The sequence below is a fragment of the Streptomyces sp. NPDC104761 genome (assembly GCF_055583445.1).
Genome location: NZ_JBVJNZ010000003.1, coordinates 1 through 114,718 on the forward strand (window position 1 = coordinate 1; position 114,718 = coordinate 114,718).

Below are 114,718 nucleotides of genomic sequence, written 5' to 3' on the forward strand. Positions count from 1 at the left end.
CGGAGACATATAGCCGAAGACGGCGTGTGTGTGCGTCGCGTGGAGTATCGGGCCGCCCCACGCGCACCACCCCCCCCCCCCCCCCCCTCCCTCCCCCCCCCCCCCCCCCCCCGGCCTCGTGGTGCGAGCCACGACCACCTGCTCGTATCGTGAAAAGACCTCGTACCGTGACAAGACGAGCGAGCAGCGGGGTGAGCAAGGAAGATCATGGCTGGTCCGGCGGTCGACTACGCGGCGGTGTTCCAGGCCCTTCCCGGGGCCGCGGCGCTGGTGACCCCGCAGCTGATCTTCGCCGACGTCAACGCGGAGTTCGAGCGCCTCCGGGGCCTGCCCCGTGAGCAGATGATCGGGCGCTTCCTGCCCGAGGACGACACCGACAACCAGGCCGAGCCCATCCTGCTCAGGGTTCTGGCCTCCCTGCGCCGGGCGGCGGACACCGGCGAGCGCAGCGTCGTGGCGCTGCAGCGCTTCGACAGGGAGGACCCCGACCAGCCCGGGGTGTGGCACGAGCGGTACTTCAACGTGACGAACATTCCCGTGTTCGGGGACGACGGGCAGGTGACGCTGCTGCTGCACCGGTTGGAGGACGTCACCGAACTGATCCGCGCCCGTGAGGTCGCGCTGACCCTGCAGGAAGCCATGCTGCCCGCCCCGCGCCGGGTCGGCCGCCACCCGGCGGCCGTCCGCTACCGCCCCGCCGCCGAGGCGCTCAACGTGGCCGGCGACTGGTACGACCTGATCGACCTGCCCGGCGACCGCATCGCCGTGGCCGTCGGCGACGTCGTCGGCCACGGTCTGCCCGCGGCCTGCGTCATGGGGCAACTGCGCAGCGCCCTGACCGCCGCCTCCCTCGTCTCCGAAGGCCCCGCCCGCGCCCTGGAGGTCCTCGGGCAGTACGCCCGCACCGTCGACGGCGCCGAGAACACCACCGTGGCCACGGCATTGATCGACTGGGAGAACGACAGCATCACCTACAGCAGCGCCGGCCACCCCCCACCGGCAGTCCTCCAGCCGGACGGGACCGTCGAGTTCCTGGACCGGGCCACCGACCCGCCCCTGGCCGCCCGCCCCCAGCACGGCCCCCGGACCCAGGCCGTCGCGCCCTTCCGTGAGGACTCCGTCCTCGTGCTCTACACCGACGGCCTGATCGAACGCCGCGGCGAGGACATCGACAAGGGCCTCGCCCGGCTCTCCGACTCCCTGGTCCGCCACCGCGCCGCCCGGTGCGAAGCCCTCGCCGACGCCGTGCTCGCCGACCTGCTCCCGCCCGGTGACGCCACCGACGACACCGCCCTGGTCATCGTGCGCCTGTGAGCCCGGCCCGGCCCCCGCACGCCCCACCGGCCGCCGCCGGGACGGCACGCAAGCCGCACCGGCCGCCGCCGCGGCACCACGGCAGACGGCACGGAAAAGGGGCCCACCGGTCACCCGGTGGGCCCCTCTCCCTCTCCTGCCGTCAGGCTGCCGCCTCGGCCGGCTCCGGCTTGCGGTGCCGGCCGCTGGGGGCCGTCTCGCTGTCCTGGGCCGAGACGTGACCACGGTGCTTGCCGTGGCCGTCCGTCTCCTGGGCCTCGGCGGACAGCTGCTGGGACGTGCTGGCGTCGCTCATCGGAAGAATTCACCCCGTCAACATGATCTTTCTTACAGCGCGGCGAGTCTAACCGGGCCACCACGGGGCGAATCCAGGCGGCCACGCCGACCGCTACTAGTTCGTTACAAGCCGTGCAAGCGGCGCCTGTTGGAGGGGTACCGGCCGGGCCACGACAGGTCCCGGAGGATCCGGTTCCGCCGGCTTTCCGGGCGTACCCGACGCCCCGGCAGCCGTGCCGTCCCGAACCGGATCCCCCGGGCCCGCGTCCCCCGGCCCCCCGTACTCCCCCATCTCCCCCCAGGGCACCGCCACCGCCGCCACGCCGCACGGGACCTCCCCCGTGGCGTACGGCAGTCGCAGCACCCCGTCGTGCGTCCACACCCCGGCACCCGTCAACCACCCCTCGGGCGCCGGGAGATGGCACATCCTGCGGGCTCTGGGCCGCCAGGCCCCCACCCAGCTGCCGAGCGGACCGTCGATCCGCAGCGCCACCCCGCAGCTCTCCGGCACCAGCACCTGCCCCGGCTGGGCGGCGAACGGCGTCACCACGCAGTCCGGGCACTCCGGCACCCGCAGGCTCTCCGGGAAGCGCACCGGCAGCGTGGAGCCGAGGACACCCCAGCCCAACCGTTCCTGCCCGGGGCTGGGCGCGTCCGAGCCGACCAGGATCAGCCCGCTGTCCGGGTCGGCGAGCAGCAGCCGGTCGTCGCTGTCCGCCGCGATCTGCAGCAGCGGCGACACCTCGCCGCCGCGCTCCAGATCCACCACGACCGCCTTGGTCCGCCAGCCCAGCTCCCGGTCCAGGGCCAGCATCCGCCCGGCCCGGTCCAGCCAGACCCCGCCCGCACACCGCCCCGGCACCACCGCGACCTGTTCCGGCCCGAAGGCCCCGCCCGCCACCAGCCAGACGGCGGAGGAACGCGGCCCCACGGCGAGCGCGTAGGCGAGCACACCTCCCGGCGCCGGCGGCAGCAGCCGCAGCACGGCCCCTTCGTCCGGGCACTCCACCGCGCCCAGCGGCAGCTCACCGGTGCCGGGACCGGTCGGATACAGGAGGGCGAAGTGGTGCCGCCCGTCCACCAGCCGGCGGATGAGCACCCGCCCGTCACCCATCGGCTGCACCTCCGTGCCCGGCTCCTCCGGCTGGTTGCCGGGCAGCGGTACGGCGTACGGCTCGGGGCCGTCCAGCGTCCACCGCTCCGGGAAGCAGGAACCATCCTGCTGAGCCAGCCGGGCCGCGTACGCCCCGTCCACCGTGATGGTGCAGCCCGCCCCCGGCGCGCTGTCTTCCTCGTCCGCTGCCGAGGGTTCGATCGCACAGGCCGTCATCGTTCGGTCACCTCCGGCCACGAAGCTAGTTTTCGCACGCACAGGCGGGGCACCGGCTGCCGACGGCTTCACACATACGGGTGCACACTCGACGATTCGCCTGAGGAAACGGGGGCGGGTGTGCTGCGGGTCGCCTCCGGCGGGCGAGCAGGTACGGCCCCGCGGAACAGGCGGGTAGCCTTTTCCCCGTGCCCCGTCTGTCAGAAGTCATCACCGCGCTGGAGAACCTGTGGCCCGCCGAGCGGGCCGAGTCCTGGGACGCGGTCGGTACGGTCGTGGGCGACCCCGGCCAGGAGGTCACGCGGGTCCTCTTCGCCGTCGACCCGGTCCAGGACGTCGTCGACGAGGCGGTGAAGCTCGGCGCCGACCTGCTGGTCACCCACCACCCGCTCTACCTGCGCGGGACGACGACGGTCGCGGCCTCCCACTTCAAGGGCCGGGTCGTGCACACCCTGATCAAGAACGACATCGCGCTGCACGTCGCCCACACCAACGCCGACACCGCCGACCCGGGCGTCTCCGACGCCCTCGCGGGCGCCCTGGACCTGCGGGTCGTACGCCCCCTGGTCCCGGACCCCACCGATCCGGAGGGCCGCCGGGGCCTCGGCCGCGTCTGCGAGCTGGACCACCCGGTGACCGTCCGCGAGCTCGCCGCCCGGGCCGCCGCCCGGCTCCCCGCCACCGCGCAGGGCATCCGCGTCGCCGGCGACCCCGAGGCCCTCGTCCGCACGGTCGCCGTCAGCGGCGGCTCCGGCGACAGCCTCTTCGACGTGGTGCGCGCCGCAGGCGTGGACGCCTTCCTCACCGCCGACCTGCGCCACCACCCGGCGTCGGAGGCGATCGCCCACAGTCCCCTCGCGCTGCTCGACGCGGCGCACTGGGCCACCGAATGGCCCTGGTGCGAGCTGGCCGCCACCCAGCTCGACGAGATCTCCGACCGCCACGGCTGGGACCTGCGCGTGCACGTCTCCAGGACGGTCACCGACCCCTGGACCAGCCACTCACCGTCCCTTGGAGCCCCCAACTGAACGCAGCGCCCGCCGACCAGATCCGACTCCTCGACGTCCAGGCCCTGGACGTACGCCTCCAGCAGCTGGCGCACAAGCGGAAGTCGCTGCCCGAACACGCCGAGATCGAGTCGCTGACCAAAGACCTGACCCAGCTGCGCGACCTGCTCGTGGCCGCGCAGACCGAGGAGAGCGACACCGCCCGCGAGCAGACCAAGGCCGAGCAGGACGTGGACCAGGTGCGCCAGCGCGCCGCCCGCGACCAGCAGCGCCTCGACTCCGGCGCGGTCACCTCCCCGAAGGACCTGGAGAACCTGCAGAAGGAGATCGTCTCCCTCGCCAAGCGCCAGGGCGATCTGGAGGACGTCGTCCTCGAGGTCATGGAGCGCCGCGAGTCCGCGCAGGAGCGGGTCGCCGAACTGACCGAGCGGGTCGGCGCCGTCCAGGGCCGGATCGACGAGGCCACCGCCCGCCGCAACGCCGCGTCCGGGGAGATCGACGCCGAGGCGGCCACGGTCACCAAGGAGCGCGAGGTCATCGCCGCCTCCGTCCCCGCCGACCTCCTCAAGCTCTACGACAAGCTGCGCGAGCAGCAGGGCGGCATCGGCGCGGCCAAGCTGTACGCCCGCACCTGCCAGGGCTGCCGCCAGGAGCTCGCCATCACCGAGCTGGCCGAGGTCCGCAAGGCCGCGCCGGACACCGTGGTGCGCTGCGAGAACTGCCGCCGCATCCTGGTGCGCACGTCCGAGTCGGGTCTGTAGGAACACTTAAGGGGCGTACGTGGCAAGGGAGTTCATCGTCGAGGCGGACGGCGGTTCCCGGGGCAACCCGGGGCCGGCCGGCTACGGCGCGGTGGTCCTCGACGCGGCGACCGGCGAGACGCTGGCGGAGGCGGCCGAATACCTCGGCGTCGTCACCAACAACGTCGCCGAGTACCGCGGCCTGCTGGCCGGCCTGCGCGCGGCCCGGGACCTCGACCCCGCCGCGACCGTCCACGTCCGCATGGACTCCAAGCTGGTCATCGAGCAGATGTCCGGCCGCTGGAAGATCAAGCACCCCGACATGAAGCCCCTGGCGGCGGAGGCGGCCCGGGTCTTCCCGCCCGGCCAGGTCACGTACGAGTGGATCCCGCGCGAGCAGAACAAGCACGCCGACCGCCTGGCGAACGAGGCGATGGACGCGGGCAGGCGGGGCGAACAGTGGTCGGCTGCGGCCTCCACGGCGGAGCTTGACGTTCGATCCGCGGCGAGTGCAGCGCCCCGAAAGGGGCCCGGGGCTGAGCGGCCGGGCGTGACCGGGGATGCGGTGGCGGGCGCCGCGAAGGCACGGGCGGCACTGGCAGCGCCCCGCAAGGGGCGCGGGGAACCGCGCGACCAGCCCCCACCGGCCGGCACTGTGACGACGGCCGACAGGACCACCGCCGACACCCGCGCCGCGAGCCACGTGGCGACCCCCGGCTGGAGCTCCGCCCCCGACCTCGGCGCCCCGGCCACCTTCGTCCTGCTCCGCCACGGCGAAACCCCCCTCACCCCCCAGAAACGCTTCTCCGGCAGCGGCGGCACCGACCCGGCGCTCTCTCCCGTCGGCCTGGAGCAAGCGCAGCGCGCCGCCGACGCCCTCGCCCGCCGCGGCACGATCGAGACGATCCTCGCCTCCCCCCTCACCCGCACCCGGCAGACCGCGGCGGCCGTCGCCGAGCGTCTCGGCCTCGACGTCACGATCGAGGAAGGGATCAAGGAGACGGACTTCGGCGCCTGGGAGGGCCTCACCTTCGGCGAGGTCCGCGAGCGCTACCCCGACGACCTGACCACCTGGCTCGCCGACCCGGCGGCCCACCCCACCGGCGGCGGCGAGAGCTTCGCCGAGACGGCGGCACGCATCGCGGCCACCCGCGACAAGCTGATCGCGGCCTACGCGGGCCGAACCGTCCTGCTCGTCACGCACGTCACGCCGATCAAGACGTTCGTGCAACTCGCCCTGGGCGCCCCGCTCCAGTCGCTGTTCCGCATGGAACTGTCGGCGGCCTCGCTGTCGGCGGTGGCGTACTACGCGGACGGCAACGCGAGCGTACGGCTCTTCAACGACACGTCCCACCTGCGCCCCTGAGGCCCGCGGCCGCCCGGGCCAGCGCCTCGACGCGGGCCCAGTCCCGGGCGGCCACGGCATCGGCGGGGACCATCCAGGTACCGCCCACGCAGCCGACGTTCGGGAGGGCGAGGTACTCGGGTGCGTTGTCCGCGCCGATCCCTCCCGTCGGGCAGAACCGGGCCTGGGGCAGCGGTCCGGCAAGGGACCTCAGATACGCCGTGCCGCCCGCGGCCTGCGCCGGGAAGAACTTCATCTCCCGCACCCCGCGTTCGAGCAGCGCCACCACCTCCGAGGCGGTCGACACCCCCGGCAGGTACGGCACCCCGGACGCGGCCATCGCCGCCAGCAGCCCGTCCGTCCAGCCGGGACTGACCAGGAACCGCGCCCCGGCGGCCACGCACTCCGTCACCTGCTCCGGCGTCAGCACGGTCCCCGCACCGACCACCGCGTCCGGCACCGCGGCGGCGACGGCCCGGATCGCGTCGAGCGCAGCCGGCGTCCGCAGCGTCACCTCGATGACGGGCAGCCCGCCGTCCACCAGCGCCCGCGCCAGCGGCACGGCAGCGGCGGCGTCCTCGATCACGACGACGGGCACGACGGGCGCGAGATCCAGCACGGAGGTGGGCATGACGAACATCCTGCCCAGGCGATGCAGAGCACGCAAAGGGCATTGCACATGCTGCAACAGCCGACGGGTGACTCAGTGCACCTCGGTCACCAGCACGTCCAGCGCCCACGCCTGCCCGGCCTTGGCGGGGGCCTCCGCCTCCACCTCGTACCCCAGCTCCCGCAACGCCTCCACCAGCTCGGCCGGACCGGCCGGCGCGATCCCGGCGGCCAGCAGGCTCCGTACCATCCGCCCCTTCGTCGCCTTGTTGAAGTGGCTGACCACCTTCCGGGTCGGCGCGTGCAGCACCCGCACGGTCGCCGTCCGCCCGGCCGCCTCGCCCTTCGGCTTCCACGCGGCCGCGTACGCCGCCGACCGCAGGTCCAGCACCAGCCCCGTCCCGGCCGCCTCCGGCAGCACCTCGGCCATCGGCCCCCGCCAGTGCGTGCCCAGCGCACCGAGACCCGGCAGCTTCACCCCCATCGAGCAGCGGTACGACGGGATCCGGTCCGTCACCCGGACCGCGCCCCACAGCCCCGAGAAGACCAGCAGCGACCGCGCGGCCCGCCGCTTGGCCGCCGCGTCCAGGGAGGCCAGGTCCAGGGCGTCGTACAGCACCCCGGTGTAGATCTCCCCGGCCGGCCGGGCGCCCGCGGTCCGCAGCGCCGCGTTCTTCGCGACCTCGCCGCGCAGCCCCTCGCTCAGCCCGAGCACCTCGCGGGCCTTCTCCTCGTCCCCGGCGCACAGGTCGACCAGCTCGCCGAGCACCGCCTCGCGCGCAGCCGCGAGCCCCGGCAGGGACAGTGACTCCGGCTTCAGCGGGGCACCGCGCCCCGAGGACGCCTTGCCTTCCGAGGGCGGCAGCAGGACCAGCACGGGTACTCCTCCTCACCGACGACTCTTCACCGTCGGCGTTCATCGACGCTCGTCATCAACGCTTCGCGCCAGCGTAAAGCGCCGGAGTGGTGCGATGTGACTACGCTCGTCCTATGCCCAGCCGCCACATCCGTGTCAAGGGTGCCCCCGAGGCTCCCCTCCGGGCCGCGCTCGCCGCGCTCCGGGCCGAGCTCGGCGTCCCCGAGACCTTCCGGTCCGAGGTCCTCGCGGAGGCCGAGAGCACCGCCAGGTTCCCGGCCGTGCCGGGCCACGACGCGACCGACATCCCCTTTTTCACGGTCGACCCGCCCACCGCGAACGACCTGGACCAGGCGATGCACCTCTCCCGGCACGACGGCGGCTACCGCGTCCGGTACGCCATCGCCGACGTCGCCGCCTTCGTCGTACCCGGCGGCGCACTGGACTCCGAGGCGCACCACCGCGTCAACACCCTCTACTTCCCGGACGAGAAGGTCCCCCTGCACCCGCCCGTGCTGAGCGAGGGCGCGGCCAGCCTGCTGCCCGGCCGGCCGACCCCGGCCGTGCTCTGGACCATCGACCTGGACGGGGAGGGCCGGACCGTGACCGCCGACGTCCGCCGGGCCCTCGTCCGCAGCCGGGCCAAGCTCGACTACGCGGGCGTGCAGAAACGGATCGACGAGGGGACCGCTGAGGAGCCCGTCGCCCTGCTCAGGGAGATCGGCGAGGCCCGCGAACGCCTGGAGGTGGCACGCGGCGGCATCTCCCTCAACGTGCCGGAACAGGAGATCGTCGAGTACGACCACACCTACGAGCTGACCTACCGCGCCCCGCTGCCCGCCGACGCCTGGAACGCCCAGATCTCCCTGCTCACCGGCATGGCCGCGGCCGACCTGATGCTCGCTTACGGCACCGGCGTCCTGCGCACCCTCCCGACCGCCCCCGACGGCGCGGTGGCCCGCCTGCGGCGTACCGCGCACGCGCTGCGCATCGAGTGGCCGCACCACGTCTCGTACGCCGCGCTGATCCGCTCCCTGAACCCGCGCCGCCCCCGCCACGCGGCCTTCCTGCAGGAGTGCACCACGCTGCTGCGCGGCGCCGGTTACACCGTCTTCCGGGGCGGTGTCCTCCCCTCGAACACCACCCACGCGGCCGTCGCCGCCCCCTACGCCCACTGCACCGCGCCACTGCGCCGCCTGGCCGACCGCTACGCCTCGGAGCTGTGCCTGGCGGCGGCCGCCGGCGAGGAACCGCCGGACTGGGTGCTGATGGCGCTGGACACGCTCCCCAAGCAGATGGCCGAGGGGGCGCGGCGCTCGGGCACGGTGGAGCGGGAGTGCGTCGACATCGTGGAGGCGGCCCTGCTCAAGGACCGGGTCGGGGAGGTCTTCGACGGGTGCGTGGTGGAGGTCGAGGCGCGCCGGCCGACCGTGGGCAAGGTGCTGTTGCAGCAGCCCGCCGTCATAGGCCGGATCGAGGCCGCCGCTCCTCTCCCGCTGGGCGAGCGGCTGCCGGTGCGGCTGACGAAGGCCGACCCGGGGACGACGAAGGTACGGTTCGCGCCCGCGTGAGCTGCCGTACGGCGCCGCGGAGCCGCCGGACGCGCCGGACGACGGCTCACGCGAGCGAGGCTCAGGCGGCGACGAACCAGCGGCTCAGGACGGCGTCGAGGTCGGCCCCCTGGCCGTTCACACCCCGATCGGTCGCCTTCTGATCGTTCGTACCCTGGTAGCTCTCGTCCCGGTTGTTCTCGTCCGCGGCCCAGGCGACGAATCCGTCGGGCCGTACCAGGAGACCGGTCAGCTCCGGCCGTCCCGGGCAGGCCGCGGTGACGACGTCCACCCGGTCGCCGTACGCCTCCGCGCGGGCGCGCAGCTTCGGGTCGTCGGCGAGGTCGAGGAGCAGGGCGCGGCCGTCGTGGAGGTGGTCGCCGAGCCGGGTGCCGTCGGAGAGTTCCAGGTCAGGGGCGCTCCGCCCGGTGAGCGGGTGGGCGCCGGGCAGGTCGTAGTGCTGCCAGACGCCGGAGATCTGCTTGACGAGGTAGGTCGTCCCGGTCGTCGTCAGCGCGAGGTCGGTGACCACCCGGCGCAGGGCGCGGGCGTGCCGGTCCGGGCGCATCACGGCGATCTGGGCGCGGGTCCAGTCGAGCACCCAGGCGCCGATCGGGTGCCGTTCGGCGGTATAGCTGTCCAGGAGGGAGTCGGGGGCCGACCCGCGCACCACGGCGGCCAGCTTCCAGCCGAGGTTCATGGCGTCACCGAGCCCGAGGTTGAGCCCCTGCCCGCCGAACGGCGAGTGCACGTGCGCCGCGTCCCCCGCGAGCAGCACCCGGCCCTTGCAATAACCGCTCGCCTGCCGGGCGTTGTCGGTGAACCGGGTCGAGGAGTGCACCTCGTGGATGGTCACCTCGGCCACGCCCGACACCCGGCGCAGGGCGGCCTGGAGCTCCTCGGCGGTGATCGGCGCGGAGCGGTCGGCGGGCGGCCCGTCGAACTCGACGGTGAGGATCCGGCCCGGGAAGGGCCCGTTGACGTAGGTGCCCACGTCGGTGGTGTTCCAGCCGACCCCGAGCCGCTCGCCCCCGCTCATCTCGACGACCGCCTGATAGCCGGTGATCTCCGGTTCGGTCCCCGGGAAGTCGAACCCGGCGAGCTTGCGGACGGTGCTGCGCCCGCCGTCGCAGCCGACGAGCCAGCCGGCGCGGACGTCTGCGCCGCTCCCGAGGTGGACGACGACCCCCTCGTCGCCGGCGTCGAAGCCGGTCAGCTCCACGCCCCGGCGGACCTCGACGCCGAGCCGTTCGGCGCGGGCGCCCAGGATCCGCTCCAGCTCCACCTGCGGCACGCCGAGGCCGACGCCGTCGGCGGGGCCGATGTCGGCGAACGCCGGGTCGGAGTCGTCGAACAGGTCGCCGCGCATCATGATCCCGGCGAAGTGCCCGGCGAACTTCGGGGGAGTCCGGGGCGCGTCGGCGCCCTGCTCCCGGTCCCGGTCCGTGTCCCGGTCCCTGTCCCGGTCCCTGTCCCGGTCCCCGAGGAAGGCCCGCATCCGCCACCGGTTCCGCTCCCAGGCCGCCTCGAGGTCGGGCAGCAGCCCGCGCCGGTAGAGGCTCACCGCGCCGGCCGTGTTGACGCCGCCCGCCTTGATGGTCTCGTCCACCTCGGCCAGCCGCTCCACGACCAGCACCTTCGCGCCGCCGAGCCGCAGCTCGCCGGCGAGGAAGAGCCCGACGGGCCCGCCGCCGGCCACCACCACGTCGTAGTCCATGCCGTCCCCGCTGTTCTTGCCGTTCTTGCTGTCTGCAGTCGCCATGCTGTCGCTCATGGCTTCACTGTAGTCACTAAAACTTTCGAGCCGCTATAGTTTTCTCGTGACCGATGAAAACAGGCCGGGTGGGCCGGGGGAGTCCCTGCGGGAGCGCAAGAAGCGGGAGACGCGGCAGCGGATCTCGAACGTCGCGACGGTGATGTTCCGGGAGCACGGCTTCGACCGGGTGACGGTCGCGGAGGTCGCGCGGGCGGCCGGGGTGTCCGCGATGACCGTGTTCAACTACTTCCCGCGCAAGGAGGACCTGTTCCTCGACCGCATCCCGGAGGCCGTCGCGGCCTTCGCCGGTGCGGTGCGGGGGCGCGCGCCTGGCGAGCCCCCGCTCGCGGCGCTGCGCCGCCTGGCCTTCCGGTTCATCGACGCGCGGCATCCGCTGGGTGGTGTGGGAGAGAACTTCGGCGGCTTCTGGCCGGTCGTCGCCGACTCGCCGGCGCTGCGGGCCCGGGCCCGTGAGGCCGTCGAGGAGGTGGAGCGGGCGCTGGCCGGAGCCCTCGCCGAGGCCGGGCTCGCCGACCCGGAGCTGGTGGCGGCGGTGACGGTGGCCGCGTACCGCTCGGTGTGTGTCACCTCGGTGAGCCGTCAGCTGGCGGGCGACCCGTTCGCGGAGATCGTCGAGGACCACCGGGAGCGGATGGCGGCGGCGTTCGACGCGCTGGAGCGGATGGTGGGGTGACCGCGGAGGGTGCCGAGGCCGGCGGACTTGACGGCTAACGTCGTTAGCCTTACCGTTGGGTGATGGCTAACGATGTTAGCTGACATTGCCCCCTGGAGGCAGCCATGACCAGCACCACGCACGTCACCCCTTCCCTCCGTACCGCCACCGCGGTGGCCCGCCGCACCGCCTGGCTGGCCGCTGCTTTGTTCTGGACGGCGTTCGCGATCCTGGAGGGCGTGAACCACGGCTGGCTCGCCGGCACCCTGGCCCTGCTGTTCCTGATCCTCCCGGACCTCACCTTCCTGGTCGCGCTCGGCGAGGCGCCGAGGATGGCCAAGGGTCAGCTGCCGCCCCGCGCGGTGCCGTACTACAACGCGATGCACCGGGCGCTGGTGCCGCTGACACTGGTGGTGGCCTACGCCGTCGGGCCGTTCGCCTGGCCCCCGGCCTTCGCCGCGCTGTGCGGCTGGCTGGCCCACATCTCGTACGATCGCGCCTTCGGGTACGGGCTGCGGACGAAGGAGGGCTTCCAGCGTGACTGACGCGACCGAGGGTTTCGAGGCGGCCGACGGTTTTGAGGCGCCCGCGGCTTCCGGCGTGGCCGAACGGCTGACGCCGAGGGCGCGGGAGATCGTGGTGGCGGCCCGGGAGCTGCTGGAGGAGTCCGGACCCGCCGTCCTCACCATGCGCACGATCGCCGACCGCCTCGGCATCAAGGCCCCCTCCCTCTACAAGCACTTCCCGGACAAGCACGCCGTGGAGGTCGAACTGACCGCGCAGATGCTGGAGGAGTCGGCGCAGGCACTGGAGACGGCAGCGTCCCGGCACCCCGGCTCCCTGGAGGCCCTGGCCGAGGCGTACCGCGCCTACGCCCTGGCCCACCCCCACCTCTACTCCCTGGCCACCGAACGCCCGCTGCCGCGCACCCTGCTGCCGGACGGCCTGGAGGACCGGGCCGCCCTTCCGCTCCTGCGGGCCTGCGGCGGCGACCGGGATCTGGCCCGCGCCACCTGGGCGTTCGCCCACGGCATGGTGGTCCTGGAGATCCACGGCCGCTTTCCGGAGGACGCCGATCTGGACGCGGCATGGAAACGGGGCCTGAAGGCGTTGCACCCTTAGCGCAGGGGGGTGCCGAGAATGGCTGAACACGCACGGTGGACAAGAGCACGGCTGGGCCGGTGCGGCCCGTCGCTCGACATGCTGACGGCCCGCTTCGACAAACACGTGTACGCCCCGCACGCACACGCCGAGTTCTCGATCGGCGTGACGGTGGGCGGCTCCGAGGTGATCGCCTACCGTGGCGGCCACATCTACAGCGGCCCCGGCTCCATCGTCATCCTGGCTCCCGGCGAGATGCACACGGGCGGCCCGGCCACCCCGGCCGAGGGCTACGCCTACCGCGCCCTGTACGCGGACCCGTCCCTGCTGGCGGACGGCACGCTGGACGCCGTACCGCACTTCCGGGACCCGGTCGTCGACGACCCGGAACTGGTCACGGCCCTCCGCCAGGCCCACACCGACCTGGCCGCCTGCCCGGACCCTCTGGAGGCCGAGACCCGCTTGCCGTGGCTCCTGACGGCCCTGTCCCGCCGCCACTCCACGGCACGCCCGGCGAGGGACGAGATCCCCGGCGCCCACGGCATCTCCCTCCTGGTCCGGGACCGCCTCGCCGACGAACTCACCTCCCCGCCGACCCTCGCCGACCTGGCCGCCGACCTGGGCCTCTCCCGCTACCAGCTCCTGCGCGCCTTCCGCACGACGATGGGCGTCCCGCCGTACGCCTGGCTGGCCCAGTACCGGGTGACCCGGGCCCGCGCCCTCCTGGACTCGGGCCTGCGCCCCGCGGAGGCCGCCACGCTCGTCGGCTTCGCGGACCAGGCCCACCTGACCCGCTGGTTCCGCCGGGTGCTGGGGGTGACCCCGGCGGCCTACCGCAACAGCGTTCAAGACGCCGAACGGTCCTGACACCGATGCTGGGCGCATGACTGCACGCGGCTGGTTCCTGTTCTCCCTCATGGGAGTGATCTGGGGCATCCCCTATCTGATGATCAAGGTGGCGGTGGACGAGGTGTCCCCGTCGACGGTGGTGTTCGCGCGGTGCGCCGTGGGCGCCCTGCTCCTCCTCCCCCTGGCGATCCGCCAGGGCGGCCTGTTCCTGACCCTCCGCACCCACTGGCGCCCGATGCTGGCCTTCGCGTGCATAGAGATCATGGGCCCGTGGTTCACCCTGACCGACGCCGAACGCCACCTGTCCAGCTCGACGGCGGGCCTGCTGATCGCGGGCGTACCGATCGTGGGCGTGGTGGCGGCGAGGTACTTCGGCGGCGAGCGTGAACACCTGGGCGTACGCCGGATCGCCGGCCTCCTGATCGGCCTCGCCGGCGTCGCGGTCCTCACCATCCCCCACCTCACCGGCGGCGACGCGCGCTCGCTGGGTGAAGTCCTGCTGACGGTGATCGGCTACGCGACGGCACCCCTGATAGCGGCCCGCCGCCTGAAGGACGTCCCGACGCTGCAGCTGATAGCGCCGTGCCTGACCCTGGCGGCCCTGGTCTACGCCCCCGCGGCCGCGGCCACCTGGCCGACCGCGATGCCCTCCACGAACGCCCTGCTCTCCCTCCTCGCCCTGGGCGTCCTGTGCACGGCGGTGGCCTTCGTGGCCTTCCTGGAGCTGATCAAGGAGATAGGCCCGACCCGCTCCACGGTGATCACGTACGTCAACCCGGCGGTGGCGGTGGCGGCGGGGGCGTTGTTCCTGGGCGAGAAGTTCACCCCGACGATCGCCGCGTCCTTCGCGCTGATCCTGACCGGGTCGGTGCTGGCGACGATGGCCTCGGCACCGAAGGGGTCGGCCCGCCCGGTAGCATGGTCCACACGGCAGACGAGCCGGGCGGACGGCCGCGTGGAGTCCCCTTGACGGGGGCTTCCCGAGGAACGTCCGGGCTCCACAGGGCAGGGTGGTGGCTAACGGCCACCCGAGGCGACTCGCGGGACAGTGCCACAGAAAGCAAACCGCCGGGGGTCTCGACCCTCGGTAAGGGTGAAACGGTGGTGTAAGAGACCACCAGTGCCCAGGGCGACCTGGGCAGCTAGGTAAACCCCACCCGGAGCAAGGTCAAGAGGAGCGCGGTGAAAGGCGCTCTGCGGGGACGTTCGAGGGCTGCCCGCCCGAGCCCCCGGGTAGACCGCACGAGGCCGGTGGCAACACCGGCCCTAGATGGATGGCCGTCACCCCGGCACCCGCGAGGGACCGGGGTACAGAACCCGGCGTACAGCCTGACTCGTCTGCCGCTCCATATTTTCGCAGGTCAGAGGCATTGTTTATCGTCTGAACAAACCCTCGGGGGCGAATCCGGGTCGAATCTGCGCTGCGGGTATCGTCGTTTCTGTCTGCTGCCCATGCGGCATATTTGGGCATTCCGGTTGCCAAATGCGGTCCAGGGGCGTTCTGGAGCAGACACCTCGGACCCTGGTGCACGCTCAAGTACATGTACGAGCTGTCTCCTTGCCGACATGCTCGGTCGGAATCACCGCGCGGATGGCGCGCCTACAGTACGGCGCGCCGAGACGGCCCTCGACTTCAGCGGAACCTGGAAGTGATCACCGGCGCTAACATCCGGCTGAATAGCCCGTCGGACAATACCGCTGGTACCCCGCAAGGGGGGTGTGGACTCAGGGCCGCGACAGGGGACGACCGGAGGCACGGGCTGGTGGTCTGCCTTGCGTAAGGTGCCGCGGTTACGCGTGCGTGTCTACCGTGCGGTGCTGTCAGCACCCGTTCACGGACAATTGCTACGTCCGTGAACGGGTGCCTCACGCAGGCAGTGGCTTCGCTGGGGCCGCCATATTGCCCTAGGCGGTGGGGTCCGGCACCGGTGGGTCCGGGGGCGAGGTCGCCGCGGAGGAGGAGGGCGCCGAGGGTGTCGAGGCACTCGTCGAGGCGGCGGCCGCGGCCGCACGAGCGCCGTCTTCGTTGCCGACCTACGGGAGATGTCCTGCGCAGTACAGCCCGTGGCTCCAATCAGGCTCGTGCAGGGATGTCACCCCGACCTTGTAGTAGTTCTGCAGCTGGCTGTAGGGGCGCTGACTGCCCCGACCTGGGAGATGACCTGCTGGGTTAGGGCGGCGAGTTCGCGCGTGGGGCGGTTGACGAGTTGCCAGCGGGCGGCCTTCCGGTACTTCTCGACGTCGGGGTCCTGGCAGGAAGTCGACCCCGAAGATGTCAGCCGCGCAGCCTGGCACTTCGGGCCTTCGGAGGGCGTGCGGGATCGAGAAGTCGGCGCTGTTCATCCGGCGCTGGGCTCAGATGCCCTCGGTCCCTCGGCCGGCAGTGGGCCGCAGGCCGAGGAAGGGTTCCGGGAGGGATGAGGGGCCCGGGGTGGGTGACTGCTCAGGCGACACGGGAGAGTTCGTCATGGTGGACGCGGTGCAGCAGGGGGAGGCCGTCGACGAGCCGTTCGGCCTCGTCGACGACGGTCTGCCCGAGCCGTTCCAGTTCGTTGCCGAGTGAGCCGGCGATGTGCGGGGTGAGGAAGACGTTCGGCAGCTGGTGCAGGGAAGAGGAGACGGGCAGGGGCTCGGGATCGGACACGTCGAGTACGGCGCTTAGGCGCCCTGTCTCCAGCTCCGCAGCCAGTGCGTCGTGGTCGATCAGGGCGCCTCGGGCGGTGTTGATGAGCACGGCGCCGTCGGGCATCAGTGCCAGTCGCCGCTCGTTCAGCAGGTGGTGGGTCTCGGGCAGGGAGGGGGCATGGACGCTGACGATGTCGCTGGTGCTCAACAGGTGCTCCAGCGGCAGCAGTCGGGCACCCAGCCGGGCGGCTTCTGCCTCGTCGACGTAAGGGTCGTTGAGGGAGACGGCGAAGTCGAACGGCCGTAGCAGTTCGAGCAGTCGGCGGCCTACCCGGGAGGCGCCGATGATGCCCACCCGCCGTCGGTAGTTGCCGGTATCGGCCACCTGCTGCGAGGCGGGGTACGTGTCGTTGCGGGCGTACCAGCGGCTGAGCGTGAAGGCGTTCTTTCCGGACAGCAGGATGGCTGCGAGCGTGTACTCGGCCACCGGGACGGCGTTGGCTTGTACGGCTGAGGAGACGGCCAGGCCGCGCCGCCAGCCGGTCTCCGCGACCAAATGGCGCACGCTGCCCGCGGCGTGGAGCACGGTGTGCAGCCGCGGCGCAGCCGCCAGCAGGGTCTCGTCGAGCGACGGACAGCCCCAGCCGGTGATGAGTACCTCGGCATGAGCCAGAGCAGCGATCGCCTCAGGGGTGTCGAATCGGTGGATCACCCGTTTCTCGTGAAAATCCAGGAGTCCGTCGAGACGGTTCATGAGCTGTTGCGGGAACAAGCTCGGCACGTGCTGGGGATCCATGGCGAACAGCGCCGTCGGTCGGTCGGCCACGCGGGTACTCCAAGGGAAACAGAGATTGATAGGAATCGTTTTCTACGCTAGAAGTGAGATACCTTCGAGTCAATGGCCCGGCAAGGCACATCGTCGCTCTTCTTGTCTAAGTGAGTTGTTGAGCTGGTCTTTCGCCTGCATTGGCTCGGTTCTCGGGCATCGCAACGACAGGGTTGGCGACGAACTCCGGTGTCGCCCGCTTGCTTTGTGGGGAGCTGATCTGCTCCACGTCGGCAAGCGTTTTCAGCCGCACATCGGCAGCGCGGCCCTCTGCGGCGGATCGCCCCGCGAACGGGTCGGCTGGGGGCCCATGCCGGGGGTCACAAGTCGGGCTGTCGGTGTTGCAGCAGGGCACCCCGCACGAGCGCTGATCTACATGTCGGCCGGTACGCGGGCGAGAAGGCCGGGCAGAGGGCTCCCGGCCCCTCGGAGTCAGGCGCGCTGTGGCGGGTCGAGTGCGATCAGCACCGCCGAGTCTTCGGCTGGCAGCCCGGCCCGCAGGCCACGCCCGCACTCGTCCCATCCCAGCTGGGACGGTTCACCGGCTTCGAACAGCACCCTTGGCCGTCTGGATTCGGGTAGCGGGATCGTCACCGTCTCGGGCGCTCCGGCGCGGCGCCACAGGGCGAGCAGCGTCGTGCCGTACGGGGCGTCAAGGGCGAGGGCGAGCCAGCCGTCGCGCCAGCCCGGCAGGCCGAGCGGCCAGTACGGGCGCGTGGTGGGCAGCAGGTGGCGGTAGGTCTTGTAGACGGAGATGGCCTCGCGTACCAGGGCCAGCTGGTCGCTGCTGAGCTGGTCGGGGCGGCCACTGAGGTGGATGCGGCCGAGCATGGCCGAGACCAGCACCATGCCAAGCTGGGCGTCGGTGTGGTCGGCCTGCGGGTAGGCCCAGATCGCGCCCTGCTCGGGGGTGACGGCGGTGGGTGCGGCGGCGGCGATGGCGGGGATCAGCCGGAAGTCCTGCTGGTCGGTCACTGAATGGATGGGCAGGCGGGAGAGGGTCGCATGGTCGGTGCGGCTGCCGCCGGCCGCGCAGCTTTCGATGACCAGGCCTGGGTGGCGGTCGAGAACGCCGTCGAGCCAGCCGAGATAGGCGCGGTTGGCGCTGAGCATGCCGTCGCCAGGGCTGTCGGTGCCGTCAGGTCCGTCGGTGCCGGGGCCGATGTCGATGTTGTAGTCGAGCTTGAGGTATCCCAGGCCGTAGTCGCCCACCAGGCGGTCCACCACCGTGTCGAGGTGGGCGCGTGCGGCGGGATGCCGCAGGTCGAGCTGGTTGCGTCCCCATTCGGCGAGGCGTATGCCGTCCCGCCGGAAGAACGCCTCGTCGGGCAGGTCGGCGGCGACCTGCCCGCGCACGCCGACGACCTCGGGTTCCAGCCACAACCCGGGCACCATGCCCGCTTCGCGGATCCGGTCGATCACCTCTCCGAGGCCGCCGGGGAAACGTGGCCCGGCTTCCTCCCACTGCCCCAGTGCGTCCCACCAGCCGGGCACTCCACCGGGGCCGACCGTGCCCGGCGGCTCGGCGTCGAACCAGCCCGCGTCGATGCAGAACGCCTCGGCACCCGCCGCCGCTGCCGCGTCCACCAGGGGCAGCAGAGCCTTGGTACTCGGCTCACCCATCAGCCCGTTCATGAAGTCGTTGAAGACGACTGGGAGCTGTTCGAGGTCCTGGTGAGGGCGCCGGGTGGCACGCCGGTGGTCCGTCAGCGCGCCGACCGCCGCCTGCAGTCCGCCCTGCGCGACGACGGCCACGGCGGCCGGCACCGTGCGGAAGGTGTCGCCGGGCGCCAGGCGGCGGCGCCACTGGTGTTCGCGGTCGGTGGGGCCGGACAGCGCGAGGTAGACGTCGTCGAAGCGGTCGCCGAGTTCGGCGTGCCAGGAGCCGTTGTGCTCGATCTGCCACAACAGTGCCCGGCCGCTCGCGTTCTCCTCCAGGCAGCCCATCGGCAGGTACTCGGAGGAGGACCAGGAGCCGGTACTGGTCACGGCGACGCGGTTCTTCGAGCCCGTCTGGCCGTACGCCACCATGCCGACGTCGTACAGTCCCCGTTCGGCGAGGGTGGCTCTCGACCATCGGAACTCCCCGCTCCAGGGGTTGGCGGCCAGCCACAGCGACAGCCCGTCCTCCCAGCGCGTGCCGGCCGGCAGATGGCGGGCGAGATTCGACAGGGTGAAGGATGAGACGTACTCCAGCGTCACCGGGGCGCCACCGGCGTTCTCGACCAGCGCCTCGCTCTGCAGGACGGGCACCCCGCCCCGCAACCGCAGTACGGCGGTCACCTCCAGGCCGGTCGAGTCGTCGGCCATCGTCACGCGCAGCGTCCGTACGCCACCTGCCTCGTCCTCCTCGTGGCCGGTGCAGCGCAGAGAGGCGGACAGCCGGCCGTCCACGTGGCGCTTGCCGGATGTCCCCACCCGCCCGCCGCCCGCGACCTGGATCTCGACCATAGGCAGGGCCCGCCGCGCGAGCCGTGCGCATACGTCGGCGTCCCGCTCGGGGTCCGGCAAGCTGGCCGCCTCGCCCGCGGCGAGCAGGCGCGCGGGGCCGGCCGGGTCAAGAAGCAGGAGGAACGACAGTTCGTCGCTCCCCCAGCGCAGCGTGGTCATGGGCATGGAGCAGCTCCGACCTGGAGTGGCGGGTGAGGGGGAGGGGAAACAGTTGAAGCAAACGATTACTGTCCGGGCAGGCTAGCTTCTGGCCCGCAGCTGCCGCAAGGCGCTCGACATGCAGTAACGTCGAGCCGTGACGGACAACCTGACGGACAACGGGAACAACGAGTCGCGGACCACCCGCCGGGGCGCTCCCGGAAGGCGAAGGCGCGCCGATGTCGCGCAGGCCTTCAAGGAGCGGCCGAGCACGATTCGTGATGTCGCCCAGGAGGCGGGCGTTTCGGTGGCAACCGTTTCCCGCACCCTGGCCGGGAACTACCCCGTCGCGCAGGAGACCAGGGCCCGGGTCATGGCGGCCGTCGAGTCGCTGCACTATGTGGTCAACGTGCACGCCAAGGCGCTGTCGGGCCAGGTCGCCGGCCCGGTCGCCCTGGTCATCAAGGACATCACCGGCCCTTCCCTCGCCCACGTCGCGGCGGGTGTGGAACAGGAGGCTGCCGACCGGGGCCGGCTGAGCCTGGTGTGTGCCACGCGTGACGACCCGGCCCGAGAGGACGCCCTGGTGCAGCTCATGCGGGAGCAGCACGCGGCCGCCGTTCTCCTCGTCGGTGGCGTGGTGTCGGACGACGCCTACCAGCGGCGCATGGCCAACTATGCGAAGGCGCTGGACGCCGCCGGGTCGCGGCTGGTCCTGGTCGGCCGCCCGGCATTGGCGGAGGGGTTGCCCGTGACCATCGTGGACTACGACAACCGGGGCGGCGCCTTCCAGGCCGTCTCGCACCTGCTCGCCTCCGGTCATCGCCGGATCCTGTTCCTGGGCGGGGAGTCCGACCTGAGCAGCGCGGAGGAACGCCGGTCCGGCTACCTGGACGCGCTGCGCGCCCACGGAGCCGACCCCGTCGAGGAACTCGACACCGAAGGGGCCTACACCCGGGCGTCGGGTTATGCCCGCACCCGGGACGCGCTGCGCGAGAGGGTGGAGTTCACGGCGGTGTTCGCGGCCACGGACATGCTCGCCCTGGGTGCCATTGCCGCCGTGCGTGAGGCCGGTCTCGACGTACCCGGTGACGTGTCGGTGGTGGGTTTCGACGACGTGCCCTTCGCCGCCGACCTGACCCCGCCCCTGACCACGGTGCGGGTGCCCTACGAGGAACTCGGCCGAACGGCCGTACGCCTGGCGCTGGAGCGGGGGGACTCCCGCAACGGCGACCAGCGCGTGATGCTGGGCACCCAACTGGTCATACGGCAGTCCGTGCGCAGACTGGACTGGTCAGTCTCTGCCCCGGACCGGCGCAGAGGCTGACCGAGCGGCCCTTCACGGACGGCCGCACACGAGAGTAACCGTTTGTGTGAGGAGGCTGGAGTTCCTCAGGTCCGAGGGCGTCCGTGCCCCACCGAGGGGGCTCTGCGCGTGACCTGCCGCGTCGCGCGGCACGCCGTCTCTGGTCCGCTCCGAGGGTCTGCCGTCGGCGCCTGGGTGGCCCTTGGCGCGCTCTGACCTGCAACGGCGCGCGTGTGTCTGGCGTTCACATCCAGCCCGTCGAGATAACCGGCCGGACAAGTCGCCGCAACATTTGAGACCACACCTCTTGATAAAGGGCTCCATCGGCCGTAACGTCCGCAGCAATCGTTTTCTATGGCTTCCGCTGAGGCGCTCTCCCGACCCGCGGCCGAGATGCGAGGCCCAGATGGTGCGGCCTCCGGCCCCTCCTCCTCTTCTCGTGAACTCCAGTCCAAAGGATCAAGGCCAATGAAGTCCATCACCCCTCGTGTGAGAGTCCTGCACGCCACCGTCGCCGGCCTCGCGCTGACCGGTCTGCTCACCGCCTGCGGCGGCTCGGGCTCCGGCAACGACACCAAGTCCGCCGGCCAGCCGGTCACCCTCCCTTACTGGGGCTGGGCGAATGGTCAGGAAGCGGTGGTGAAGGCGTTCAACGCCTCGCACAAGGACATCAAGCTCCAGTACACGAAGGTGACCGACCAGCTGACCATGCAGAAGCAGCTGTCCAACGCCCTCAAGGCGGGCAACGCGCCCTGTCTGCTGCAGAACACCGCCGAGTACGTCACCAGCTGGGTCGCCCAGGGGGCGCTCGCCGACATCAGCCAGTACGTCGACTCCAGCAAGGACAAGTTCAACGCGGGCTCGTGGGCGAGCGCGCAGGTGCAGGGCAAGACCTACGGCGTCCCGGTCAGCTCGGCACCGCAGTTCACGATCTACCGCACCGACGTCTTCGCCAAGTACGGCCTCAAGCCCCCCACCACGTGGGACGACTTCATCGCCGCGGGCAAGGTCCTGAAGAAGCACGGCGTCCACATCACCAACTACGCCGGTGAGGACCCCAGCACCCTGGAGGTGCTCGCGATGCAGGCCGGCGCCCACTGGTACGCGATCGACGGCAACTCCTGGAAGGTGAACTTCAAGGACGCGGGCAGCCTCAAGGCCGCCAAGGTGATCCAGGAGATCATCGACAACGACCTGAATTCGAAGCTCTCGTTCGCGGACTACGCGGCCGTGCAGCGCAACTTCGACAACGGCGGCACGGTGACCCGGCAGATCTCCACCTGGCAGATGGGCGGCATGGTGAACAACTTCACCAAGTCCTTCGGACAGTGGGCGCTCTCCCCGTGGCCGACGTTCTCCGGTGAGGCGGCCAAGACGCCGGCGGGCACCAACCTCACCGGCACCGTCACGCTGGTGACCAAGCAGTGCAAGAACGCCAAGCAGGCCGCCGAGGCCGCGCTGTGGATGTCCACCAACACTGGCGCGGTCAAGACCATGGCGGACCCGACCGCCGGCAGCGCCATCTACCCGGCCCTCGCGGACAACCAGTCCTACGCCGCCGGGGCGATCCCTGAGAAGCTGCTCGGCAAGAACTACCAGCCGGCCCAGAAGGTCGTGACCGACAGCCTGAACACGGTGACCACGGACTGGACGTTCGGACCGGACTGGACGGCCATGTTCGCCGAGCTGCAGGCCGGCTGGGGCAAGGTCGTCAGCAAGCAGGAGAAGGTCACCGACCTGCTGGCCCACATGCAGGAGTGGACGGTGAACGACCTGAAGTCCCGCGGCATCAACGTCGAGGGCTAGCCGCCACAACCAAGGATTCCCACTGATGATTCGCTCACTGCGCTGGAAGGGTGCCGCCTTCACGGTGCCCTTCCAGCTCGGCTTCGTCCTCCTGTATCTGCTGCCGATCGGGTACGCGGTCTACCAGTCGCTGTACCGCTCGCAGTCCTCCGGGCTCGGCCTTGGCGGCACCAAGGACACCTTCTCCGGCCTGGACAACTACCGGCAGGGACTGACCGACCCGGCGTTCATGGGATCGATGGCGCGGGTCGCGCTGTTCGCCTGTGTGCAGATCCCGGTCATGCTGACCATCAGCCTGGTGCTGGCGCTCCTCCTGGACACGCTCACCGCGCGGGCGGCCGGCCGGTTCCGGATCTTCCTGCTCGTGCCTTACATGATCCCGGGCATCGTCGCGGCGATCGTGTGGGTCAACCTGTACAGCCCCGACGTGGGCCCGCTCACGCCGCTCGGCAGGCTCCTCGGCTTCGACTGGAACTTCTTCGCACCGTCCATGGTCTGGCCGTCCATCGGCAATCTGCTGACCTGGGGCGGCATCGGATACAACATGATGATCATCTACTCCGCTCTCCAGGGCGTCCCCCGTGAGCTGTTCGAGGCCGCACGGCTGGACGGCGCCTCGGAGATCCGGATCGCACGGAGCATCAAGATCCCGCATGTACGGGGCGCGCTGGTGCTGACGGCTCTGCTGTCGATCATCCACATGCTGCAGATCTTCAACGAGCCCGCGCTGTTCCGGCGGATCACCCCGCAAACGGTGACCGACAGCTTCACCCCGATCATGATCATCTACAACCAGGCGTTCAACGCGAACAACTACCACTACGCCGCCGCCCTGTCGGTCCTGCTCGCCCTTGTCCTCGGCATCGCCTCCTTCCTCTTCTACCGGCTCACCTCAAGGGAGGCGGACTGATGACGCTCACCGCACACCGTGCGAAGAATCCGCCCGCCCCCACCGTCAGCCGCCGCTCCCGCCCCGATCGCGCGTCGAAGACGCGCGGCGGCCAGTTCTTCATCCTCGTGGGCCTGGTCCTGGCCAGCGTCTACAGCCTGTTCCCGCTGTGGTGGCTGATCGTCGCCGCCACCAAGGACCGGGTGGGGCTGTACCAGACGAACGGCCTGTGGTTCTCGCACTGGCACCTGTGGGACAACCTGCATACGCTGTTCACCTACCACGACGGCATCTTCCTGCGCTGGACCGCCAACTCGCTCCTGTACGCCGGCGTCGGCTCCCTCGCCGGTACCCTCCTGTCCCTCGCGACGGGCTACGGCCTGGCCCGCTTCGACTTCCCCGGACGCAACGCGGTGTTCGCCTGCGTGGTCAGCTCCTTCCTAGTCCCGGCCGCCCTGCTGACTCTTCCCCTGTACCTGCTGTTCTCGAAGATCGGCCTGGTGGACACGCCCTGGGCGATGCTGATCCCCTGCCTGATCAACCCGTTCAGCGTGTATCTGTCCAAGGTCTACGCCGAGGCCACGATCCCCTTCGAGCTCCTGGAGGCGGCCCGCATCGACGGAGCAGGAGAACTGCGGATCTTCTTCAGCATCGTGCTGCGGATGATGACCACCGGCGGTGCCACCGTGTTCGTGCTCGCCTTCGTGAGCACCTGGAACTCGTTCCTCCTGCCGCTCACGGTGCTGCGCGGGGAGCAGCACTGGACCCTCAACCTGGGCCTGTACTACTGGTCGGGCAACGGCGTGGACGCCGGCGTCGACATGACCAGCCTGGTGATGACCGGTTCGCTGATGTCGATCTTCCCCATGGCGATCGTGATGGTGGCCATGCGCCGTTACTGGAGGACCGGGGTCACCCTCGGGGCCCTCAAGTGACCCTGCTGCGCAACCCGGTTCTGCGGGGTTTCTTCCCGGACCCCTCGCTGGTCCGGGTCGGCGAACGGTACTACGTGGCCACGAGCTCCTTCGAGTGGTTCCCCACCATCCCCGTCCACACCTCCCTCGACCTGGCCCACTGGGAGTACGCGGGTCATGTCCGCGGCGCCGCCCCCGGTGACTCGCTGGTGGGTGTCCCCGACTCGGGAGGCATCTGGGCTCCCTCGCTGAGCTGGGACGGCGAGCGGTTCTGGGTGGTGTACGCGATCGTCCGCTCGGTGGGCACGCCGTACTTCGACACGGACACCTACGTCAGCACGGCCACCGACGTGGCGGGCGAGTGGACGCCTCCGCGGCGGGTCGCCAGCCATGGCTTCGACCCGGCGCTCTTCCATCACGAGGGCCGGCTGTGGCTGCTCAACCTGCAGAACGACCACCGCCCCGGCGGCAGACGTTTCGCAGGCATCGTCCTGACCGAACTGGACCAGCGGACACTCGACCCGATCGGTGCCACCCGCCTCCTCCTTCAGCACGAACGGCTCATCGAGGGACCGAAGCTGCTGCACCACGACGGCTGGTACCACCTGCTGCTCGCGGAGGGCGGCACCGGCTTCGAACACGGAGTCCGGGTGGCTCGCAGCCGCGCCCTCACCGGACCTTACGAACTCGACGACCGTCCCATGCTCACCTCACGCGACGACCCCACGCTGCCACTGCAGAAGGCGGGCCACGGCGAATTGGTCCAGACACCTCACGACGGCTGGGTACTGAGCCATCTCACCGCCCGCCCGGTCCCGACGCCGGCCGGCCCACGCTGCACTCTCGGACGGGAGACGGCGATCCAGTCCGTGACCTGGGACGAGCACGGCTGGCCCAGACTGGCACACGGGGGACACCATCCCGCGGTAAACGTCGAAGTACCGACGCGGCCGCAGACACGAAAGGCCCAACCGCCCGAGGCACTGGGCTGGCCCTGGAGCAGCCTGCGCTCCGCCCCCGATCCCTCCTGGGCCGACACCACAGCCCGGCCCGGCTGGATCAGGCTGCGCGGCCGGCACGGCCCCGAGTCGCGGTGGGCGTACAGTCTGCTCGCCCAGCGCATCACCGAGCACCGGGCCGAGGCCGAGGTCACCGTCGACTCACGGCCCGCCACCTTCACCCAGGCCGCCGGCCTCGTCCTGCGGTACGACGCCGAGGCATATCTGAGCCTCGACCTCACCTGGGCCGAGAACGACGGCGAGGAACAGCGCGGGCAGCAATGGCAAGGCGGCGGCCGTACCGTCCTGCGTCTCGTCGACCGCGACGACACGGGCACCCGGCAGGCGGCCGTCGTGGACGTCGATCCCGACGGGCCGATCACGCTGGGCGTGACGACCGAAGGAGCTACGGCGCGGTTCTGGTACCTACGGGACGGAATCCGTATGCAGGTGGGTGAGCCCCTGGACTTCGGCAGACTCTCCGATGACCACGGCGCGAAGCTCCGATTCACCGGCGCCATGGCCGGCATCCACGCCGTCGACCTCGTCGACGCTGCGTTTGCCGCCTACTTCCGTGACTTCAGGCTGGTATGCACACCCGAGGGCGCTGCCATGTGAGGCGTCAGCCCCAAACAGGAGTGACGCAGGGGATCGCGTATCCCATAACCCGAACGCTATTCGATATTCCGAACAAGGAGAGAGGGGCTGCCGTGCGCATCACCGGAATCAGCACACACGTGGTCGGGACGCCGTGGCGCAACCTGACGTACGTCCAGGTGCACACCGGCGAAGGGATCACGGGAGTCGGCGAGACCCGGATGCTCGGTCACACCGACGCGCTGATCGGCTATCTGCGGGAGGCCGAGGCCAATCACATTCTGGGCTCCGACCCGTTCGCAGTGGAAGACCTGGTGCGCCGGATGAAGTACGGCGACTACGGCCGGGCGGGCGAGATCGTCATGTCCGGCATCGCCGTCATCGAGATGGCCTGCTGGGACATCAAGGGCAAGGCGCTGGGCGTGCCGGTGTGGCAGCTGCTCGGCGGGAAGGTGACCGACAAGGTCAAGGCGTACGCCAACGGGTGGTACACGACCGAGCGAACGCCCGAGGCGTACCACAAGGCAGCCCAAGGAGTGATCGAGCGCGGGTACAAGGCGCTGAAGATCGACCCCTTCGGCACCGGGCACTTCGAGCTGGACCACGAGCAGACGCTGTACTCGGTGTCGCTGATCGAGGCCGTGCGGGACGCGATCGGCCCGGACGCCGAGCTGATGCTGGAGATGCACGGCCGGTTCTCGCCCGCCACCGCGGTACGGCTGGTGCGCGAACTCGCGCCCTACAAGCCGGCCTGGCTGGAGGAGCCCGTGCCGCCGGAGAACCTGAAGGCGCTGGAGAAGGTCGCCGCCAAGGTCGACATCCCGGTCGCCACCGGTGAACGCATCCACGACCGCATCGAGTTCCGCGAGCTGTTCGAGAGCCAGGCGGTCGACATCATCCAGCCGGACGTCGGCCACATCGGCGGCATCTGGGAGACCCGCAAGCTGGCCGCGACCGCCGAGGCGCACTACGTCCTCGTCGCCCCGCACAACGTCGGCGGCCCGGTGCTGACCGCCGCCTCGCTCCAAGTCGGCTTCTCCTCCCCGAACTTCAAGATCCTGGAGCACTTCAACGACTTCGCGGACGCCGAGATCAAGAAGGTCGTCAAGGGCGCCCCGCAGGTGATCGACGGCTACTTCCACCGCTCGGAAGCGCCCGGTCTCGGCGTCGAGCTGGACACCGACGCGGCGGCCGATTTCCCGCAGCAGCAGGCGCGGTTCGACCTCTGGGCGGACGGCTGGGAACAGCGCAAGCCGAAGGGCACGAAGTGAGCACCGCGGTCGTCATCGAGGCCCCGGGCGAGCACCGGCTGGCCTCGCACAAGCCCCGGCTGCCGGAGGCGGGCGAGGCGCTGGTGCGCGTCCACGCGGTCGGCATCTGCGGCAGCGACCGTGAGGTGTACCAGGGCAACAGGCCCGAGGGCTACGTCCGTTACCCCCTCACCCCGGGCCACGAGTGGTCCGGCACGGTCGAGGCCGTCGGCACCTGGGTGCCGACGACTCTCGAGGGCCGCAAAGTCGTCGGTGAGGGCTTCCGCAACTGCCAGGTCTGCGACCGGTGCCACGCAGGCGAGACAACGTTGTGCACGGCGGGCTACGAGGAGACCGGCTTCACCCAGCCGGGCGCGATGGCCGCCACCCTCACGCTCCCCGCCCGCCTCCTCCATGTCCTCCCGGACGAGGCCGACCTGACGGCGGCAGCACTGCTCGAACCCGCCGCCTGCATCGCGGCCGCCGCGCTGAAGGCCAACGCCCGGCCCGGCGAGCGGGTCGCGGTGGTCGGCACCGGCACGCTCGGGATGTTCGCGGTGCAGTTCCTGAAGGCGGGCTCGCCGGCTGAACTGCTCGTGGTGGGCACCCGGCCCGACCGCGCCAAGCTGTCGCAGGCCTTCGGCGCGAGCCGATTCCTCACCAGGGACCAGGAGTTGCCCGACGACTTCGATGTGGTGATCGAGACCGCCGGGTCCACGTCCGCCGCGCGCACCGCTGCCTCCCTGCTCCGGCGCGGCGGACGCCTGGTCCTCACCGGCATCCCCGCGCCGGGCGCCGAGGGCCTCGACCCGACCGATCTCGTCGTACGCCAGCTGGAGGTGCACACCGTCTTCGGGGCACCGCCGGACGCCTGGGCGCACACGGTCCGGGTCTTCGGCGCGGGCCTGCTCGATCCACTTCCCCTGGTCACCCATGAGCTGCCGCTCGTCGAGTTCCCGCAGGCCATCGACCTGGTGGGGTCCGGCGATCCCAAGGTCGGCAAGGTACTGCTCCGCCCCTAGACGCACGCCCGAATAGTCGACCTGTGTTCGTAGTGTCGAACGCGAGAGAGGATTTCCATGCCTGACCATGAGTGCTCTGAACCTACCCGTGCACGGCGCCCCGGGGCAGCCGCAGGTGGCCTTCCCGGCTTTTCCCCACGGGAGCTCCATCCCTCCGATGCGTCCTCGCATGCTTTTCCCGACGGTGGCGCGTGGCGCACCGAGATCCCCTCGGTCGAGGGTCCCGAGGCGCTAGCGGTGGTCTTGAAGGAGTCCACCCGCCTGGACGTGCCCATCCACAGGGTCAGCCAGGGCAGCGGCGTGTGGATGCTGACCGACACCGAGATCACCGAGATGGTCGAGGCGACAGCCGAACGCGACATCGAGCTGTGCCTGTTCACCGGCCCGCGCGGCACCTGGGACATCGGCGGGTCCACCCGGACCGACTCCAAGGGCGCGGGGCTGCGTGCTCGCGGCCACGACGCCGTCGCCGGATGCGTCGAAGACGCCGTGCGAGCAACGGAGCTAGGCGTCAAGTGCCTGCTCGTCGCGGACGAGGGCGTGCTGTGGACGCTGCATCAGATGCGCCATCGAGGTCTCTTGCCCGAAGACACGACACTGAAGGTGTCCGCGCTCATCGGGCCGGTCAACCCGGCCTCCTATGCCGTGTACGAACACCTGGGTGCCGACTCCCTCAACGTGCCCAGTGACCTCACGCTTGACCATCTCACAGAGATCCGGCAGGTTTCCGGTGCCCCGATGGACATGTACATCGAGGCCCCCGACGACCTCGGCGGCTACATCCGGATGTACGAGGTCGCCGAGCTCATCCGGCGAGGCGCCCCGTTGTACCTGAAGTTCGGTCTGTCCAAGGCTCCCGGCATCTATCCCTACGGTGTCCACCTGCGCAATGTGGCCCTGGAGACGGCTCGTGAGCGTGTCCGCCGCGGGCGGCTGGCCCTGGACCTCCTGGCGCGGCTGGGGGCAGAGGGCCGTATGTCACCGGTCGGTTCCCGGCGGCCCGGCCGGCTTGTCCGTTTCACGCAACCGCCGCGCGCCTGACCTGACCGGGGCCTCCTCCGCGCTGCCGGCGCGTGCTCGTTCCCGGCCTGCCCTGCAGGCCAAGCTGTTCGTCCGGCGCCGTTCGTGCTGCTCGGAACTCGTCACCGTCGATGGTGAGGATGCCGCACGAAAGGGCAAGATGGTGATCTCGGACATCGGGCATGAATAGGTGTTGACGCGGTTGTCCACTGGTGGAACAGTAGATGTAGCAAACGTTTTCTGTTCAGGTTTTGTCGTAAGCCGACTGCCCCGATGGCACGACGTCGGAATTCGCCGCCGGCATCCCCGAGTGAGATGCGCAGCCATGTACGCACATCCTTCTTCCGCCAGCAGCTTCGCCGATGGCACCCGAGATGCGCCGCCTGCTGCTCTCTGGCTCCCCGCTTCGGGCGCGGATTCCGATTCCGGCCGTTGGGCCCTGCCGCATCATGGGGCGGCGGCTCAGACGGCCCGGGGTCTCGTTGCCCGGACGGTCGCGGAGTGGCCGCTCGCCTGCGGGACCGTCCAGGACATCCTCCTGGTGGTGTCCGAACTGGTGACGAACGCCGTCCGTCACGCGGAGCCCCCGATCTTCCTCGGTATACGCCGCACTGGGAAAGGAAGAGTCTGTGTCGAAACCACAGACGGAGGGGAGCGTGGTGGCCTGAGGCGTGCCGAAACATCTGGCGACCCGGACGAGCATGGCAGGGGGCTGGTCATTGTGGACTGTCTGTCCGTGGCACACGGCTGCCGGATTGCGGAGCAGGGCACAACCTGGTGGGCCGAGTTCGCAGAAGACCGCTGAGCGGACTGTGGTGCCGTCCCGTACATTCCGGGCCGCTGGTGATGGACCGGGCGCCGGGTGCCTGACCGCCTCGATACAGGGCCGGGGCCGGCTGTTGCTCCGGGAAGATGGCGACGGCCGGGCTGGGGCTTGCCTGCAAGGAGCCTCTGAGGTCCGGGGGGCAAGGCCGACAGCAGATGCAAGTGGACGGCGTAGAGGGTCTGTCTGATTGTGCTTCATGTCGGCCGGGTGTGCCCGGCCGACATGAAGCAGGTGCCCGGTCAGCCGTGGGCGGCTTCGGCAAGTGCGCCGAGGTGTCTGAATCCCGCGTCGAGCAGGTCTCGTAGCGGTGCCGCTGCCGGGTACCAGGGCGCCTCGTACTCCCAGGACACCCAGCAGTCCTCGGGTACCTGGCGCAGACATTCGGCCAGCGGGAGGACACCCGCACCGAGTGTCAGCGGGGTCAGATCCTCATGCCCGGCCACGTCCTTGACCTGGATGTAGCCAAGGTGATCACGCACGGCGGCCGCTGCCTGCGACGGGGTCTCGCCGGCCAGCCAGGTGTGCATCACATCCCACAGCACCCCCACCGCCGGGTGCCCGGCCGCGGCCACGAGGCGGGTCGCGTCGAGAGCCGAACGGTGCGAGTCGTGAGTCTCGACTAGGACACGGACCCCCAGTGCCCGCGCCTCGTCAGCGACGGCGGTCAGTCGACGGACCGCACGCAGATCGGCTTCGGAGCCGACGCCTTCCCCGGCGCCTGGGAACACGCGGACGCCGTCGGCGCCGAGGTCGGAGGCCAGTCGCACGTGCTCATGCAGGTCGGCGAGCACCGGGGCGTCCGGGCCGGGGGCCGCGATCTGGATGTAACTCGCCACCGACAACGCGACGACCCCGGCCGCGTCCAGCGTCCGACGCGCTTGTCGGCGGGCGCCCGCGTCCATCGCTACTTCCACGGACTCGCCTTTCGTGCAACGGAGTTCGAGCCCTTGGAAGCCGTGATCACTCGCGAGCCGTACGGCCTCGGAGAATGGAGCGCCGGGCAGTCCCAGTGTGGAGAACGCAAGTCGCATCAGCTCGAACCTTCGTGCGGGAGTCGTTGACACCGGCCAGCGTATGTCCTTACCCTCCGTTATGGAAAGCGTTTTCTGTAGCCTTCGGCGTCGTCCCTGGCCAAGAAGTGGAGCAACACGCGTGACCCAGAAAGTGATAGGCGTCGTCATGAACGGCGTCACCGGCCGGATGGGCTATCGCCAGCATCTGGTGCGCTCGATCCTGGCCATTCGTGAGCAGGGCGGCCTGGACCTGGGCGACGGCGAGGTGCTGTGGCCGGAGCCGATCCTGGTCGGCCGCAGCGAGCACAGACTCAAGGAACTGTCCGACCGGCATGGCCTGAGTGAGTGGACCACCTCATTGGACGAGGCGCTGGCTCATCCGCTGGCCGAGATCTACTTCGACGCGCAGGTGACCTCGGCACGTGAGTCGGCGCTACGCGCCGCCATCGCGGCGGGTAAGCACGTCTACACCGAGAAGCCGACCGCGGAGTCTCTGGACAAGGCGCTGGAGCTGGCCCGGCTCGCCCGGGCGGCGGGGGTGCGCAATGGCGCAGTGCAGGACAAGTTGTTCCTGCCCGGTCTGTTGAAGCTGAAGCGGCTGATCGACGGCGGCTTCTTCGGGCGCATCCTGTCCGTGCGCGGCGAGTTCGGCTACTGGGTGTTCGAAGGCGACTGGCAGCCGGGGCAGCGCCCCTCCTGGAACTACCGGGCGGAGGACGGCGGCGGCATGATCCTCGACATGTTCCCGCACTGGCGCTATGTGCTGGACAGTGTCATCGCCCCCGTCCGGTCGGTGTACGCGCACCGGGCCACGCACATCCCCGAGCGCCTCGACGAGCGGGGCGGCCGTTACGGTGCCACCGCCGACGACGCCGCGTACGCGGTCTTCGAGCTGGAAGGCGGCGTCGTCGCGCAGATCAACTCCTCGTGGACCGTGCGTGTCGACCGCGACGAACTTGTCGAGTTCCAGGTCGACGGAACGGAGGGAAGCGCGGTCGCGGGCCTGCGCAACTGCCGCTTCCAGCACCGGGCGTCGACGCCGAAGCCGGTGTGGAATCCGGATCTGCCGGTCACTGAGCCGTTCCGCTCGCAGTGGCAGCAGGTGCCGGACAACCAGGACTTCGACAACGGGTTCAAGGTGCAGTGGGAGCTTTTCCTGCGTCATGTCGCCACCGGCTCGGAGTACCGGTGGGACCTGTTGGAAGGCGCCAAGGGCGTCCAACTCGCAGAGCTGGGACTGCGTTCAGCCGCCGAGGGTCGCCGTCTGGACGTTCCAGAGCTGGAGATCTGATCCCTGCGCGCATGTGCGGGCACTTGTAGGCATCGGCCCGGTGGCCCTGATCCGCTCCCGCGCACCGCGAGGCACCTGTCGGCCGGACGGCCGAACTCCTCGCCACCGCACCGAGCGAGGACGACAGCCGGCTTCCCCCGCGGCGGAAAACGAATCAGATCGACCAGTGACTGCACCGCCCGGTGAGTCACCCTCACGGGTAAGGCTGTTCGGCCCAGATGACCTTGCCGTCGCCGGTGTACCGCGTGCCCCAGCGACTGGTGAGCTGCGCGACCAGGAACAGACCTCGGCCGCCCTCGTCGGTGCTCTTGGCACGGCGCAGCCGCGGGGAGGTGCTGCTGCCGTCGGTGACCTCGCAGACCAGCGCGCGGTCGCGGAGCAGTCGTACCTGGATCGGCGGGCCGCCGTAGCGGATGGCGTTGGTGGCCAGTTCGCTGACGGTCAGCTCGGTGGCGAACGCCAGTTCCTCCAGTCCCCAGTCGGTGAGCTGACGGGTCACGGCCGAGCGCAGGCCGGAGACAGCGGCCGGGTCGGCCGGCAGATCCCATCGCGTCACCTGTTTGTCGTCCAGTGCGCGGGTGCGGGCGACGAGCAGTGCCACGTCGTCCTGGGGCCCGGTGGGGAGCAGTGTCTCCAGCAGGGTGTGGCAGACCTGCTCCGGGGTGCGGGCGGGGCCGGCGAGCGCGTCGCGCATCGCCGTGAGCATGGTGTCGGCGTCCCAGGAGCGGTCGCGGAGCAGGCCGTTGGTGAAGAGCACCAGCTCACTGCCTTCTTCCAGCTCCTCATCGACGGTCTCGAACGGGCCGCCGCCCAGGCCGAGGGGCGGCCCGGTCGGCACTTCGAGACAGTCCACGGCACCGTCCGGGCGGACCAGCACAGGAGCCGGGTTCCCGGCGTTGGCCATGGTGAGGCGTCGACAGGCCGGGTCGTAGACCGCGTACAGGCAGGTGGCGCCCGCGATCACCTCCCCGGCCGGGCCCCGTCCCTCCTGTTCGAGATCCAGGCGTGCGACCAGGTCGTCGAGGTGGGCCAGTACCTCTTCGGTCGGCAGGTCGAGGTCGGAGAAGTTGCGCACCGCCGTGCACAATCGCCCCATGGTGGCCGAGGCGCGCACTCCGCGGCCGACCACGTCGCCGACGACGAGTGCCACGCGGGCCCCGGAGAGCGGGATGACGTCGAACCAGTCGCCGCTGGCTCCGCCGCGCGCGGGCAGGTAGCGGTGGGCGACCTCGACGGCGTTCTGCTCGGGCACCTCGTGGAGCAGCAGGCTGGTCTGCAGGGCGAGGGCGGCGGCGTGCTCGCGGGTGTAGCGGCGGGCGTTGTCGATGCAGACCGCCGCGCGGCTGACGAGTTCCTCGGCGAGCGAGAGGTCGTCCCCCTCGAAGGGACCGGGCTGTTCGGAACGGTAGAAGCTGACCACGCCCAGGACGGCGCCCCGGGCTCGCAGCGGCACCGTGATAAGCGAGTGGATTCCGGCCTCACGGATCCGGGCGGCGCGGGCCGGATCCTGGGCGGTCCAGCCGGGGGCGGTGTTCAGGTCCGGTTCGAGGACCGACTCCTCGGTGGTCAGGCTGATCGCCTGCGGAGTGCCCGGGGCGGGGGTGATCAGCGTGCCCACCTCGTGCAGCGACGAACTCGGGCGGACTCCCCGCAGCGCGACCCGGCGGGTCGCCTCCCCCGTGCCGGACGGCTCATCTCCGCCGAGCACGGCATCGGGCAGATCGACGGCGGCGAAGTCGGCGAACGTCGGCACCACGACCTCGGTCAGCTCCTCGGCGGTACGTGTCACGTCGAGAGTGGAGCCGATGCGGGACCCGGCTTCGGTGAGCAACGACAGACGTTGCCGGGACAGCAACGCGAGGCGCCCCACACCCGCTTCCCCCACGGCGACCAGCCATCGGGTGGTGGTCGGGGGCGAGGGCGGGGCTGAGGGGGACGGTCTGCGGGCGGACGTGATCCGCCGAGACGGTGGCAGTCTGGCGGGCGCTTCGCCTGCGGCGAAGCCGTCGGTCGGCTCGATGATCGTCTCGGCCGCTCTCCTTGCTGTGGAGTCCAGGCAGCGCAGCGCGCCGTCGGGCAGTACGGCCTCCACGGCCAGCCCGGTGATCCCGGCAGGGCTGTGCACCGGTCGGCTCAGCAGGATCGCGACACGGCCGTGGGCAAGCTGGGCCTCGGTGAGGCTGGTGCGTCCCGCGGAGATCATTTCGGCCGCTGTCTCCAGCAGAAGGATGCGATCGCACTGCTCCAGTCGGTCATCGGGGAGCAGGCCGGTGCAGGCCGGCTCACCGGCCCAGTCCGACCCGACTGCGCCCGCCTGGCGGCGTGCCCGCAGAAATGAAAGCAGCAGCGTCCGTTCACGGCCCCGTATCTGCCCGAGCAGGCGCTGCTCGATGGCCGCCGCCGTCTCGCTGACCAGGGCCAGCATGGAGACCTCGGCGTCCTTGCGATCGCAGGTCAGATCCAGCGCCCCCAGGATCCGTCCGCTGAGCGGGTCGCGTATGGGGGCGGCGGCGCAGGCGAAAGCGCGCATGATGTCGGCGTAGTGCTCGCGCCCGCAGATGAAAGACGGGCGCCTGGCCGCGAGCGCGGTGCCCATCCCATTGGTGCCGACGCCCGGCTCGGGGAAGCCGAAGCCGGGCGCGAGCTGAATGGTGTCGAGGAAGGCGTTGAGCGAGGGTTCGCCGACGCGGCGCGCCAGGACGCGCGCCTGTTCGTCGCAGAGGGCGACGCACACCTTGATGCCGGAGATCCTCGACGCCAGATCATCCAGAACCGGACCGGCGAGCTGGTCGAGCGGGCCGCCGAAATCCAGGTCCTGGTGGTACAGGACACTGATGTGATCGGCCGCGACTCCCCGTGACTGGGATCGCTGCCAGGAGCGCAGAATCGAGTCACGGACCCTGCCGCCCACCGGACGTCTGTCCAAGAAGTGGTCATGGGCATGGCTCAGAACTTCGGTGTCGTCCCACTCGACCGCCACCTGGGCCTGCTTCCCGAGCCCGGACGCCGCCCAGGGCTCACTCCGCGCGCTGTCAATATTTAATTATACGGTCATTTTTGCGCCGTATTGACCACTTCTGGCCGGGCCGCTTCGATCACGTAGTCCAGCAGAGCCAAGAACACCGGGTCAGGGGCCCTGGTCCGGGTTTCCAGGGGAGCTGCTTTCAGGATCGAGTACGAACTCCGAGGGTCTGGGAGGCCGGCTTTGCGGACACCTCTCGGACTGTTCGGGCAGGCCAGGACAAAATCCGCTACGCCCGAGCCTGTCGGCGACGGTTGAAAGTGATCCCAAACCGCGGTTCCCCCGTCGCTGTCACGAGCCGACCCCGCGGTTGGCGAGTGCCGGCCGCGGACAGCGTCTGCGGCTGTGCGCAGCGTGCGCGCGGGAGGCCGGCGTCGGCTGTACGGACCCGAAGCAGGGCGTGGTTCATGCTTGCGCTGCTGAGGGTCGCCTGCGTGTACCGGTGCGTTGATGTCGTGGGCCTGCCAGATTGCCGCCGTGGCACCCTCTCTCACGTCGGGACGGTGGTGCGGCCCTGGGCGACGTGCCCCTTACACGCCGCCCAGGGCCTTTTCGGTGCGCTCCCTTCAGCAGGGGTCCAGGCGCACCACGCGTACGCCGCCCGCCGGGACACTGAGGTGTCCGGCCACGCGTTCGTCGGTCAGCAGCTCGGTGCCGAGTCGGGTCAGCGGCACCTTTGCATCGACGAGGTTGTGATTCAGGGCGAACATGTACGCGGCCTCGGGGCCCTCTCGCAGCACCACTTCCACGTCGCGCGGCAGTTCCTTGCGGTCAGGCAGGCGGGCGTCAGCGCAGGCGAGGGCCAGGACCTCGCCGAGCTGCGTGGGGGAGAGGCGGGTGGACAGGTACCAGGCGGTGCCCGCGCCGTGCTGGTTGCGGGTGACGGCCGGAGCGCCGGACGCCGGGCCGTCGTTGTAGTGCCAGACGGTCTCGGCGCCGAGCGGGACCACGGCCTCCGCCCAGACATCGCCCGTCAGGCGGACGCCGCCGGTGTGGTCGGTGTTCCCGGCGAGACTGACGGTCTCGGCGACGCGCAGCGGCAGGAACTCCTCGACGGTCAGGCCGAGGACGTCGCGCAGCACGCCGGGATGCGGTCCGGGATGGACCCTGTCGTGCTCGTCGACGATGCCGGAGAAGTAGGAGACGACCAGGGTGCCGCCGTTCTCCACATAGCGGTTCAGGTTGCGCCCGGCGCCGGTGGTGGCCAGGTAGAGGGCGGGGACGACGACCAGCGGGTACGCGGACAGATCGTGCTCGGGGTGGACGAAGTCGACGGTCAGATGACGGTCGTACATGGCCTCGTAGAAGGCCTCGGTGCGCTCGTCCGCCCGGTGGTACTCGCTCGGGCGCCACTCCAGGGACTGCGCCCACCACGAGTGCCAGTCCCACACCATGGCCACGTCCGCGACCGTCCGCGTCCCTGCGAGCTCGCCGAGTCGCGCGAGGTCCGCGCCCAACTGCTTGACCTCACGCCAGATCCGGCTGTCCGTGCCGGCGTGCGGCAGCATCGAGGAGTGGAACTTCTCCGCGCCGTAGCGGGAGGCGCGCCACTGGAAGAACATCGCGCCGTCCGAACCGCGAGCGACGTGGGCCAGGCTGTTGCGGCCCAGCTCGCCGGGGCGCTTGGCGATGTTGCTCGGCTGCCAGTTGACCGCGCCGGTGGAGTGTTCCACCAGCAGCCACGGTGCGCCGCCGGCGACGGAACGGGTGAGGTCGGCGGCCATGGCCAGTTCGATGTGGTTACGGTCGGCCGCACTGATCAGGTAGTGGTCGTTGGCGACCAGGTCGACCTCACCGCCCCATTTCCAGTAGTCCGCTCTTGAGTTCTGGCTTGGCGCTGTCATGAAGTTGGTGGTGACCGGCTTGCCGGGGGAGAGGTGGTGCAGGATGTCGCGCTCGGCGGTGAAGTTGGCGAGCATCGCGTCCGAGGAGAAGCGGATGAAATCCAGCTGCTGGCCGGGGTTTCCGGTGGTCGGGGTGCGGCTCGGCGCGCCGATCTGCGTCCACTCGGTGTAGCGCTGCCCCCAGAAGGTTGTACCCCAGGCGTCGTTGAGACGGGCAAGCCCGTCCGTTCCCTCGCCGTAGCAGGCGCGCAGCCAGCGGCGGAAATCGGCGGCGGAGGTGTCGCAGTAGCAGGCCGAGACCGGCGCACCGTACTCGTTGTGCACGTGCCACATGGCCAGGGCCGGGTGGTCCGCGTAGCGCTCGGCGAGCGCGGTGGTGATGCCGGTGGCGGCGGCGCGGTAGGCGGGCGAGCTGTGGCATATCGCCCCGCGGCTGCCGAAAGCGAGCCGTTGGCCGTCCTTCGTGACCGGCAGTGCCTCGGGGTGGCGCTGGTAGAACCAGGCTGGCGGCACGGCGGTGGGGGTGCCGAGGTCGGCCTGGATGCCGTTTTCGTGCAGCAGGTCGAGCAGCCGGTCCAGCCAACCGAAGTCGTACACGCCGGGCTCGGGCTCCAGCAGGCACCAGGAGAAGATCCCGACGCTGACCATGGTGACGCCCGCCTCGCGCATCAGGGCCATGTCCTCGGCCCAGACCTGCTCGGGCCACTGTTCGGGGTTGTAGTCACCGCCGAAGGCGAGGCGGGGGGTGGGGGCCATGGTGACTCCTTCGATGCGCTTCTGCAGGCGGCCACACCTCGGTGGGGCCGTGCCGTGCTCTGGTAGGGGGAACTCGGAGGAATACGAACGAAACGCGGTTGGTCGCTAGGCCGGTTCGGCCGTGGTCTGGGGGAGGGCGGACCGGCGCTCCTGGTGGATACGGAGTCGCCTTGAACGGAGGGCGCCAGGCGAAGGCGGAATCGTACGGCCTGGTCCGGCTGGGCTGACGGGGGTCAAGGCATGGCTGGCACAGGCTGCTCGTCAGCCGGAGAGCCGACGACGGTTGGGGCCGGATCTGCGACGACGAGATCGGGTCACCGCGGGGAACGACAGTGCCGCCGGGCCCTGGTGCCGGAAGGCCGTGGGCGGGCCGCCCTGCCGGAGGCGAACTGGTGGCCGGTGCCGGTGCAGCCTGCTCGACGGACGGGCCCCGGCGCTGTGGGCAGACGCGGCGGCTGAGCGGGGTGGGCCGGAGATGACTCCGTCGCTGCCATGGGAGCTCCTGACAGCTAGATCGACGACCACCTGCAGCGGCTCGCGCTGGTCCTTCGTAGGCATTCCATCCGTCGGCCGCACCTCGATCACCAGGGAGTGATCCGGGCGCACTACGTTCTGGCGGGGTGGCCGGTCGTGCCGGGGCCGTCCGCTGCACGGAACCTGATTCATCGACGCGAGCCCGCGAGTGCCTGGCCGCCGGACCCTCACACGGCGTGGGTCGTCGTTTCCGGTGAACAGGTGCTCGATCTCACCGTTGAGTCCCCTTCCCGGCCGCTGAGACATCGCCTGGAGGCCGACAGCACGGCGAGATGCCAGGGCTGACGCTCCTGTTGACTGGTCTTGCATGGTGGCGACCTGTACTTCGACGGCGACGGCCTCCGTGCAAGGCCATCTCTCGATAGAAAACGTTATCTGTAAGGTCCCCTCCGTTGTCAAGGGCGGTGCACAACTGTGAGTGCCGGCGCGTGCACCGACGGCCGCCGCTTGAATGGTTCAAGGTCGCGCTGTGGCGACTCGGCATGGGGCCGGTGCTCCAGTGCCGGGCTCGTCCTTCGCACCGGGCTGCCACGGGCGCACAAGATGAAGGGCCGGCGAGGTCGAGATGGCTGCGATCGGTGTGACTTCGCATCGTCGGTGTCCTGGGGGCAGTTCTGGCCTGCTGCCACGGGGACGACCGGAGCCCGCGGGATGAATGCCTGACGGGGAAGCCCGTTCCCGGGTGGATCAGGCATCCCGGAAGATCATTAGTTGCAGAGCCTTCGCCGTATTTTCATCGGCGCGATGTCTTGCGGGCGGTGGGGAGCAGCCCTATGGTCCACCGCAAACGATTTCTGATGGCCGCACCCGCACCCGCCCCCGTCTTCGTCTCCGTGGACGGTCGCGCCAACCGCCGCTCGAACGTCCGCGCGCAACCCGCGCCGATGCAGTGCGGTACCGCATGTGTCAAGAGCCGCCTGACACAGCCCGTTACCGACAGCCTCGCGTGGCCTCGTCGGACACACCGCCGAAAGTCCTCCCTGAAGAGGGCTGCCACGGCAGCCCGCGGGGCACCGCCCCGCCCCGGCGAACTCTGTTCGCAATCACATCCTCAACCACCAAGCGCCTGCAGGCATGCCCGGCGCCCGCCCAGCTCCGCGGGCTCCTTGGCGACCGTCGAACCCATATGTCCGCCGAGCCCTTCCGCGGACGACATCCCATGCAGGACCGGCCGTCAGCGCACAGCATTCCGCTCCGGCCGCCTCCGTGCGTGAACCAAAGCCGTAACGAGCCGCACGAGCGGAAGAATGAAAGGTCGACACATGGCATCGCACATCAGTCGCCGAAACTTCCTTCAAGTCGCCGGAGTCGGAACGGGAGCCCTCGTTCTGACCGGTCGAGCGGCAATAGGGGCCGCAGCTTCCACATACGCGCATCCCGGCCTCCTCCACACGCGGGCGGACTTCGACCGGATGGCGGCTCAGGTCAGTGCCGGTCGCCAGCCGTGGCAGGCCGGCTGGGACCGCCTGGTGAGCAACTCGCACTCTTCCAGCAGCTGGACACCCAACCCGCAGGCTGACATCGTCCGCGGCTCCGGGTGTGGCGAGAACTACAGCATCGCCTACAACGACATTGCTGCCGCGTATCAGAACGCCCTGCGCTGGAAGATCAGCGGCGACACCGCGCACGCCGACTGCGCGGTCGGCATCCTCAACGGGTGGTCGTCCACACTCCAGGGCATCAGTCTCTGCTCCTCCGACGGATATCTTGCGGCCGGCCTGTACGGCTACCAGTTCGCCAACGCCGCAGAAATCATGCGGGACTACCCCGGGTTCGACCTGGCTGCGTTCCAGAACATGATGCTCAAGGTGTTCTACCCGGTGAACAACGCCTTTCTGGTCAACCACAACGGTGCCTGCGTCAAGCACTACTGGGCGAACTGGGATCTCTGCAACATGTCCTCGATCCTGGCGATCGGCATCCTCTGCGACGACAGCGCGAAGGTCAATCAAGCGGTCAACTACTTCTACTCCGGCGCCGGCAACGGCTCGATCCGCAACCTGACCCCGTTCACGTATTCGGACGGGACGGCGCAGTGCCAGGAGGCAGGCCGAGACCAGAGCCACAGCCTGTTGGACGTCGCCCTCGTCGGCGCCTTCTGTCAGATGGCGTGGAACCAGAGGATCGACCTGTTCGGCTATGCGGATAACCGCGTCCTCAAGATGTGTGAGTACGTGGCGAAGTACAACCTGGGCAACAGCGTTTCCTACACCACCTACAGCTGGTACGACGGATCCGGCTGCGGCACATTGAATTCGCAGACGGCGATCTCATCGGCGGGCCGCGGCGGAGTCCGCCCCTGCTGGGCGCTCATCTACAACCACTACGCCGTACTGAAGGGTCTGCAGGCGCCGTACAGCGAAGCCTATGCCAGCCTGGTCGGCCCCGAGGGGGGCGGCGGCGACTACGGTTCCACCAGCGGCGGCTTCGACCAACTCGGCTTCGGGACGTTGACCTGCAGTCTGTAACCGGCGTCTTACGGCACGTACGCCCGAGCCGCCGAGGTCCTGCGTACTACTCTGGCCCCCCTTCGCGGAGTCCGCCTGATTCGTTCGGGCGGACCGCGAGGTGGGTTCCTGCGCTTCGCCAAGGGTGGCAGGCGTTACTTGTCGCGCCACGTAGCCGAGGGCGCGGTGGAGGCGTGCTCTGTTCTGCCAGATGCCCCCTGGAAGATCGCCCGCTCGACATGGTCGGCCGGTCCAGGCGCTTCCGTTTGTCGCTCGCGAAGTTCAGCCGTGTGGCGTGCCTGCTACGGGTTGGCCACGAGGAAGCCCTCCAGGATTTCGGCAAACCGCGCCGGCTGCTCCTCGGCCGGGTAGTGGCCGCAGTTGTCGAGGACGACCTCCGTGACGTCGTCGGCCGCCAGCCGCATCGTCTGGGCGGCATTCGCGCCGCCCCACAGCGCGCCGCCGACGAACGAGCACCGGCAGCGTCAGCCGGGTCTTGCTGCGCTGCTCGTTCTGCGTGATCGTCTCGTCCAGAGCCCGGTAGTACGCGAAACTCGCCCGCAGCGCGCGAGGATCCGCGGCGATCGCGTCGCTCACCGGCCCCCGCTGCCAGCAACGCCTGCTCCAGCCTGGCCCGCAAACCGTCGATCATGGCGCGGACCATCGCCCGGCCCTCCGCGTCGAGGGCCGGGAGCTTGGTGCTGACGATCGGATCACCGACTTGAATCCCTTTTTGCGGGGTTCGTGCTGTTCGGGAAGGGAGCGCTCGGGTGTGAACGGTTGGACGAGGGCCCCCGGGACAGAGACGGTCACCAGCCATCCTGAGCGGGTGATCAAAGTCTGCTCCGAGCCCGCATCGATTTGATTGGTTGCCTTAATCAAGTTTTATGCGCTTGGGTGGGTCGCGTAACTCGCACCTGCCCGCATCAGCAAGGAGCCGACGATGACGGTGGCAGACGATCTGGTCGTACGCATCACTACCGGCCAGGTGCGCGGACGGGACCAGGAGGGCCTGGTGGTCTTCAGGGGCATCCCGTTTGCCGCACCACCCGTTGGCGAGGCCCGGTTCCAGGCGCCGCGCCCTGCCCCCACCTGGGACGGGATCCGAGACGCGTGGCCCTTCGGCCCGCCGCCTCCTCAGGACATGGCCTTCCAGGGACGCACGGGCGAGATGGACGCGCCCATGGGCGACGACTGGTTGACCGTCAACGTCTGGACACCCGACGCGGACCCCGACGGCCGCCGTCCCGTCCTGGTGTGGATCTACGGCGGTGCCTACAAGGCGGGCCATGCGGGCAGCCCCGGCTACGACGCCCAGCACCTCGCGCGCGCCACCGACCTGGTGGTCGTGACTTTCAACCACCGTGTGGGCATCGAGGGGTTCGCCCGGATCGACGGGGCGCCCGCGAACCGGGGGCTGCTGGACCAGGTCGCCGCGCTCGCCTGGGTACGCGACAACATCGCGGCGTTCGGCGGGGACCCCGGGCAGGTCACCGTCTTCGGGGAGTCGGCCGGTGCGGGCGGTGTCGCCTCACTGCTGGCGATGGCGAGCGCTCGGGGTCTCTTCCACCGGGCGATCGTCCAGAGTCTGCCCGGCACGTTTTTCTCCGACGAACTCGCCCGGGACGTCGCCATCGAGATCGCCCGGGAGGCGGGGCTCGACCCCACGGCGGCTGCCCTGTCCGGTGCGGATCCGCACCGACTCACAGTGGCGGGCGAGGCGGTGGGGGCGAGGATGCGCGAGTACGCGGACCGGTGGGGTCAGCTGGCGCCTACACCCACGCCCTTCTCTCCGGTGGTCGACGGCGAGGTGCTGCCTCGCACCCCCTGGGAGGCGCTGGCTGCGGGCGCAGGACGGGAGGTGGATCTACTCGTCGGGCACAACCGCGACGAGTACCGGCTGTTCGTCGTCCTCGGCGGCAAACTGGGCAAGGTCACCGAAGAGGAGACCGCGGAAGCGCTGCGGACCTTCGGCCCCGGTCCCGACGGCGAGCAGTCCTATCGCGCCGCCTACCCGGATGCCGCACCAGGCGAGCTGTACGAACGCGTTCACACGGACTGGCTGTTCAACATGCCCAGCCTGCACCTGGCCGAAGCGCAGAGCGCCGGCGGAGGTCAGGCGTACGTCTACGAACTCACCTGGCCGGCCCCGGGCCTCGGCGGAGTGCTCGGCGCGTGCCACGGCATGGACGTCCAACTCCTGTTCGGCACGTACGAGGCCGACCTCGGCAATCTCCTGTTCGCGGGCAGCGGGGTGCCGCCGGAGGCGAAGACGCTCACCGCGGATTTCCAGAGCGCGTGGTCGTCCTTTGCTCGAACCGGGCATCCGGGCTGGCCCGCCTACGATCCCAGTGAACGGCTGGTGAGGGTCATGGACGTGGCCCCGGAGACACGACCGTATCCCGAGGAGACGGCGCGGCGGCTGTGGGAGGGGTACGGGTTTCCGGCGCTGCCTCTGCTGAAGTAGGTCAAGTGGTCAGTGCATCCGCCCGGTTCTCGCTGAAAGAGTCTGGGCGCGCGGGGCGTTTCCGGTGCGGACAGTGGCTGGTGCGGAGCCGTTACCCGACTCGCGAACCGAACACTGCCAGGGTGCCAACTTCCCCGTAGGCGACCTTCGCGGATGTCCAGACGGTGAGCGTGGGGCGCCTACGCGCCTTGAGGCACGTCTCGCTGTGCGGGAGGACGCCGACCGTACCCCGGTCGGTGTACAAGCTCGATGGCACCTGGCGATGACGTCGTCCGGGGTGTCAAGCGCGGGCCGGAGGTGCGCGGCACGCAAGGCCGGCAGGTCTGCTGGGAGAACGCGTCCTCCATGAAGGGCACGTGGCCCGGGTGTGGCCCGCACTCGGGCGAGCGAGGGGAGGGGCTGTTCGACCTCCTCGCCGTGCGCTGCGTGGGATAGGCCAGGGCGACCGGAGGGGGGACCACAACCGTCCCTCGCCGCCCCGCCATGGACCAGCAGCGCGAGCGCGTAGGCCGGACCGTGGGAGGTGGCGAAAGTGAACCCGTCGACGCCGAAAGACCTCGACCTCGCCGACCGCGGGCAGCTCCAGGCGCTGGATCAGCCGCGGGTGTGTCGAGCTGCCGACCGGCGCCCACATGGGGAGCGCGATCCGTTCAACGGCACGCCCTCTGGCGCCAAGGCCCGAGGCCCAGGGCCTTTAGGAGCAGCACTGTCCGGCGGCCACAACGGAAGGCGCGTCCCTCAACCTGTTCGGCGAACCTCTCGCCCCGGCGCCGGTGCGGGGAGGCTCAGCGCTGCCGAATGGGCGTGCTCGCCCGTATGACGGGGTCGCCTTCGAATCGGTGCTGCCGGGGTGCGGCTTCGTCCCTGTCCGCCAGCGCCAGGTCGAGAGCGGTGGCACCTATCTGTTCCAAGGGCAGGCGAACGGTCGTCAGGGCCGGGTAGATGTCCCGCAAGGTGACGATGTCGCCGAAGCCGGCGAGCGCCAAGTCCTCGGGAAGACGGAGCCCCTGTTCACGGCAGGCCGCCATGGCTCCCACAGCCATGACGTCGTTGACCGCGAAGACGCATTCGACATCCGGAGTAGCGTCGAGCATGGCCGACATCGCCGTATGGCCGCCGTCGCGGGTGAACTCTCCCCGCTCGACTGCTTCCGGCCCCGACACCCCGGCGCTGCTGAGCCCGTCACAAAATCCTGCAAGTCGGTCCTGGGCGGTGAGCAGGTCGCTGGGCCCCGCCAGAATCCCGAAGCGCCGGTAGCCGAGGTGGGCGAGCGCCGTTGCCAACCGCCGGGCCCCTTTTCGGTTCTCGATGGCGATGCTGTCCGCGGGCAGGAGTGGCTCACTGATCACGACGACCCGGCCGCCGCGCGCTTCGAAGGCGTGGATCTTCTCGGTCAGGGCTCGCCGAAGCCCTGCATCCCTGATGCCGCCGCCGGCCAGGATCGCGGCGCGCCCGCGCCGAGCACGCAGCGCGCCAAGATAGTCGAGTTCGCGTTCTGGACGGCCGGCTGTACTGCCGACGGTCACGAGCACCTGCCGGTCCTTGGCGGCGCGCACAACCCCTGCCGCGATGGATGAGAAGTAAGGGTCCGCGATGTCGTTCACCACCAGGCTCACGCCGTTGCTCTGCCCGCGGGCCAGCGCTTGGGCTTGAGTGTTGACCGCGTAAGGCAGCCTGGCGGCAGCCTGCAGGACCCGCCCCCGCAGCTCCTGGCGAACCCGCCGGTCGCTGCCGTTGACGGCGCGTGACGCGGTGGCGATCGATACACCGGCCTCGCGCGCCACGTCTGCCAGCGTGACCTGCGCCGATCCGGTGGCGACGGCCTCACGGCGCTCCCTCACGCGCACCCCCTTTCCGAGAGATCGGACCTTCGGCCAGAGCCGCAGGATTGGGTGGCCGTGACGGACCCATCGCCTCCGTCACCTCGCGGATCAGGTTGTTCCACCGACTGATCACGGCTCTGGTCGTCGTTCGCATGGTCACCCGCATGAGCCAGTCGGGATTCCCCCGTGCCCCAGGCAGGCCCACCCGATCGGCCCCTTCAACGCCGCCGCCCCGTGTGGATCGGCCGCGCAGGCGACCCACACGGTCAGGTCGAGAAACTGCGCACCGGAACGGAGGGGGCCGGACAACCCGCGCCTCGGCACTGTGCTGCCTGTACTTCAGGCTCGACCTTCCCCATGCGCCTCCACCTGCCCAGACCGGCCACGAGGGTGCATCTCTCCTTGGGCGGAAGGAAAACGTTATCTACGTTAGGAGCTGGGTTGCGCCCCGTCAAGGAGCGCGACTCGACGAGCGCCGCATCCTGCCGATTGCCTACTCTGCCCTGGCCTGCTGGAGAAATGTGGGCGCAGGAGCCTTCCGTAAAGGGTTCTTCGTCACCTACCGTAGGCCGCCGCCGGTAGTTAACGATTTCTATGCGCTTTCCGGCCAGGTACGGTTTCTGCTGTCGAGGAGGACAGCCATGGGACAGCGGCACAGCCTTTCGGCGGTCCGGACGGCCGCCTCGACGGCCCACCTCATCCTGCGTCGCGGTGGCGCCCATGGCGCCGGGCCGGCCGCGATGCCCGTTGTCATCGAGCCGGGGACGCGGACCGACCGGGTGCGGACGCCGTATGCATCCCACACAGAGCGGTGGGATGCCGTATCCCGCGAGAACGCGGCAGTTTCTCCGTCGTGGCACCTGGTCTCTGGCCGCGGTGGCCGACCTGCCGCTCCGCAACGCTTACACACTGGACGGCAGTGAAGTAGCCGCCCACCACGCCTTCATGTGTTCTGCCCTCTGCAGCCCCTCGTGCAGCGGCCCTCCGCGGCACTTCCTGAAGTGAGCAGGACGGGGGGGGCGCGTGCAGGCGGGCTGAGCTCACTCAAGGCGCGCAGCCGCACTGCGCGGCGGCAGTTCTTTCGATTCAAGTCAGGACCCGGAACGGGACTTACGGCGGGGTGACGCGGTCACGTGCATCCGCCGAACGAACACCGAGGGGGCGGTACGCCCGCCTCGGGGAGTCGCAACCACTGGAGAGTCGTATGTCATCCACATTGAGGAGAGGTCTCCGTGCCACACCGCCGGAGCACCTCAACTCGGTCAAGGCGAGACGGCGTCGGGGAGGGGGGAGGCTCCCGATCGCCCTGGTGGCCCTTCTCGCGTCCCTGCTCGCGCTGGTAGTCGTTCCCGGCGCAGCGTTCGGCGCAACGGACAGCACGGCCACCACCTCGGCCAATGACTACCCGGCGCCCACCCTGACCAGGGTGACGTCGAGCGCCGGCTTCATCCATCCCGGCGTCGCGGTCACCGCGGACTCCCTGGAGAACGCGCGGACGCAGGTGCTGGCGGGGACCGAGCCCTGGGCGTCCTACTACGCGGCCATGACCAGCACCAAGTACGCCTCCAGGACGTTCAGCTCGCAGAACCAGGGCACGGCCCTGGACACGCCCAAGTACTCCGCCTTCAACTCGACCGGCGTGCAGTCGGAGTTCATCGACGACGCGTTCCGGGCATACACCCAGGCGATCCTGTACTACATCACCGGCGACCCCGTGTACCGCGAGAACGGCATGAAGCTGATCCGGATCTGGAGCCATATGGATCCGGACGGTTACCAGGTCTACGCGGACGCGCGCATACACACCGGCGTGCCGTTGATGAGGATGCTGGCGGCTGCCGAGATCCTGCGCTACTCAAGCGTGAACCAGGGGACGGACGACTACGACCTCCAGTGGGAGGACAGCGACACGACCAGCCTCACGAACAACCTGGTCGTGCCGCTGACGGACACCTTCCTCCACAGCAACACGTACTTCATGAACCAGCACAACTACGCGCTCGTCGGCGCGATGGCCGGCTACATCTTCACCGACAACAAGCCGCGTTACGACGAGGCGGTCGAGTGGTTCTCGGTCAACTCCGGCAACACCGACAGCACCACCAACGGTGCCCTGACCAAGTTGATGCCCTTCATCTCCAAGAAGGACCCGCAAAACACCTACAAGCGGTCGTTCGTCCAGGTGAACGAGATGTGGCGCGACCAGGCGCATGCCTGGGACGACGTCAGCATGCTCACCCAGCTGGCGCGGCTGGTCGATGTGCAGGGCACGCGCCTCGACCCAGTCAAGGGAACCGTGTCCACCAGCGAGAACGCCGTCTCACCGTACCGGTTCGGCGACGACCGGCTGCTGCGCGGCTCGGAGCAGTTCTTCTCCTACATGCTGGGCAAGGACATCCCGTACATCGACGTCAGCGGACGCGGCGGAGTACCGGTCGAGGGGTTCCGGGGCCGGATCTTCGACCCGACGAACGAGCTGTACGACGTGTACAAGTACCAGCTCGGTGTCGACGTCGAGCAGGTCGCACCGAGCATCACCCAGGTGGCGACGACCCAGGACGACGGCCCGCAGTTCTACTGGGGCACCACCGCCTACAACTACTGGAACAGCAACCCCGACTGGACCCCGGACGCGTGGCTGTCCTTCCCGGCCGCCCTGGCGGGCAATACCCCGCCGGTGCAGAACGACTCGCTGATCCAGGCCGAGACACGGTCGACCCCCATCACGAGCGGGATCTCGACCCTGCAGGACGGTGACCGCGGCTACGTCCGGATGAAGGCGCGCCACAAGGGCACCACGCTCGCGATCCGCACGCTGCTCTATCCCAGCCAGACCGGCTACAGCCCGGTCGGTGTCCTGGTGCGCACCAACGGCACGGCCACGCTGCAGATCCGCAGGAACATGTCCAGCGCGCCCTACTACTCACTCACCCTGCCCAACACGCAGGGCGCCTGGCGGTATGTCACCTATGACATGGACAACACCAAGGTGCGCGGTGGCATGGGCAACATCGACATTGCGTACTACACGGTCGTCGGGTCACGGAAGGTCGACGTGGACATCGACGCCGTCAACCTGGACGCCAAGAGTCAGCTTTCGCCCCCGCAGTTCCCCGAGGGCAGCGACACCAGCCTGATCGCGGTGGCCGGCGAACCCCTCGCTGCGGACCTTTCGGCGACGTACTCCGGAAGCGGCACGGTGACCTACAGCGCGGGGGGTGACCTGCCGCAGGGGGCTAGCCTCGACGCGAACACCGGCAAGCTCACCTGGACCCCCACCGCGAGCCAGGTCGGAACCCTGCACACCTCCATCGTGGCCTCGGACGGTACGACCGACACCGTTCTGCGCATCACGCTCGTGGCTTCCGCCAACCGTGCCGACGCCGTGACCGCGGCCCTGGCGGGCTACGACCCGTCCACCGCGTACGTCCGGGCCACCGAGGCCGCGGTCAAGGACAAGGAGGCGGCAGCCAAGGCCGACATCGACTCGGCCGCCGACTCCGCCACCTTCGCCGACGACCTCACCGCCCTGCAGAACGCCGTCGCCGGACTGCAGAGACTCAACCCGAGGATGGCCGACGACGGGTCGCTCGACTACTGGGGCCTGGCGACCTCCGCACAGTGGTCGCAGGTCGACATGGCCACCGTGCTCGACGGTGACAACAACACCAACGCGGGCGGCTCGGTGACCACCCCCACCGTCCTCGACTTCGGCGTCGGCTTCCGTATCCAGGCCGATGCGTTCGGACTCCAGGCCTACTACAACTTCGCCAACCGCTCTCAGGGGGCGAACGTCTACGGGTCGAACGACGGAAGGACCTGGACGCTGCTGACGTCCCGGGAGACCACCGACACCACCGACGAGAAGTTCGCCATGGAGACGATCCCGGTCCTCGACTCGGTGAAGGACAAGTCGTTCCGGTTCCTGAAGATCCAGGTCGACGACCCCGGCGTCCCCACCGACCCTGCCTACCCCGGCATCACCAGCTTCGGCGAATTCCGCATCCACGGCCAGCGCGTGGAGATGTCCACGGCCATGAATTCGGTCTCCGTCGCCTCCAACGACAGCAACTCCACCATGGCCCAGAACGGTGACACCGTCACCCTGACCATGGGCGCGACGGAACCCCTGAAGAACGTCACCGCCACGATCGAGGGCGTGGACGCGCAGGTGACCAGCTCCGACAGCCAGCACTGGACCGCCACGGCGGTACTGCCCGACGACGTCGCATACGGGCGTGCCCTGCAGTTCGCCGTCGACTACACGACCACGGCGGGCGCAACCGGAGGCACGGTCATCGCCACGACGGACGGCACGTCACTGCAGCTGTGGAACACCAACGCCAAGAAACTGGACGTCCAACAGGGCTGGGTGACCGCCTCCACCGTCCAATACCCAGGAAAGAGCACGGCCGAGGCCAACGGGTACCGCATGTTCGACGGAGACACCACCACCTTCACCGACACCACGAGCAAGAACGGATGGGTCACCGTCACCCCTCCGAGCGGAACGACACTGGACTTCGACCTTGTCCGAATCCGCCCGAGGGCGGACCTCCCCACCCGCGCCAATGGCGACCTGATCCAGGCTTCCAGCGACGGCGGCAGCACCTGGACGACATTGGTCAAGATCACCGGCATCACCGCCGGCGACCAGTGGTACGTGTTCCCGCTCGCCTCGGCGACGTCGCAACCGATGATCCGGGTCTACGACGGACACGGCGGCTACACCAATCTCGCGGAGGTGCAGCTGTACTCGCACGGGTGACCGCGTCCTCGTAGAGACCACACCGCTGAACGGCCCGGCACTGCGCCGGGCCGTTCACTGCCGGCAGTGTCGACGGCTCGGCACATCTCGGCCCCCGCCTACATCCCGTGCTCCGCTGCCCTGTGATCACTGCTCTTCGGCCTTGGGTGGGGTGAGGTCGGGAGGATAGCCCTTGGCGCGCAGGAATGCGTCGAGGGCTATGGCGACGATGTCGCCGTGCTGGATGCCGTGGTCCGCGTGGTATCGCCGGATGCGCCTCTGGAGTTGGAGGGCGTCGGGGACGGCGTAGTTGATCTGCCCACGACTGGTATGGCGGCTACTGACGACCTCCAGTGTGTCTGGATGGGGCGCCAACGGGTTGTTGGTCGGGTCGGATTGCGCGTCGAGATCGTCAGCAAGTTCACGCAGCTGACGGGCGTGGCGTGAGAGATCGGGCATGGGCTGCTCCAGTCCGGTCCACTAGTCGACTAGCTGGCCGCCTAGCCGCCTAGCCGCCTAGCCGCCTAGCCGCCTAGCCGACTAGTGGAATAGTCGATGGGATGGGTGTCCGCGAACGAGAGAAGTGTTCGCGGACACCCTGGGGATGAACGCGGCGTCAGAAGCCGCGTACGGTGAGCCATTCGTCCAGCGCGACGGAGACGATGTCGCCGATGGGCAGGTGGTCGAGTTCGTTGTCCAGCGCGAAGCGCTTGATCCGCTTCTTGAGCTTCAGCGCCGCAGGGACTGACGAGTCGAGGCTCTCGCGCGTGATGATGCGCTGGTTGAGGATCACGGCCGTCTCGGGGATGTCCTTGGGGCGGCCGGGGCCGTGAGCCCACGGCGTTCCCTCGCTGGGTGCTGCCTCGGGTCGCACGTGCTGCTCCTGGTGAGATCCCGGACCATCGGTCCTCACCGGGAACGCGGTACCGGCGGCGACCGGAGAGGCTGCCGGACGAACTGCAACCTCGCCGGCCGGGGCCATATAAGCAACCGCGGACGTGACGGGAGACGGACCATGCTGCGCAACAGGTTCGGCCGGTTGCGTGGCCTGGGGCGCAGATACTCCAGGTAGGGCAGCCGGGACCACAGGCGTCACCTGCTGCTCCACCGGCTCCCCACCGGGCCCCGCCTCGGGGGCGACGACGTCCGGGCCAACCGGCTCACTTGCGGCCGGCTCCCCCACGGAGCCGCTCGGCGCCTGGGCAGTCGGTTGGGCGGAGGCCTGTGCCACTTCGGGCACCGCCTCGGTCCGGCTGTGCGCCGATGCCTCGGCGGGAACGGCGGAAGGTACGGGCTGAGCCTGCGGCTCGCTGGCAGAGGGATGGCCTTCGTCCTGGGCCGCGGCCTGTTCGGCGGCGTACTGCGCGGGGGTGAGCTCGGCGGTCGGGGGAGGGGGCGGAGGAGTCGTCTTCTTGGCCCCGCCGCCGAGGGTGCGACCAGTGCGGCGGGCCGGGGGCTTCATACGTTCGGTCATGCTGCGGTCAGCTCCTTCATCAGCTTGGCGTACTCGCTCAGCTCGGTGGGGATCTCGCCGAAGGCCTCCATGTAGTGCACCCAGGAGTGGATGGTGGTCTCGGCGAGTGGGAACGCCTCGTCGCGGTCCAGGCCGATGCCCTCGCCCTCGGCGGGGTCGAGCAGTTGGTCCTTTGCCCGGCCCGGCAGGCTGGTGCGGTCGTCGGCCTTGACCATGACGACGTGGGCGGTGACGCCGTGTTCGTTGCGTGCGGCGGCGCGTTCGGCCTCGTCGAAGGTGGCCACGAGCTTGCGGCGCTCGATCTTGGTGGGGGCGACCGGGACGAGCAGCAGGTTCGCCTCGGTGACAGCCTCGTGGAAGATCCGGGCGCTGCCGCCGCCGGCGTCGACCACGATCGCGCCGAACTCGGCGCGCTTGACTCGGATGTACTCGGCGATGTCGTCGAACGGGTACCGCTCGACAACCAGGTTCTCGGGAATCTCGAAGCCGGCGGCCTGGGCGACCTTGAACCAGTCGTAGGCGGACTGACTGGTCGCGTCGGCGTCCAGCAGCAACGTGGGCAGGCCAAGGACGACGGCGTAGTAGAGGGCGATGAACCAGGCCGAAGTGGTCTTGCCGGTACCGCCCTTGAGCATGCCGACGACGATCACGAACGCGTCCCAGACGTGTTCTGTGGCTGCGGCCAGGGTCTTGTGACGGGTGTTCTCGTTCACGTGTGCTTGATCTCCTGAAGGGGGAAGGGACGTTGTTTTGTGTGCACGGTTCGGCACGCGGGCCGACGACGGGGGTGCCCGTGCTGTCCTGTCGCGGCCGGAGTGGCGAGCGGTCGCCTTCTTGATCTGCCAGGCACCGCGGGGGACACCTGCGAGGGCGGCGGCGTTCATGAGCGCTTCGTGGTGTCGTGGGCCGGGCCGTGGTGGTGCTGGGGCCGCATGCGGGTGCCTGCTTGGTGCAGGAGCCGGTAGACGGTGGCGACGGAGTAGCTGTGCTCCCTGGCGAGGTCCGGGACCGTGGCTCCGGCCTCGTACCGGACCCGTAGGGACAGCGCGACCTTGTACCGTTCGGCGGCCCGCGCTGCGGCACGCACCCGCTGCGTCTGCTGGGTGGTGCGCACGGTGCCGCCGGCTTCGATCAGCAGGCGCCGGGCACCGCGCCTCGTCTCTCCTGCTGCCGTGGCGAGTTCGGTGAGGGTTGCGCCGTGCTGCTCATACAGGGTGCGCAGGTGGGCGGCGAGGCGGCGGCGGGCTTGGGGGTTTTGCCGCAGCCGGCGGGTCTGCCAGGAGGTGCGCATCTCGGTCCCGGCGTCGTGCAGCCGGTTGAGGACCGTGCCGTACGACAGCCCACTGGTGGCGACGAGTTCGTCGACCGTGGCACCGGACTCGTACTGCTTACGCAGGGACTCGGGCGTCACCGCTTCGCTCGCGCCAGGCGTGGCCGGGGGATTTGGCTTCATGCGACGGACTCCCATTCGCTGAGGGCTTCGGCATGGGCGGCGGCCAGCTCGTCGTAACTGCGCTGGTCGGATGGGGTGATGAGGATCAGTCGGCCGTCGGTGGCCACCCGCCAGTCGGCGGCCGGACGGCCGGTGAGCGGGTCGAGGACGCGCCCGTGCGGGGCGTGCCACGTGGGCGGGATCTCATCGGGGCGCGGCATGGGTACCAGGACTTGACGGCCGTCGCGGACGATCACCACGGCCCTGCGGCGGTGCTCCGCAAACCGGTCCAGTGCCTCCTGGTAGGCCGCACGCTCGGCCGCGTGCAGTGCCTTGCGCTGGGCTGCGATGCCCCAGGTGCCGTGTTGCTCGGCGATGTCGGCCCAGCCCTGTGCCTCCGTGTGGCCGTTGCCAGCGTCGTCCGGGAGGTGGATACCGAAACCCTCCAGGGCACGCGGTGTGAGGACCCAGGTCTCTCCGGTGTGCTGGACGAGACCGTGGTCGGCGAGGCAATTCAGGGTCCGGTAGGTGGTGGCGCGGGAGACCGAAGAAGTACCGACGAGCTCGGCAACGGTCTGGTCGGGGCGCAGGTGCAGGGCACTGATGATCAGGAGAGCGGCGCTGCCGAGGGCGTGGTGGGCGAAGGCGTCGTGGCCCATCAGGTGGCTGAGGACGGTGGAGTCGATGTCGGCCGTCGTGGCCGTCTCAGGGGTGGTCCACTCCTCAAGTGCCGGGTCGGGGGGGAACTGAGTGGACCGGAAACGAGACAGCAGAGCGTGGTCGCCGTGTCCGGGGATGGTGCCGTCGCCCAGGTACCAGGTGGAGCCCTCTTGGCCGTGACCGGCTCGCAGGCGGCGAAGCCAACCTCCCGGCTTCAGGACCGTCTCGTAGACGGCCCGCAGTGTCGTGCGGGAGATTCCGGCTTCCTCCGCGGTCTGCCGCTCACTGGCGTGGTGCAGGGGGCCGCCCGCGATCTCGGCGAAGTTCAGGTGCGCCCGCAGCACCCGCAGCGCGGTCCGGCCCCGTTCCCCGCGCCACGGTGTCGTTTCGATCCGGTCGCGCAGTGCGGCGAGGACCTCGTACGCCTCGTGCCGGGAGCCCAGTGCGATGGTGGTGCTGATTGCGTCCGAGGCGCTGGCCCACACCCGGCGGATGTAGTCCAGGGCGCGCGACTGCCCGGATCGCAGCGCGATGTGCCGGGTGTGCCGTCCGCCTTCGTGGTCGGGGTGCAGCAGGAGCTGCGTGAGCTGGTCGACGCTGCCGCCGGCGCGGGCGACATGGCAGGCGATGGCCGCAGTGATGCGGTGACCGTGCTCGGCCGCGCCCTGACGGTCCGCGCGCAGGACCACGCTCCGGCGGTCGGAGCCGAGCCTGCTGTAGCTTCCCGCCGCGTAGCGGCCGGTGAGGTCTCCGAGCAGAACCAGGTCAGCCGCAGCCGGAGACAGCCGGTGAAGCCCCAGTCGCTCGCTAGGGTGAATGGGTCGTTGGGATGGGTCTGCCTGGTGGGTGTGGTGTGGCACTGTGGGGTCGTCTCGCAAGGACGTGGACGCCACTCAGGCCCGCTAAAACCACGGGTGGTGTCCGGAACCGACCTCCAATCGGTGCCAAGCGAAGCCTCCAGGATTGCCGTCCTGGAGGCCTTCGTATGCCTGGCCCCGCATCAGAGGCAGGCGTCCCCATCACAGCTCGACCGAGAACGACTCGGAGGGCCGCCAGAGGAGTCCTCACCGGTTCGACACGGTCCTGACCTCGGCTGATTCGGGGCCAAGCAGAGGGCGATTGCCTCTGGCTGGCTCCGAGCAGCTCGGGTCGAACCCGGGTCGAATCAGAGCGGTTTCCTCTGACTGCCTCCGATCGCCTCTGCAACCCGTCCTAGCAGGTCACAACCGATACGGCTCGCAAAAGCGCAGGTCACAAGGGTGCTCAGGAATACCCGGCGTACAGCCCGACTCGTCTGCCTTCACTTTCCTTCCGCAGGTTGGGTTCGCCGACGTCGACCTTTTTTGCGTGAAGTCCGGTTCGGTGCCGGAGCGTGCAACCTCTTGTACCGGGCAGAGTTGGACGGCGCATACGGTCGACGGCACCACGGAGGACCGGCGGGCAACGTGGAGTCACGCATCCTGAGCGCACACCCGGATGCACTGGGCCTCAACGCGTTCATGGCCTCGGTGGGCGATGCCGCGTTCCCCGGCGGCCGCGCCCGAAGACTTCCGGAGGCCCAACTCACCGAGCTCGCCGAGAGCTGCGCACCGGGTCGCCGTCACTGACCACTGCCAGTACCGCCAGGTACTCTCAGACACACGTCAACGCGGCCCGACGGGCTTCCGCTCCACGCCGGTGGAGTCTCGAAGGACATGCCCCCACCCGCACGAGTCTTTTCGTGCTGCCTGGGGGAAGTCCTTGCTGTTCCGTGCGTCCGCGAAAATGGTCGCCGTCATGGCACTCGACGGTTCGCTGTTCCTGCACCTCACCGACAATTTCGTCCACATGCACGGCTATCGGCCCGGCACCTCGGAGGCGCGTTCCTGGGAGCGCAGCATCCCCGTCCTTGCCGCCGCACTCAACGACGCCGGACTGGGCGACGTGGAGGTCATGCTGGATCAAGAGTCCGGTACGTCGAACAAGGGCTCCTGCGCGGTGGGCAGGGAGTACGACGTCACGCTGGGCCTGGGTCTTCGAGCTGCGGTTACGCACACGTGGAGTACAAGCGGCTTCGGGGTTGAGGCGGACGGCGGCGTTCCTGTCCGGCACGGGGATGAGCGGCCCCGCAGGGGCACCGGTGCGCGTGGCCATGGGCGGCGTTCGTTTGCCGAGTGGTGTCGGCCCGGCCCACAGCGGCGACGCGGTCGCAGCCGAACGCAACGTCAACCGACTGCCGGTGTGGGACAACGATGCGGGGCGCCCCTGCCCGGCCAGGGCCCACCCCGAAGTAGCGCAGCTTTCATGAGTACATAAGCTTCACGCAGCATTCATGCTCTCCGCTACTTCTTCATATCTCTCGGGGGACGATCTCTGTGCTCAACCGGAAATGCTTCGCCGCGCTTGGCGTGGCTGCCATGTCCGTGGCGCTCGCTGCCTGCAGCAGCAGTACGACGCCCACGGCTGCGAAGCCTTCCGCGCCGAACAGCTCCGCCGTGTCCAGCCCCGCATCTTCCTCTTCGACTCCCGAGGCAGCGCTTCTCACAAAGGGTCAGCTCACGTCCGCTCTGCTGTCGCTGTCCCAGATGCCTGCCGGCTGGTCGACGGACAGCAGCACCAGCACAGGCGACAAGACCTTCTGCGACTACCGTCAGCCGCACAAGCCGCAGATCCAGGTCTCCCGCACCTTCCAGAAGGGCGGAGGGTTCACCGCCACGGTTGCCACTGCCGGCATTCGGCAGTACGCGAGCGTGAGCGATGCCGCCGAGTCGTTCACCGCGATGGCGAAGGCGCTCGAGGGCTGTCACCAGGAGACCTACCAGGGGTCGGTGCTGAAGTACTCGCCTATGAGCGTGGACAAGCTCGGCGACCGGTCCCTTGGCGTACGCATCGACAGCGACGGCACCACGTTGCTCCAGCAGTTCACCCTCGACGGGCCCACCCTGATCAACGTGGGGACCGGCGGCCTCACGGACGCGGATGCCGATACTGCCACCAAACTTCTGCGTGATCAGGTCGACCGGTACGAGGCCGCAGCCCGTAAGTAGGGCAGGCTGCGCGAGCGGCCCGGCCGGGGATCGCGGTTGTCCTCCTGGCACTAGATCATGACGGGCCCATGGCTTCCGCCCGGTGTGTGTCGAACTCGGGCAGGGTGTCGGGGGTGAGGCGGGCGACAGCGGCACGGAGAGCGGCCGGGTTCCTGTCGCGTGATGGCGTGCGGCGTGCTCCGCACCCCGTCCGGCGGATGACGTGGCAGGGTGTTGACCGCAGGGGCGAGCGGTGGCCTCAGTAGTGGTAGCGGGCCTTGAGAATCTTGACTTCCTTCTCGTCCACCCGGTAAACGAGCCGGTGCTCGTCGTCGATCCGGCGTGACCAGTAGCCCGACAGGTCACCCTTCAGGGGTTCCGGCTTGCCGATGCCCGTGAAGGGGGTGCGCTGGATCTCGCCGATCAGCCGTGTGATCCTGCGGGCCATGGCACGGTCCGAGCCGAGCCAGAACAGGAAGTCCTCCCATCCGGCCGGGTCGAAGTGGACGCTCCTCACCCGTCACCCGCCAGCTCTTCCAGCTCCGCCATGGTCCTGGTGACCACGGCCTCGCCGGCCCTGTCCCGTGCGACGGCTTCCATGAGGCTGCGCGCGTTGGCGGGGGAGCGCAGCAGGTAGACGGTCTCCTGCCAGGAGTCGTAGTCCTCGGCGGACATCAGTACCGCGTCGCCGCTCTTGGAGCTGATACGCACCGGGGTGTGGTCGTCGTTGACGCGCTTGATGAGGGGGAAGAGGTCCTTGCGGGCCTCGCTGGCGCTTATGGTCATCTGGCGGCACCTCTTTTCTGGTGGTACTCGAAAACGGTACCGCACTGGTACATGATTCTGGTACGAGTTATGGGCGCCGCGAACCTTGTTCCGGACGGCTTGAGCGTGAGGGGCGGACCGCGCACCTCTGTCTCGCTTCAGGCTCTCCCGCCTGGACGATCAGCACGAACCGGGAGAACCCGTCTGAGTGCCGGCCCCTTGGGGTGGGTCAAGCGGGGCGATCTTCTGGTCGAAGAAGTCGTGGAATCCCTCGGCGCGCTCGTACAGCGCGTCGTATCCGCGCGACGTCTCCCGGATCAGGGATCGGTCGGTGAAGCGGTTGGCGCCTGCCGCGTTCCCGTCATCGTCGTAGACCACCTCATACATCGCCACGTCCCCGAGGATCACCATCTCCGGAACCGGGCGGTCCTTCTCGATGTGCGAGATCTTGCGGACGTCGAGCACCCTGATGTCGTCGCCCACCTCCACGCGCACCCGCAGCACGTGAAACTCCCACGGCACGTAGGGCGTGACAGGGAACTTCACGACACGAAGGCGGCGATGCGGGATGCCGAGCCGCGCCGCATTCCGGAGTTCCTGCGCGTAGTCGTCGCGTCTTTCGCCGGCGAGGGACAACGCCCGCGTCTGGTCACCAGCCGCGAAAGCCTCCCAGCTGTCGAAGCCCCGCTCCTTGAAATGCTGCCCGCGTTCGAGTTGGTGGGCCTGCGCGCAGGCATGTTGGCCGTCGCGGCCGACCGAGGAGCGGGTGACGGCGAACTGCTGGCTGCCCGCAACGGCCTCCGTCCCGCAGCCGACCTCGTCTGGCAGTACCTCGACCAATCCGCCGAGTCTTGGATGCTGGTCCTCGACAACGCCGACGAGCCGGGGATCCTGCGCGACGGCAGCTGGCTGCGCACCAGCCCGCGCGGCACCGTCGTGGTGACCACCCGCAGAGCTGCCGCTCGCCGGTGGCCGGGCGCCGAACTGCAGCACATCGGTGTGCTGCCGAGAGAGGACGCCGACCTCGTCCTGCCCGATGTGGACCGCCGGGCCGTACGGGGGCTGAAGTTCTCCGCCGCTCTCCCGGAACGCCTCGCCGTAGCCACGGTGGCGGCCCGCTTGGCTGGCTTCGAGAGCGCCCACTCGGTGCTCGGTGAGCCAACGCGCTTTCAGTACGACGGCTGGATCTGAAAGGTACTTGTCAACGTAGGCACACAAGCGCTCTCGCTCTACGTTTGCGCAGGGCGCAGCGGTGCGGTGGCAAATCCCCGGCGTACACCACCCCGACACGTCTGCCGTTGACGGTCTCCGTCCAGTGAAGAAGGTACTGGGCGGGGCTGTTCTTGCCGGTCGAGGCGGCAGGAGGAAAGCCGTCCGGCGAGCCTCAGGACCCGGCACGTACACACCCGCGTTCCGTCTCCATGCGCATGCACGGGTGTGAGACGTGGGTCACAGCGGGGCCGTGTCTGGCGTGTCAGCGGGAAAACGGGTTCTCTACCGAGAAGGAGGCTGGTGTGTCACGCGATCGGATCGCCCTGGCGGAGGTGCTGGCGGCGGCGGAGGACGCTGCGCCGGTGCGCTCTCTCGATGTCGTGGCCCGCAATCTGCGCGAGCGGTTCGGTGCCCGATACGTGTCCTTCCTGTTCGTCGACGTCGTCGGCCGACGCCTGTTGCGGGTGAGCGAGGAAGCCGCCACGCCCCAGGAGCGTCGCGCCGAAGAGGTCCCGTTCGACGACAGCGTCTACGACGAGGTCCTGCGCGTACAGCAGACGGTGCGAATGCCGGAGGGTGAGCGCGGGTGCAGGGTGCTCACCCCCGTCACCAACCGCGGCGACGCCATCGGTGTCCTGGAGCTGTTCCTCTCCGAGGCCACCCGGGAAGTGCTGGAGCAGGTCGAAGAGGCCGCGCACGCGCTGGCGTACATCATCGTCACCGACCGCCGCTTCACCGACCTCTACCACTGGGGCAACCGCACGACCTCGGTCAGTCTGGCCGCCGAGATCCAGCGCCAGCTCCTGCCCTCGGCCCCTTCCTGCGAGGCCCCGGAGTTCGCGCTCGCCGGCGCGCTGGTCCCGGCCGCCGACATCGCCGGTGACACCTACGACTACACCCTCGACCACGACACCCTGCACCTGTCCGTCACCGACGCCATGGGCCACGACGTCAGCGCCGCACTCATGGCCACTCTCCTGGTCAACGCCTCCCGCGGCGCCCGCCGTGCCGGGTGCGACCTCGCCGAACAGGCCCGCCAGACCCACGAGGCCCTCCTCGCCCACGGCCGACAGACCTTCGCCACCGGCCAGTTGCTGCGCATCGCCCTGGACGGCACCAGCTCCCAGCTCGTCAACGCCGGCCACCCCTGGCCCCTGCGGCTGCGTGACGGCACGGTCGAGGAACTGCGTCTGGCGGTGAACCTGCCGTTCGGCGTCGCCACGCACAAGGGGCCGTACCTGGTGCAGGATCTCGACCTGCGCCCCGGTGACCGCCTCGTGCTGCACACCGACGGCATGCAGGAACGCCAGGCGAAGAAGGTCGACCTCCCCGGCCTCGTCCGTGACACCGCCGCCGAGCACCCGCGCGAGGTCGTGCGTACCCTGGCCACCGCGGTCACCGACGCCTGGGACGGCCACCCGCAGGACGACGCCACCGTCCTGTGCCTGGACTGGTACGGGCCCCAGGTCCGAAGACCGCTGCGCGAACGCCGCCGCCGACTCCCCGGGTGAGGGCCGGCCCGCGGACCCGACTACACCTGCTTGGCGCCGCCGTCGATGAAGATCTCGGTGCCGGTGATGAAACTGGACTGGCCGGTGGCGAGGAAGAGCGCCAGGTCGGCGACCTCCTCCGGCCGGCCCATGCGGCCCAGGGGCACGATGCCGGCGAGGGTCTCGCGCAGCTGCGCGGCCCCTGCCTCGTCGGCGGCGAGACCGTTGAGGCCGGGGGTGGTGATGGGGCCGGGCGAGATGGTGTTGACGCGGATGCCGCGCCCGGCCAGTTCGTTGGCCCAGGTGCGGGAGAAGGCGCGGATGGCGGCCTTGGAGGCGCCGTAGACACCGAAGGCCGGGTCGCCGGAGACGCCGGCGATGGAGCCCGTGAGGATCACTGAGGCGCCGTCCACCAGATGGGGGAGCGCCTTCTGGACGGTGAAGACGGTGCCCTTCACGTTGCTGTCGAAGGTGGTGTCGTAGTGCTCCTCGGTCAGTTGGTCGAGGGGGGCGAACTCGCCGCCGCCGGCGTTGGCGAACAGGACGTCGATCCGGTGTCCGGCGTCGGCGACGGTGGCGTAGAGCCGGTCGAGGTCGGCCAGGTTCGCGCTGTCGGCCTGTACCGGGGTGACGTTGCCGCCGATCTGCTCGGCGGCCTTGTCGAGGGTCTCCTTGCGGCGCCCCGTGATGTAGACGTGGGCGCCTTCCTGTGCGAAGCGCTGGGCCGTGGCCAGCCCGATGCCGCTGGTGCCGCCGGTGATGACGACCGTCTTGCCGTCCAGCTGTCCCATGATGTCGCTCCCGAATCCGTGGGGGCCTCCTCGGCTCCCGCTTTCTTTAACTTTCAATCACCCTAGGTGGCGGTAGATGATGTGTCAACCATCTAGGTGATACGTCACCTACTTGGTGATGCGTCGGCTCAGTGAGCCGTTGCGGCATGCGGCCGTGCGTGTGGGTGCTTCGTCGGCGTGTCCGGCTGCCGCATCACGCCAGGGGCGAAGATGCCGCCCGGGTCGGGCGCGTCCGCACCGGACGCTGCTTCCCTGGCGGCACCTGCCGTGGTGCTGGTCGGTCAGCGCCAGCCGAGTTCCGGCGCGACGTGCGTCAGGATGCTGCCGACGACATGCGCGTTGTAGTCGACGCCGAGCTGGTTGGGCACCGTGAGCAGCAGTGTGTCGGCGGCGGCGACGGCCTCGTCCTCGGCGAGCTGCTTGACGAGCACGTCGGGCTCGGCGGCGTAGGACCGGCCGAAGATGCTGCGGGTGCTGGGATCGATGTAGCCGATCTGGTCCTTCGAATCGCGGTCCCGGCCGAAGTAGGCGTGGTCCCGCTCGTCGACGAGCGGGAAGATGCTGCGGCTGACCGACACCCTGGGGGTGCGGGTGTGGCCCGCGGCGCGCCACGCCTCGTGGTACGCCTCGATCTGCTTGCGCTGCTGGACGTGGAGCGGCTCGCCGCTCTCGTCGTCCTTGAGGGTCGAGCTCTGCAGGTTCATCCCGAGCCCCGCGGCCCAGGCCGCGGTGGCGTTCGAGCCGGAACCCCACCAGATCCGGTCCCGCAGCCCCTCGGAGTGCGGTTCGATGCGCAGCAGGCCCGGCGGGTTGGCGAACATCGGCCGGGGGTCGGGCTTGGCGAATCCCTCACCCCTGAGCACGTCGAGCAGTTCCTCGGTGTGGGCGCGGGCGAGGTCGGCGTCGGTCCCGCCCTCCGGCGGCCGGTAACCGAAGTGCCGCCAGCCGTCGACGACCTGTTCCGGTGAGCCCCGGCTGAGGCCGAGCTGGAGCCGGCCGCCCGAGATCAGGTCGGCCGCGCCCGCGTCCTCCGCCATGTACAGGGGGTTCTCGTAGCGCATGTCGATCACACCGGTGCCGATCTCGATCTGGCTGGTGCGCGCGCCGATCGCCGCGAGCAGGGGGAACGGGGAGGCGTGCTGGCGGGCGAAGTGGTGGACGCGGAAGTAGGCGCCGTCCGCACCCAGCTCCTCCGCGGCGACCGCCAGGTCGATCGCCTGCAGCAGGGAGTCCGAGGCGGAGCGCGTCTGCGAGTGCGGCGATGGCGTCCAGTGCCCGAAGGACAGGAACCCGATCTTTTTCATGCCGCTTTCAACAAACAGCGCACGTGTTCATTCCGCTGTGTCCCGTGTGTCCCGGTGGCCGGGGCGGGCGCAGGACTGCCGGCGGCCGCCGGAGACTGGGTGGCGGCCGATGTCCTGCTGCGTGAACTATGTGGCGTCGATCTTCTCGATGACCGTGTCGGTGATCTCCGCGAGCAGCGTGATCTGGCCGGGCGAGAGGTGGTCGAGGAAGAGGCGCCGGACGTCCTTGACGTGCTGGGGCGCGGCGGCTTCCAGGGCGGCGCGGCCGGCCGGGGTGACCGTCATGTACGCACCGCGTCCGTCGTCGATGCACTCCTCCCGGGCGACCAGGCCGCGCTTCGCCATGCGTGCGAGCTGGTGCGAAACCCGGCTCTTCTCCCACCCGAGCACTTTCGCGAGTTCCAGCACGCGCAGTCGGTCGCCGGGCGCCCGGGTCAGCTCGGCGAGCACGGGATAGTCGGTCGCGGACAGCCCGAACTCGCTCTGCAGCGTCCGCCCGGCCTGATGGACCAGTAGGTCGTGCATGCGCAGCATGCCGCGCCAGGCTCGTTCCTCGACGGGGTCCAGCCAGCGGGGTGCTTCCTCCTCCATGACCCCACTTTAGGAGAAGGTTGACCCTTCCACCATCTTGCTCCCAAGCCCCGGATGGCTGCTCGTTCCCGGGCGACCGTGCCGTCAGAGCCTCGGGCCGGCGGCCGCGTCGCGCGCCGACGTTGCCCCCACGTCGCGGAGTCCGGTCCATGTCTGCCGGTCCGAGGGAGCCCGGTCGGGTCCGCTTCGGGGGGTGCAGTCCAGGAAGATATGTGATACATCAACTACATGCATCGCGTGGATCAGACGCGAACGTGGCAACGAAGGGGGCGAGTCGTCATGTCGAACGCCGTCGTCATGACCGGGTACGGTCCGCCGGATGTCCTGAAGTGGACGGAGGTTCCCGTGCCGCAGCCCGGTGACGGGGAGATCCGGATCAGGGTCCGTGCCGCGGGGGTGGGCCCGACCGACCTGGACATCCGGTCCGGTCGCCTCAGGTTCCCCCTGCCTCCGCAGCCCGTGCTGGGTTACGAAGCGGCCGGTGTCGTCGACGCCGTCGGTCCCGGTGTCTCGGGCACGCGCGTGGGTGACGAGGTGGCCGCCGTGCTCTTCGGCCGCGGAGGCTACGCCGAGTACGTGGTGGCCTCGATCTGGACGCACAAGCCGGAGTCGGTGTCGTGGGTGGACGCCGCCGCGCTTCCGAGTTCGGTGGAGGCCGCGGCCGGCGTACTCCGGCAGCTGCGCGTCAAGAGCGGAGAGACGCTTCTGATTCTCGGCGGGGGCGGTTCGGTGGGCGTGATCGCGACGCAACTGGCGGTCGCCCGGGGCGTGCAGGTCATCAGTGCCGTGGGCGCGCGGGACGAGGAGCTGGCCAGGGAACTCGGAGCATCGCCGGTTCGGTACGGCTCCGGCCTCGTGGCCGCCGTCCGGGCCCTCGGATCCGTGGACGCCGTCTTCGACGCGGCCGGTAAGGGGGCGCTCGCCGACGCCGTGCAACTCGCCGGAGGACCGCAGCGTGTCATCACCCTGTCCGACCATGCGGCGCCCGACTACGGAGTCGTGCTCTCGGCGCCGACGGCGGACCGCGCTCCCGGCGCCCTGGACGAGGGCATGGCCATGCTGGCCGAGGGGCGGCTGCGCATGAAGGGCCGCAGGCCCATGCCGTTGCAGGAGGCCGCCGAGGCGCACCGCCTGCTGGAAAGCGGGGAAGTGCGGGACCGCGTCATCCTCACCCTCGACTCGTGATCAGACCGCGAGCTCTCGGCGCGGGCCTTCCGGTACGGCTGTGAAGGAGGCCCCCGCCTACGGCTGTGAAGGAGGCCCCCTCCTACGACTGTGAAGGCCGGCGGTGGGCCAGGGTCGCCGCAGGCCCTCGCAGCGGAGGACGTCAGACCGATCCGAGCAGGCCGTCGAGGATGCCCTTCTCGGCGAAGTAGAAGACGAGACCGCCCACGGGAGCCAGAACGGCGCACAGCCAGTAGCGCCGCACCCCGGCGCGCGCCAGGTAGGCGGTCAGCAGAGCGGTGAGCAGCGCACCGACGGACAGGAAGACGGCCGCGTCTCCCCGGTAATGGAGCCCCAGCCCGAACCAGAGCCCCTCGCCCAGCACCACCATCGTGACGACCGCCCCGGCCACCGCCCGTATGTCCCCCCGCCCTCGCCGTACCGTCCACCCCGCCCATCCCAGCAGCGGCCCTCCGGCAAGCCCCGCCACCGACCACACGGCGGCGGTTCCGAGCCCTCCGCTTCCGAAGGTGCCGCCGAGCGTGGACGCCGTGTAGTAGCCGCCGCAGGTGGCGAGCATCATCAACGCTCCGCCCCAGACGGCGAGTTGCCGACTCCGGATCAGGGCGCCGGCGGCGGCCGTCCAGATGATCCAGGTGGACGCCGAGTTGGTCGCCCGGTCCAGCAGGGGCGCCAGCCCGTGCAGGCCGTACGTCGCCCAGCCGAGCAGCAGCCCGAAGGTGGTGGTCGCGGCGAGGACGGTGACGGGAGCGTCGCGCCGGAAGGCGGTTGTGGAAGCCATGCCTCGGCACTATACATGCGAAGTATACGCTCAGTGTGTAGTTGTCGGTGTGGGCTCGGCCCGCGTACCCGAACCCGTGAGGGCGGTGCCGGCCGGACCGGGCGGCACCGCGAGGCGAGGTCGGCCGTCCGGCCGACGTGGCCGGCCCGGCTCGGTTCCCCTCCTCACCCCACCGTCGGGCTCGCCGACACCGTGCTGTTCGCCGGCGGTGTGAGGACGACCTGCGGCTGGTCCGCTACCGCGGGCGGCGGGGTCAGGTCCTGGGCCGGGAGGTTGGGAGAGGTGGTCTCCTGGGCGAGGGCCTGGCCGAAGTCGACCAGGCCGGTCTTCTCCACGAGCGTGATGTGGTCAAGGACGGTGGTGTTGGCCTGGTCGGCCAGCGCGCGGACCAGCGAGTTCCTCGTGGTGCTGCGGATGCTCGCGATCGTGGTGAGGAGCTGGCCGTTCGTCGCGCGCACGGTGGTGGCCAGGTCGGTGTCGAACTGCTTGCCTTTCTCGCCGTTCAGCCGGGACTCGAAGCTCTGCTGTTGGGGTGACGGTTGGTTGGGCAGCGTGATGCCCAGCTGACTGGCGACGTTGCGACAGGCCGCGTCCAACGAGGCAGCCCCGACGGCCAACTGCTCCCCGGCGTTCCTGACCGCCTTCGTCGTCCCTTTCTTCGACGCCTTCTGGCCGACGGGGTACTCCCACAGTCCGGCCGCGCGTACTTTGACCACGAAATCCCGGTCGGCTTCCGTCAGCGGTCCGGTCGCCGGGGTGGCGACGACCCGTTCGGGTGCGCTGCTGACCTTCTGGACTCCGAGCATGGCGGGGTAGAGGAGGGAGCCGAGGGTGAAGCTGAGCGCACCACCCACGAAGAGAGTTCCCGCCGCCTTCCGTGAAACGAGCACCGTGTCTCCTGATCCGGTTCATCGGATCCCGCACGCACAGACATACGGACGAGGGGGTTCCGTGGAACCTTTTGGGCTCGTCATGGATTCGTAAAGCGATCGGTGGGTCTGCCGCCCGGCGGCGCGAAGTAGGGCCGTTCGGCCCTATGGGCGGACCCAGGAAGGGACTGTCGGCCCCTGTCGGGGCCGGGTGCCGCACGGCCGATCATGTGGCGGCGACCGGGAAGGGCCAGGTCCATTCCCGCACTTCTGGTCCTTTCCGGCTCGTCGACGACACCGGACGAGAGGAGGACGCCGTTGGATCGACGCCGTTCGATCGAGCAGATGCGGCAGTCGGGGCCGACCGTGAACTCCACGGTCCCGACCTGGTGAGCGGAAGGCTGGAGCGGGAGTCCGTGCCGGTCTGACCACGGAGGGCGCCAAGGCAGCCGGAACGGGTCAGGAAGACGTGCGGACCGGTGCCACCGGATACCCCATCAGCTCGGCTTCCTTCGAGACGTCCGCGAAGGAGGCCAGGGGAGTCAGGCGGGCGGCGATCTCGGGCGTCAGTGGCCGCTCCTCGAAGACATGGCGGATGGCTTCGAGGTCGACGGGCCGCTCGTAGTAGTCCTCCGCGAACGACCGGAACGTCTCCGGACCGGGGTCCGTCAGCAGGCCGAGCATCCAGCCGGAGCCGTCGGGGTCCGGGTGACCACCGGGGAAGTCGATGCGGCCGGCGTGCCATTCGAGGTCGCCTGTGCCACGCCACAGGCAGAAGGTGACACTGGGTACGCCGTCGTCCGTGAAGGCAGGCTCGTCGATCTGTGCGGCGAAGACCTCAGGAACCGAGTCGAGGACCCCGGGCCAGACCGCGCCGTCGACGTACGGGCTCATCGGTGACTCGTGGTCGAATCCGCGTAGGTACGCGCCGGCGGGGGAGAAGACGACGTCATACTCGTCCCCACTCCCGTTTCGCATCGAGAAGACCTCCTCCGTCTCCGACCAGTGCGCGTCGTAGGAGTAGTACCGACAGCCCTCGGGATTCAACACGGCCTCGGCCATGGCGATGGAACGGCATACGCGCTGCAGGGTACGGATGTCCGGCAGCGTCGCGGCGGCGTCGTGAACGGTCATGAGCCCATTCAAGCCCGACCCTCTGACAGAGCCATGGTCACCAGCGCTCCCGCCGTACTCGATACACGAACCCTGGTTCCGTGAGCGGCGTGCGGGCGAGCCCGCTGATCCGCGCCCGCGACCCGCGCGAAGCGGGGCCGGGGCCGCAGGCCGGGGCTCCTCCCAGGTCGCCTCGCCTCCCCCCCACCACCCTGCCTAGCATGAGAAAGACGCCGCTGACCCCGGCGGTGTGCTCCCCGCGCCGGCGAAGGGTGAGAGCCGTGAGTACCTCACACGACGAGCAGAAGCGGATGCGGCCGGCGGATCCGGGACAGCAGGGGGCGGTCGAGGAGCGGGTGGGGCCCAGGGCCGACGGGGAGCCGTTCTTTCATCCGTATCACCATCCCGCCGCAGGCTGGGGCGCTGCCAAGAGCGTGAGCAAGTTCCTGGTGCGGGAGCGGGCGCTCGTCGAGGGGCCCCGGGCGATCATGAAGATGAACCACGAGAACGGGGGGTTCGACTGTCCCGGGTGTGCCTGGCCCGACGACACGAAGGGGCTGCGGCTCGATCTCTGTGAGAACGGGGTCAAGCACGTCACCTGGGAGATGACCCGGAAGCGGGTCGGGCGGGAGTTCTTCGCCGCGCACTCCGTCGGCGAGCTGGCCGAATGGAGTGACTTCGCGCTGGAGGACCAGGGGCGGCTCACCGAGCCGATGGTGTACGACCCCGACTCGGACCATTACGTGCCGATCCGCTGGCGGGACGCGTTCGACCTGGTCGGGCGGGCGTTGCGGGGGCTGGACGATCCGAATCAGGCGTCCTTCTACACCTCCGGGCGGCTCGGGAACGAGGCCACCTTCCTGTACCAGCTCCTGGCCCGCGAGCTGGGGACGAACAACCTCCCGGACTGCTCCAACATGTGTCACGAGGCCAGCGGGCGGGCCCTCGCCGCCTCGCTGGGGACCGGGAAGGGGACCGTCGATCTTCAGGACTGGGACGCCACCGACGCGCTCTTCATCATGGGCGTGAACGCCGCGTCGAACGCACCCCGCATGCTCACCGCCCTCGCCGCCGCCTACCAACGCGGCGCCCAGATCGTGCACGTCAACCCGCTGATCGAGGCGGCCTCACGGCGGACGATCATCCCGCACGACTTCGTGGACATGGCGGCCTGCCACTCCACCCGCACCGGCACCCTCAACCTCCAGGTGCGCGTCGGCGGTGACATGGCGCTGATGCGCGGGATCTCCAAGGCCGTACTCGACCAGGCCACGGCCGACCCCAAGTCACTCGACCAGGAGTTCATCGACCGGTACACGAGCGGGTTCGAGGACTACCGGAAGGTGTGCGAGGCCACCTCCTGGGAGGAGATCGAGCGGCAGTCCGGGGTCAGCCGCGCCGACATCCTCCGCGCCGCCCGGATCTACCGGGACGCCGACCGCTCCATCATCAGCTGGTGCCTCGGTGTCAGTCAGCACGAGCACGGGGTCGACACCGTGCGGGAGATCGTCAACGTGCTGTTGCTGCGCGGCAACCTCGGGCGGGAGGGTGCCGGCCCCTCGCCGGTGCGTGGGCACAGCAACGTGCAGGGCAACCGGACCTGCGGCATCGATCACCGGCCGACCAGCCAGTTCCTGGACCGGCTCGCCACGGTGTGCGAGATCGACCCGCCCCGGCAGCACGGGCTCGACACCGTCGGCACCATCCGGGCCATGCTCCGCGGCGACGTCAAGGTGTTCGTCGGCATGGGCGGCAACTTCGCCCTCGCCGCGCCCGACACCCGCGCCACCTACGAGGCGCTGCGCAACTGCGACCTCACCGTCCAGGTGAGCACCAAGCTCAACCGCAGCCACCTGGTGCACGGCCGGCAGGCGCTGATCCTGCCCTGCCTCGGCCGTACCGAGAAGGACCACCAGCGGTGCGGCATCCAGAGCACCTCGGTCGAGGACTCCATGAGCATGGTGCACCTGTCCGTGGGGATGAAGAAGCCGGCTTCCCCGCACCTGCTGTCCGAGCCCGCGGTCATCGCCGGGATCGCCCGCGCGGCGCTTCCCGGCAGCACCACGCCCTGGTCCTGGTACGTCGAGGACTACGACCGTATCCGCGACACCATGGCCCAGGTACTCGACGGCTTCGAGGACTTCAACCGGCGGGTACGGCTGCCGCTGGGCTTCCGGATCCGGCAGCCCGCGCGGGAACTGGTCTTCCGTACGGCCTCCGGGCTCGCCGAGTTCTCCTCGGCGCCGCTGCCCGACGTCGTACCCGCGCCGGGGACCCTGGCGCTCGGCACCATGCGCTCCCACGACCAGTGGAACACCACGATCTACTCCGACGACGACCGGTACCGGGGGATCAGGAACCTCCGCACCCTCGTCTTCATGAACGCGGCCGACATGCGGGAGCGGGGCATCGCGGAGTTCGACCCGGTGGACATCGAGAGCACGGCCAAGGACGGCAGCACACGGGTGCTCAACGGGTACCTCGCCGTTCCGTACGACCTGCCGCGCGGCTGTGCGGCCGGGTACATGCCCGAGATGAACGTGCTGATCGCCCTGTGCGACTACAGCGAACAGAGCGACCAGCCGTTGATGAAACACATCCGCGCGACGATCAGGCCGGCCACCGCCGCTGCCGCTTCTTGACGGGGCGTCAGTGTCCGGTCGCGCGCCGCGGCGAACCCAAGAGCCCGTCGAGGAGCGCCGGTTCCGCCGAGCGCCCGACGAGCCGACCGGGACCGGTGAGGCGTTCGCCGCTCGGACGTGCCGAAGGGGCGTGCGCCACACCGGCGGAGGGCGGGCGCGTACGCCCGAAAGGGCGACCGGCTCGTCCTGCGGGTACGGCACACGACACGGCCTCGTACAGTGGGCGCGGCGAGGGGGCGCTGCCGCCCATGTGTCACGTCCGATGCGGTCGTCGGTGTCATCGAACAGGCCACCGCCGCCGGTTGGGACACCTGCGGCCCGAGTCATGCCCGTGGGCCGTCCGGTGTGCGTACGCTGTTCACCGCGCGGAGCACATCGGCGTCCCCGCGCGGAGCACATCGAGGAGAGGCCCGACCGTATGTCCGAGTCACCCGGCACCGAGCTGGCGTCCGAGTACAGCGCGCGGATCGCGCGGGACCTCGAGATCAACACCCAGGAACAGGACCGCCTCGCCACCGAGATCGCCGCCCTGGAAGAGCAGTTGCGCGCGGTACGGGAGAACCGGGCGGTGCTGGAGCGGCTGCAGCAGGCGCTCACCCCGCAGTTCCCCGTCTCCGCCCCCGCCCCCGCAGCGGCCGACGCCGACGCCGACACCGATGCCGTCGTGCCCCACCAGCGGACCGAGCCCACGCCGAACCGCCGTGCCGTCCCGAAGCAGGGCCCCGCGGAGCCGAAGCCGAGCCTGGTCGAGGCCGTCCACGCCTACCTCGCCGAGCAGCGGGAGCCCCGGTCCGCGACCGACGTCGCCGAGGCGATCAGGGCCGCCCAGCCCGGCCGCACCATCAAGACCACGGTGATCCGCACGACGCTGGAGAACCTGGTCGCCCGGAACCGGGCCCGGCGCACCAAGCAGGGCCGGGCGGTCTTCTACACCCTGTCGTCCCCGGACGCCCCCGAGACGCCGGAGGCCGGGCCGGAAGCCTAGGCCACCCGGCCGCGGCACTCGCCACGGCCCACCCTGCGCACAGGTCCCGCTCCCCCCGGCCGGGTTCCGCTCCCCGGCCGGGACAGGTGTGCCGCCTACGGCTCCCGCGGTCCCAGCGAGCGCTCCGTCACCCCCGCCAGATGCCGCCCGAACACCCCCGCCGCGTCCGGCGTCAGCGTCCGCAGGGCCACAAGCGCCGTGATCACCACGTCGCACAGCTCGCCCTGCACGTCCTCCCAGGTGTGGGTGACACCCTTGCGGGGGTTCTGGCCGGTCGCCCCGATCACCGCCTGGGCGACCTCGCCGACCTCCTCGGTGAGCTTGAGCATGCGCAGCACGAGGCCGGTCTCGCCGTCGTGCCTCCGGTGGGCGTCCAGCCAGGTCCAGAGGTCCTCGATGGAGTTCCACAGGTCCGGTCCGGCCTGGGTGGGCGGTGCGGTCCGGGGCGGCCGGGGCTCCGGGGGCGGTGTCGTGTGCTCTTCCGTCATGGCGGAGAGCCTGCCCCGCCCGTCCCCGCGGCTACTCCTCGAACAGCGCCTCCTGCTGCCCCTCCGCCGCCCGCCGCACCCGCCGGCTCCTGGCGCCGATCACGGCCGCCGTCACCGCCGCTGTCACGCCCAGTGCCGCCGGGACCATCCAGCCCTGGTCGAGGACGTGCCCGAACGCGTGGTCCAGGGAGAGCCGGCCGGGGCCCGCGACCGCCAGGCCCGCCGCGGCCAGGCCCAGGGTCGCGGCGTACTCGTAGCCGCCCTCCGCGGCGAAGAAGCCGTTCGGCCGGTGCAGGGCGGCCGCGCCCGCCATCTCCCCGGCCGCCGCGGCTCCCGCCGCCGGGGTCGCGAGGCCCAGCGCCAGCAGCGTTCCGCCGCCCGCCTCGGCGAGCCCCGCCGCCAGCGCGCTCTGCCGCCCCGGCGCGTACCCGACCGACTCGAAGAACTGGCCCGTGCCCTCGAGGCCGCCCCCTCCGAACCAGCCGAACAGCTTCTGGGCGCCGTGCGCGGCCAGCACCCCGCCGGTGCCCAGCCGGAGCAGCAGCAGGCCCACGTCACGTCGGTCGTAGCAGGTCATGGCGGCTCCCATCGGCGGCATGCGGATCGCGGATCTCCACCGTCGCACCCGGCACACCCGCCCGGCCCGTCCGCGCGGCCGTTCGGGTGGCGGGCGGGTGGCGGCCCGCCGGGACCGGTGTGACGCTGACTGACATGACGATCAAGACAGCCAAGCTCAGCGATCCGGCGGTCCGCGCCTTCGTCACCGCCGTCAACGCCAGCGACCGCGAGGCCCTCGTGAAACTCCTCACCTCGGACGCGACCATGGCGGACGACGGCTCCGACCGGAACCTCGACGACTGGATCGACCGGGAGATCTTCTCCTCCCACGGCCACATCGACGTCGACAACGAGTCCAACGGCGGCCGCTCCCTGCTCGCCCACTACCGCAACGACACCTGGGGCGAGATGGTCACCCGCTGGGACTTCACGGTCGAGGACGACGGCCGCATCTCCCGCTTCGAGACCGGGCAGGCGTAGGAACCCCGGCGGGCGCGGAAACAGACCGGGAGACCCCTTGCCCTCGTGTGCGCTCCAACTCCTAGCGTCCCGTGCATGGAAACCGACAGCACCACCAGGACCCTGGGCCGTTCCGGCATCCGTGTCAGCGCGCTCGGCTTCGGCTGCTGGGCCATCGGCGGTGAGTGGCAGGACGCCACCGGGCAGCCGCTCGGCTGGGGCAGGGTCGACGACGAGGAGTCCGTACGGGCCGTCCACCGCGCCCTCGACCTCGGCATCACCTTCTTCGACACCGCCGACACCTACGGCGCGGGCCACAGCGAGCGCGTCCTCGGCCGTGCCCTCGGCAGGCGCAGGGACGAGGTCGTCGTCGCCACCAAGTGGGGCAACGTCTTCGACGAGGAGACCCGCACCCTCACCGGCCACGACGACTCCCCGGCCTACGTCCGCCGCGCCCTGACCGCCTCCCTGCGCCGCCTCGGCACCGACCACGTCGACCTCTACCAGCTCCACCTCTCCGACGCCGACCCGGCCCGCGCCGCCGAACTCCGGGACGTCTGCGAGGAACTGGTCGGCGAGGGACTGATCCGGGCCTACGGCTGGAGCACCGACGACCCGGCCCGTGCCGCCGTCTTCGCCGAAGGGCCGCACTGCGCGGCCGTGCAGCACACCCTGAACGTGCTGCAGGACGCGCCGCAACTCCTGGACACGGCGGAGAAGTTCGACCTCGCCGCGATCAACCGGAGCCCGCTCGCCATGGGGTTGCTGGGCGGGCGGCGCGCGGGGGCCGCGGCCGGCGACATCCGCAGCAGGCCGCCGGCCTGGCTGCCCGGGTTCGGGGACGGGGACGGGGCCGATCCCGCGTGGGTCGAGCGGATCGAGGCCCTGCGTTCCGTCCTCACCAGCGACGGGCGGACCCTCGCCCAGGGCGCCCTCGGCTGGATCTGGGCGCGCAGCCCGCGCACGGTCCCCATCCCCGGCTTCCGGTCCGTCGCCCAGGCCGAGCAGAACGCGGGCGCGCTCGCGAAGGGGCCGCTCACCGCCGGGCAGCTGGCCGAGATCGACCGGCTCCTCGGGCGGTGAACGGCCCCGCGCCGCTCAGCGGCGGCGGTCAGTAACCCTGGCCGCCGCCGTGCTGCTGCACGTAGGGCTGCCGGTCGAAGCCCTGGGGCTCCGGGGCGCCGTACGCCGCCGCCTGCTGTCCGCCGTGTCCGGCCGCCGCCTGCTGCGCGTACCGCTGTCCGCCGCCCTGCTCGGTGAGGGTGATCTGCCCGGCCTTGATGGTGGCCAGGCGCGGGGCGCGGCGCGCGATGGAGGAGTCGTGGGTGACCATGATGAAGGTCAGCCCGTACTCGTGCCACAGGCCTTCGAGGAGGGCCATGATGTCGTCGCGGGTGCCCTCGTCGAGGTTGCCCGTCGGCTCGTCGGCGAGCAGTACCTTCGGCTTCTTCACCAGTGCGCGGGCGATCGCGACACGCTGCTGCTGGCCGCCGGAGAGCTCGGACGGGGCGTGCCCGAGGCGCTCGCCGAGGCCCACCGAGCGCAGCGCCTCCGCCGCGCGCTCCCGACGCTCGGCCGGCTTGACGCCGAGCGGGACGAGGGCGGTCTCGACGTTCTCCTGGGCGGTGAGCGTCGGGATCAGGTTGAACGCCTGGAAGATGATGCCGATCTTCTCGGCGCGCAGCCGGGTGAGCTTGGTCTCGCTGACCTTGGCGAGGTCGACGTCGTCCAGCAGGACGCTGCCCTCGGTCGGGCGGTCCAGGCCGCCGATCATCTGGAGCAGGGTCGACTTGCCGCCGCCGGTCGGGCCCTGGATGACGAGCTGGTCGCCGTCCTCGATGGTCAGGTCGACGCCGCGCAGCGCCTCGACCGTCTCCTTGCCCCGCGTGTAGCGCTTGGTGACTCCGGTGAGTCTGTACATGGGGTTCTCCACTGGGTGCTCCGCCGTGAGAGGCGTGAGAGGCGTAAGGGGGTGGGGGCGCCGCGTCCCGGGGGGAGTGGAAGCGGCGCCCCGGCTCGGAGGGGGCGGGGGGTTACGAGACGCTGCGCAGGGCGTCGGCCGGGCGCATCCGGGAGGCGCGCCAGCCGCCCATCGCGCCGGCGATCAGACCGCCGGTGACCGCGAGGCCGACCGCAAGGGCGATGGTGGTGACGGAGACCGGCGCGGACAGCGCGATCTCCAGGGTGTTCTGGGAGGCCTGCTGGCCGGGACCGCCGCCGCCCGGGCCGCCGCCCACGCCGCCACCGCCGCCGGAGCTGCCCAGCTGTGCGGTGAGCTTCGGGCTGATCGCGGTGACCGCGTAGGCCGCGCCGACGCCGAGGGCGATGCCGAGGGCGCCGCCGATCAGGCCGTTCACGATGGACTCGCCGACCACCTGGCGGGTGACGTTGCGGGACGGCCAGCCGAGCGCCTTCAGGGTGCCGAACTCACGCACCCGGCGGGAGACCGCGGAGGAGGTCAGCAGGGCCGCCACCAGGAACGCCGCCGCGAGGACCGCGATGGACAGCCACTTGCCGACGCTGGTCGCCAGGCTGGAGGCGGTGGACAGGGAACCGGAGACGGTGGACGCCAGGTCGGCGGAGGTGGTGACCGTCGTACCGGAGATGTTGGCGGTGATCTCCTTCTTCACGGTGGAGATCTGCTGGGAGTCGGTCGCCTTGACGTAGATCGTGGTGACCTGGTTCTTGGCGTCGCCGAGGGTCTGCGCGACCTTCAGCGGGACGAAGACGTCGGTGTCGGACTCGCTGCTGTCCGGGGTGGCGATCCCGATGACCGTGAACGTGGTGCCGGAGATCTTGAAGGTCGAGCCGACCTTGTACTTCTTCTCCTTGGCGTACGACTTGCTGACCACCGCGACCTTCGAGCCGGTCTGCGCGGTGGTGAAGGTCTTGCCCGAGGTGACCTTCATGGTGGACAGCGGGCCGAGGCCCTGGTGGGCCACGTCGACGCCGACCACGGAGTAGCTGTTGACGTTGAAGTTGGCGCCGCCGCCCTGAACCTGCGGCGCGCCGCCCGAGCCGCTGCTGTCCCCGCCGGGGCCGCCCTGGCCGCTGCTGCTGCTCCCGCTGCTGCTGGTGGAGGACTTCGCCTTGCCCTGGGTGAAGGAGCCGTCGACCTTGGTGACGTTGAGGGAGAGCGCTCCGACCGCGCTCTCCACGCCCTTCTGGCCGGCGACCTTGGTGACCAGGGACGACTTCAGGGCCTGACCACCCTGAGTCTGCACCCGGTCCGAACTCTGCGTGGAGCTGCTGCTGGACTTGGCGTCGAACTTGAAGTTCGGGCCGCCGGAGCTGCCCGAGGTCGGGGCCGTACGGGCCTTGGTGACCGTCATGTCGGTCCCCAGGCCGTACAGCGACTTGAGGACCTTGTCCTGCGCCTGGGTCATGCCGGCCGACACCGAGTTGACCGTGATGACCAGCGCGATACCGAGCGCCAGACCCAGAGCGATGACCAGGGCCGCCTTCTTTCTGCGGCCCAGCTCGCGCTTGAGATAGATGCCAAACATCCCGTTCCTCGAAGGTTCTTGGCGCCCGCTGTGGGCGCGGGCTCAAGCTAGGGAGGAACCTTTGAGCAGCCCTGGGTAAAAGATGTGTCAGAGCTGAGAAACCGGGATGTCTCAGCAAACTTTCATAAGACAGCACATTCATATGCCGGGGAGGGGGTCCACCCGGCAAAGCCCTGTCGGACCCGGTGTACGGTCCCGGGGTGCGCGATTCCTCTAGGCTGACCAGGCGTGCCGTCCTCGGACTGACGGCCGCCGCCCTTCCCGTGTCCGCGGCGGCCCCCGCCTCCGCCGCCCCCGCCGCCACCGTCATCGGCGGCGAGCGGCTGGCCCACGGGGGCGTACAGGTGAGCGGCGCCACCGGCCTGCCGAAGAAGATCACCGCCCGCGCCTGGCTGCTCGCCGACTGCGACAGCGGTGAGGTGCTCGCCTCGTACAACGCGCATCGGCGGCTGGCGCCCGCCTCCACCCTGAAGATGCTGTTCGCGGACACCGTGCTGAAGAAGTTCGAGCGGACCGAGCGGTACAAGGTCAAGGACTCCGACATCTCCGACGTCCCGGCCGGCTCCAGCCTGGTCGGCATCAAGCCCGGCCTCACCTACACCGTCGAGCAGCTGTGGCAGGGCGTCTTCCTGCGCTCCGGCAACGACGCCGTGCACGTGCTCTCCCACATGAACGGCGGGATCGCGAAGACCGTCGCCGAGATGCAGGCCAAGGCGGCCGACCTGCAGGCTCTCGACACCCATGTGGTCAGCCCCGACGGCTTCGACCACCCGGGCCAGCTGTCGTCGGCGTACGACCTGACCCTCTTCGCCCGGCACGGGCTGAAGGACGACGACTTCCGCGGGTACTGCGGCACCCGCACCGCGTACTTCCCGGCGGGCGGCAAGAAGACCTTCCAGATCCAGAACACCGACCGCCTGCTCACCGGCGCCTGGGGGCTCGACGTCTACAAGGGCCTGTTCGGTGTCAAGAACGGCTACACCAGCCACGCCGGCAACACCTTCACCGGCGGTGCCACCCGGGACGGCCGCACCCTGCTGGTCACCGTGATGCACCCGGACCCCGCCACCAACGCCGTGTACGAGCAGACCGCCGCGCTGCTCGACTGGGGCTTCGGAAAGGGCAGCTCGGCGCAGCCCGTGGGCGCGCTGGTCGACCCGCTGAGCGAGGGCGGGGCGAGCGCGAGTCCGTCGGCGAAGGGCAAGGGGGCCGCGGGAGCGTCCGGGACGGGGGCCGCCGGTTCGGGATCGTCGGGACCGTCGCCGTGGCGGGTCGCGGAGGGCGGGGCGGTGACGCTCGGGCTGCTGGGCGCCGGAGCGTGGGCGCTGCGCCGGCGCCGGCGGGCGGCCGGTGCCACGGCCGGCCCCGACTCGGGTGACACACCGGCAGGCCCGGCCGGCCCGACGGCGGGCTGACGTCACGCGGCAGCCGCTCCACCCACCGGTGCGCACCCGCGGTCCCGTGCGGGTCCACCCCCATCCGGTCCGGTGGAACGGCTGCCGCCTCCCCCCTCGGTGTGGCCGAAGGTCTACGGAATGCCAGAGCCTCAACTGTGAAGTTCTGGTGGAGGAGAGTTGAGCATAGGCCCGTTACCGGCCGCAATACCGCGGACGTCGGCATTCCGCTTGTGCAGGTTGTGGATTGTCCGACTGAACGGCGGTTCAGCCCCGGCCCACGTACGGCATCGCCGTCGCCAGCACCGTCGCGAACTGGACGTTCGCCGCCAACGGCAGCTCGGCCATGTGCCGCACGGTTCGCGCCACGTCCGCCACGTCCATCACCGGTTCCGGGGCGATCACCCCGTTCGCCTGCAGCGCGCCGGTCTCCATCCGGGCCGTCATGTCCGTCGCCGCGTTGCCGATGTCGATCTGCCCGACCGCGATGCCGTACGGCCGCCCGTCGAGGGACAGGGACTTGGTGAGCCCCGTCAGCGCGTGCTTGGTCGCGGTGTAGGCAGCGGAGCGCGGGCGGGGCGCGTGCGCCGAGACGGACCCGTTGTTGATGATCCGCCCGCCCTGCGGCTCCTGCTCCTTCATCTGCCGGAACGCCGCCTGCGCGCACAGGAACGCGCCGTTGAGGTTGGTGTCCACCACGTGCCGCCACGCCTCGTAGGGCAGGTCCTCCACGGCCACCCCGCCCGGGCCGAACGTCCCCGCGTTGTTGAACAGCAGGTCCACCCGTCCGAACCGGTCCACGGCGGCGGCGAACAGCCCGGCCACGTCGTCGGGTTGCGAGACGTCGGTCCGTACGGCGAGGGAGGCGCCGTCGGGTACCAGTGCCGCCGTCTCCTCCAGCCGCGCGAGGCGCCGGCCGGCCAGCGCCACCGACCAGCCGGAGCGCAGCAGTTCCGTGGCCACGGCGCGGCCGATACCGGAACCGGCACCGGTGACCACTGCGATCTTTGGTTGCTTGGTGTCCATGGGGTCGCAGCGTAGGCGCTCCGCTGGGAGGGCCGCGTCATCCGGGCCGTCGGTTGTCTGCGGCGCCGTGGGGGCTGGTCGCGCAGTTCCTCCCCCAGCCTTCGGCCGGGGGGACCCCCAGCGCCCCTTTCGGGGCGCGTTCAGCGGGGGGCGTGCAGTGCGGGGGTGTCTTTACGCCTCGCCCGGGTAGCGGACCCCGATCAGCTCCCGCAGGCCGTCCAGGGTGCGCATGACCGCGAGGGTGCTGTCGTGGGGGACGAGGGGGGACTCCTGGTCGCCGGCGCGGACCGCGCGCATGGCCTCCCTGGCCTCGTGGCGGAAGGTGTTGCGCGGGCCGTCCTCCGGGGCCAGGGCGAACTCCTCGGGGTCGCGGCCGTCGCGGTGCAGGACGAAGCGGTCGGGGCTGAAGAAGCCGTTCGGGATGTCGATCCGGCCCTGCGAGCCGGTGACCGAGGCCGTGGTGCCGGTGCCGCCGACGATGGAGCAGTGCACCGAGGCGAGAGCGCCGCTCTCCCAGGAGAGCAGTGCACCCGTCTGGAGATCGACGCCCTCCTCCGAGAGCACCGCTCGCGCCGACATGCCGTCCGGCTCACCGAGCAGCAGGTGCGCGAACGACACCGGGTACACCCCCAGGTCGAGCAGCGCGCCCCCGCCGAGCAGCCGGTTCCGCAGCCGGTGCGCCGGCGGGAACGGCCCCTCCAGGCCGAAGTCCGCCTGCACGGTCCGCACCTCGCCGATCGCCCCGTCCGCGACCAGCGCCGTCAGCCGCCGGACCAGCGGGTGGCAGTACATCCACATCGCCTCCATCAGGAAGCGGCCGTGCTCCTTCGACAGCGCGACCAGTTCCCCGGCCTCGCGGGCGTTGAGCGTGAACGGCTTCTCGCACAGCACGTTCCGCCCCGCCGTCAGGCACAGCCCGGCGGCCGCCCGGTGCGCCGAGTGCGGAGTGGCGACGTACACGATGTCGACGTCCTCGTCGCCGGCCAGCGACTCCCAGTCCCCGTACGCCCGCGCGATCCCGAACCGCTCCGCGAACCCCGCCGCCGACTCCGGGGACCGCGAGGCCACCGCCACGATCTCCGCGTCGGGCAGATCGACCAGGTCAGCCGCGAACGCGGCCGCGATCCCGCCCGTCGCCAGGATCCCCCACCGCACGCTCTGCTCACCCATCCCGGCCGCCCACCCTCGCTCACGTGTTTCCCGGCAGTCTGTACGAGCTGAGAGCATATGCGGGGGCCGACGGGGTCCAGCAACAGCCGACCGGACCGCGAGACCACGAAGACGGGACAGGGGACACATGCCCGAGCAGCCGGCACCGCCGACACCGGACGCCCAGGACACCGCGAACGCCCGGAACGCCGCGAACGCCCGGGGCGACACCGCCGTACCCGCACCGCGCGGAGCCGGCGGCCGCTCCGGCCCGGCTCCCGTCCCCGCCGCCACCCGCCGCGCCGGCCTCCTCCTCGTCCTGCTCCTCGGCGGACTCACCGCGACGCCCCCGCTGGCCATGGACATGTACCTCCCGTCCCTGCCGGAGGTCACCCGCTCCCTCGGCGCCCCCGCCGCGACCGTCCAGCTCACCCTCACCGCCTGCCTCGCCGGCATGGCCCTCGGGCAGCTGGTCGTCGGCCCGATGAGCGACCGCTGGGGGCGCCGCCGCCCGCTGCTGGCCGGCCTCACCGTCTACGTCGTCGCCACCGCCCTGTGCGCCCTCGCGCCGGACGTGGAGACCCTGGTCGCCTTCCGGCTCGCCCAGGGCCTCGCGGGCGCGGCCGGCATCGTCATCGCGCGCGCCGTCGTCCGCGACCTCTACGACGGGGTCGCCATGGCCCGCTTCTTCTCCACCCTGATGCTGGTCTCCGGGGTCGCCCCGGTCGTCGCCCCGCTGATCGGCGGGCAGATCCTGCGGGTGACGGACTGGCGGGGCGTCTTCGTCGTCCTCACGCTCGTCGGGACGCTGCTCGCCGCACTGGTGTGGGTGCGGCTCCCGGAGACGCTGCCGCCGGCGGACCGGCACGCCGGGGGAGCGTCCGCCGCCGTGCGCGCCATGCGGAGCCTCCTCGCCGACCTGCCCTTCACCGGCTACATGCTCGCCGGCGGCTTCGCCTTCGCGGCCCTCTTCGCCTACATCGCTGCGTCTCCGTTCGTCATACAGGAGATTTTCGGCGCCTCCCCGCAGACCTTCTCCCTCCTCTTCGGCCTCAACTCGGTCGGTCTTGTGATCGCCGGGCAGGTCAACGGGAAGGTCCTGGTCGGCCGGGTCGGCCTGGACAAGGTGCTGGGCGCGGGCCTGGGAGTGACCGTGCTCGCGGCGACCGCCCTGCTGCTGATGTCGACCGGCGCCCTCGGCCCGGTCGGCCTCACCCCGGTCGCCGCCGCCCTCTTCGTCCTGATGTCCGCGATGGGCTTCACCCTGCCCAACGCCCAGTCCCTCGCCCTGCTTCGCACCCGGCACGCGGCCGGGTCCGCGTCCGCGCTGCTCGGGACCTCCTCGTTCCTCGTCGGCGCGGTCGCCTCGCCGCTGGTCGGGGTCGCCGGGGAGAGAACCGCCGTGCCCATGGCGATCGTCCAACTGGCGGGGGCACTGGTGGCAACGGCCTGCTTCGTGGGAATGTGCCGTCCCTGGGCAGCACGTGGGAACACCCGTGCGAGGACGGAGGGAGCAGGGAGCTGAGCGTACCGAGACTGCGCGTCGAGACACCGGAACGGGCCGGGCTCGACCCCGCGGAACTCAGGCACCTCGTCCGCGACGTGCACGACCTCACCACCGGTGAGCGGCCCTGGGCGGCCGGGGCCGTCGTGGTCGCCGGACGCGGACCCGTGATCGCCGTGCAGGAGGCCTCCGGCTGGGCCGTGCGCTGGTCCGCCTACGACCCCGAGACCGACGCCGGTGTCGAACTGCCGGCCGCCGCCCGGGTCCCGGCGACCGTCGACACCCCCTTCGACGTCGCCTCCCTCACCAAACTGTTCACCGCGGTCGCCGCCGTGCAGCAGCTGGAGCGCGGCACCCTCGGCATCGACGCCCGCGTCGGCGCCTACCTCCCCGACTTCCACGCGGCCGCCGCCCACGGCATCACCGTCCGCCAGCTCCTCACCCACACCTCGGGCCTGCGCCCCGAACTCCCGCTCTACGACTGCCCCGACGACACGGCCCGCCTCGACCTGCTCCGCGCGGAGGCCCCGGCCGGCGCCCCCGGCGCCTACCGCTACTCGGACCTGAACCTGCTCCTCCTCCAGCAGGTCCTGGAGCGGATCACCGGCCGTCCCCTCGACGTCCTGGTCCGCGACGGCATCACCCGGCCGCTCGGCATGACCGCCACCGACTTCGGCCCCTGCCCCGGCGCCGCGGCCACCGAGGACCAGCGGCGGCCGTGGGCCAAGGCGGACCGCGGGATGCTGCGGGGCGTCGTGCACGACGAGAACGCCTGGGCGCTGGGCGGGGTGGCCGGGCACGCCGGTCTCTTCTCCACCGGCCGGGACCTGGCGATCTTCTGCCGGGCCCTGCTCGCGGGCGGCGCCTACGGCCCGGCGCGGATCCTCGGCCCCGACTTCGTGGACCTGCTGCTGGCCCCGCCCGGCCTGGGCTTCCTGGTGGACCAGCCGTGGTTCATGGGCGAGCTGGCCGGACAGGGGGCGGCGGGCCACACCGGGTTCACCGGCACCAGCCTGGTGCTGGACCGGGCCACGGACACGTTCCTCGTGCTGCTTGCCAACACCGTGCACCCGCGCCGCCGCCCCGGCGACAGCGCACCCCGGGCGGCGGCGGCGACCCGCCTCGCCAGGGCTGTCCATACAATCGCCGGGTGAACCACCCCACCCCTGCCGGCCCCCCGGCCGACCGGCTCCGCGCCACGCTCGCCGACCTGCTCGGCGGCCTCCCCCCGAAGCAGGCGGCCGGAGCCGTCGAGCGGCTGATCGCCAGCTACCGCGGGGCCACCCCGACCGACGCACCGATCCTGCGGGACCGGGCGGACGTGGTGGCGTACGCGGCGTACCGGATGCCGGCGACCTTCGAGGCGGTACGGTCCGCGCTGGCGGCCTTCGCCGACGCGGTACCGCAGGGGTGGGCGCCGGGCAGCCACGTGGACGTCGGCGGCGGGACGGGCGCGGCGACCTGGGCGGTGACCGACACCTGGGCGGGCGTACGGCCGGTGACGGTCCTCGACTGGGCCGAGCCGGCGCTCACCCTCGGCCGGGAGATCGCCGCCGCGAACCCGGCACTGCGGGACGCCCAGTGGCAGCGCGCCCGGATCGGAGCGGCACTCACCATCGAGAGCACTGATCTCGTCACGGTCTCGTACGTCCTCAACGAACTCGACGAGACCGACCGCGCCGCCCTCGTCGACGCCGCCGCGGCCGCCGCGCAGGCCGTCGTCATCGTCGAGGCGGGCACCCCCGCCGGCTACACCCGGATCATCGAGGCCCGCGACCGCCTGATCGCCGCCGGCCTCCACGTCGCCGCCCCCTGCCCGCACAGCGCCGCCTGCCCGATCGCCCCCGGCACCGACTGGTGCCACTTCTCCGCCCGGGTCAGCCGCTCCTCCCTGCACCGCCAGGTCAAGGGCGGCTCGCTGCCCTACGAGGACGAGAAGTTCAGCTACGTGGCCGCCACCCGCTTCCCGCCCGCCCCGGCACCGGCCCGGGTGGTCCGCCGCCCCCAGATCCGCAAGGGCCAGGTCCTGCTCGACCTGTGCGAGACCGACGAACAACTGCGCCGCACGACGGTCACCAAGCGCCACGGCGACCTGTACAAGGCGGCCCGGGACGCGGACTGGGGCGACCCGTGGCCGCCCGGGTGACACAGCTCTCGTACCCCCCGCTTCACGCCCAGACGGGACCATAAGGCATCCTGGCCGGACCACAGGGAGGCGAGGCGGAAGATGAGCGCGAGGTTCGGCGGCGCGAGCGGCCTGCAGGGCAGAGTCTCCCAGTGGCTCCGCGGCCGCCGCCCCGAGCGGGCGGGCGCCGCCGACGACCCGGGCCGCGCGGCGCTGCTGCTCGCCGCCGCCGAGGCGGGCCTCCCGCTGGCCCCCGCCGCGCACCCCGCCCCCGGCTACGGCTGCTCCTGCGACCGCGTCGGCTGCCCCACCCCGGCCCGGCACCCGGTGTCGTTCGCGTGGCAGACGCAGTCCACCACCGACCGCGCCCAGATCGAGCGCTGGGCCCGGCACCAGCCGCAGGCCAACTTCATCACCGCGACCGGCATGACCCACGACGTCCTGGACGTGCCCCTGGAGCCCGGCCGGCAGGCCCTGGAACGGCTGCTCGCGAACGGCGTCGAGGTCGGCCCGGTCGCCGAGAGCGACGACGGCCGCCTGCTCTTCTTCACCCTCACCCGCGGCACCCCCGAGGACGAGGACGAGTGGTGGCCCTGCGAGCTGGACTGCCGCCCCGAGACCATGGACGAACACCCGGGGCTGCGCTGGCACTGCCGGGGCTCCTACGTCCTCGTGCCGCCCGCCAGGCTGCCCGGCGGCGACGGCGACCTGCGGGTGCACTGGGTACGCGGGCCCGAGCACGCGCTGCCCGACCCGCTGAGTCTGCTGGAGATTCTGACCGACGCGTGTGCCCGGTACGCGGGTGAGGATGCCGGCCAGGTGGGTGCGGGCTGGTAGAAGCGCCGTGGGCAGCGCCGGGTGGCCGGTCGGCTGCGGCGCCGTTGTGGCTGGTCGCGCCCACGCGGCGGAGCCGCCCATTGATACAGCCCCGCGCCCCTGACGGGGCGCTGTCCGGGGCGTTGTTTTCAGGAACCCTGGGCCGAGGTCAGGCCCTGGATGCGGCCGAGGATCGAGACCTTGCCGGTGCCTGCCGGGTCCAGGGCGACCTGGTTGGAGACGAACTGCATGGTCAGGGACTGCTTGATCTCGCCCTTGGTGAGGGCCTTGACGCTGAGGTTCGGGGCCGGCACGGAGGTGCCCACGGCCGCCGTCTCCTTGGCGTAGTAGCGGGTGGTGAAGAACACCACCGCCCCGCCGCCGGTGGTGCGCAGGGCGAGCGGCGCGTAGTCGCCGTCGGTGAGCGGCTCGTCGATGTACTGGGTGGCCAGGCCCGGCTTGGTGGACTTCTTGCGGTCCGTGCGCCAGCCGCTGGTGTGCGGGCCGTCCGCGAAGGTGGTGCCGCCGCTCTTCAGGTACGTGGCGTAGTCCCGGCTCAGGTCGCCCGGGGCGACGGCGAGCCGAGCGCTGTTCGCCGGTACGTCCTCGGCCCAGCCGTCCTTGTCGGTGGCGAACTTCGGTACGGCGTCCGGCGCGACCAGTGTCAGGTACGCCACCTGGAACGGCTGGTCGAGGCTGTTGCGGGTGAAGACCAGCAGCCAGCGTTCGTCGCCGCCCTTGTTGCCGTGCGCGTCGGCGAGGAACCAGCGCGGCCAGCCGGCCTTCTTCGGGATGGTGTACGTGACGTCGTCGAACTCCAGTGCCGAGTGGGCGGAGTTGCCGGCCGGGCTGTTGACGTGCCCGGCCTTCAGGCGCGCGGAGTCGATGTCGGCGAGGGCGCCGGTCGTGTGGTCCGCGTCCAGGGAGGCGTCGTAGGCCTTGTCGGCCTTGTTGTAGGCGTCCGTGAACTGCCGGAGCGCCTTGGCGGCTTCGGCGCGGGTGGTGGTGGGGAGCACCTCGCGCTCCCCGTGCACCACCACGCAACCGCTCGCCGTCAGCGACAGGGCGGTCAGCGAGACCGCTATGAGCGCGTTCCGATCACGCCGGCGGAGTCTGCGGAGCCGTCGAGGGGCGCGATCCCTGTTCGTCAGGTGCGTCCGCAGATGCGTCCTCAGGTGCGTCATCAGGTGCCTTCACCTTCCCCTTCCCGGAGCCGAACCCTACCGGGGCGAAGAAGAGTGCGAGTGCCGGGACCAGGTACAGCAGCCACACCGTGACCTGGAGCACGGTCGGGTCCGGCTGGAAGTTGAACACGCCCTTCAGCAGCGTCCCGTACCAGCTGTCCGGCGGAATGGTGCCGCTGATGTCGAAGGCCTGGCGGGTCAGGCCCGGGATCCAGTCGGCCTCCTGCAGGTCGTGGAAGCCGTACGCGAGCACGCCCGCCGCGACCACGACCAGCATGCCGCCGGTCCACGTGAAGAACTTCGCGAGGTTGATCCGCAGGGCGCCCCGGTAGAACAGCCAGCCGAGGAACACGGCACTGGCCAGGCCGAGCGCCACGCCGATCAGGGGGCGCGGGGTGCCGTCGCTGGCCGCGTGCACGGAGGCCCACACGAACAGCGCGGTCTCGAGGCCTTCCCGGCCGACGGCGAGGAAGGCGGTGGCGACCAGCGCGCCGGTCCCCATCGCGAGGGCCGCGTCCAGCTTGCCGTGCAGCTCCGCCTTCAGGTGCCGGGCGGTGCGGCGCATCCAGAACACCATCCAGGTCACCAGGCCCACCGCGACGATGGACAGGGACCCGCCGAGTGCCTCCTGTGCCTCGAACGTCAGCTCCTGGGAACCGAATTCGAGCGCGCACCCGAAGCCCATGGCGATCAGCACCGCCACCGCGATGCCGGTCCAGATCGGCTTCAGGGCGTCCGTGCGCCCGGTCTTGACCAGGTAGGCGATGAGGATGCAGACGACGAGCGAGGCCTCGAGGCCTTCGCGCAGACCGATCAGGTAGTTGGAGAACACGGATCACGCCCCCTTGGAGGACTCGGAGGACTTGGCGGACGTGGCGGAATCGGAGGACTCGGAGGACTCGGAGAACAGCGTCCGGCCCCACCAGTCGTCCTTGTCCCGGACGCCGGGCGGGATCGCGAAGACCGCCGAACCCACGTGCTGGATGTACTCGTTGAGCGCGTCGGACGCCGACAGCCTGCGCTGGAGCGGGATGAACCCCTTGCCGACGTCACGCATGTAGGCCAGGAAGAACAGCCCGGCGTCGAGCCGCCCGAGCCCGTCCGTCCCGTCGGTGAAGGAGTAGCCGCGGCGCAGGATGGTGATCCCGCCGTTGGAGTCCGGGTGTGCGAGCCGCACGTGGGCGTCGGGCTTCATGGCCTTCAGGAACGGCTCGTCGTGCTCCTTGGCCTTGCCGACCGGGGCGCCCTCGCCCTTGTCCCGGCCGAACACGTCCTCCTGCTCCTGGAGCGAGGTCCGGTCCCAGGTCTCGATGTTCATGCGGATCCGCCGGGCGACGAGGTACGACCCTCCGCTCATCCAGCCGGGCCCGTCCCCGTCCCCGACCCACACGAACTTCTTCAGCCGGTCGGTCTCGGTCCCCGCGATGTTGCGGGTGCCGTCCTTGAACCCCATGAGGTTGCGGGGCGTCTGGGCGTCCGGGGTCGTGGACGAGGTCTTCCCGAAGCCGAGCTGGGACCAGCGGATGGCGACCTTGCCGAAGCCGATCCGGGCGAGGTTGCGGATGGCGTGCACGGCGACCTGCGGATCGTCGGCGCAGGCCTGGATGCAGAGGTCGCCGCCGGTACGGGAGGCGTCGAGGTTGTCCCCGGGGAACGTCGGCAGGTCGACGAGCGCGGCGGGCCGCTGTCCGCCGAGCCCGAACCTCTCGAAGAAGGACGGCCCGAATCCGATCGTCAGCGTCAGCCGGGACGGACTGAGCCCGAGGGCCTCGCCGGTGTCGTCCGGGGGCGCCTCGGCGAGCCCGCCGTACGCGCCCTCGCCGACGGCCCTGCCCGCGGTCATCCGACGGGCCGCGGCCGTCCAGTCCTTCAGCAGCTGCACGAACTCGGCCCGGTCGTCGGTCTTCACGTCGAACGCGGCGAAGTGCAGCCGGTCCTGGACCGGGGTGGCGATACCGGCCTGGTGGGCGCCGTGGAACGCGACGGCGGTGGCGGGGCCGGCGTCGTCGCCGCCGGCCTCGGCCGCGGCCACCGCGCCACCGGTCACGGCGGCCCCCAGCGCGAGTCCGGCGCCGCCCCAGCCGATGACCGCCCGACGCGACGGAGTGGCTTTGTCACCCATGTCCCGCCCCTTACTTGACCACGGCCGCGGCGAGCTTGGACAGCGGCTCGGCGAGGGCGTTGACCGCGTCGGACAGCTCCTTGCGCTGCGCGTCGGTGACCGTGTCGTACGAGACGAAGCCGTCGGAGGTCTTGTCCGTGCGGTACTTGTCGAGCAGCGCGTCCAGCGCCGCGAACTGCTTGTCCAGCTCGGTGACGAGCGCCGCGTCGTTCTGCTGCGCGACCGGCTTGAGCAGTTCGTACGCCTTCTGCGCGCCGTCGACGTTGGCCTTGAAGTCGCTCAGGTCGGTGTGGGAGTAGCGGTCCTCCTCGCCGGTGACCTTGCCGGTGGCGACCTCGTCGAGGAGTTCCTTGGCGCCGTTGGCCATGGAGGTCGGGGTGATCTCGGCCTTGCCGACCCGCTTCTGCCAGTCCTTCAGATCGGTGAGCAGCTCATCGGCGAGGGCCTTCTGCTCGGCGCCGACCTTCCTGTCCTGCCACAGCGCCTTCTCCAGCGCGTGCCAGCCGGTCCACTTCTGGCCCTTCTCCAGGTCGTTGACGCGGGTGTCCGTCTTGGGGTCGATGTCACCGAACGACTCGGCGATCGGCTCGGTGGTCTCCCAGCCGACCCGGGAGGGGGCGTACGCGTCCTTGGCGGCCTCGATGTTCCCGGCGTTGACGGCGTCGACGAACGTCTGCACCTTCGGGATCGTCGCGTCGGCCTGCTCCTGCGCGTACGCGCGGTAGGCGGCGACGGCCGCGTCCAGCTTCGGGTCGCGCTCGGCGACGGCGCCGGAGCCGGTGACGGTCAGCTTCTGCCGGACGCCGTGCCCCTTCATCCCCGGCCGGCAGGCTATCTCGTACGACCCGGCCTTCACCTCGGCGGTCAGCGTGTACTTGGTGCCCGGCCCGATGTTCTCCTTCTCGGAGACGATCCGGTCGTCCGGGAAGAGGATCTCGACCTCGGTGGCCTTGGACCCCGTGTTCTCGATGGCGAGCGTGACGTGCCCCGCCGGGACCGACTTCGCCGACGTCTCGCACGTGGAGTCGGCGGCGGTGACCTGGATCGCGCCGTCGCCCTTGGCGTCGCTCTTCGCGGTGCAGGCCGAGAGGGCGGTCAAGGCGGCCACGGTGGCGGCGGCGGTGACGGTGAGTCGGACGGCACGCATGCAGGCTCCAAGCTGGGACGGTGTGGTGAGGCTTGCCTAACTTACCTGAGGCTTACCTCACTCATACCCGGCGGGTGGTGATTCGCCAGACACAGAAAGATCACAGACACGGCTCGGCGTCGATGACCTAAAGGAAGCTTCACGGAAAAGTAAAGTAGAGGTCAAGTGGCGCCTTGTGGGGGGCAGGGGGGCGGTGAGGACGCCGAGGAGGGAGTGGGGCCGTCAGTGCTTCAATGCCGCTGTGACTGATTACGACGTGCTGCGTGTCTTCTGCGCGGCGAACGGCGGCTACGGCAACGAACTGGGCGTCGTCCGGGACGGCTCCGTGCTGCCCGGCCGGGAGGACCGGCAGGCGCTCGCGGCGAAACTCGGGTTCAGCGAGACCGTGTTCGTCGACGACCCCGAGCGCGGGGTCGTCGACATCTACACCCCCACCCTGCGCCTGCCGTTCGCCGGACACCCCTGCGTCGGCACGGCGTGGCTGCTGGACGTGCCCGAACTGGTCACCCCGGCCGGCGTCGTAGGCGCCCGGCTGGACGGGGAGTTCAGCTGGATCGAGGCGCTCCCGGAGTGGGTCCCGCCGCGCACCCTGCGCCAGTACGCCGGGGCCGCGGAGGTCGACGCGCTACCGGTGCCCGCGCCGGGGGAGTGGATCTACGCCTGGGCCTGGGAGGACGAGTCGGCCGGGCGGGTCCGCGCCCGTGCCTTCCCCGGCCGAGACGACGGCATCGACGAGGACGAGGCGACCGGGGCGGCGGCCCTGCTGCTGACCGCCCAGCTGGGCCGGGCCCTGAACATCACCCAGGGCCGAGGTTCGCAGATCCTGACCGCACCGCAGCCGTACGGCTGGGTGGAGATCGGCGGGCGGGTCCTCCTGGAGGGCCCGGAGAGGCAGCCGGGGGCCGTCCGGTGATCGGCCGGTGATCAGCCGGTGACCGACTTCTCCTGACGGCCGCGCCGTACGTAGTACCAGGTCATGTTGGACGACAGCCCCGTCAGCAGCACCCAGACCACGCCGATCAGCCAGCTGCCCTGGACGAAGGAGACGACGGCGGCGACGAGGGCGAGGACGCAGACGATCAGGGCGTAGAGGGCGAGGCGGGGCATAGGAGTCGATCGCTTTCCGAAGACGTCTTTCCGAAGACGTGGGGGACACCGGTGGGCAGCCACCAGTGTCCCCCATCCGCTCAGACGTCGGTGACCCGGAGCCCGGCGTGTGCCTTGTAGCGGCGGTTGACCGAGATCAGGTTCGCGACCAGGGACTCCACCTGGTGGGCGTTGCGCAGCCGGCCCGCGAAGACGCCGCGCATCCCCGGGATCCGGCCGGCCAGCGCCTGCACGGTCTCGACGTCGGCCCGCACCTCGCCGAGCACCATCACGTCGGTGTCGATCTCCTCGATCTCCGGGTCCTGGAGCAGCACCGCGGAGAGGTGGTGGAAGGCGGCCGTGACCCGCGAGTCCGGCAGCAGCGCCGCGGCCTGCTCCGCCGCGCTGCCCTCCTCCGGCTTCAGCGCGTAGGCACCCTTCTTGTCGAAGCCGAGCGGGTTGACGCAGTCCACGACCAGCTTGCCGGCCAGTTCCCCGCGCAGTGACTCCAGCGTCTTGCCGTGCCCCTCCCACGGTACGGCGACGATCACGAGGTCGCTGCGGCGCGCGCACTCGGCGTTGTCGGCGCCCTCGACACCGTGCCCGAGCTCGTCGGCGGCGGCCTGCGCGCGCTCGGCGGCGCGCGAGCCGATGATCACCTTCTGGCCGGCCCGCGCCAGCCGGTAGGCGAGGCCCTTGCCCTGCGGGCCGGTGCCGCCGAGCACACCCACGACCAGACCGGAGACGTCGGGCAGGTCCCAGGGATCCTTGGCGGAGGCGGGGGCCTTGTCGGCCCCCGGCTGCTGTGCACTGTCGGTAGAGGTCATGGGCCGACTCTACGTCCGGGCCGGCGGCCGTACCCGGCCAGGCCCGGTCAGGTGAGCCGGTTCACGGGCACCCGGCGGAACGTGATCGTGGTGTACGCGCTGAAGTCGCCCGTCTCGTACAGCAGCCCGACGGTGGCCGCGTCGATCCGGGTCAGGTCGGAGTAGGCGGCGGGCAGCCCGTCGACCGTGTACACGGGCCGCCACGTGGTGCCGCCGTCGGCGGAGGCGCGGACCGTCATCAGGGCGCGGGCCGCCGGATCGCCCGGCCCGGAGTACAGCAGCACGTCGGGATCGCGGAGTTGGAGCACGCTCGCCTGGCAGACGGGTGCGGTCAGCCCGGCCTGCGGCCGGAAGGGCTTCACCAGCGTGCGACCGCCGTCCGCCGAGTGGGCGTCGGCCCTGTTCCCCGGCGCCGGTGAATCGTTGCGCGTGTTGAAGTAGACGCGCCCGTCGGGCAGTTCGGCCGCGGTGGTCTCGTTGACGTTGATGTACCCGTCGGTGTTCTCGTCCACGTAGCCGAGGTACCAGGTCGCCCCGTGGTCGTCGCTGAGCAGGCAGTGCCCGCTGTTGTACCTGCCCTCGGTGCCGTTGTCCGTCCCGGTGGGCGGCAGGGTGTGGTTGGCGGCCACGACGACCCGTCCCGAACGCAGCTGGATCGCGTGCCCGGGCGTGGTGGCGTACCACCGCCAGCCGGCCCTCTTCACGGACTGGGTGATCTCCACCGGCGCGGACCACGTCACCCCGTCGTCGTCACTGTGCTGCACCCACACCCGCCGCCCGTCGGCGTCGGACACCTGCCCGCGCAGGATGGCGTCCTCGGTGGCGGAGGCGGCGCTGCGGACGTGCACGAGCAGGATGCGGCCGGTGTCGAGGACGACGGGAGCGGGGTTCCCGGCGAGATCGGTCCCGTTGTCCGCCGCCACCTGGAGCGGCCCCCAGGTGCGCCCGCCGTCCGTCGACCTCTTCAGCACCACGTCGATGTGCCCGTAGTCGGCCGCGGAGTCGACTCTCCCCTCGCAGAAGGCGAGCACGGTGCCCGCCCGGGAGACCACCACCGCCGGGATCCGGAAACTGGCGTAGCCCTCTTTGCCCGCGCGAAAGGGAATGCTTGCTTCTGCGTCAGTCATGGGCCGCCTCCTCCCCGGGTCGGGCGAATTCGGGGTGAACTCCACGTCACGAGTGTCCGATTGCGGCAGTATGCGGAGGCATGGACGCCGTACGGGTCGCGTTGTTGCGCGAAGTGCTCGCCGGGACCGAGTGGTTGACCGCGACCCGGAGATTCGCGGGCGCGCTGCGGGGTTCCGTGGTGACGCACGGCGGGGGACTGCTCCTGGTCGGTACGCCGGAGTACGAGCCGTGGCATCTCGCCGCGCACCTCGCGGACGAGGCGGCGTGGTCCGGTACGCCGGAACTGGCGCCGACCCTCGTACGGCACGACGCCCGCCCCACCGACCCGGCGCACCTCGCGGTCGGCCCCGGCCGCATCGAGGCGGCCCGCCGGGGTGAGACCCTGCTCGTGGTGGCGCCGGGAGACGCCGGACCCCTCCTGGAGCGGGTCCACACCGCCCGCCGGGCCGGCGTGACGGTCCTGACCCTCGCCACCACCGACGACGCGCTCACCGCCATGGCCCACGAGACCCTCACCGTCCCCGAGACCGCGGAACTCGACCTGGACACCGTCCAGCACCTCGTCAGCGCCGCCACCGGCGAGAACGGCCCCTCCCCACGAGGCCGCCGCCGCTTCCGAGACCGCCTCGCCCGCCTCGCGGACACCGTGACGGCCCCGCCTCCGACGCCTTGGTGACGTTCCGCCCACCCGCCCACCCGACTCGGCCGGCGGGGGAGCGGAGGCGGGACCCGCGGCCCAGGATGTCGGCTGCAGGCACGTCGTGGTTGCTCGCGCAGTTGGCCGCGCCCCTGGCGGGGCGCGTTGGTGCAACGCCCCCGAAGGGGCGCGGGGAACTGCGCGACCAGCCCCCACCGAGCCGCGCCCGGGCGAAAAGCGTTTGCTCCCGGCGAGCGCGGCGATCAGCATGGGCCAGCGTGAGTCTCCTCCCCGACCTAGCCCCCTGGAAGGCCTCCGTCGACTTCCGGCGGCTGTGGGTCTCCGGTCTGATCAGCAACTTCGGGAGCTTCCTGACGTTCGTCGCGCTCCCGGTGCAGATCAAGGACCTCACCGGTTCCGCGGCCGCCGTAGGCGCCATCGGCGCTGTCGAACTGCTCCCGCTCATCCTCTTCGGCCTCTACGGCGGCGCCCTCGCCGACGCCCTCGACAAGCGCGCCCTGATCGTCCGGACCGAGGCCGCTCAGGGACTGCTCAGCGCGGGCCTGCTGGTCAACGCGCTGCTGCCGCACCCGGCGGTCTGGCCGCTGTACGCGGTCGCGGCCCTGTCCGCCGGCCTCGTCTCGGTCCAGCGCCCCGCCCTCGACTCCCTGCTCCCGAGGATCGTCGCTCACGACGACCTCCCGGCCGCGGCGGCCCTCAACTCCTTCCGCTGGACGGTCGGCGGCGTCGCGGGCCCCGCCGTCGCCGGCCTGGTCGTGGCCTACGCGGGCCTCGGCTGGGCGTACGGCGCCGACCTCGTCACGTTCGTCGTCTCCGTCGCCCTGATCGTCGGCATCGCGCCGTCCCCGGCGTCCCACGAGGCCGCGAAGCCCTCCCTCCGCTCGATCGCCGAGGGCGCCCGCTACGCCTGGAACCGCAAGGAACTCCTCGGCACCTACGCGGTCGACCTCGCGGCGATGTTCCTGGCGATGCCGCTCGCCGTGCTGCCCTTCCTCGCCGACGAACTGGACGCGGACTGGTCGCTCGGCCTGATGTACGCGAGCATCCCGGCCGGTTCGCTCCTCGTGGGCCTGGTCAGCGGCTGGACCTCACGGGTGCGCAGGCACGGGCGGATGGTGGTGCTGTCGGCCGCGCTGTGGGGCCTCGCGATCGCCGCCGCCGGCGCCGTGGCGAACGTATGGCTGGTCCTGCTCCTCCTCGCCGTCGCCGGCGGCTGCGACATGGTCAGCGGGATCTTCCGGGCCGCGATGTGGAACCAGACGATCCCCGACGAGCTGCGTGGCCGACTCGCCGGGATCGAACTGCTGTCGTACTCGGTGGGCCCCACCCTCGGCCAGGTCCGCTCCGGCTCCATGGCCGGATGGCTCGGCGTACGGGCGTCCGTCGGCGCGGGCGGCCTGCTCTGCACCGGCGCGGTCGGCCTGCTGGCCCTGTGTCTGCCCGCCCTGATGTCCTACGACGCACAGACGAACGAACACGCCGTACGCCTGCGCGCCCGGCGCACCGCCGGATCCGCGCCCGGCCTCGCGGCCGACCCGGCCCAGCCCTCCTGATCAGCCTCCTGATCGGTCCTCCTGATCAGCCCTCCTCGGAGGAGTCCCCGGCGGGGGCGTCGTGCCACCGCGGGTCGTTCTCCCACTGGAGGTTGCGCTCCCGCGCGATCTCCATGGCGTGCTCGGCCTCCGCGCGGGTGGCGTAAGGGCCGAACCGGTCCTTGGCGGGGCACTCGGGCCCCTCCTCGACCTTCTGATGCTGCAGGCAGTAGTACCACTCGCCCGCCTTCGCAACGGTCCGCTTCTTGAACAGGGCCATCACCGGCTCCTTTCGCCATCCACATGTTCCCCCATGCCCGCTGGTTAGACTCGCTGGCATGTCTGGCCAGTCGCTGCTCGTACCAGGGGAGCTCTCTCCCACCCGTTCGGTACCCGGAAACATCCGCCGCCCCGAGTACGTCGGCAAACCCGCGCCGACCCCGTACACCGGCCCGGAGGTGCAGACCCCGGAGACCATCGAGGCGATGCGGATCGCCGGCCGTATCGCCGCGCAGGCGATGGAGGAGGCCGCCAAGATCATCGCACCGGGTGTGACGACGGACGAACTCGACAGGGTTGCGCACACGTACATGTGCGACCACGGGGCCTACCCGTCCACGCTCGGCTACCGCGGCTTCCCCAAGTCCCTGTGCACCAGCGTCAACGAGGTCATCTGCCACGGCATTCCGGACTCGACGGTGCTCCAGGACGGTGACATCGTCAACCTGGACGTGACCGCGTACATCGGCGGGGTGCACGGCGACAACAACGCCACCTACCTGGTCGGGGACGTCGACGAGGAGAGCCGGCTCCTTGTGGAGCGGACCCGGGAGTCCCTGAACCGGGCGATCAAGGCGGTCCGGCCGGGCCGGCAGATCAACATCATCGGCCGGGTCATCGAGTCGTACGCGAAGCGCTTCGGGTACGGGGTGGTGCGGGACTTCACCGGCCACGGGATCAACTCGTCGTTCCACTCGGGTCTGATCATCCCGCACTACGACAGCCCGCACGCGACGACCGTGATGCAGCCCGGGATGACCTTCACGATCGAGCCGATGCTGACGCTCGGGACGCACGAGTACGACATGTGGGACGACGGCTGGACCGTCGTCACCAAGGACCGCAGGCGTACCGCTCAGTTCGAGCACACGCTGGTCGTGACGGACACCGGCGCGGAGATCCTGACCCTGCCGTAACCCCCCCGCCGTCGCCTGGCCCGCCCTCCCCTCGGAGGCCGGGCCTTTTTCCGGTACGCTTTTGCCGACACGGTGTCGGTAACTTTCCCGACGAAGCGTCGGCAAAAACGTTGATTTAGGTAAGCCTTACCTTAAAGGGTGGTGGTCATGGACTCCTTCTCGACACTCATCCGCACCGCGTCCCACGAGCAGCACGTGGCGGCGGAGACCTCCACGTTCATGAGCGACCTGCTGGGCGGCCGCCTCGACGTGGCGGCGTACGCCCGCTACACCGAGCAGCTGTGGTTCGTGTACGACGCGCTGGAGGGCGCGGCCGGGCGGCTGGCGTCGGACCCGGTGGCCGGGCCGTTCGTGCGGCCCGAGCTGCTCCGGCTGGCCGCGCTGGAGCAGGACCTGGCGCACCTGCGCGGGGCCGGCTGGCGGACCGGACTCACGGCGCTGCCGGCGACGGAGGAGTACGCGGCACGGGTGCGGGAGTGCGCCGAGCACTGGCCCGCCGGCTACGTCGCCCACCACTACACCCGCTACCTCGGCGACCTCTCCGGCGGCCAGATCATCCGCGACAAGGCGGAGCGGACCTGGGGTTTCCAGCGCAAGGGCGACGGCGTCCGGTTCTACGTCTTCGAGGACATCGCCAACCCGGCCGCCTTCAAACGGGGTTACCGCGAACTGCTGGACGCGGTGGACGCCGACGACCTGGAGAAGCAGCGCGTCGTCGCCGAGTGCAAGCGGGCCTTCGCCCTCAACACGGCGGTGTTCCGGGAACTGGGCGAGGAGTTCCCGCTGTCGGCGTGACGGCCGCCGCTACTGGCTGACCGAGCAGAACCCGTCCGTGCCCTGCCAGAACCGGTAGAGCTGCTGTCCGCAGTACTGGTCCAGGTCCCCGACGCCCAGGTGGCGCAGCAGCGCGTCGATCACGTCGAAGAACGCGCTGTTGATCGACGGCACCCACAGCAGCGCGAACACGAAGAGCAGGCCGAACGGGGCGAACGGCTCCACCTGGCGCTTGATGCTGTACGACAGCCAGGGCTCGATCACGCCGTAACCGTCCAGGCCCGGCACCGGCAGGAAGTTCAGGATCGCGGCCGTCACCTGGAGCAGGGCGAGGAAGGCGAGCGCGAAACGGAAGTCGCGCGGGACGCCGTCGAGGGCGTCCAGCCAGAAGGGGGCGGTGCAGACGGCGGCGAACAGCACGTTGGTCAGCGGGCCGGCGGCGGAGATGAGGCTGTGCCGCCAGCGGCCCCGGATCCGGCTGCGCTCGATGAACACCGCACCGCCCGGCAGACCGATCCCGCCCATGATCACGAACAGCACCGGAAGCACGATGCTCAGCAGCGCGTGCGTGTACTTCAGGGGGTTCAGGGTGAGGTAGCCCTTCGCGCCCACCGTGATGTCGCCGCCGTGCAGGGCGGTGCGCGCGTGCGCGTACTCGTGCAGGCAGAGCGAGACGATCCAGGCCGCCGTCACGAACAGGAACACGGCGACCCCGGGCTGTTCCGCGAACCCGGACCAGGTGGCCCACCCGGTGACCGCGGTGACGGCGAGGATCCCGACGAACACGGGACTGATCCGCCGGTCACTGGGGCGGGTGGTGGTGGCGGTCATGGCGCGGGACTCCCGGGGCGCGTCGGTGGAGGTGGCGTGCGGGGTAGACCGTACAGGTGACAGGTGAAGAACGTCCTGCGGGCGGCCCGAGGTTCCTCCCGGGTGAGAGCGAGATCAACGAGGCGTCGCTGCCCTTCGGCGTCGCTGCCCTTCGTCGTCGAAGTCGTCTCCCCGCAGTCCGGCCCCTTCGGCAAGGAGATCGCCGTCCCGTGGCCGACCGGACCCTCACCCTCGACTCCTCGCAGTCCATGCGCATCCGAAACCCACAGGCGGCGTCCGGGCGTCCCCAGGGACAATGGACCCCGTGCGCTACGCGATCCTCGGCACCACCCAGGCACTCCGCCCCGACGGCACGGCCGTCCCCGTGGGCGGGGCACGGCTGCGTGCCCTGCTGACCGTGCTGGCGCTGCGGCCAGGCCGCGCGGTGCCCGCCGGGCTGCTCGTCGACGAGGTGTGGGGCGACGAACCGCCGGCCGACGCCGGCGGCGCGCTCCAGGCGCTGGTCGGCCGGCTGCGCAGGGCGCTCGGCGCGGCCGCGGTCGACTCCACCGACGGCGGCTACCGGCTCGCCGCCGCCCCCGACGACGTCGACCTGCACCGCTTCGAGCGGCTCACCGGCGAAGGCCTGCGCGCCCTCGCCGACGGCGACCCCGCCAAGGCGGCCACCGTCCTCGACGACGCCCTCGCCCTGTGGCACGGCCCGGCCCTGGCCGACCTGCCCGACCGCACCGCCGAGGCGGCCCGCGTCGAGGTCCGCCGCCTGGACGCACTACGTGCCCGCCACACCGCCGCCCTCGCCCTCGGCCAGGCCGAGCAGTCCCTGCCCGAGCTGACCGCCCTGTGCGACGCCCACCCGCTGGACGAACCCCTCCAGGCGCTGCGCCTGCGCGCCCTGCACGGCACCGGCCGCACCGCCGAGGCGCTGGCCGCCTACGACGACGTACGCCACCTCCTCGCCGACCGCCTCGGCTCCGACCCGGGACCCGAGCTGCGGGCCCTGCACGTCGAGCTCCTCGACCCGGCACCCGCGCCAAACGCACCGGCCCGGCCCGGCAACCTGCGCGCCCGGCTCACCTCCTTCGTCGGACGCGAGGCCGACATCGAGGCCATCCAGGGCGACCTCGCCACCGCCCGCCTCGTCACCCTGCTCGGACCCGGCGGGGCCGGCAAGACCCGGCTCTCGCAGGAGGCCGCCGAGACCGTCGGGCACGCCGCCCGGGACGGCGTCTGGCTGGCCGAGCTGGCCCCCGTCGACGACCCGGCCGGCGTCCCCGAGGCCGTGCTCAGCGCGCTCGGCGCCCGCCAGGCCGTGCTGTACGGCGGCGGCGCCGAGGCCATGCGGGCCGCCGCCGACCGGCACGACGACCCGGTCGAGCGGCTCGTCGAACACTGCGGCCGGCGCCGGATGGTGCTCGTCCTCGACAACTGCGAACACGTCGTCGACGCGGCGGCCGACCTGGCGGCCCGGCTCCTGGAGCGCTGCCCGGACCTGACGATCCTGGCCACCAGCCGCGAACCCCTCGGCGTACCCGGGGAGCTGCTGCGCCCGGTGGAGCCGCTGCCCGCGCCGGTGGCGCTGCGGCTGCTCGCCGAGCGCGGCGCCGCGGCCCGCCCCGGCTTCACGGTCGACGCCGACGACGAGACCGCGGCGGCCTGCGCCGAGATCTGCCGCCGCCTGGACGGGCTGCCCCTCGCCATCGAACTGGCCGCGGCCCGGCTGCGGATGCTCACCCCGCGGCAGATCGCCGACCGGCTGGACGACCGCTTCCTGCTCCTCACCTCCGGCAGCCGCACGGTGCTGCCCCGCCAGCAGACCCTGCGCGCGGTCGTCGACTGGTCCTGGGACCTGCTGGACGCCGGCGAACGCGCCGTCCTCGGCCGCCTCTCCCTCTTCGCGGGCGGCTGCGACCTGGCCGCCGCCGAGGCCGTCTGCGGCCCCGGCGCCCTCGACGCGCTCGGCTCCCTGGTCGACAAGTCCCTGGTGGTGGCCGCCCCTTCGGGCGAGGCCGCGGACGGCGGGATGCGCTACCGGCTCCTGGAGACCGTCTCCGAGTACGCCGGCGAGCGCCTCGACGAGAGCGGCGAGCGGGCCGCCGCCGAGCGCGCCCACCTCACCTACTACCGCGAACTCGCCCGCACCAACGAGCCGTTGCTGCGCGGCCCCGGCCAGCGCGCCGCCATCGCCCGGTTCCAGCTGGAGTACGAGAACCTGCGCACCGCGCTGCGGCACGCCATCGCCCTGCGGGACGAGCACGAGGCGCTGTGCCTGCTGCACTCGCTGTTCTGGTACTGGCAGTTGCACGACCAGCGGATCGAGACCCGCACCTGGTGCGCCGACGTCATCGCCCTCGGCCCCGACCCGTTCGCCGCGCCGCTGCGCCCGGCCGAGCCGGTGTGGCAGCGCTGCACCGACACCCCGCCGCCGTACACCGGAGAGCTCCTCGCCGAGGCCCGGCGCGGCCTGCACCTGGCGCATCTGGCCTGCATGGACACCGAGCTGGACGTCTGGCAGACGCCCGAGGCGCAGGCGAAGCTGCGCGCGGTCACCGAGGTGTACGAACCCGGCATGCCGCAGACCTGCCGGGCGCCGGGCATGTTCTGGTTCTTCGCCGTGATGCTGACCGGCGGCATGGCCCGGCTGCGCGAGATCCTCGACGCCGCCGTCCGCACCTGCCGCGAGACGCCCGGCTACGAGTGGGAGCTGGCCGGGAGTCTCGCCATGCGCGCCAACCTGCTGGCCAACCGGGCCGCCTGGGCGGGGGACGCCACCCGGGACGCCGACGAGGCACTGGAGATCTTCCGGCGCCTCGGGGACGACTGGGGCACCGCCGAGGCCTTCTCCGGGCGCGCCGAGGCCCGGGAGCGACGCGGCGACTACCGGGCGGCGGCCGCCGACTACGAGGCCGCCATCGAACGGGTCGGCCGGCTCGGCGCCCGCGCCCAGTCCGCCGTGCTCAACGCCCGTCTGGGCAGTGTGCTGATCGAGTCGGGCGACACCGAGCGCGGGGAGCGGCTGCTGCGCCAGGTCATCGCCGACAACGAGGCCGTGCACAACGAGTCGATGCCCGCCGCCCGGCTCTTCCTCACCACCTGGCTCCTGCTGAGCGGCCGCGTCCCCGAGGCCCGCGAGCAGGTCCGGCTGCTGCGCAGCGAGTTCAAGATCTCCCACTTCGTCGTCTTCGACGCCCTGATCCTCACCCAGGAGGCCTGGGTGGACGCCCTCGACGGCCTGCACGCGGAGTCCCTGGACAGGGCGCGCGACGCGCTGCGGCTCGCCGCCGACCCGCTGAGCGAGGCCATCACCCCGCATCTGCCGTCCGTCTGCCTGACCGTCGCCGCGATCTCAGTGGCCGGGCTCGACGGAGGCGGGCGCGCCCTGGACGCGGCCCGCTGCCTGGGCGCCGCCGACGCCCTGCTGCCGCCCGGCCACGTCCAGGTCGGCCTGGAGCGCACGGCGCGTGACCGGTCGGAGGCCACGGTCCGGGCCGCCCTCGCCGACGACGCGGCCTACGAGTCCGCGTACGCCGAGGGCGGTGGCCTCTCCCGCGCGGAGGCCACCGCCCTGCTCTGACGCCGACTGGGTGAACTTCCCGGCGAGCGTCAGCTCTTCGTCCGGAACCGGTAGATCGCGTACGGTGCCGCCACCGCCGTGATCCCCACCGACCAGGCCAGCGTGACCCACAGGTCGTGGGCGACCGGGCCGCCGACCATCAGTCCGCGCGCCGCGTCGGCGAGCGTGGACAGCGGGTTGTAGTCGGTGAAGGCCTGCAGCCAGCCCGGCATCGACTTCGTCGGCGCGAAGATCGACGAGCCGAACTGCAGCGGGAACAGCACCAGGAACCCCATGGCCTGCACGGACTGGGCGTTCTTCAGGATCACGCCCAGGGTGAGGAACACCCACATGATCGAGGAGGCGAACACGGCGGACAGGCCCACGGCGGCGAACAGCCCGGCCCAGTGATGGATGTGGAACCCGACGAGCACGGCGACGATCATCAGCACGGCGGTGGCGAACAGCATCCGCGCCAGTTCCACCGAGATCTTCGCGAACAGCACCGAGCCGCGCCCGATCGGCAGCGACCGGAACCGGTCCATCACACCGGAGTTGAAGTCCTGGCTGAACCCGGTGCCGACGCCCTGCGAGAGCGTCATGCTCATCATCGCGATCATGCCCGGGATGACGTACTGGACGTAGCCGTCCTGGCCGCCGCCGAGCGCCTGCCCGATCGAGCCGCCGAAGACGTACACGAACAGCAGCGTGAAGACGACCGGCATCAGCAGGGCGTCGAACATCGACTCGGGGTCCTGGCGGATCCACAGCAGGTTGCGGCGGATCAGGGCCCCGGTGTGCCGGAGGTGCCCGCGCAGCGGGATCCGGACGTCGGTGGCGGTGGCGGTGGCGGTGGCGGTGGCGGTCGTGGCGCTCATACGGCGACCTCCTGACGGTCGTCGGCGGGCTCGGCGTCCTGCGGGGCACTGGCGCGGTGGCCGGTGAGGGACAGGAACACCTCGTCCAGGCTGGGCAGTTCGGTGACGATGGAGCTGATGGTGATGCCGCGGGCGGTGACGGCGCCGACCACGGCGGTCAGCTGCTCGTCGCTGAGGATCGGCACCAGCAGCGTGCCGCTGTCCGCGTCCACGGTGGTACCGGCGAGCCCGGTGATCCCCAGCTCGTCGATCATGGCGGCGAGCGGCCGGACCTGCAGCGGGTCCACGGGCCGCACCCGCAGCGTCCGCCCGCCGACCTTCGCCTTCAGCTCCTCCACCCTGCCGTTCGCGATGACCTTCCCGCGGTCCACGACGGTCAGCTCGGAGGCGAGCTGCTCGGCCTCCTCCATGTACTGGGTGGTCAGCAGCACGGTCACCCCCTCGCCGACCATGGCCTTGACCTCGTCCCACACCTCGTTGCGGGTGCGCGGGTCGAGACCGGTGGTGGGCTCGTCGAGGAACAGCACCTGGGGGTGCCCGATCATCGAGGCGGCGAGGTCGAGCCGGCGGCGCATGCCACCGGAGTACGTGCCCGCCGGCCGCTTCGCGGCATCCGTCAGCGAGAACCGCTCCAGCAGCTCGTCGGCCCGGGCTCGCGCGTCCTTCCGCGACAGGTCGAGCAGCCGCCCGATCATGTACAGGTTCTCCCAGCCCGGCAGCTTCTCGTCCACGGAGGCGTACTGTCCGGTCAGCCCGATCACCCGGCGCAGCTGGCGGGGCTGGCGCAGCACGTCGTACCCGGCGACGGTCGCCTCTCCCGCGTCGGGCCGCAACAGTGAGGACAGGATCCGCACCAGGGTGGTCTTGCCGGCCCCGTTCGGCCCGAGCACCCCCATCACGGTGCCCTGGCGGACGTCCAGATCAACTCCGTCGAGTGCCTTGGTGTCGCCGTAGTGCTTCACCAGCCCCCGTACGGACACGGCGTTGTTGTCGATTCGCGTCATGGAAAGTACGGTGCCAGCCCCCACCGACAAACCACCGACAGTCCGCCGACACCCCCCGGCAGCCCGCCGACAGCCCACCGATACCGGCGTCGACAGCTCACCGAGGCTCTTCCCCCTGCGTGCGCAGCAGGTGCAGGCCGGCGAGGCCCTGGAGGGTCAGTGCGGCGGCGGCAACGGCGGTGACCGCGAAGCCACCGGACGGCCCGAACGCGTCGACTGCCCGGCCGGAGAGCGTCGCCCCGGCGGCCGAGCCCGCCGCGCTCGCGGCGCCGAGCCAGGAGAACGCCCTGGTCAGAACGGCCTGGTGGACGAGCGACTGGGTCAGCACGGAGAAGAGCACCAGCAGGGGCGGGATGGCGGCACCGGTCAGTACGACGACCAGCCCGAGCCCGAGCGGCGAGCCGACCGTGAGCAGCAGCAGGGTGCCGAGCATCAGCACACCGGCCGCGGCCGGCAACTGCACCCGGGGCGCGGCACGCCACCGGCGTCGCCCGTACAGCCATCCGGACAGCAGCCCGCTGCAACCGGAGACGGCCAGGACCCGCGTCGCGGCACCCGGCGCACCGTGCGCCATGGTGAAGGCGGTCACCGACACCTGCATGGCCCCGAAGAACACGCCGACGGCGAGGCTGAGCCCCATCAGCAGGACGACCCCGCCGCGTGGCAACGACCGGTCCGCGCGGGTGGCCACCGGGCCGCCGCCGGCCGTCGGGCCGGCGCTCGAGGGCGGGGGCGCGCTGCCGTGCTGCGCCGCGAGGACCAGCCCCCCGGCCACCGACAGGGCGGTGGCCAGCACGGTGCCGGCCACGGGATGTCCGGCCGCGGCGAGAGAGCTGACCAGCGCCGGGCCCAGCAGGTAGCCGGCCTCGTTGCTGACGGACTCCAGGGCGAAGGCGCTGGGCAGTTCCGCCGCCCGGCCGGAGCGCAGCAGCGCCGCCCAGCGCGCCGCGGACATCGTGCCGAGCTGGGGAAGGCCGGCGCCGGCCAGCGCACCGCCCAGGGCCAGCAGGGCGGCGGGGGCGCCGACGGCGACCAGTGACACCAGGAGGGCGACCGCGAGGGCGTGAGCGAGCAGGACGGGCGGCAGCACACGGGTCTGCCCGAACCGGTCCACGAGCCGGGCCACCCGGGGCGCCCCGAGCGCCTCGGCCACCGCGAAGCAGCCGCCGACCAGGCCGGCCGAGGTGAAGGTGCCGGTGCGGGAGTGGACCAGCCAGATGACGCTGAGGCCGGTCATCGCGACGCCGACGCGTCCGAACGACGCCGCGAGGAAGAAAGCCGCGGCACCCGGGGTGCGCAGCAGGGCACGGTAGTTCGCCGCGGGCACGGCGAGTCCTGTTCGCTGCCCGGCGGGACGGTCCACCTGGGTCGTCGGTGCCCGGATGTACCGACCCGTGGTCTCCGTCTGGAACCGTCCAGTGCTGGCGCGGGGAGGGGACACGCGCCCCGCGCCGACTCCGTCACCGGGCAGAAGTCTTGACGTGTTGTGGGCGGCCATTCTCTCCAGCGCGTCCGGTGAAGTCCACCGCGTCCGGAGAAGTCCACCAGGACACGGGACAGCCCGCCGACGGGGGAAGATCGGCGGGCTGTCCTTGGTGTTTCCGCAGTGGCTCTGTGCCGCGCCCCGTAGGGGGCGCTGGGGGGAACTGCGCGACCGGCCAGGACGGTGCCGTGGACGACGGACGGCGCATCACGGCTGATCCGGCGGGGCGGTCAGTGGACGGAGTGCTCCTCCAGCGGGAACGTGCCGCCGACGACGTCCTCGGCGTAGGCCCGGGCCGCGTTGCCCATGACCTCGCGCAGGTTCGCGTACTTCTTGACGAACTTCGGGACCCGGCCCGAGGTCAGGCCGAGCATGTCCGTCCAGACCAGGACCTGGGCGTCGGTCTCGGGACCGGCGCCGATGCCGACGGTCGGGATGTGCAGCACCCGGGTCACCTCGGCGGCGAGCTCCGCCGGGACCAGTTCGAGTACGACCGCGAACGCGCCCGCGTCCTGGACCGACTTGGCGTCGCGCAGCAGCTGCTGGGCGGCCTCCTCGCCGCGGCCCTGCACGCGGTAGCCCATGGCGTTGACGGACTGCGGGGTCAGGCCGATGTGCGCCATCACCGGGATGCCGGACTCGACGAGCAGCCGGATCTGTTCGTGCGACCGCTCGCCGCCCTCCAGCTTGACCGCGCCGACGCCGGCCTCCTTCACCAGCCGGGTCGCCGAGCGCAGCGCCTGCACCGGGCCCTCCTGGTAGGAGCCGAAGGGGAGGTCGCCGACGATCAGCGCACGCTGGGTGCCGCGGACGACGGCCGCCGACAGCATCGTCATCTCGTCGAGGGTCACCGGGACCGTCGACTCGTACCCCAGGTGACAGTTGCCGGCCGAGTCACCGACCAGCAGCACCGGGATGCCGGACTCGTCGAAGACGGAGGCGGTCATCGCGTCGTACGCGGTGAGCATGGGCCACTTCTCGCCGCGTTCCTTGGCGAGGGCGATGTCGCGAACCGTGATGCGGCGGGTGCCCTTCCCCCCGTACAGCGCCTTGCTGCCGTCGGAGGGGCTGTTCTGCACAGTCTGGGCAGCCGAAAGCTGCGTCATGACAACGGCTCCTTCAAGTCATCTCGAGGCACCCTGACGGCGTCCCCGGATCCCTCTCATGGTGGCACTTCGTGCCGCCGTCGGCCAGAGGGCCCCCGTGTGATCCATCGGTCACCGACCGCCCCGCTCCGCCCTGTCGCGTTCCATAAAGCCCGGGTAAAGGAATTCAGATACGAGACGGTGCCGTATTGAAATGGTCATAGGCTCGTCCGCATGACAACTCCTGCCGACCACGCTCCACCCGGCTCGCGCATACCCGAGGCGGTGCACCGGCGCCGCTGGGCCATCCTCGGCGTGCTCATGCTGAGCCTGCTGATCGTGGTGCTCGACAACTCGATCCTGAACGTCGCCGTCAAGACCATCTCCACTCCGGCCCCGGTCGGCCTCGGCGCCACCCAGAGCCAGCTGGAGTGGGCGATCAACGCCTACACCCTCGTCTTCGCCGGCCTGCTCTTCACCGCCGGCCTCGTCGGCGACCGCCTCGGCCGCAAGAAGGTGCTCATCGGCGGCCTCGTGGTCTTCGGTGTCGGCTCGGCCCTCGCCGCCGAGTCAGGCTCCGCCGACCAGCTGATCGCCTTCCGCGCCCTGATGGCCCTCGGCGCGGCCTTCGTGATGCCCGCCACCCTCGCCGTCCTGATGAACGTCTTCGAGCGCCAGGAGCAGCCGAAGGCGATCGGCATCTGGGCCGGCGGCGTCGGCCTCGCCATCGCCATCGGCCCGATCACCGGCGGTGTGCTGCTCGACCACTTCTGGTGGGGCTCGGTCTTCCTGATCAACGTACCGATCGTGATCATCGCGCTCGCCCTGATGTTCTGGCTGGTCCCCGACTCCCGCGACCCGCGCCCCGGCCGCCTCGACCCCGTCGGCGTGGTCCTGTCCGTCGTGGGCCTCGTCCTCCTCGTCTACGGCATCATCAAGGGCGGCGAACTCGCCGACTTCACCGACACCAAGGTGCTGGTCACCATCTTCGCGGGCGTCGCGGTCCTGGCCGGCTTCGTGATCTTCGAGAAGCGCAGCGACCACCCGTCCCTGGACGTCACCTACTTCAAGAACAAGGTCTTCTCGGCCGCCATGGCCGCCATCGCGCTGGTCTTCTTCGCGCTGATGGGCGTCACCTTCTTCTCCGTTTTCTACACCCAGAGCGTGCGCGGCTACTCGCCGCTGCAGTCCGGTCTGCTGCTGCTCCCGCTGGCCGCCGCGCAGATGATCTTCGCGCCGCGGGCCCGGCTGGTGGTGGAGCGGTTCGGCAACAAGGCCACCACCGCGGGCGGCCTGGTGCTGATCGCCGCCACCCTCGCCGCCTTCGCGACCTTCGAGGCGGACACCCCGATCTGGATCCTGGAGGTCGTCTTCTTCCTGATGGGCACCGGGATGGCGCACATCATGACGCCGACGTCGGTCGTCATCATGCAGGCCCTGCCCCGCGAGAAGGCCGGTTCCGCCTCCGCGCTCAGCAACACCTTCCGCCAGGTCGGCGGCGCCCTCGGCATCGCCGTGCTGGGCTCGGTGCTGTCCACGTCGTACCGCAACGGCATCGAGGGCAAGCTCGGCGCGCTGCCGCCCGGGCTGCGCGAGACGGCCGGCGAGTCCATCGAGGCCACCCTCGGCGTCGCCGCGAAGCTCGGCGCACAGGGCAAGGCCCTGGTCACCCCCGCCAACGACGCCTTCCTGCACGCCATGCACACCACCGCCCTGTGCGGCGCGGGCGTCGCGCTGATCGGCGCCGTGGTCGTGACCCTCTTCCTGCCGGGCAAGCCGCCGGCCGGTCAGCAGGGCGACCGGGAGCAGGAACTGGTCGTGGCGGCGGAGTGACCATGCACTACTGAACGACTGGATGATCGAACGGACGGCTGCTGAACTGCTGAACCGATGAACGGCTGAACGGACCGGCCGGCACCGGCAGGAACCACGGGGAGACCGGGGGACACCCCGGAGCCACGGGGAGAACCTCGTGGCGACCACGGGGGGAGGCTTCGGCTGCGGGAGAATTCCCGCAGCCACTGCACCGAGAGGACGGTACGACGACGTGACGCTTGCCGACAGCGGACCGCGGTCCATCACTCCGGCCCGCGGCCGCCCCCGCAGCGAGGCGGTGGAGTTCGCCATCCTGGAAGGCGTGATGAAGCTCCTGGAGGACGGCGTGCCGCTCGCCGAGCTCTCCATCGAGAGAATCGCCCGGACCGCCGGCGTCGGCAAGGCCACCATCTACCGCCGCTGGAACGGCAAGGAGGAGCTCTTCGTCGACGTCATGCGCGCCGCCGAGCCCCCCGACCCCGAACTCCCCGGCACCTCCATGCGCGACGACCTCGTGGTGCTCCTCGAATCGCTGCGGCAGCGCGGCCTGATGAACCGTTCGTCGGCCATCCTGCACAACGTGTACGCCCAGATGAAGAGCAGCCCCCGCATCTGGAACGCCTACCACACCAACGTCGTCAACCCCCGGCGTGAACTCGGCAAGGAAGTGCTGCGCAGGGGCCAGCGCAACGGCGAACTCCGTGCCGACATCGACGTCGACCTGGCCAACGACATGTTCACGGGACCGATGCTGCTCAGGGCCATCCTGCGGCCGGACGCGGAACTCCCCGAGGGCCTGGCCGAACAGATCGTCGACGAGGTGCTGGCGGGCCTGGGTCCCGTCCCGTCGCCGTAGCAGTGTTCGCGTTTCGTCACAGACCCCGCCGACCCGCCGGTAACCGGAACCCCTCTCCTCGGCTTGTTCGTCATCCTCTTGCGTACGGCCGTCATGTGACGGCGGGAGAGGACCCGATCATCCCCTAGGGTCGTAACCGGGGGACGACGGTGTGCACGGCGGGTTGTGAGGCAGGCGGTATGGCTCAGCAGGCGTACATGACGGAGACGGACAACGGCGGCTCGGGACCCGAGCGGCGGGGAGACCGGTTCCGACGCCTGGTGGAACGGCTGCTGCAGGGCTGGCGAAACGATCCGCGCATCTGGCGCCGGGGCATCGTCACCGCCGTGGTGGCGCTGCTCCTCGCCGGAGTGATGCTGCTGCACTCCCGCATCCCCAACGCCGTCGGCAACCTCGGCAGTCTCACCGAGACCTTCCTGCCCTGGCTGGGCCTGCTGATCCCGGTCCTGCTCCTGGTCGGCATCCTGCGCAAGTCGGCGACCGCGCTGATCGCCGTCCTCCTCCCGGTGATCGTCTGGCTGAACATGTTCGGCGGGCTGCTCACCGACAAGCAGGGCACCGGCGGCGACTTGATGGTGGCCACGCACAACGTCAACGCCGACAACCCCGACCCGACCGGCACGGCCACCCGGCTCGCCTCCTCGGGCGCCGGCGTGCTCGCCCTGGAGGAGCTGACGACGACGGCCGTACCGACGTACGAGAAAGCGCTGGCGTCGACCTACAAGTACCACGCGGTCGAGGGCACCGTCGGCCTGTGGAGCAAGTACCGGCTCACCGGGGTGAAGGCCGTCGACATCAAGCTCGGCTGGACGCGCGCGATGCGTGCCACGGTCGCCACCCCGGACGGCCCCCTCGCCGTCTACGTCGCCCATCTCCCGTCCGTGCGGGTCAAGATGAACGCCGGCTTCACCGCCCGGCAGCGTGACACGAGCGCGGACGCACTGGGCGAGGCCATCGCCGACGAGACGCTGCCGCGGGTGATCCTCCTCGGCGACCTCAACGGCACGATGAACGACCGCTCCCTCAACGGCGTCACCTCGCAGATGCGCTCCACGCAGGGCGCGGCGGGCAGCGGCTTCGGGTTCAGCTGGCCGGCCGCGTTCCCGATGGCCCGCATCGACCAGATCATGGTCAAGGGCGTGGAGCCGGAGAGCTCGTGGACCCTCGGCCGGACCGGCAGCGACCACCTCCCAATCGCGGCACGTGTGAACCTGACCACATCGGGATCGTAAAAGGACCTGGTCAGCGACTTGCCGATGCCTTTGTTAGGACAATCGGACACCGCGCCGTAACCTCGTGGAATACTGGGGCTGGGAGACTTTGTTCCGTAGCTGAACTTAGAACGCACGGAACCCTGCTCCCCGAAAGGCAACAGTCCCTCATGCCTCTGGCCCTGCTCGCCCTGGCCGTCGGCGCTTTTGGTCTCGGCACCACCGAGTTCGTGATGATGGGCCTGCTGCCCGACGTCGCCGACGACCTCCACATCTCGATCCCCACCGCGGGCCACCTGGTCTCGGCGTACGCCCTCGGCGTCGTCATCGGCGCCCCGCTCCTGGCCGCCCTCACCGCGCGCCTGCCCCGCCGCAGGGTCCTCATCTCCCTGATGGCCCTGTTCGTCGCGGGCAACGCGCTCTCGGCCCTGGCCCCCGGCTACGACTCCCTGCTCGCCGCCCGCTTCCTCAGCGGCCTCCCGCACGGCGCCTTCTTCGGCGTCGGCGCGGTCGTCGCCACCGGCCTGGTGGCACCGGAGCGCAAGGCCCGCTCGGTCTCACTGATGTTCATGGGCCTGACCGTCGCCAACATCGCGGGCGTCCCGGTGGCCACCCTCATGGGCCAGCACCTCGGCTGGCGGGCGACCTTCCTGGGCGTGAGCCTCATCGGCGTCGCGGCGATGGCCGCGGTGTTCTTCCTGATCCACCCAACGCACGCCCCGGCCCCCGCCTCCGGCCTGCGCGGCGAACTCACCGCCCTGCGCTCCCTCCCGGTCTGGCTGGCCCTCGCCACCACGGTCGTCGGCTTCGGCGCCCTGTTCTCCGCGTACAGCTACATCACCCCGATGCTGACGGACGCCGCCGGTTACGCCGACTCGGACGTCACCCTGCTCCTCGCCCTCTTCGGCGTCGGCGCCACCATCGGCAACCTCGTCGGCGGCCGCCTCGCCGACCACGCGATGCGCGGCACGCTCTTCGGCGGCCTGGCGTCGATGGTCGCGGTCCTGCTGCTCTTCCCGGTCCTGATGCGCACGGAGTGGAGCGCGGCCCTCGCCGTCGTCCTGCTCGGCATCGCGGCGTTCATCACCGGCTCACCGCTCCAGCTGATGGTCATGGAGCGCGCGGTCGCCGGCCCCTCCCTCGCCTCATCCGCCAACCAGGCGGCCTTCAACCTCGCCAACGCCGGCGGCGCCTGGATCGGCGGCGTGGCCCTGGCCGCGGGCTTCGGCGTCACGTCCCCGGCGCTGGCGGGCGCGGCCCTCGCCGTCCTCGGCCTGGGCGTGGCGAGCGTGGCGTACGCGGTGGACCGGCGCCGGGACGTTCCGACGCCGACCGGCCACGTACGGGTGGTCGCCTCGCACGTACCCGAGCCGACGGAGCCGGTCCACTCCTGACCGTCAGTGCCCCACTGACCGCCGGGGCACTGCCGCGTGCAGCGCGTCCGGCGGTCAACGGGCGGGGCCGGTGATCACGCAGCTACGGCAACGGCAACGGCAACGGCGACGGTGGGCGCTGCCTCGAAGTCGCCCGCAGCCTCCCCGGCCTGGCTCCGATCCGCGACTCGAAGTACCCCCACGGCCCCGTCCTCCTGCTCGCGTCGGCTGCCTGGGCCCCTTTCGCCGCCTCCCTCGTCCCGCCGCAACGCGAAGGGGCGTGAGGTCCGTCAGGACCCCACGCCCCTTCGTCGGCCGAGCCGCCGCGCAGCGGGTCAGTGCTTGCGGTGGGCCTTCGCCGGCTTGTACGACGTGACGTAGCCGTTGGCCGGGGTGCCGACGCCGGTGACGTCGTCGTAGCCCTTGACCGCGGACAGGGAGCTGTCCTTGCCGAGGCTGCGGACCGAGGTCAGCAGGCCGTTGGTGGCGTCGTAGCCGTTGGCGAAGTCGACGCGGGCGACCGCGAGGTCCTTGCCGGTCGGCTTGTCCGTGACGTCGTGGTAGACCTTCGTCCCGTACTTGGAGTAGATCAGCGGGTTGGCGAAACCGATCGCCTGGCCGCCGCGCGCCTCCTGGGCGAGGGCCTGGACCGCGGCGATGACCGGCGCGGCCAGCGACGTGCCGCCGATGCGGTACTCGCTGTACGCCTCGGTGCCGTCCGCCTGGGTCTGGGTCTGGCCGACCTTGAAGCCCGTGTTGGGGTCGGCGATCGCCGAGATGTCCGGGACGACGCGGTTGCCGGTGCTGCTGTTGGCCTTCGCGAGGGAGTCCGGGACGACGCCCTTCTGGTAGTACGGCTCGTTCACCGTCTTGCTGGTGCCGCCGCCCGCACCCGAGGTGAAGGCGCCGGGGAAGTTGGTCCAGCTCTTGCCGTCGGCCGACAGCGAGGCCTTCTCGGTGCCCCAGCCGGTCTCCCACAGGTACTTGTCGCCCTTGCCGACGGCGAGGGAGGTACCGCCGACCGCGGTCACCCAGGCGGAGTTGGCAGGGGTGTCGACCTGCTTCGTCTTGGTGTTGGCGACCTCGTCGCCGTTGTCACCGGAGGAGAAGTAGAAGCCGATGCCCTGCACCGCGCCCAGCTGGAAGACCTGGTCGTAGGCGGCCGCGATGTCCGGAGTCTCGTTGCCCTCGATGTCGCCCCAGGAGTTGGAGACGATGTCGGCGAGGTGGTTGTCGACGACCTTGCTGAGCGCGTCCAGCAGGTCGCTGTCCTGGCAGGACGCGGCGCCCACGTAGGTGACGTCGGCGTCCGGCGCGACCGCGTGCACGGCCTCGACGTCGAGGGTCTCCTCGCCGTACCAGCCGGAGGCGTCGCACTCGTCGGCGCCGGTGTTCGTGTAGTTCGCCGGCAGCGCCTGGTGCAGCTGGCTCGTCTTCCACGAGGCGTCGCCGTGCGCCTTGGCGTAGGTGCCGGCGTCGAAGGCGATGGTCGGCGAGGCGAACGCGTCGGTGATCGCGACGCGCACGTGCTTGCCGGTGTAGTCGCCGGCGCCGTAGGCGGCCCGCAGCTGCTTGCCGGTGTAGCCCTCGACGGCGTACGGGATCTTCGTGCCGTACGCGTCCGGCAGTGTGGTCGCGGTGTTCGAGCCGTAGTACGAGGAGAACGGCCCGGAGTTCTTGAACACGGTGGCCGGGGGCGGCAGCGTGTCGTCGTGGGTCGCCTTGTGCGGCGCGTTGTCCAGGCCGGTGACGGTCAGGACGGCGTCGCTGACGGAGGCCGGCACGGTCGCCGTGGCCGCCGGGGCGCGGTAGGTCTTGGAGCCCTTGGCGTAGTTGTGCAGCTGGGTGCCGAACGCCTTCTCGGCGGCGGACACGTCGCCGGAGACGGCGATGTAGTGCTGGGTGACCTCGGTGACCTTCAGGCCGGACGCGCTCAGCCAGGCCTTGACGGCCTTCACCTGGGCCTTGGTGGCGCCGTAGCGGGCCTGGACCTGCTTGGCGCTCAGGTACTTGCCGTACAGCGGCGAGCTGGGGTCGGACACCGCCTTCGCGTAGGCCGCGAGGCCCTTGGCGTCCTGGCCGGCCAGGTAGACCCTGGCATTGATCTGGGCGCTGTTCGAGGTGGCGCCCTTGTCCGCCTTGGCCGTGGCCCAGGTGGGCTTGGTGCCCTTCAGGCTGTCACGGGCCGGGCTGTCCGCGGCGTGCGCCGCGGGTATGCCGAGTGCGAGCGCGCCGGCGATCATCGGCAGTGTCGCTGCCATGCTCACGCTGGCCCGCACCTTGGCACGGTTGGATCTCATACTGCCCCCTGCTATGCGGTTCGACGCATGGAGTGGTCGGTCATCCGTGATCACCAGGAGGCCTGCGGCGGAACGGCCCGTGAATGGATCACACGGTCGACGTCACTCTTTCGGTGAACTGTTCATGCCAGGGGAATGAGAAACCCAAGGAAGTCCCAAGTGGGCGTTGGTTAGGGGCTTTTGGGCGTGTTTCGACGGCGCGCAGAACATTACAGATCGGTTGCGATTGTTGTTGAATGCTTGCGGTGCCGTTAAGTCGACAAATCGCCCACTCCGTAAGGGAGTTCAGTCGCGCGGCTTCGCGCCCCGCTCTGTCAGCATCTGCTTCATCGTCGTCAGCTCCGACTGCTGCGCGTCCACCATGCCCTGGGCGAGGCTCTTCTCCACCGCGACGGTGCACTTGGCCACGCACCCCTCGGCCATGTGGATGCCGCCCTTGTGGTGATCCGTCATCAGCTGGAGGTAGAAGATCTCCGCCTGTTTGCCGTTCAGGGTCCCCAGCTTCTTCAGCTCGGTGTCGGTCGCCATGCCCGGCATCAGCGAACCGTCCCCGCGCTCGGGCATGTCACCCATGCCCATCCAGGACATCGGCGGCTTCGCCGACACCTTCGGCAGGTCCCACAGGGTCAGCCAGCCCAGCAGCATGCCGCGCTGGTTGGCCTGCGTCTGCGCGATGTCGTAGGCGAGCCGCCGCACCTCGGTGTTCTTCGTGCGGTCGCGGATGATGTACGACATCTCCACGGCCTGCTGGTGGTGGACCGCCATGTCCCGCGCGAACCCGGCGTCCGCCCCGTCCGCGCTCGGGACCTTCAGACCGCTGCCGCCACCGCCGTCGCCATCCTCGGCGACCGCGTAGGTGATCGCGCCGGCCGCGACGAGGACCGCGGCCGTCGCCCCGGCGACCCAGCCGATGTGCTTTTTCACGTCACATCGTCCCGCCGGTGCAGGAGGCCCCCGGCTCCGGGGTCTGCTTGCCCTGCACGTACGTCTCGAAGAACTTGCCGACCTTCGGATCGTCCGCGCTCGTCACGCTCAGCTGGTGCCCCCACGCCGACAGCTCGATCGGCGAGGTCTGGTTCGCGTACGGGCTCATCAGCGAGTACGGGGTGGCCTTCACCTTCGCCGCCAGCTTGTCCACGTCCGACTTCTGCGCCTTGTCGGTGTACGTCACCCAGACCGCGCCGTGCTCCAGGGCGTGCACGGCGTTCTCGTCCTTGACCGGTTTGGTGTAGACGTCGCCGTTGCAGTTCAGCCACACCGGGTTGTGGTTGCCGCCGACCGGCGGGTGCATCGGGTACCTCACGGTCCCCGTGACGTGGGTGCGGGACAGCTTGCCCGTCCAGGTCCGCACGCCGTCACTGCCGGTGACGAAGTGCCCGGAGTCCCCGGAGCCGCCCTTCGCGTCGCCGGCGCTGTCGCTCCTGGCCGACTGCGAGTTGACGAGCACCACACCACCGACGACGAGACCGGCGACGACCACGACGCTCGCGCCGATCGTCAGGAACCGGTTGCGCCGCTCACGAGCCTGCTCGGCCCGCCGCATCTCCTCTATACGTGCCTTGCGGGCGGCGGTGGTGCTCTTCTTGGCGGTAGCCATGGGCCGTGTCCTTCTTGGGGAAAGCGACGTGGAGGGTGGGGCCTGCCGATCGTAATGGGGGAGACGGGGTCAGCCGTAGGCAGGGCACAGGAAAGTCCTGTAAAGACAGGGGTCCGACAGGAAACCGATCATTTGAATGACGGAGGGCGCCACCTCGTGCCCCCTCGACTCGGCGACCGGCCGGCAACCAAGCGCGGGCCATGGCTTGCCCTCCGTACGCCCCGCCATGTTCAAACGTTCAACAAAGGGATCTCTGCGGCCGACCAAAGGCTCTACCCGCATAGATGACTCCGGTGCTGTCATGCTCACGACCGCCCGGAACTCCTGCCGGGCACCCCCACCGGGAGATCCCTCGTGCCCCGAATATCCCGCTCCCTGGTCACCGCCCTCTCCTCCCTCGCCCTGGCCGCCGCCGGCCTCACGGTCGCCGCCGGCACCGCGCACGCGCAGAGCTGCAGCCAGGACTACCTCCCCCTGCCCGACCCCAGCTGTCAGCCCGGCGACTTCAACCCGGACGTCACCCAGTCCACCATCGACTCCACCATCTGCGTCTCCGGGTGGACCGCGACCGTCCGGCCGTCCAGCTCCTACACCACCGCGCTGAAGAAGAAGCAGATCGTCGAGTACGGCTACACGGACACCAGCACCTCCGACTACGAGGAGGACCACTTCGTCCCCCTCGAACTCGGCGGCGCCCCCAAGAGCGAGCTCAACCTCTGGCCCGAGCCGGAGTACGGCACCAAGACCGCCGCCAACAAGGACACCGTCGAGAACAAGCTCAAGAAGGCCGTCTGCGCCGGCACCGTCACCCTCGCCGACGCCCAGGACGCGATCGTCACGGACTGGACGACCGCGCTGTCCGACCTCGGCCTGAGCTGATCCCGTCCATCCGACGCGGGGCCGGCCTCTCCCCCCGGGAGCGGCCGGCCTCTTTCATGCCGGCCAGGGGCCACGCCCTTGGTGGTGACCGGGCGTGCTGCCGCGGTGGCGGTCACCGGCCTGACGCCCGGGAAACCGGATCGGCCATTACGGATGTCGGTCCGAGCAGGCAAGATGGGCGGCAGGGCAGGACACCTGCCGGACGAGAGCCGTTCAGGCCGAGGTCGCTGGCGCGATCAAGGTGCGCAACGCGCGTGAAATGCTGTTGTGGTGTGATGCTCAGGTGCCCGACCGCCTCCTGCGCGACAGGAAGACAGGCGGCCTGACCAGCAAGGATGGGGAAGCGGAAGATGGACAAGCAGCAGGAGTTCGTGCTCCGGACCTTGGAGGAGCGCGACATCCGGTTCGTACGCCTGTGGTTCACGGACGTGCTGGGCTTCCTCAAGTCCGTCGCCGTGGCCCCGGCCGAGCTTGAACAGGCCTTCGACGAGGGCATCGGCTTCGACGGCTCCGCCATCGAGGGCTTCGCCCGCGTCTACGAGTCCGACATGATCGCCAAGCCGGACCCGTCCACCTTCCAGGTCCTCCCGTGGCGCGCGGAGACCCCCGGCACGGCCCGCATGTTCTGCGACATCCTCATGCCGGACGGCTCCCCGTCCTTCGCGGACCCCCGGTACGTCCTCAAGCGCGCCCTGGCCCGCACCTCCGACCTCGGCTTCACCTTCTACACCCACCCCGAGATCGAGTTCTTCCTCCTGAAGGACCGCCCGCTGGACGGCTCCCGCCCGACCCCTGCCGACAACTCGGGCTACTTCGACCACACGCCCACCAACGTCGGCATGGACTTCCGCCGCCAGGCG

General features: G+C 70.7%; 94 protein-coding genes, 1 other RNA gene and 5 pseudogenes (1 of these 100 cut by a window edge). 52 read left to right on the forward strand and 48 right to left on the reverse strand.

Going from position 1 to position 114,718, the window contains the following annotated elements; all coding sequences use genetic code 11:
• Positions 1-207: 207 nt before the first annotated feature.
• On the forward strand, positions 208-1,314 hold the full coding sequence (locus tag ACZ63F_RS09795; RefSeq protein ID WP_469709961.1) for a PP2C family protein-serine/threonine phosphatase: 1,107 nt from the start codon (positions 208-210) through the stop codon (positions 1,312-1,314).
• 142 nt (positions 1,315-1,456) lie between these two features.
• Here the strand turns inward: ACZ63F_RS09795 and ACZ63F_RS09800 are convergent, their stop codons facing one another.
• Positions 1,457-1,609 carry a hypothetical protein gene (locus tag ACZ63F_RS09800; protein ID WP_457694005.1) on the reverse strand — a complete coding sequence of 51 codons (153 nt, stop codon included), beginning with the start codon at positions 1,607-1,609 and terminating at the stop codon, positions 1,457-1,459.
• A gap of 96 nt (positions 1,610-1,705) precedes the next feature.
• Complete coding sequence (locus ACZ63F_RS09805) at positions 1,706-2,920, reverse strand: hypothetical protein (protein WP_469709962.1); 1,215 nt, start codon at positions 2,918-2,920, stop codon at positions 1,706-1,708.
• Between the two features lie 188 nt (positions 2,921-3,108).
• Here ACZ63F_RS09805 and ACZ63F_RS09810 point away from each other — a divergent pair, with 188 nt between their 5' ends.
• Genes ACZ63F_RS09810 through ACZ63F_RS09820 form a run of 3 tightly spaced genes read left to right on the forward strand, consistent with a single transcriptional unit; the run spans position 3,109 to position 6,033 of the window.
• Positions 3,109-3,948, forward strand: coding sequence for a Nif3-like dinuclear metal center hexameric protein (locus tag ACZ63F_RS09810; RefSeq protein ID WP_469709963.1), 840 nt, complete (start codon positions 3,109-3,111; stop codon positions 3,946-3,948).
• Positions 3,945-4,688, forward strand: a complete 744-nt coding sequence (locus ACZ63F_RS09815) for a zinc ribbon domain-containing protein (protein ID WP_388712022.1) — start codon at positions 3,945-3,947, stop codon at positions 4,686-4,688. Before ACZ63F_RS09810 ends, ACZ63F_RS09815 begins: the two co-directional genes overlap by 4 nt.
• 19 nt (positions 4,689-4,707) lie before the next feature.
• Entirely contained in the window at positions 4,708-6,033 is a 1,326-nt protein-coding gene (locus ACZ63F_RS09820; RefSeq protein ID WP_469709964.1) for a bifunctional RNase H/acid phosphatase, read from the forward strand.
• Here the strand turns inward: ACZ63F_RS09820 and eda are convergent.
• A complete protein-coding gene (gene eda, locus ACZ63F_RS09825; protein ID WP_469709965.1) occupies positions 6,005-6,643 on the reverse strand; it encodes a bifunctional 4-hydroxy-2-oxoglutarate aldolase/2-dehydro-3-deoxy-phosphogluconate aldolase in 639 nt (212 codons plus the stop codon). The genes ACZ63F_RS09820 and eda overlap by 29 nt on opposite strands.
• A 72-nt stretch (positions 6,644-6,715) precedes the next feature.
• Entirely contained in the window at positions 6,716-7,498 is a 783-nt protein-coding gene (gene yaaA / locus ACZ63F_RS09830) for a peroxide stress protein YaaA (RefSeq protein WP_469709966.1), read from the reverse strand.
• Positions 7,499-7,611: 113 nt separating this feature from the next.
• Here yaaA and ACZ63F_RS09835 point away from each other — a divergent pair, with 113 nt between their 5' ends.
• Positions 7,612-9,048 (forward strand): RNB domain-containing ribonuclease, encoded by a 1,437-nt coding sequence (locus tag ACZ63F_RS09835; RefSeq protein WP_469709967.1) that lies wholly within the window; start codon positions 7,612-7,614, stop codon positions 9,046-9,048.
• A gap of 61 nt (positions 9,049-9,109) precedes the next feature.
• Here the strand turns inward: ACZ63F_RS09835 and ACZ63F_RS09840 are convergent, their stop codons facing one another.
• Positions 9,110-10,744 (reverse strand): FAD-dependent monooxygenase, encoded by a 1,635-nt coding sequence (locus tag ACZ63F_RS09840; protein WP_469710503.1) that lies wholly within the window; start codon positions 10,742-10,744, stop codon positions 9,110-9,112.
• Between the two features lie 103 nt (positions 10,745-10,847).
• Here ACZ63F_RS09840 and ACZ63F_RS09845 point away from each other — a divergent pair, with 103 nt between their 5' ends.
• From ACZ63F_RS09845 to rnpB, 6 genes and pseudogenes are all read left to right on the forward strand, one after another.
• Complete coding sequence (locus tag ACZ63F_RS09845; protein WP_469709968.1) at positions 10,848-11,477, forward strand: TetR/AcrR family transcriptional regulator; 630 nt, start codon at positions 10,848-10,850, stop codon at positions 11,475-11,477.
• A 104-nt stretch (positions 11,478-11,581) separates the two neighbouring features.
• Entirely contained in the window at positions 11,582-12,001 is a 420-nt protein-coding gene (locus ACZ63F_RS09850) for a DUF4260 family protein (RefSeq protein WP_469709969.1), read from the forward strand.
• Between the two features lie 67 nt (positions 12,002-12,068).
• Positions 12,069-12,578, forward strand: coding sequence for a TetR/AcrR family transcriptional regulator (locus ACZ63F_RS09855; RefSeq protein WP_469710505.1), 510 nt, complete (start codon positions 12,069-12,071; stop codon positions 12,576-12,578).
• Between the two features lie 18 nt (positions 12,579-12,596).
• Positions 12,597-13,424: a helix-turn-helix domain-containing protein gene (locus ACZ63F_RS09860; RefSeq protein ID WP_469709970.1), complete on the forward strand. Its 828-nt coding sequence runs from the start codon at positions 12,597-12,599 to the stop codon at positions 13,422-13,424.
• Positions 13,425-13,440: 16 nt separating this feature from the next.
• Positions 13,441-14,226, forward strand: a pseudogene (locus ACZ63F_RS09865) (DMT family transporter); the annotation flags it as partial.
• A gap of 115 nt (positions 14,227-14,341) precedes the next feature.
• An RNA gene (gene rnpB / locus ACZ63F_RS09870) (RNase P RNA component class A) lies at positions 14,342-14,747 on the forward strand.
• A 1,102-nt stretch (positions 14,748-15,849) separates the two neighbouring features.
• Here rnpB and ACZ63F_RS09875 read toward each other — a convergent pair.
• Both ACZ63F_RS09875 and ACZ63F_RS09880 read right to left on the reverse strand, forming a co-directional pair.
• Entirely contained in the window at positions 15,850-16,827 is a 978-nt protein-coding gene (locus ACZ63F_RS09875) for a hydroxyacid dehydrogenase (RefSeq protein WP_469710507.1), read from the reverse strand.
• Between the two features lie 462 nt (positions 16,828-17,289).
• Entirely contained in the window at positions 17,290-19,473 is a 2,184-nt protein-coding gene (locus ACZ63F_RS09880; protein WP_469709971.1) for a glycoside hydrolase family 36 protein, read from the reverse strand.
• Between the two features lie 130 nt (positions 19,474-19,603).
• On the opposite strand from ACZ63F_RS09880, the gene ACZ63F_RS09885 reads away from it, so the two are divergent.
• From ACZ63F_RS09885 to ACZ63F_RS09925, 9 genes are all read left to right on the forward strand, one after another.
• The gene (locus ACZ63F_RS09885) at positions 19,604-20,773 is read left to right on the forward strand and encodes a LacI family DNA-binding transcriptional regulator (RefSeq protein WP_469709972.1); all 1,170 of its coding nucleotides are present in this window, start codon (positions 19,604-19,606) and stop codon (positions 20,771-20,773) included.
• Positions 20,774-21,220: 447 nt separating this feature from the next.
• Complete coding sequence (locus ACZ63F_RS09890) at positions 21,221-22,558, forward strand: ABC transporter substrate-binding protein (RefSeq protein ID WP_469709973.1); 1,338 nt, start codon at positions 21,221-21,223, stop codon at positions 22,556-22,558.
• A gap of 25 nt (positions 22,559-22,583) precedes the next feature.
• Positions 22,584-23,468, forward strand: a complete 885-nt coding sequence (locus ACZ63F_RS09895; protein WP_469709974.1) for a carbohydrate ABC transporter permease — start codon at positions 22,584-22,586, stop codon at positions 23,466-23,468.
• The gene (locus ACZ63F_RS09900) at positions 23,468-24,382 is read left to right on the forward strand and encodes a carbohydrate ABC transporter permease (RefSeq protein WP_469709975.1); all 915 of its coding nucleotides are present in this window, start codon (positions 23,468-23,470) and stop codon (positions 24,380-24,382) included. The genes ACZ63F_RS09895 and ACZ63F_RS09900 overlap by 1 nt, the downstream gene beginning before the upstream one ends.
• Positions 24,379-25,977 (forward strand): glycoside hydrolase family 43 protein, encoded by a 1,599-nt coding sequence (locus tag ACZ63F_RS09905; protein ID WP_469709976.1) that lies wholly within the window; start codon positions 24,379-24,381, stop codon positions 25,975-25,977. The genes ACZ63F_RS09900 and ACZ63F_RS09905 overlap by 4 nt, the downstream gene beginning before the upstream one ends.
• A 92-nt stretch (positions 25,978-26,069) precedes the next feature.
• Positions 26,070-27,227 carry a mandelate racemase/muconate lactonizing enzyme family protein gene (locus ACZ63F_RS09910; protein WP_469709977.1) on the forward strand — a complete coding sequence of 386 codons (1,158 nt, stop codon included), beginning with the start codon at positions 26,070-26,072 and terminating at the stop codon, positions 27,225-27,227.
• Positions 27,224-28,228, forward strand: coding sequence for a zinc-dependent alcohol dehydrogenase (locus ACZ63F_RS09915; RefSeq protein ID WP_469709978.1), 1,005 nt, complete (start codon positions 27,224-27,226; stop codon positions 28,226-28,228). Before ACZ63F_RS09910 ends, ACZ63F_RS09915 begins: the two co-directional genes overlap by 4 nt.
• A gap of 57 nt (positions 28,229-28,285) precedes the next feature.
• Positions 28,286-29,269 (forward strand): hypothetical protein, encoded by a 984-nt coding sequence (locus ACZ63F_RS09920; protein ID WP_469709979.1) that lies wholly within the window; start codon positions 28,286-28,288, stop codon positions 29,267-29,269.
• 304 nt (positions 29,270-29,573) lie between these two features.
• On the forward strand, positions 29,574-30,053 hold the full coding sequence (locus ACZ63F_RS09925) for an ATP-binding protein (RefSeq protein ID WP_469709980.1): 480 nt from the start codon (positions 29,574-29,576) through the stop codon (positions 30,051-30,053).
• Between the two features lie 260 nt (positions 30,054-30,313).
• Here ACZ63F_RS09925 and ACZ63F_RS09930 read toward each other — a convergent pair whose 3' ends face one another.
• Positions 30,314-31,105 (reverse strand): sugar phosphate isomerase/epimerase family protein, encoded by a 792-nt coding sequence (locus ACZ63F_RS09930; RefSeq protein ID WP_469709981.1) that lies wholly within the window; start codon positions 31,103-31,105, stop codon positions 30,314-30,316.
• A gap of 148 nt (positions 31,106-31,253) precedes the next feature.
• Between ACZ63F_RS09930 and ACZ63F_RS09935 the strand changes: the two genes are divergently transcribed.
• Complete coding sequence (locus ACZ63F_RS09935) at positions 31,254-32,378, forward strand: Gfo/Idh/MocA family protein (protein ID WP_469709982.1); 1,125 nt, start codon at positions 31,254-31,256, stop codon at positions 32,376-32,378.
• 193 nt (positions 32,379-32,571) lie between these two features.
• Here ACZ63F_RS09935 and ACZ63F_RS09940 read toward each other — a convergent pair whose 3' ends face one another.
• A complete protein-coding gene (locus ACZ63F_RS09940; protein ID WP_469709983.1) occupies positions 32,572-35,304 on the reverse strand; it encodes an ATP-binding SpoIIE family protein phosphatase in 2,733 nt (910 codons plus the stop codon).
• Positions 35,305-35,966: 662 nt separating this feature from the next.
• Positions 35,967-38,000: a beta-galactosidase gene (locus tag ACZ63F_RS09945; RefSeq protein ID WP_469709984.1), complete on the reverse strand. Its 2,034-nt coding sequence runs from the start codon at positions 37,998-38,000 to the stop codon at positions 35,967-35,969.
• Between the two features lie 1,796 nt (positions 38,001-39,796).
• On the opposite strand from ACZ63F_RS09945, the gene ACZ63F_RS09950 reads away from it, so the two are divergent.
• Positions 39,797-41,002: an alginate lyase family protein gene (locus ACZ63F_RS09950; protein ID WP_457779598.1), complete on the forward strand. Its 1,206-nt coding sequence runs from the start codon at positions 39,797-39,799 to the stop codon at positions 41,000-41,002.
• Between the two features lie 281 nt (positions 41,003-41,283).
• Here ACZ63F_RS09950 and ACZ63F_RS09955 read toward each other — a convergent pair whose 3' ends face one another.
• Positions 41,284-41,406 (reverse strand): alpha/beta fold hydrolase, encoded by a 123-nt coding sequence (locus ACZ63F_RS09955; protein WP_457779599.1) that lies wholly within the window; start codon positions 41,404-41,406, stop codon positions 41,284-41,286.
• Between the two features lie 518 nt (positions 41,407-41,924).
• Between ACZ63F_RS09955 and ACZ63F_RS09960 the strand changes: the two genes are divergently transcribed.
• Positions 41,925-43,448 (forward strand): carboxylesterase/lipase family protein, encoded by a 1,524-nt coding sequence (locus ACZ63F_RS09960; protein WP_469709985.1) that lies wholly within the window; start codon positions 41,925-41,927, stop codon positions 43,446-43,448.
• A 785-nt stretch (positions 43,449-44,233) separates the two neighbouring features.
• Here ACZ63F_RS09960 and ACZ63F_RS09965 read toward each other — a convergent pair.
• Positions 44,234-45,289, reverse strand: coding sequence for a LacI family DNA-binding transcriptional regulator (locus tag ACZ63F_RS09965; protein WP_469709986.1), 1,056 nt, complete (start codon positions 45,287-45,289; stop codon positions 44,234-44,236).
• Positions 45,290-46,580: 1,291 nt separating this feature from the next.
• On the opposite strand from ACZ63F_RS09965, the gene ACZ63F_RS09970 reads away from it, so the two are divergent.
• On the forward strand, positions 46,581-50,039 hold the full coding sequence (locus ACZ63F_RS09970; RefSeq protein WP_469709987.1) for an Ig domain-containing protein: 3,459 nt from the start codon (positions 46,581-46,583) through the stop codon (positions 50,037-50,039).
• Positions 50,040-50,165: 126 nt separating this feature from the next.
• Here the strand turns inward: ACZ63F_RS09970 and ACZ63F_RS09975 are convergent, their stop codons facing one another.
• From ACZ63F_RS09975 to ACZ63F_RS09995, 5 genes are all read right to left on the reverse strand, one after another.
• Entirely contained in the window at positions 50,166-50,477 is a 312-nt protein-coding gene (locus ACZ63F_RS09975; RefSeq protein WP_469709988.1) for a hypothetical protein, read from the reverse strand.
• Positions 50,478-50,634: 157 nt separating this feature from the next.
• A complete protein-coding gene (locus tag ACZ63F_RS09980) occupies positions 50,635-50,892 on the reverse strand; it encodes a hypothetical protein (RefSeq protein WP_469709989.1) in 258 nt (85 codons plus the stop codon).
• Between the two features lie 596 nt (positions 50,893-51,488).
• The gene (locus ACZ63F_RS09985; protein WP_469709990.1) at positions 51,489-52,205 is read right to left on the reverse strand and encodes a ParA family protein; all 717 of its coding nucleotides are present in this window, start codon (positions 52,203-52,205) and stop codon (positions 51,489-51,491) included.
• 167 nt (positions 52,206-52,372) lie between these two features.
• The gene (locus tag ACZ63F_RS09990; RefSeq protein WP_469709991.1) at positions 52,373-52,945 is read right to left on the reverse strand and encodes a helix-turn-helix domain-containing protein; all 573 of its coding nucleotides are present in this window, start codon (positions 52,943-52,945) and stop codon (positions 52,373-52,375) included.
• A complete protein-coding gene (locus tag ACZ63F_RS09995; RefSeq protein ID WP_469709992.1) occupies positions 52,942-54,273 on the reverse strand; it encodes a helix-turn-helix domain-containing protein in 1,332 nt (443 codons plus the stop codon). The genes ACZ63F_RS09990 and ACZ63F_RS09995 overlap by 4 nt, the downstream gene beginning before the upstream one ends.
• Before the next feature lie 756 nt (positions 54,274-55,029).
• Between ACZ63F_RS09995 and ACZ63F_RS10000 the strand changes: the two genes are divergently transcribed.
• From ACZ63F_RS10000 to ACZ63F_RS10010, 3 genes and pseudogenes are all read left to right on the forward strand, one after another.
• The gene (locus ACZ63F_RS10000; protein ID WP_469709993.1) at positions 55,030-55,191 is read left to right on the forward strand and encodes a hypothetical protein; all 162 of its coding nucleotides are present in this window, start codon (positions 55,030-55,032) and stop codon (positions 55,189-55,191) included.
• A 133-nt stretch (positions 55,192-55,324) separates the two neighbouring features.
• Positions 55,325-55,525: pseudogene (locus ACZ63F_RS10005) on the forward strand (ATP-binding protein); the annotation flags it as partial.
• Positions 55,526-56,148: 623 nt separating this feature from the next.
• Entirely contained in the window at positions 56,149-56,610 is a 462-nt protein-coding gene (locus tag ACZ63F_RS10010; protein ID WP_469709994.1) for a hypothetical protein, read from the forward strand.
• Positions 56,611-56,848: 238 nt separating this feature from the next.
• Here the strand turns inward: ACZ63F_RS10010 and ACZ63F_RS10015 are convergent, their stop codons facing one another.
• From ACZ63F_RS10015 to ACZ63F_RS10025, 3 genes are all read right to left on the reverse strand, one after another.
• The gene (locus ACZ63F_RS10015) at positions 56,849-57,106 is read right to left on the reverse strand and encodes a Txe/YoeB family addiction module toxin (protein WP_294010994.1); all 258 of its coding nucleotides are present in this window, start codon (positions 57,104-57,106) and stop codon (positions 56,849-56,851) included.
• On the reverse strand, positions 57,103-57,375 hold the full coding sequence (locus ACZ63F_RS10020; protein WP_067040800.1) for a type II toxin-antitoxin system Phd/YefM family antitoxin: 273 nt from the start codon (positions 57,373-57,375) through the stop codon (positions 57,103-57,105). The genes ACZ63F_RS10015 and ACZ63F_RS10020 overlap by 4 nt, the downstream gene beginning before the upstream one ends.
• Before the next feature lie 159 nt (positions 57,376-57,534).
• Positions 57,535-58,194, reverse strand: a complete 660-nt coding sequence (locus ACZ63F_RS10025) for a DUF6879 family protein (protein ID WP_469709995.1) — start codon at positions 58,192-58,194, stop codon at positions 57,535-57,537.
• Here ACZ63F_RS10025 and ACZ63F_RS10030 point away from each other — a divergent pair.
• Positions 58,075-58,393: pseudogene (locus ACZ63F_RS10030) on the forward strand (tetratricopeptide repeat protein); the annotation flags it as partial. The gene ACZ63F_RS10025 and the pseudogene ACZ63F_RS10030 overlap by 120 nt on opposite strands.
• Before the next feature lie 475 nt (positions 58,394-58,868).
• A complete protein-coding gene (locus tag ACZ63F_RS10035) occupies positions 58,869-60,077 on the forward strand; it encodes a PP2C family protein-serine/threonine phosphatase (RefSeq protein ID WP_469709996.1) in 1,209 nt (402 codons plus the stop codon).
• 20 nt (positions 60,078-60,097) lie between these two features.
• On the opposite strand, the gene ACZ63F_RS10040 is transcribed toward ACZ63F_RS10035, so the two are convergent.
• The 3 genes from ACZ63F_RS10040 to ACZ63F_RS10050 all read right to left on the reverse strand — a co-directional run bounded on the left by ACZ63F_RS10040 (position 60,098) and on the right by ACZ63F_RS10050 (position 62,676).
• Positions 60,098-60,847 carry an SDR family oxidoreductase gene (locus tag ACZ63F_RS10040; protein ID WP_469709997.1) on the reverse strand — a complete coding sequence of 250 codons (750 nt, stop codon included), beginning with the start codon at positions 60,845-60,847 and terminating at the stop codon, positions 60,098-60,100.
• Between the two features lie 281 nt (positions 60,848-61,128).
• A complete protein-coding gene (locus tag ACZ63F_RS10045) occupies positions 61,129-62,151 on the reverse strand; it encodes an LLM class flavin-dependent oxidoreductase (RefSeq protein WP_469709998.1) in 1,023 nt (340 codons plus the stop codon).
• A gap of 126 nt (positions 62,152-62,277) precedes the next feature.
• On the reverse strand, positions 62,278-62,676 hold the full coding sequence (locus ACZ63F_RS10050; RefSeq protein ID WP_469710509.1) for a MarR family winged helix-turn-helix transcriptional regulator: 399 nt from the start codon (positions 62,674-62,676) through the stop codon (positions 62,278-62,280).
• A gap of 345 nt (positions 62,677-63,021) precedes the next feature.
• Here ACZ63F_RS10050 and ACZ63F_RS10055 point away from each other — a divergent pair, with 345 nt between their 5' ends.
• Positions 63,022-63,927, forward strand: a complete 906-nt coding sequence (locus tag ACZ63F_RS10055; RefSeq protein ID WP_469709999.1) for an NADP-dependent oxidoreductase — start codon at positions 63,022-63,024, stop codon at positions 63,925-63,927.
• Positions 63,928-64,069: 142 nt separating this feature from the next.
• Here the strand turns inward: ACZ63F_RS10055 and ACZ63F_RS10060 are convergent, their stop codons facing one another.
• The 3 genes from ACZ63F_RS10060 to ACZ63F_RS10070 all read right to left on the reverse strand — a co-directional run bounded on the left by ACZ63F_RS10060 (position 64,070) and on the right by ACZ63F_RS10070 (position 66,711).
• Positions 64,070-64,708 carry a DUF6518 family protein gene (locus tag ACZ63F_RS10060; protein WP_469710000.1) on the reverse strand — a complete coding sequence of 213 codons (639 nt, stop codon included), beginning with the start codon at positions 64,706-64,708 and terminating at the stop codon, positions 64,070-64,072.
• Between the two features lie 164 nt (positions 64,709-64,872).
• The gene (locus tag ACZ63F_RS10065) at positions 64,873-65,562 is read right to left on the reverse strand and encodes a DUF4142 domain-containing protein (RefSeq protein ID WP_469710511.1); all 690 of its coding nucleotides are present in this window, start codon (positions 65,560-65,562) and stop codon (positions 64,873-64,875) included.
• A 474-nt stretch (positions 65,563-66,036) separates the two neighbouring features.
• Positions 66,037-66,711, reverse strand: a complete 675-nt coding sequence (locus tag ACZ63F_RS10070) for a hypothetical protein (RefSeq protein ID WP_469710001.1) — start codon at positions 66,709-66,711, stop codon at positions 66,037-66,039.
• A gap of 290 nt (positions 66,712-67,001) precedes the next feature.
• Here ACZ63F_RS10070 and ACZ63F_RS10075 point away from each other — a divergent pair, with 290 nt between their 5' ends.
• On the forward strand, positions 67,002-69,332 hold the full coding sequence (locus ACZ63F_RS10075) for an FdhF/YdeP family oxidoreductase (RefSeq protein ID WP_469710513.1): 2,331 nt from the start codon (positions 67,002-67,004) through the stop codon (positions 69,330-69,332).
• Between the two features lie 418 nt (positions 69,333-69,750).
• Positions 69,751-70,317 (forward strand): hypothetical protein, encoded by a 567-nt coding sequence (locus ACZ63F_RS10080; RefSeq protein ID WP_469710002.1) that lies wholly within the window; start codon positions 69,751-69,753, stop codon positions 70,315-70,317.
• A 95-nt stretch (positions 70,318-70,412) separates the two neighbouring features.
• Here ACZ63F_RS10080 and ACZ63F_RS10085 read toward each other — a convergent pair whose 3' ends face one another.
• Together ACZ63F_RS10085 and ACZ63F_RS10090 are read right to left on the reverse strand one after the other, a co-directional pair.
• A complete protein-coding gene (locus tag ACZ63F_RS10085; RefSeq protein ID WP_469710003.1) occupies positions 70,413-70,805 on the reverse strand; it encodes a MazG-like family protein in 393 nt (130 codons plus the stop codon).
• 31 nt (positions 70,806-70,836) lie between these two features.
• On the reverse strand, positions 70,837-71,382 hold the full coding sequence (locus tag ACZ63F_RS10090) for a DoxX family membrane protein (RefSeq protein ID WP_469710004.1): 546 nt from the start codon (positions 71,380-71,382) through the stop codon (positions 70,837-70,839).
• Between the two features lie 134 nt (positions 71,383-71,516).
• On the opposite strand from ACZ63F_RS10090, the gene ACZ63F_RS10095 reads away from it, so the two are divergent.
• Both ACZ63F_RS10095 and ACZ63F_RS10100 read left to right on the forward strand, forming a co-directional pair.
• Positions 71,517-71,843, forward strand: a complete 327-nt coding sequence (locus ACZ63F_RS10095) for a nuclear transport factor 2 family protein (RefSeq protein WP_469710005.1) — start codon at positions 71,517-71,519, stop codon at positions 71,841-71,843.
• A gap of 75 nt (positions 71,844-71,918) precedes the next feature.
• Positions 71,919-72,905, forward strand: coding sequence for an aldo/keto reductase (locus ACZ63F_RS10100; protein WP_469710006.1), 987 nt, complete (start codon positions 71,919-71,921; stop codon positions 72,903-72,905).
• 151 nt (positions 72,906-73,056) lie between these two features.
• Here ACZ63F_RS10100 and ACZ63F_RS10105 read toward each other — a convergent pair.
• Both ACZ63F_RS10105 and ACZ63F_RS10110 read right to left on the reverse strand, forming a co-directional pair.
• Positions 73,057-73,743: pseudogene (locus ACZ63F_RS10105) on the reverse strand (ABC transporter ATP-binding protein); the annotation flags it as partial.
• Positions 73,744-73,855: 112 nt separating this feature from the next.
• On the reverse strand, positions 73,856-75,328 hold the full coding sequence (locus ACZ63F_RS10110; protein WP_469710007.1) for an ABC transporter permease: 1,473 nt from the start codon (positions 75,326-75,328) through the stop codon (positions 73,856-73,858).
• A gap of 200 nt (positions 75,329-75,528) precedes the next feature.
• On the opposite strand from ACZ63F_RS10110, the gene ACZ63F_RS10115 reads away from it, so the two are divergent.
• On the forward strand, positions 75,529-76,743 hold the full coding sequence (locus tag ACZ63F_RS10115; RefSeq protein ID WP_469710008.1) for a D-alanyl-D-alanine carboxypeptidase family protein: 1,215 nt from the start codon (positions 75,529-75,531) through the stop codon (positions 76,741-76,743).
• Positions 76,744-76,989: 246 nt separating this feature from the next.
• Here the strand turns inward: ACZ63F_RS10115 and ACZ63F_RS10120 are convergent, their stop codons facing one another.
• Positions 76,990-77,748 (reverse strand): SDR family oxidoreductase, encoded by a 759-nt coding sequence (locus ACZ63F_RS10120; protein ID WP_469710009.1) that lies wholly within the window; start codon positions 77,746-77,748, stop codon positions 76,990-76,992.
• A gap of 171 nt (positions 77,749-77,919) precedes the next feature.
• Positions 77,920-78,918 carry a Gfo/Idh/MocA family protein gene (locus ACZ63F_RS10125; RefSeq protein ID WP_469710010.1) on the reverse strand — a complete coding sequence of 333 codons (999 nt, stop codon included), beginning with the start codon at positions 78,916-78,918 and terminating at the stop codon, positions 77,920-77,922.
• Positions 78,919-79,045: 127 nt separating this feature from the next.
• Here ACZ63F_RS10125 and ACZ63F_RS10130 point away from each other — a divergent pair, with 127 nt between their 5' ends.
• The 4 genes from ACZ63F_RS10130 (at position 79,046) to ACZ63F_RS10145 (ending at position 83,363) form a co-directional block, all read left to right on the forward strand.
• Positions 79,046-80,422 carry a multidrug effflux MFS transporter gene (locus ACZ63F_RS10130; RefSeq protein WP_469710011.1) on the forward strand — a complete coding sequence of 459 codons (1,377 nt, stop codon included), beginning with the start codon at positions 79,046-79,048 and terminating at the stop codon, positions 80,420-80,422.
• A complete protein-coding gene (locus ACZ63F_RS10135) occupies positions 80,362-81,555 on the forward strand; it encodes a serine hydrolase domain-containing protein (protein ID WP_469710012.1) in 1,194 nt (397 codons plus the stop codon). Before ACZ63F_RS10130 ends, ACZ63F_RS10135 begins: the two co-directional genes overlap by 61 nt.
• Entirely contained in the window at positions 81,552-82,547 is a 996-nt protein-coding gene (locus ACZ63F_RS10140; protein WP_469710013.1) for a small ribosomal subunit Rsm22 family protein, read from the forward strand. The genes ACZ63F_RS10135 and ACZ63F_RS10140 overlap by 4 nt, the downstream gene beginning before the upstream one ends.
• An 81-nt stretch (positions 82,548-82,628) precedes the next feature.
• Entirely contained in the window at positions 82,629-83,363 is a 735-nt protein-coding gene (locus ACZ63F_RS10145) for a bifunctional DNA primase/polymerase (RefSeq protein WP_469710014.1), read from the forward strand.
• 128 nt (positions 83,364-83,491) lie between these two features.
• Here the strand turns inward: ACZ63F_RS10145 and ACZ63F_RS10150 are convergent, their stop codons facing one another.
• The 4 genes from ACZ63F_RS10150 to efeO are packed head-to-tail and all read right to left on the reverse strand — an operon-like array spanning position 83,492 to position 87,795.
• Positions 83,492-84,526 (reverse strand): SCO2278 family lipoprotein, encoded by a 1,035-nt coding sequence (locus ACZ63F_RS10150; protein ID WP_469710015.1) that lies wholly within the window; start codon positions 84,524-84,526, stop codon positions 83,492-83,494.
• The gene (gene efeU, locus ACZ63F_RS10155; protein WP_469710016.1) at positions 84,441-85,358 is read right to left on the reverse strand and encodes an iron uptake transporter permease EfeU; all 918 of its coding nucleotides are present in this window, start codon (positions 85,356-85,358) and stop codon (positions 84,441-84,443) included. The genes ACZ63F_RS10150 and efeU overlap by 86 nt, the downstream gene beginning before the upstream one ends.
• Before the next feature lie 3 nt (positions 85,359-85,361).
• The gene (gene efeB, locus ACZ63F_RS10160) at positions 85,362-86,648 is read right to left on the reverse strand and encodes an iron uptake transporter deferrochelatase/peroxidase subunit (RefSeq protein ID WP_469710017.1); all 1,287 of its coding nucleotides are present in this window, start codon (positions 86,646-86,648) and stop codon (positions 85,362-85,364) included.
• Positions 86,649-86,658: 10 nt separating this feature from the next.
• On the reverse strand, positions 86,659-87,795 hold the full coding sequence (efeO, locus tag ACZ63F_RS10165) for an iron uptake system protein EfeO (RefSeq protein WP_469710018.1): 1,137 nt from the start codon (positions 87,793-87,795) through the stop codon (positions 86,659-86,661).
• A 241-nt stretch (positions 87,796-88,036) separates the two neighbouring features.
• Here efeO and ACZ63F_RS10170 point away from each other — a divergent pair, with 241 nt between their 5' ends.
• Entirely contained in the window at positions 88,037-88,708 is a 672-nt protein-coding gene (locus ACZ63F_RS10170) for a PhzF family phenazine biosynthesis protein (protein WP_469710019.1), read from the forward strand.
• Positions 88,709-88,719: 11 nt separating this feature from the next.
• Here the strand turns inward: ACZ63F_RS10170 and ACZ63F_RS10175 are convergent, their stop codons facing one another.
• The 3 genes from ACZ63F_RS10175 to ACZ63F_RS10185 form a co-directional block, all read right to left on the reverse strand.
• Positions 88,720-88,902, reverse strand: a complete 183-nt coding sequence (locus ACZ63F_RS10175) for a hypothetical protein (protein WP_469710020.1) — start codon at positions 88,900-88,902, stop codon at positions 88,720-88,722.
• A gap of 80 nt (positions 88,903-88,982) precedes the next feature.
• Positions 88,983-89,708, reverse strand: coding sequence for an NADPH-dependent F420 reductase (npdG, locus tag ACZ63F_RS10180; protein ID WP_469710021.1), 726 nt, complete (start codon positions 89,706-89,708; stop codon positions 88,983-88,985).
• A gap of 47 nt (positions 89,709-89,755) precedes the next feature.
• Entirely contained in the window at positions 89,756-90,835 is a 1,080-nt protein-coding gene (locus ACZ63F_RS10185; protein ID WP_469710022.1) for a sialidase family protein, read from the reverse strand.
• Between the two features lie 80 nt (positions 90,836-90,915).
• On the opposite strand from ACZ63F_RS10185, the gene ACZ63F_RS10190 reads away from it, so the two are divergent.
• Together ACZ63F_RS10190 and ACZ63F_RS10195 are read left to right on the forward strand one after the other, a co-directional pair.
• Entirely contained in the window at positions 90,916-91,512 is a 597-nt protein-coding gene (locus tag ACZ63F_RS10190; protein ID WP_469710023.1) for a hypothetical protein, read from the forward strand.
• 239 nt (positions 91,513-91,751) lie between these two features.
• A complete protein-coding gene (locus tag ACZ63F_RS10195; protein ID WP_469710024.1) occupies positions 91,752-93,047 on the forward strand; it encodes an MFS transporter in 1,296 nt (431 codons plus the stop codon).
• A gap of 25 nt (positions 93,048-93,072) precedes the next feature.
• On the opposite strand, the gene ACZ63F_RS10200 is transcribed toward ACZ63F_RS10195, so the two are convergent.
• Entirely contained in the window at positions 93,073-93,306 is a 234-nt protein-coding gene (locus ACZ63F_RS10200; RefSeq protein WP_469710025.1) for a hypothetical protein, read from the reverse strand.
• A gap of 58 nt (positions 93,307-93,364) precedes the next feature.
• On the opposite strand from ACZ63F_RS10200, the gene map reads away from it, so the two are divergent.
• Together map and ACZ63F_RS10210 are read left to right on the forward strand one after the other, a co-directional pair.
• On the forward strand, positions 93,365-94,222 hold the full coding sequence (gene map, locus ACZ63F_RS10205) for a type I methionyl aminopeptidase (RefSeq protein ID WP_469710026.1): 858 nt from the start codon (positions 93,365-93,367) through the stop codon (positions 94,220-94,222).
• Positions 94,223-94,369: 147 nt separating this feature from the next.
• On the forward strand, positions 94,370-95,017 hold the full coding sequence (locus ACZ63F_RS10210; RefSeq protein WP_469710027.1) for a biliverdin-producing heme oxygenase: 648 nt from the start codon (positions 94,370-94,372) through the stop codon (positions 95,015-95,017).
• A 9-nt stretch (positions 95,018-95,026) separates the two neighbouring features.
• Here ACZ63F_RS10210 and ACZ63F_RS10215 read toward each other — a convergent pair whose 3' ends face one another.
• Positions 95,027-95,827, reverse strand: coding sequence for a site-2 protease family protein (locus tag ACZ63F_RS10215; protein ID WP_469710028.1), 801 nt, complete (start codon positions 95,825-95,827; stop codon positions 95,027-95,029).
• Positions 95,828-96,122: 295 nt separating this feature from the next.
• Between ACZ63F_RS10215 and ACZ63F_RS10220 the strand changes: the two genes are divergently transcribed.
• Positions 96,123-99,398 carry an AfsR/SARP family transcriptional regulator gene (locus ACZ63F_RS10220; RefSeq protein WP_469710029.1) on the forward strand — a complete coding sequence of 1,092 codons (3,276 nt, stop codon included), beginning with the start codon at positions 96,123-96,125 and terminating at the stop codon, positions 99,396-99,398.
• 29 nt (positions 99,399-99,427) lie between these two features.
• On the opposite strand, the gene ACZ63F_RS10225 is transcribed toward ACZ63F_RS10220, so the two are convergent.
• The 4 genes from ACZ63F_RS10225 to panB form a co-directional block, all read right to left on the reverse strand.
• Positions 99,428-100,255 (reverse strand): ABC transporter permease, encoded by an 828-nt coding sequence (locus ACZ63F_RS10225; RefSeq protein ID WP_352353851.1) that lies wholly within the window; start codon positions 100,253-100,255, stop codon positions 99,428-99,430.
• The gene (locus tag ACZ63F_RS10230) at positions 100,252-101,259 is read right to left on the reverse strand and encodes an ATP-binding cassette domain-containing protein (RefSeq protein ID WP_469710030.1); all 1,008 of its coding nucleotides are present in this window, start codon (positions 101,257-101,259) and stop codon (positions 100,252-100,254) included. The genes ACZ63F_RS10225 and ACZ63F_RS10230 overlap by 4 nt, the downstream gene beginning before the upstream one ends.
• Positions 101,260-101,356: 97 nt before the next feature.
• Positions 101,357-102,586: an MFS transporter gene (locus ACZ63F_RS10235; RefSeq protein ID WP_469710031.1), complete on the reverse strand. Its 1,230-nt coding sequence runs from the start codon at positions 102,584-102,586 to the stop codon at positions 101,357-101,359.
• Positions 102,587-102,972: 386 nt separating this feature from the next.
• Complete coding sequence (gene panB, locus ACZ63F_RS10240; protein ID WP_351954627.1) at positions 102,973-103,848, reverse strand: 3-methyl-2-oxobutanoate hydroxymethyltransferase; 876 nt, start codon at positions 103,846-103,848, stop codon at positions 102,973-102,975.
• 213 nt (positions 103,849-104,061) lie between these two features.
• On the opposite strand from panB, the gene ACZ63F_RS10245 reads away from it, so the two are divergent.
• The 5 genes and pseudogenes from ACZ63F_RS10245 to ACZ63F_RS10265 form a co-directional block, all read left to right on the forward strand.
• A complete protein-coding gene (locus tag ACZ63F_RS10245; protein ID WP_469710032.1) occupies positions 104,062-105,660 on the forward strand; it encodes an MFS transporter in 1,599 nt (532 codons plus the stop codon).
• Between the two features lie 214 nt (positions 105,661-105,874).
• Positions 105,875-106,498, forward strand: a complete 624-nt coding sequence (locus ACZ63F_RS10250) for a TetR/AcrR family transcriptional regulator (RefSeq protein WP_351954625.1) — start codon at positions 105,875-105,877, stop codon at positions 106,496-106,498.
• Positions 106,499-106,677: 179 nt separating this feature from the next.
• Entirely contained in the window at positions 106,678-107,730 is a 1,053-nt protein-coding gene (locus ACZ63F_RS10255) for an endonuclease/exonuclease/phosphatase family protein (protein WP_469710033.1), read from the forward strand.
• A gap of 149 nt (positions 107,731-107,879) precedes the next feature.
• The gene (locus ACZ63F_RS10260) at positions 107,880-109,103 is read left to right on the forward strand and encodes an MFS transporter (RefSeq protein WP_469710034.1); all 1,224 of its coding nucleotides are present in this window, start codon (positions 107,880-107,882) and stop codon (positions 109,101-109,103) included.
• A 113-nt stretch (positions 109,104-109,216) separates the two neighbouring features.
• A pseudogene (locus tag ACZ63F_RS10265) lies at positions 109,217-109,366 on the forward strand (DUF397 domain-containing protein); the annotation flags it as partial.
• 51 nt (positions 109,367-109,417) lie between these two features.
• Here ACZ63F_RS10265 and ACZ63F_RS10270 read toward each other — a convergent pair.
• The 3 genes from ACZ63F_RS10270 to ACZ63F_RS10280 form a co-directional block, all read right to left on the reverse strand.
• Positions 109,418-111,382: a S53 family peptidase gene (locus tag ACZ63F_RS10270; RefSeq protein WP_469710035.1), complete on the reverse strand. Its 1,965-nt coding sequence runs from the start codon at positions 111,380-111,382 to the stop codon at positions 109,418-109,420.
• A 285-nt stretch (positions 111,383-111,667) separates the two neighbouring features.
• Positions 111,668-112,306 (reverse strand): DUF305 domain-containing protein, encoded by a 639-nt coding sequence (locus ACZ63F_RS10275; RefSeq protein WP_469710036.1) that lies wholly within the window; start codon positions 112,304-112,306, stop codon positions 111,668-111,670.
• Between the two features lies 1 nt (position 112,307).
• Positions 112,308-112,979, reverse strand: a complete 672-nt coding sequence (locus ACZ63F_RS10280) for a DUF3105 domain-containing protein (protein ID WP_469710037.1) — start codon at positions 112,977-112,979, stop codon at positions 112,308-112,310.
• A 354-nt stretch (positions 112,980-113,333) separates the two neighbouring features.
• Between ACZ63F_RS10280 and ACZ63F_RS10285 the strand changes: the two genes are divergently transcribed.
• Both ACZ63F_RS10285 and glnA read left to right on the forward strand, forming a co-directional pair.
• Positions 113,334-113,858, forward strand: coding sequence for a hypothetical protein (locus ACZ63F_RS10285; RefSeq protein ID WP_217560213.1), 525 nt, complete (start codon positions 113,334-113,336; stop codon positions 113,856-113,858).
• A 350-nt stretch (positions 113,859-114,208) separates the two neighbouring features.
• Positions 114,209-114,718, forward strand: partial view of a type I glutamate--ammonia ligase gene (gene glnA, locus ACZ63F_RS10290; protein WP_093503759.1) — the start only. Its footprint extends 852 nt past the window's final position; only the first 510 of its 1,362 coding nucleotides appear in the window; the start codon lies at positions 114,209-114,211; its stop codon lies off the right edge, out of view.

What these genes read in the sequence shown, in the direction of transcription:
- ACZ63F_RS09795 (WP_469709961.1), top strand. Translation starts at nt 208, where the DNA reads ATGGCTGGTCCGGCGGTCGACTACGCGGCGGTGTTCCAGGCCCTTCCC.
- ACZ63F_RS09800 (WP_457694005.1), bottom strand. Translation starts at nt 1,609, where the DNA reads ATGAGCGACGCCAGCACGTCCCAGCAGCTGTCCGCCGAGGCCCAGGAG.
- ACZ63F_RS09805 (WP_469709962.1), bottom strand. Translation starts at nt 2,920, where the DNA reads ATGACGGCCTGTGCGATCGAACCCTCGGCAGCGGACGAGGAAGACAGC.
- eda (WP_469709965.1), bottom strand. Translation starts at nt 6,643, where the DNA reads ATGCCCACCTCCGTGCTGGATCTCGCGCCCGTCGTGCCCGTCGTCGTG.
- ACZ63F_RS09835 (WP_469709967.1), top strand. Translation starts at nt 7,612, where the DNA reads ATGCCCAGCCGCCACATCCGTGTCAAGGGTGCCCCCGAGGCTCCCCTC.
- ACZ63F_RS09840 (WP_469710503.1), bottom strand. Translation starts at nt 10,744, where the DNA reads ATGGACTACGACGTGGTGGTGGCCGGCGGCGGGCCCGTCGGGCTCTTC.
- ACZ63F_RS09850 (WP_469709969.1), top strand. Translation starts at nt 11,582, where the DNA reads ATGACCAGCACCACGCACGTCACCCCTTCCCTCCGTACCGCCACCGCG.
- ACZ63F_RS09860 (WP_469709970.1), top strand. Translation starts at nt 12,597, where the DNA reads ATGGCTGAACACGCACGGTGGACAAGAGCACGGCTGGGCCGGTGCGGC.
- ACZ63F_RS09875 (WP_469710507.1), bottom strand. Translation starts at nt 16,827, where the DNA reads ATGGATCCCCAGCACGTGCCGAGCTTGTTCCCGCAACAGCTCATGAAC.
- ACZ63F_RS09880 (WP_469709971.1), bottom strand. Translation starts at nt 19,473, where the DNA reads ATGCCCATGACCACGCTGCGCTGGGGGAGCGACGAACTGTCGTTCCTC.
- ACZ63F_RS09890 (WP_469709973.1), top strand. Translation starts at nt 21,221, where the DNA reads ATGAAGTCCATCACCCCTCGTGTGAGAGTCCTGCACGCCACCGTCGCC.
- ACZ63F_RS09895 (WP_469709974.1), top strand. Translation starts at nt 22,584, where the DNA reads ATGATTCGCTCACTGCGCTGGAAGGGTGCCGCCTTCACGGTGCCCTTC.
- ACZ63F_RS09900 (WP_469709975.1), top strand. Translation starts at nt 23,468, where the DNA reads ATGACGCTCACCGCACACCGTGCGAAGAATCCGCCCGCCCCCACCGTC.
- ACZ63F_RS09920 (WP_469709979.1), top strand. Translation starts at nt 28,286, where the DNA reads ATGCCTGACCATGAGTGCTCTGAACCTACCCGTGCACGGCGCCCCGGG.
- ACZ63F_RS09925 (WP_469709980.1), top strand. Translation starts at nt 29,574, where the DNA reads ATGTACGCACATCCTTCTTCCGCCAGCAGCTTCGCCGATGGCACCCGA.
- ACZ63F_RS09930 (WP_469709981.1), bottom strand. Translation starts at nt 31,105, where the DNA reads ATGCGACTTGCGTTCTCCACACTGGGACTGCCCGGCGCTCCATTCTCC.
- ACZ63F_RS09935 (WP_469709982.1), top strand. Translation starts at nt 31,254, where the DNA reads ATGAACGGCGTCACCGGCCGGATGGGCTATCGCCAGCATCTGGTGCGC.
- ACZ63F_RS09945 (WP_469709984.1), bottom strand. Translation starts at nt 38,000, where the DNA reads ATGGCCCCCACCCCCCGCCTCGCCTTCGGCGGTGACTACAACCCCGAA.
- ACZ63F_RS09950 (WP_457779598.1), top strand. Translation starts at nt 39,797, where the DNA reads ATGGCATCGCACATCAGTCGCCGAAACTTCCTTCAAGTCGCCGGAGTC.
- ACZ63F_RS09955 (WP_457779599.1), bottom strand. Translation starts at nt 41,406, where the DNA reads ATGCGGCTGGCGGCCGACGACGTCACGGAGGTCGTCCTCGACAACTGC.
- ACZ63F_RS09960 (WP_469709985.1), top strand. Translation starts at nt 41,925, where the DNA reads ATGACGGTGGCAGACGATCTGGTCGTACGCATCACTACCGGCCAGGTG.
- ACZ63F_RS09975 (WP_469709988.1), bottom strand. Translation starts at nt 50,477, where the DNA reads ATGCCCGATCTCTCACGCCACGCCCGTCAGCTGCGTGAACTTGCTGAC.
- ACZ63F_RS09990 (WP_469709991.1), bottom strand. Translation starts at nt 52,945, where the DNA reads ATGAAGCCAAATCCCCCGGCCACGCCTGGCGCGAGCGAAGCGGTGACG.
- ACZ63F_RS10010 (WP_469709994.1), top strand. Translation starts at nt 56,149, where the DNA reads ATGCCTGCCGGCTGGTCGACGGACAGCAGCACCAGCACAGGCGACAAG.
- ACZ63F_RS10020 (WP_067040800.1), bottom strand. Translation starts at nt 57,375, where the DNA reads ATGACCATAAGCGCCAGCGAGGCCCGCAAGGACCTCTTCCCCCTCATC.
- ACZ63F_RS10040 (WP_469709997.1), bottom strand. Translation starts at nt 60,847, where the DNA reads ATGGGACAGCTGGACGGCAAGACGGTCGTCATCACCGGCGGCACCAGC.
- ACZ63F_RS10045 (WP_469709998.1), bottom strand. Translation starts at nt 62,151, where the DNA reads ATGAAAAAGATCGGGTTCCTGTCCTTCGGGCACTGGACGCCATCGCCG.
- ACZ63F_RS10050 (WP_469710509.1), bottom strand. Translation starts at nt 62,676, where the DNA reads ATGCACGACCTACTGGTCCATCAGGCCGGGCGGACGCTGCAGAGCGAG.
- ACZ63F_RS10055 (WP_469709999.1), top strand. Translation starts at nt 63,022, where the DNA reads ATGTCGAACGCCGTCGTCATGACCGGGTACGGTCCGCCGGATGTCCTG.
- ACZ63F_RS10060 (WP_469710000.1), bottom strand. Translation starts at nt 64,708, where the DNA reads ATGGCTTCCACAACCGCCTTCCGGCGCGACGCTCCCGTCACCGTCCTC.
- ACZ63F_RS10070 (WP_469710001.1), bottom strand. Translation starts at nt 66,711, where the DNA reads ATGACCGTTCACGACGCCGCCGCGACGCTGCCGGACATCCGTACCCTG.
- ACZ63F_RS10075 (WP_469710513.1), top strand. Translation starts at nt 67,002, where the DNA reads ATGCGGCCGGCGGATCCGGGACAGCAGGGGGCGGTCGAGGAGCGGGTG.
- ACZ63F_RS10080 (WP_469710002.1), top strand. Translation starts at nt 69,751, where the DNA reads ATGTCCGAGTCACCCGGCACCGAGCTGGCGTCCGAGTACAGCGCGCGG.
- ACZ63F_RS10085 (WP_469710003.1), bottom strand. Translation starts at nt 70,805, where the DNA reads ATGACGGAAGAGCACACGACACCGCCCCCGGAGCCCCGGCCGCCCCGG.
- ACZ63F_RS10090 (WP_469710004.1), bottom strand. Translation starts at nt 71,382, where the DNA reads ATGACCTGCTACGACCGACGTGACGTGGGCCTGCTGCTGCTCCGGCTG.
- ACZ63F_RS10095 (WP_469710005.1), top strand. Translation starts at nt 71,517, where the DNA reads ATGACGATCAAGACAGCCAAGCTCAGCGATCCGGCGGTCCGCGCCTTC.
- ACZ63F_RS10100 (WP_469710006.1), top strand. Translation starts at nt 71,919, where the DNA reads ATGGAAACCGACAGCACCACCAGGACCCTGGGCCGTTCCGGCATCCGT.
- ACZ63F_RS10110 (WP_469710007.1), bottom strand. Translation starts at nt 75,328, where the DNA reads ATGTTTGGCATCTATCTCAAGCGCGAGCTGGGCCGCAGAAAGAAGGCG.
- ACZ63F_RS10120 (WP_469710009.1), bottom strand. Translation starts at nt 77,748, where the DNA reads ATGGACACCAAGCAACCAAAGATCGCAGTGGTCACCGGTGCCGGTTCC.
- ACZ63F_RS10125 (WP_469710010.1), bottom strand. Translation starts at nt 78,918, where the DNA reads ATGGGTGAGCAGAGCGTGCGGTGGGGGATCCTGGCGACGGGCGGGATC.
- ACZ63F_RS10130 (WP_469710011.1), top strand. Translation starts at nt 79,046, where the DNA reads ATGCCCGAGCAGCCGGCACCGCCGACACCGGACGCCCAGGACACCGCG.
- ACZ63F_RS10145 (WP_469710014.1), top strand. Translation starts at nt 82,629, where the DNA reads ATGAGCGCGAGGTTCGGCGGCGCGAGCGGCCTGCAGGGCAGAGTCTCC.
- ACZ63F_RS10150 (WP_469710015.1), bottom strand. Translation starts at nt 84,526, where the DNA reads ATGACGCACCTGAGGACGCATCTGCGGACGCACCTGACGAACAGGGAT.
- efeB (WP_469710017.1), bottom strand. Translation starts at nt 86,648, where the DNA reads ATGGGTGACAAAGCCACTCCGTCGCGTCGGGCGGTCATCGGCTGGGGC.
- efeO (WP_469710018.1), bottom strand. Translation starts at nt 87,795, where the DNA reads ATGCGTGCCGTCCGACTCACCGTCACCGCCGCCGCCACCGTGGCCGCC.
- ACZ63F_RS10175 (WP_469710020.1), bottom strand. Translation starts at nt 88,902, where the DNA reads ATGCCCCGCCTCGCCCTCTACGCCCTGATCGTCTGCGTCCTCGCCCTC.
- npdG (WP_469710021.1), bottom strand. Translation starts at nt 89,708, where the DNA reads ATGACCTCTACCGACAGTGCACAGCAGCCGGGGGCCGACAAGGCCCCC.
- ACZ63F_RS10185 (WP_469710022.1), bottom strand. Translation starts at nt 90,835, where the DNA reads ATGACTGACGCAGAAGCAAGCATTCCCTTTCGCGCGGGCAAAGAGGGC.
- ACZ63F_RS10190 (WP_469710023.1), top strand. Translation starts at nt 90,916, where the DNA reads ATGGACGCCGTACGGGTCGCGTTGTTGCGCGAAGTGCTCGCCGGGACC.
- ACZ63F_RS10200 (WP_469710025.1), bottom strand. Translation starts at nt 93,306, where the DNA reads ATGGCCCTGTTCAAGAAGCGGACCGTTGCGAAGGCGGGCGAGTGGTAC.
- map (WP_469710026.1), top strand. Translation starts at nt 93,365, where the DNA reads ATGTCTGGCCAGTCGCTGCTCGTACCAGGGGAGCTCTCTCCCACCCGT.
- ACZ63F_RS10210 (WP_469710027.1), top strand. Translation starts at nt 94,370, where the DNA reads ATGGACTCCTTCTCGACACTCATCCGCACCGCGTCCCACGAGCAGCAC.
- ACZ63F_RS10215 (WP_469710028.1), bottom strand. Translation starts at nt 95,827, where the DNA reads ATGACCGCCACCACCACCCGCCCCAGTGACCGGCGGATCAGTCCCGTG.
- ACZ63F_RS10220 (WP_469710029.1), top strand. Translation starts at nt 96,123, where the DNA reads ATGGACCCCGTGCGCTACGCGATCCTCGGCACCACCCAGGCACTCCGC.
- ACZ63F_RS10225 (WP_352353851.1), bottom strand. Translation starts at nt 100,255, where the DNA reads ATGAGCGCCACGACCGCCACCGCCACCGCCACCGCCACCGCCACCGAC.
- ACZ63F_RS10230 (WP_469710030.1), bottom strand. Translation starts at nt 101,259, where the DNA reads ATGACGCGAATCGACAACAACGCCGTGTCCGTACGGGGGCTGGTGAAG.
- panB (WP_351954627.1), bottom strand. Translation starts at nt 103,848, where the DNA reads ATGACGCAGCTTTCGGCTGCCCAGACTGTGCAGAACAGCCCCTCCGAC.
- ACZ63F_RS10245 (WP_469710032.1), top strand. Translation starts at nt 104,062, where the DNA reads ATGACAACTCCTGCCGACCACGCTCCACCCGGCTCGCGCATACCCGAG.
- ACZ63F_RS10255 (WP_469710033.1), top strand. Translation starts at nt 106,678, where the DNA reads ATGGCTCAGCAGGCGTACATGACGGAGACGGACAACGGCGGCTCGGGA.
- ACZ63F_RS10260 (WP_469710034.1), top strand. Translation starts at nt 107,880, where the DNA reads ATGCCTCTGGCCCTGCTCGCCCTGGCCGTCGGCGCTTTTGGTCTCGGC.
- ACZ63F_RS10270 (WP_469710035.1), bottom strand. Translation starts at nt 111,382, where the DNA reads ATGAGATCCAACCGTGCCAAGGTGCGGGCCAGCGTGAGCATGGCAGCG.
- ACZ63F_RS10280 (WP_469710037.1), bottom strand. Translation starts at nt 112,979, where the DNA reads ATGGCTACCGCCAAGAAGAGCACCACCGCCGCCCGCAAGGCACGTATA.